The organism is Roseibium sp. MMSF_3412, from assembly GCF_030733265.1.
GTDB lineage: Bacteria > Pseudomonadota > Alphaproteobacteria > Rhizobiales > Stappiaceae > Roseibium.
Map to the genome: position 1 here is coordinate 1 of NZ_JASHJI010000021.1, position 113,779 is coordinate 113,779.

Genomic DNA, 113,779 nt, shown 5'->3' on the forward strand with positions numbered 1-113,779 from the left:
CACAAAACCCTGTCGCCAGCAGCAACGCCGCCGTCGATGAACGCGTTATACGCACACAAATTCATACCGTCAACAGCGATCTGAACTTTTTTTCGGAAAATTTCCCACGGCTCCGAAGCGGTGGATATTAACCATCTGTTAGCTAATTCGGAAGTGCGCCGAATTCAGCCGATCGGCGCGTTGCCAAAGCCCATCAGGCGCTGGCCGGCGTCGACAACAACCGTATGACCGCTGACCTGTTTCGCCTCAACGAGATAAAGAACCGCGTCAACGATGTCGTCCGGTCCGAGACCCGGGCCCAGCGGCGTCAATTTCTGTCGGCTGTCGAAATTTTCCTGGGTCTGATCGCTGGGAAGGATGAGACCCGGCGCGATGGCATTCACCCTGATTTTCTTCGGCCCGAGTTCGTAGGCCGCCAGACGCGTTGCTCCGTCCAGGGCAAATTTTCCGCAGAAATAGCTGAACCGCTCCGGTGAAGCCGACAGCATCTGCGTGTCGAGCATGTTCACGATCGCGCCGCCCTGCGGCAAGGGATCCTGATTGGCAAAGGCCTGCATCAGAAAGACCGGTGCCGCCGCGTTGACACTCATCAGGAACTGCCAGCTCTCCAGCGTGAGGTCGTGGAGGCTGTCGGTATTGAACGCCGATGCCGAATTGACCAGGACCTCAACCGGGCCGCCGAGCGCCGCCGCGGTTTCCGCAACCAGCTCTCCGGCCTTTTCCGGCTGACTGAGGTCCTTCCGGAACAAAACGGCACGGCCACCGTTTGAAAGGATCTCGTCGTGCAGCTCCTGCGCGCCGCCGACGGAAGAATTGTAGTGGAGCCCGATCGCGTATCCCTTGTCCGCCAGGCCTTTGGCAATCGCCTTGCCGAGCCGCTTTCCCGCTCCCGTTACCAATGCAATCCTGTCTGCTGACATTTTGTTCTCCCGGTTTTCTTGTCAGGCAAAATCCTGCAGGTTCAGAACCGGCTGGACACGCGACACTTCGTGACTGCGCACAAGATTTGCCTTCGACATCACCGCGATCGTCGCCGCGCTTGTCTGGGCAACCCTGACCTCGTCGCGGAACAGGTAGACGGCGCCTGTCAGCTGAACCGTGACCGGCCATCCGAGCTCGCGCAGACGGAACGATTGCAGAATGCTGTCGGTCTGATAGCGGATCCTGTCGGGGCCGTCGGGCAAATGCAACGCAAATCCAAACCCGGGATCGACCCAGAGACGCTCCACGCCCGCGTTGGTGGCAAGATCGATCCGCTGCCCGAAGAAGGTCAGCTGATGATCGAAAATGTCTTCGGCCGGCGGGAGATAATCCGCCGAACGGGCGTTTTCTCCCGGCGTGTAACACAGGATTATGCCTGCTTCATGCTTCGCGATCGACTCGTAAAAGGCGCTGTCATCGACGCGCCCGGTCAGATTGATCACGCCGGCACCTGCCTCCAGCAGCGCGACGCCGACTTCCGGGTGATACGTCTCGACCGAGACAAGGATGTTTTCCTCCGCGAGCGCTCTCACGACCGGACGCATGCGGTCGATCTGTCTTTCGATCGATACGATGTCGGCCGTGTCACCGGTGGATTCCGCCCCGATATCGACCATTGCGGCCCCTTCGAGTGTCATTCTCCTGCCGCGATAGAGCGCGGCTTCGAAGGTATGGCAAACGGTTTCGCGGTAGGTGCTGTCCGGAGACAGGTTGAGCACACCCATCTGATAGGTCCTGTCCTCAAACATGCGCCCGAATTTCGGGAATTCGAAGGTCCTGACGGGAGTTTCGAGGGCGTCCCTGTATTTCAGCCACAGCGGAAAGATGCGATCAGCGGATATCATGCGAAAGGCTCCAGGTATTCGGGAAAAACGGGGATATCACGCACGTTTGCGCGTGATCCGGATACCGACGGCACCGGCATCTTCGAAAATATCCGGTTTCGTCACCTTCACCGTGACCCGGGACGCAAGCGGATTGGACAGGACGAATTCTGCAATCGCCTCCGCCCAGTCTTCCACAAGATCGACATGACCACCCGCGTTCGCCTTTTCCTGAATGAAGAAGACGGTGTCCGCATAGGAAACGAACGTGCCTGTCTCCCGGACTGTCTTGCGATATCCGGGCACCGTTTCGATTTCAACGCTGAAACACACGGACTGGCGCCGTCCCTTCTCGCTGTCGAGGATGCCGATTTCCGCAGGCAGCAGAAGATTTTCGATCAGTATGGTGTCAGGGCCGTCTTCAACCAGGGTGCGCGCCGCGTGCGTCGTGTCGCTCATCAAACATTTCGCCATTCAAAATCAGTTTCAGGACATGGATGTAGCCGGAAGCCAGGCGAGGTCAAGGGAGGTAAAGTGCGGAGAATCCCGGACGTGTTCAATGACCTTCAAAATAATTGACGGCCTTGAGCACGCCGCGCAGTTCAGAAAGGCCCCGCAAACGCCCGATGGCGGGATAGCCGGGCGTCGATGTGCCGGTCAGATCGTTCAGGATGCGGTGCCCGTGATCGGGCCGCATCGGGATCTGTTTCCCGGCGCCGGTTTCCAGGTGCCGCATTTCCCGGACGATCGACACAATGTCGATGTCGCCGGCCAGATGAGCGTCTTCATAGAAGCTGCGCGGATCGCCTTCGCGCCGTGTTGCCCTGAGATGGGCAAAGTGGATGCGATCGCCAAGCGCGCGCACGATCGCCGGAAGATCGTTGTCCGGATGCACGCCGAGCGAGCCGGTACAGAGCGTGAAGCCGTTGGCAGGGGACGGGTTCATGGATGCAATGTGCAGAAGATCCGCCAACGTACCCGCGATGCGCGGCAGTCCGAACAAGGACCGGGGCGGATCGTCCGGGTGGATCGCGAGAACCGCGCCGGCTTCCTCGGCCGCCGGAACAACAATATCGAGGAAATTGCGAAGGTTCTGAAAGAGCTCCTGCCTGCCGACATTGCGATAGGCGGCAAGCCGCTCGCGGAAGGTTTCGAGCGTGTAGCTTTCTTCGGACCCCGGCAGGCCCGCGATGATGTTGGCCGTCAGCCGGTCACGATCCTGTGTCGATGCGGAGCCCATGAAAGCCTCGGCAGCAGCGATATCGTCTGCGCTGTATTCGGCCTCGGCGCCGTCTCTTTCAAGAATGAAGAGGTCGAAGGCCGCGTAGGCGGCAAACTCGAACCTGAGCGCGGTCGCCCCGTCCTGAAGCTCAAAGTCCAGATCGGTCCGTGTCCAGTCCAGAACCGGCATGAAATTGTAACAGATGGTCTTGACGCCCTGATGCGCGAGCGCGCGGGCCGTGTCCGCCCAGTTGCGCGCCCACTCCTCCCAGCCGGGCGCACCGGTCTTGATGTCCTCGTGAACGGGAATGCTCTCGGCAACGACCCAGCTCAGGCCTGCCGCTTCGATCATCCGGCGCCGCGCCGCGATTTCCTCTTCCGGCCAGAAGGTCCCGTTCGGAATTTCATGCAGCGCTGTCACGATGCCCGTGGCGCCTGTCTGGCGCACGTCCGTGAGCGAAACCGGATCGTGGGGCCCGAACCAACGCCAGCTTTCGATCATCGCCTTGCCTTTTCTTTTCGTTCTTAAGGAGACGCCACCGCAGGCGTATAGAGATATCCGTCAAATTCCGGATCCCCGACATCGGAGAGTTCCAGCAGCGTGAGACGCACATTTTCGAGATGCTGCCACATGGCGCTTCTGGCCTGTTCCGCATTCCGGTGGCGCAGCGCTTCCAGGATCACGGCATGATCGTCGAGCCACTTTGTCCGGTAGCTGATATCGAAAATCCGGTCGTGGAGCCGCGCCCACATGGAGCTGTTTTCCCGCTTGGTCCACAAGTCGGCCACCTGATCGACCAGAACGCTGTTCTGGGTGGCCTCGGCGATGAGCAGGTGAAACTGCTTGTCGGCAAAGTAATCCTCGACACCGTTGTCGATGGCCTTGCGCTCAAGCTCGAGCGTTTCGCGCAGCTTTATGATGTCGTGCTTGGTGATTGTGGAGGCCGCGAAGCCGGCAATGCTGCTTTCCAGAAGCTGCCGTGCCTGCAACAGTTCAAACGGGCCGAAATCGGGTTTGTGCACGTTGAGGGAAATCTTCTCGCCGGCCGCGACATAGCTGCCTGACCCCTTGCGCACGTCCAGGTACCCTTCGATCTCAAGGACGATAAAGGCCTCGCGTACGAGAGACCTGCTGATTCCCAATTCAAGCGAAATCTGGCGTTCGGTCGGAAACTTGTCCCCGGGCCGGTAACCTTCGCCGGTAATCCTTCGTGCGAGCAGCTCGGCTATTTCCTGGTAGCGACGTTTTCCACCCTCGCCGGTCATGAAGCCTTCCTTGCGTTCTTCTCTGCGGCGGCGACCTCACGATAGTAGTCCGCCAGAATATGGAACGCTTTTTTCTTGGTTTTCTTGTCTGCGGCAATCAGCCCCTTATGGTTATAGCCATTCTGAAAGATGTTTTGCCGGCGTTCAACGCGAAAATCATATAAGATCCACGGCGACATACCCTTGACGTAGTCCAGCTCCCGCAAGACGGCGATCTGCTTGCGGTAGACCTCGGCCATGTAGTCTTCGCTGAAAAGACCGCGTTTCGGCCCGTTCTCGCCGATGACCCCGTCGGCTCCTGTTTCCGAAATGACCACCGGCTTGCCCGGATTGGAGTTCCGGCCGATCGCGGCAAGATCGTCGAAATTCTCTTCGTACCAGCCGTAATACTCATTCAGACCGATGATATCGATGTGATCTGCCAGCCGATCCTCGATCCTGTTGGCGGCATGGTTCACCAGGCAGGCGGCAGAGGTCAGCCGCGTCGGGTCGAGTTTCCTGGCGGTCTCGGCAAGTCCGCGCATGAATTCGAGACGTTCATCGGTATCCGGATTTTCATTGCCGACGGACCAGATGATCACACTGGCCCGGTTCCGGTCCCGCTTGATCAGCTCGGCAAGCTGGTTCTCGGCGTCCAGAAAGGTGGCCGGATTGGCGAAGTCGATCGCCCAATAGACCGGGATCTCCTCCCAAAGCAGAAAGCCCAGTTCATCGGCCAGGCGCGCCGCAAGGCCATCGTGAGGGTAGTGCGCAAGGCGCAGATAGTTGCAGCCGAGATCCCGCGCATGTTCGAACCTGCGCCGCAGATCGGCTTCGTTCGTGACCTTGCCAAGTTCCGCGTCGTCCTCGTGCACCGATATGCCGCGCAGGAACAGGGGCGCGCCGTTCAGCACGATCTCCGTTCCGTTCCGCTCGATCTGGCGGAACCCGACCCGGTCGGAAACGCGGTCTTCACCGAAAACGAGTTCCGCGTCATAAAGCACGGGGTTTTCCGGGCTCCAGAGCTCCGGTCTCACGGGAAGCGTGATCCGGCCCCTGCCGTTAGCGACGGGCACCGTTGCTTCGACCGAGAGACCCGGAATGGACAGCGTTGCCTCGCCCGACGACGCGCCGCAGATTTCCACCTCCACGCAGATTTTCGAGAAAGTGGCATCGGGCACGAGATAAAGAAAGAAATCCTTGATCAGGGCGCGCGGCGTCTCGAAGAGACTGACATCGCGGTAAAGGCCGCCATAGTTGAACCAGTCCGTGTTGCGCATCGGCACCCGGTCACGGGTGCGGGTGTTGTTGACACAGGCCATGAGCCAGTTTCGGCCCGGACGCAAGAGGCCCGTCAGTTCCACGCAAAATGGTGTCGAGGCCCCATAGTGATTGCCGAGAAACCGCCCGTTCAGAAAGATCTTGCAGTCGTAACTTGCAGCGCCGAAATGAAGAAACAGGCGCTTTTCGTCATCAACGCTCTCAATATCGAGCGGCCGGGTGTACCAGGCGCTGCCTTCAAAGAAATACCACTTTTCCTTCAGCACCGCCCAATTGGAAGGGACCGGCACCGTCTCGCCCATATAAGGATCATAATCCCAGGGCTCTGTCCTGTCCTCCGGCACCTCCGGCAGCATGGCGAACCATTTCTGCCGGAGGCCCGTGTCCAGTAGATCGACACAGAAGGTCCAGTCGCCATTGAGACTTTCAGATGCCCGCCCGCCCAGGAAAATCAGGCCTTCATGGTTCAGGGACTGCGTGTTGAACGGAAGATCATACTCCTCGTCATGCAGCGCCTGTAGCGCGTTTTCGGCGAGTTTCGAGCGTTCGAGCATCTGTCCGGTCTCCGGTTGGACCTTGGCTTATTGCGGTGCGATCGCCTTGATGCGCCCGATCAGATCGGCGACGACGGGCGACTTTTCGGCTGCTTCCTCGTGCATCGGCAGAACCGCTTCAATGAACGGTCCCTTCTCGACCTCGATGAACTTGACGCCGAGTTCGCTCTTGGCGGTTTCAACGGCAGCCGCGCTCATGGCATCCCACTGCTCGCGGTGGAAATCCATCGACTCGCGCGCCGCCTTGGTCAGGGCCGCCTTGTGTTCGTCGGACAGTTCGTTCCAGCTCTTGGAGGAGATCATGACCACGGATGGGATCATGGTGTGGCCGTCATCTGAATAGACCTTGGAAACCTCGCCGTGACGTGCCGACGTCAGGGCCATCGGGTTGTTCTCTGCGCCGTCGACGACACCCTGCTGCAACGCGCTGTAGAGTTCGCCCCAGGCAATCGGCGTGGGATTGCCGCCGAGCAGCTCCACCATGCGGATTGCGGACGGGCTGGGCTGCACGCGGATCTTCATGCCCTCAAGATCGGCCGGGGACCGGATTTCCTTGTTGGCATAGAACGAGCGCGCGCCTTCAATATAGAACGCGAGCCCGATAAAGCCCTTGTCTTCGGAAGCGGCCAGAATGTCCGACCCGATGTCGCCGCTCAAAACGTCGTAGTAATGATCGGCATCGACAAAAATGTAGGGCAGGTTGAGCGCACCATAGGATTCCTCGAAGGCTTCGAGTTCGGATGCATTGGAGCGGGCCATGTCCAGCGATCCGTTCTGCATCAGCTCCATGGATTCGCGCTGCGTGCCCAGTTGGGCGTTGGCGTAGATGCGGATCTTGAGATCGCCGCCCGTCGCCTCTTCAAGACGCTCGGCCATGAATTCCATCGACTTGTGCAGCGGGTGGTCTTCCGGGTTGTTGTGATTGAGACGCAAGGTCTTTGCATTGGCAGCGGTTCCCATTGCAACAACGCCTGCAGCCAGCACGGCCGCGAGCTTCGCGAACTTCATCATGATTTCCTCCCAAATGCAGGCCGGGCAAAAACTGGACCCCAAAAAAGGCACCGCACCGGCTGCGGTTTCGCAGCAGGGATCGCTGCGGATGGCGAATTGTTCGTCCAATTTTCAAAATCAGTCAACCTTTTTTATAAAATTGGTTGACCAATTTTGTTTCTTGACGCATGTCTTACACCGGCATGCACCGCTATCTTCATGCGCAACGCATTGCGGGCCGGTCTGGGAGGACGATCGTGACGAGCATTACCAAAGGCGTGGACCTTGTCCTGCGCCTTGTCATTACCCTGGCATTCGCCGTTCTTGTCGCCTGCGTCATCTGGCAGGTTTTCTCGCGCTACGTGCTGGAAAGCCCGAGCACCGTCACCGACGAAATGGCGCGTTTCCTGTTCATCTGGGTCGCGCTTCTGGGCGGCGCCTATACGCTTGGTCAGCGCCGACACCTGGCCATTGACCTGCTGCCGCAAATCACGCACGGCAACCTCCGACTCGCCATCAACGCAGCCATCATCATTGCCATCGCAACCTTCGCGGCGCTGGTCATGATCTACGGCGGCATGGACCTGGTGGACCGGACCCTGGCAACCGGCCAGGTCTCCCCCGCGCTCCGGTTGCCGATGGGCCTTGTCTATATCGCGATCCCGTTTTCGGGGATCTGCATCTTCTACTACTGCCTGACCTTTCTTGCCGATCTCTTCCGGAGCGGCAGGGGGCCCAACGATCAGGAAGGCGCGCCCAAGGCGGGCGGGCCACTCGACTGACCCAATCAGGAAATTGAGGAACGAAAGCCCTTTTAAATGGATATTCAGTCTGTCCTCGTCCTGTTCGGGACGTTTGCACTTCTCATGATACTCGGTGTGCCGATCGCCTTCTCGATCGGTCTGTCGGCCTTCGCCACCTTCCTGTTGTTCATGTCGTTCGACCAGTCGGTCTATATCGTTGCACAACAGGTGGCATCCGGCCTGGACAGCTTCACGCTGCTGGCCATCCCGTTCTTCATCCTGGCCGGAAACATCATGAACCGCGGCGGCATCGCGATGCGCCTGATCGAGTTCGCGAAAGTCCTGGGTGGCCGCCTGCCCGGCGCTCTTGCCCACTGCAACGTGATCGCCAACATGATGTTCGGCTCGATTTCCGGCTCCGCGGTCGCCTCTGCTGCCGCTGTCGGCGGCGTCATGGCGCCCCTGCAGAAGAAGGAAGGTTATGACCCGGCCTACAGCGCGGCGGTCAACATCGCATCCTGCCCGACGGGTCTTCTCATTCCGCCGAGTTCGACCTTCATCGTCTATTCGCTCATAACCAACGGAACCTCGGTCGCGGCCCTTTTCGTTGCCGGATACATTCCCGGCATCCTCATGGGTCTGAGCCTCATGGTCGTCGCGGGGATCATCGCGAAACGGCGCGGCTATCCCGTCGCCGAGCGCCCGAGCGGGTGGGAGGTCGTGAAAAAAGCGGCGGATGCCATGCTGCCGCTCGGTCTTATCGTGATCGTCATGGGCGGCATCATCGGCGGCATCTTCACCGCCACCGAAGCCTCTGCCGTCGCGGTCGTCTACACGCTTTTCCTTGCCGTCATCTGGTACCGCGAGATCACCGTGAAAGAGCTGCCCGGAATCATCCTGGAGAGCGCGGTGACGACCTCGATCGTGCTTCTGATGATCGGGTGTTCCATTGCCATGTCAAAGGCCATGGCTTTCGCGGACATTCCCTATTCGATCTCCGACGCACTGCTGGCCCTGTCGGAAAACCCGATCGTGCTTCTGCTCATCATCAACATCGCGCTGCTTGTGGTCGGGACGTTCATGGACATGACCCCGGCTCTTCTGATCTTCACGCCGATCTTCCTGCCCGTGGTTGAGGATCTGGGCATGGATCCGGTGCATTTCGGCGTCGTGATGACCTTCAACCTGTGTATCGGCATCTGTACACCGCCGGTCGGATCGGCATTGTTCGTCGGCTGTTCGGTCGGCGGTGTCAAGATCGGACAAGTCATCAAACCGATGCTCGGGTTTTACGCGGTCCTGGTATCGCTGCTATTGGTGATTACCTATTTCCCGGCGCTCAGCCTGTTCCTGCCGCGCCTTCTTCTTGGGTACTAGAACCATGAAAGCACTCAATGCCTGGCAGTTCCTGGCGCGCACTGAAAACGGTGTGCGCCTGATCGTCGAAGGCCGGCACCACTTCAACATTTCGGTCCTGGAAGATGACCTCATCCGGATTTCGCTTCTGAAGGACGGCAAGTACCGTCTCGACAGAACCTGGGCCATCGCTCCGAAAGGAGATGTTCCTTTCGAAGGCAGGAAACGGGAGGATACGACCGGATTTTCCTGCCCCGATTTCCACCTGGACGAGACCGAAGACGGTCTTACAATTGAAACCGGGACGCTTCGTCTCAAAATTGGTCGACCACTTGCCTTGACCTGGGAAGCGCGCGATGCGGCAACCGGTCTTTGGCAGGAAGTTGCCCGGGACAGGCCCCTGAACGCCTACATGCTCGGGCGCAAGGACCACAGGAACCAGCACCACCTGCTCAGGCACGCAGACGAAACCTTCTACGGTCTCGGCGAAAAGTCCGGAGCACTGGATCGGTCCGGCCGGCGGTTTGAAATGCGCAATCTCGATGCGCTCGGCTACGACGCCAGAACGACGGATCCGCTTTACAAGCACATCCCGTTCACGATCACCGACAAGGGCGGGCTCGGAGCCTGCGGTCTTTTTTACGATACGCTGTCGTCCTGCTGGTTCGACCTCGGCAATGAAAAGGACAACTACCACCCGCCCTTTCGCGCGTTCCGGGCCGAAGACGGCGATCTGGACTACTATTTCAGCTGGGCGCCCTCGGTACTGGAAATCGTCAAGCGCCACCATTGGCTGACCGGCGGCACGGCCTTCATGCCGCGCTGGGGGTTGGGATATTCCGGCTCCACCATGTCCTACACCGATTCTGAAAACGCCCAGGAACGGCTGCAGACCTTTCTTGCCAAGCTCGACGCGGAGGACATGCCCTGCGACAGTTTCCAACTGTCCTCCGGCTATACCGCTATCGAAGGCAGGCGCTACGTCTTTAACTGGAACACCGACCGATTTCCGGACGTGGAAGCACTGACATCAGCCTATGCCGCTGCCAGAATAAACCTGATCGCCAATATCAAGCCGGTTCTCCTGGATGATCACCCGCTGTACGGGCAGGCTGCCGACGCCGGTCTTTTCATCCGCGACAGCGACAGCGGCGAGCCCGAAAAGTCACCTTTCTGGGACGGCACCGGCTCTCATCTCGATTTCACCAACCCGGCAACCGTCCGCTGGTGGCAGGACAACGTCACTGCCAAACTGCTCAACCGGGGCATCAAGAGCACCTGGAACGACAACAACGAATATGAAGTCTGGGATGATGATGCGGTCTGCGCAGGCTTCGGCGACCCGATCCCGGTCAGCCTGATCCGCCCCCTGCACAGCCAGTTGATGACCCGCGCCTCCTTCGAGGCCCAGCAGCAGGACCAGCCGGACAAACGGCCCTACCTGATCTCCCGGTGCGCTTCTCCCGGAACGCAGCGCTATGCCCAGACCTGGACCGGCGACAATTACACGAGTTGGGACACGTTGCGCTGGAATATCCCGATGGGGCTTGGTCTCTCTCTCTCCGGCTTTTACAATACAGGTCACGATGTCGGCGGATTTGCAGGGCCGAGGCCGGAGCCCGAACTGTTCCTGCGCTGGATTCAGAACGGCATCTTTCATCCCCGTTTCACCATCCATTCCTGGAACGATGACGGGACGGCCAATGAAGCCTGGATGTATCCTGAGATCACCCCGCTTGTCCGCGATGCGCTGAAACTCAGGGCGCAGCTCATACCGTATCTCTATACGCTGCTGCAACAGGCAGTCACAGACGGAGAACCCATGCTGCGGCCGCTGTTTCTGGACCATCCGGATGACCCGAACTGCAGAACTGCGGAATTCGATTTCCTTCTTGGGCGAGACCTTCTGGTTGCGACCGTCGTCGAACCGGGTGCTCACGTCAGGCGCGTGACGCTTCCCGCCAACGCGGATGGATGGTGGTCCTTTGACGGCAGCGCCTGGTACCAAGGTGGAGAAATGCTGGAAGTTCCGGTCAAGGACGACACCATTCCGCTCTTCGTTCGCGGCGGTGCCGTACTGCCGATGGCTGCGCCCAATCTCCGTTCCGACGCCGGTTCCGACACCGAACGCATCTGGCGTGTTTATCCGCAGCCCAAGGATCGACCACCGCGTGTTTCGCGCGCCTATGATGACGACGGGGTATCACGCAACGCGGTGGTCGACCGGCACTGTCTAACGACATTGGAACTGGCGCACAGAGAAGGCAGGCTGCACCTTGACTGGTCCCGGTCAGGCAGCTGGCAACCGGCATATTCCGGCGCCCGGATCTGGCTTGCAGGTCAATCCGGACTTATCGTGAATGATCACGCCCGTTCTTCGGGTGACACACTCAGTTTCAATCCGTCGCACTAAGACAGGTCCGAAAAATTGTCCTCCATTCAAGGCACCAGCTATGATCGCAGCGAGTTGAAACCCAGGATATTGCACCTGGGCTTCGGGGCCTTTGCAAAAGCGCATGTCATGGTATTCCACGACGACATGCTGCGGCAGTCTCCGGGAGACTGGGGCGTCATCGCCGCCCGGCTTCACTCCGGTGCGGATGAACTGACGCAGCTTGACGAAGCCCAGGGCGTTTACACGGTTGGCGAGATGTCGGGCGAAGACCTTCAATTGCGCGAAATCGGCTGTGTGACCGGGACCGTCCACGCCAGACGGGACGGCATGCCCGCCCTTTTGTCCCGGATTGCCGATCCTTTGCTCTGCGTGATCACACTGACGATTACCGAAAAGGGATACTGTCTTTCCGGGAACACGCTGGATCTTGCTCACGAAGGCATTCAGAAGGACCTGGCGACCCCCGGCGACCCCCAAACCGCCATCGGGATCATTGCACGAGGGCTTGCGATGCGCATGGCAGCGGGGGCATCCGGGTTGACGATCCTTTCGTGCGACAATCTTCCGGCGAACGGAGACCTCTGCCGACAGGCGCTGCTCGCCTATGCCGGAGAATTCGACACAAAGCTGAAGGAATGGATCGCGAGCAACTGCCGGTTCCCCTGTTCCATGGTCGATCGTATCACGCCCGCCATGACGGAGGCATCGCAGCAGAAGCTGGACGCGGCCCTTGGGCGGCCCGACCCGAACGGCATTTTGTGCGAACCCTTTCGCCAGTGGGTCATTGAAGACAGTTTCGCCGGAGAGCGACCCGCGTGGGACCTTGCCGGTGCACAATTCGTTGCGGACGTCGCCCCTTTTGAAGAGATGAAGCTGCGCCTGCTAAACGGATCGCACTCCTTCCTCGCCTATCTCGGCGCGCTGGCCGGCATGGAAACGATATCGGATTGCATGAACGAACCCGTCCTGAAAGTGGCTGCGAAAAAGCTCATGCTGGACGAACAGGCGCCGACGCTCCAGGTGCCCGAGGGCGTCGATATCGCGCGATACGCAGATGACCTCATTGTCCGCTTTTCAAACTCGGCGCTTCGGCACAAGACGACACAGATTGCTTCGGACGGAAGTCAGAAGCTGCCGCAAAGACTGCTCGCCCCGGTCGGAGATCACCTGGCACAGGGGCGTCGCTGGCCGCTCTCCGCATTCGCTGTCGCCGGCTGGATGCATTACTGCCGCGGAACGTCGGAATCCGGTGCGTCGCTGCCGCTGAACGATCCGCTTTCCGAGCAGATAAGAACGATCGCGGGACAATCCGTCGGCACCGACTACGTGAACAGCCTGCTTTCGCTCGCGCCGGTGTTCGGCGAGGAGCTTCCGGCAACGCCGGCCTTTGCGGACACGATCCGGTCCGCGTACGATGAAATCGGTTCCCGAGGCGTGATCAACTCGATCGCCGCATCGCTCTGACAACAGGACGCAATTCATGACCGCACCCTTTCTCGGGCCGGACTACTTTCTCGATACGGCAACAAGCCGCCGCCTCTACCACGAGGTCGCCGCAGCCCTGCCGCTGGTCGATTTTCACAATCACCTGGATCCGGCCGCGATCGCCGACGACAAACACTGGTCTTCCATCGGTGAAATCTGGCTGGAGGGCGATCACTACAAGTGGCGCGCGATGCGCTGGAACGGTGTCCCGGAAGACCTGGTAACCGGCACGACCGGCTTCCGGCAGAAATTCGATGCATTTGCGGCGACCGTTCCGCACTGCGTCGGAAATCCGCTCTATCACTGGACGCATCTGGAATTGCGCCGTTATTTCGGCTGGGACGGCGTCTTCGGTCCGGAGACTGCGGCCGAAGTCTGGGAACTCGCCAACGAAACACTTGCAAGATCGAGCCACAGCGCGCGCGGACTGCTTCACCAGATGAATGTCAGCTATGTCGGAACGACCGACGACCCGAGCGACGATCTTGCGCATCACGCGAGGGCGCAAGGTGATCCCGACCTCGGTTTCACGATCGCGCCGAGTTTCCGGCCCGACAAGGCGCTGTCGCCTTCCGCTCCGGGGTTTGCAGACTATTGCCGCCTGCTTGAAGAGGTGTCGGGAGTTGGGATCACACGTTTCGGCGATCTGGTCGAGGCACTGCTCAAGCGGCTGGATCACTTCATCACCTTCGGCTGCAAAGCCAGCGACCACGCCCTGAACACGCTGCTGCCATTCGAAAAGCGCACCGAAGGCGATCTTGACCGGATTCTGAGGCAAGCCGTCGAGGGCACGCCGGTTTCCGTTCGCGATGACGCCGATTTCAAGGCCGCGGTTCTGATCGAACTCGGGCAGGCCTTTCGGGAACGGAACATCGTCATGCAGTTCCATATCGGGGCGCTGCGCAACAACAACAGCAGGCTCTTTGCCAGTCTCGGTCCGGACACGGGCGGCGATTCCATGTCGGATCAGCCGGTTGCCGGCGCGCTGAACCAGTTGCTTGATGAGATCAACAATCGCAAGGGCCTTCCGCGCACGATCCTCTACTGCCTGAACCCGACCCTGAACGAGGTGATGGTGACGATCGCCGGCAATTTCCAGGATGGCTCTGAACCGGGCAAGATCCAGTCCGGGCCGGCGTGGTGGTTCAACGATCAGCTGGAAGGCATGGAACGGCATCTCAATCAGGTCGCACAGATGGGCCTCCTGTCGAGGTTCGTCGGCATGCTGACCGATTCGCGATCGTTTCTCTCCTTTCCCCGCCACGAATATTACAGGCGCCTGGTTTGCAGGATGGTCGGCCGATGGGTCGAAGAGGGCAGCATGCCTGCGGACCCCGAACTGACAGACGGTCTCATTCGCAGGATTTGCCACGAAAATGCCCGTGACTGGTTTGTTGAGTAAAAGCAGCACGCTACGCTGATCTTGCATGCGCATCTACACCGAAGGTCATCGTTGCTGGCATTCTTCCTTTCCCCTATCATGCCGTCCTGAGACCCGGTCTGGAGGCGGACACGGGAAACGAGGGAGGAGAGCCTCGGCATGACAGTGACGCACGAGCCCTGGCTCGTTGCGCTTTCCCTGGTGATGGCCTTTCAGGGAAGCTTTGTTGGCCTGAGCCTGGCCGTTCAGGTCAGAAACGCGGTTGAACCGAGGCGGCGTCTGCTTCTGGTTGGAGCGGCGCTGACGCTGGCTCTCGCCATCTGGTCCATGCACTTTGTCGGCATGCTCGCCGTGAAGTTTCCGCTCGGGGTCGATTTCCTCGTGCTGCCGACGCTGCTGTCGTTCCTTGTCTGCGTGCTGGTCGTCGGCGTTGCCGTCTTCACGGCAAGCAATCGCCGGCTTACATCCGTCAGGCTAGGGCTCGCGGCCTTCGTCATGGGCACCGGCATCTGCACAATGCATTACCTGGGCATGTACTCCCTGCACACCTCGTTGCAGATGGCCCACAATCCGACCTACGTTCTGGCAAGTTTCCTGATTGCCTTCAACGCTGCAGGTCTGGCGCTTTGGCTGCTGTTCGGCCTTGGCAAGAGGCCTCCCCTGGTGATTTCGGCAGCGGTGATGGCGCTTGCCATATCGGCGATGCACTACACCGCAATGACCGGGCTGACTTATGAACTGACACAAAGCGCGAACACATTGTCGGCTCCCTCGCTCGGTCCGGGAACCCTTGCCATTTTCGTGTCCTGCGTCGCCTTTCTGGTCTCGGGTCTGTTCCTTCTGGCGCTCGTGCCAAACGAAACGGCAACAATCGCGCCTGCAAACCCGGACGGGGATCAGCCCGACACGGAACGGGCACAGGTTTCGGAAAACGGAGACGTTGACCTCGCCCAGGCGGTTGAAGACCCCTCGCGCCGGCCTGCCGCGGGTCTGCAGGCGGTTGCGTCCAAGCCACGCGTGTCGGCTCCCGCTTCAAGACGCACGCTGCCGATCGAACGCGACGGGCAAAAAACCCAGATCAGCGTCTCCGAGATATCCGCCATTCATGCCGATGCCCACTACACCAAGCTTTACGACGGTGAACGGGAACATTTCTGTCCGCTGTCGATCAGCGAAGCCGAACAGCAACTGGATTCCAAGGTCTTCAAGCGGGTCCACCGCAGCCACATCGTGAATCTTTCCCGGGTCACCAGTTTCAAAAGGTCCGGCGATGGAGGTGTGCTGGTGCTGGACGGCAGCGACCCGCAAACGGTGCCGGTCAGCCGGTCCAGATGGAGCCGCATCCGCGAGCGGCTGACAGCTCTTTCAGAGACCTCCGACCAGCCGGATCAGACTGCTCCTGCCGAGTGATACGATCAGGACAGAACCTGCTGCGCGCAGTGTGTGCAGTGCAAAAATATCGATTTTTTGTCGTCATTCGTGCGAATTGCACGAAATGCGTCTCGTTTGGAGGCAAAACAGCCTTTGCCACGCGGGCGCAAAATAAACACCGATCTTTCAGAGACTTTCCCGGAATTCTGTCATTTCCCACTGGCAGCACTCCGTGAAATACGTCAGGCTTTCTGACGCATTTCGTGATCCCAACAGCCGCCTTCGATGTATTGCGAGCGGTGTTCGGTGAATGGCGCCTTGAGTGTGCACTGCACCCCTTATCACTCTTAAGACTGTGACATTCCGCCGCCCAGGTGTGGCGGTCTGCGTTTGCCGATTGACTGAGACTGGACGCGACAGACAGCAAACGGCGCCCGGTTCCGGATATGTCCGGAACGGCGAATGGGAGGAGAGAGAACGTGATCCCCGGTGAATTCACCTATCACAGGCCATCATCGGTGGCCGAAGCCGTTGCCATTCTGGTCAGCCACGGCGACGAAGCCCGGCCCCTGTCCGGCGGCCATAGCCTGATCCCCATGATGAAGCTGCGCATGGCGGCTCCCGAGCACCTTGTCGATCTCGGCGGCATTGCCGACCTTAAAGGCATCAGCGAGGACGGCGGCACAATCACCATCGGCTGCATGACAACACAGCACGAGCTGATCGGCTCGGACCTTCTGGCTGACAAGCTGCCGATTGTCAGGGAAACGTCCCTGCTGATCGCCGATCCTCAGATCCGGTACATGGGAACGCTTGGCGGAAATGTCGCCAACGGCGATCCGGGCAATGACATGCCGGGCCTGATGCAGTGCCTCAATGCTACCTATGTCCTGACCGGACCGGATGGCGACAGGGACGTCGCGGCGCGCGACTTTTATGAAGCTGCCTATTTCACGGCGCTTGCGCCGGAAGAAATCCTGACAGCCGTCAAAATTCCGGTTCCCCCGGCTGGGCACGGCTACGCCTATGAAAAGCTCAAGCGCAAGGTGGGCGATTACGCGACGGCCGCGGCCGCCGTTGTCCTGACGATGAATGGCGGCACGGTTTCGAGCTGTTCCGTTGCCCTGACCAACGTCGCGGACACGCCGCTCTACGCAGCAGACGCAAGCACGATCCTGACAGGGTCAACGCTTGACGACGCAACCGTGAAAAATGCCGTCGCAGCCGCGGAAGCGATTACCGATCCGGCATCGGACGGACGCGGTCCCGCCGAATACCGAACCAAGATGGCCGGCATCATGATGCAGCGCGCGCTTGCCCGCGCCGCCGAACGCGCCAGCGCCTGAGACCCCGACCGAGGGAGAGAAACATGAGTGATATCGAACAGATCCCGGTCACCGTGACCGTCAACGGCAAGAAGGTGCAGCGCTTCGTGGAGCCGCGCACCCTGCTGATCCACTTCCTGCGCGAGGAACTGAACCTGACCGGTCCGCATATCGGCTGCGAGACCTCGCATTGCGGTGCCTGCACCATCGAGATGGACGGCATGTCAGTGAAATCCTGCACGATGTTTGCCGCCCAGGCCAATGGCGCGGAGCTGACCACGATCGAGGGAATGGCCAATCCTGACGGAACACTGTCAGCCCTTCAGGAAGGCTTCCGCCAGATGCATGGCCTCCAGTGCGGCTATTGCACCCCCGGCATGATTACCCGCGCGCATACGCTTTTGAAGGAAAACCCGAACCCGACGGAAGAGGAAATCCGCATGGGGATTGCGGGCAACCTGTGCCGCTGCACCGGTTACCAGAACATCGTCAAGGCGATCCAGTATGCCGCCGACCAGCTCAATCAGCCTGAAACCCAGGAGGCTGCAGAATGAACGACATGACCCCGACACGGGAACAGCGCGAAGCCGCCCTTGAAGGCATGGGCTGCAAGCGCAAGCGCGTGGAAGACGTCCGCTTCACGCAGGGCAAGGGCCAGTATGTGGATGACCTGAAACTTCCGGGCATGGTGTTCGGCGATTTCGTCCGCTCCCCTTATCCGCATGCCAAGATCACCAAGATCGACGCCACCGAGGCGCTGAAAATCCCGGGCGTCATCGCGGTGCTGACCGCCGAGGATCTGAAAGGCGTCAATCTCGCCTGGATGCCGACCCTGGCGGGCGATGTCCAGATGGTCCTGGCCGACGGCAAGGTTCTCTACCAGAACCAGGAAGTCGCCTTCGTCGTCGCGGAAGATCGCTACATCGCGGACGACGCCATCCAGCTGGTGGAAGTGGAATACGAAGAGCTGCCGGTTCTGGTCGACCCGTTCAAGTCCATGGAGCCGGATGCCCCGGTTCTGCGCCCGGACCTGGAAGGCAAGACGGAAGGCGCGCACGGTCCGCGCAAGCACCACAATCATATTTTCAACTGGGAAGTTGGCGACAAGGACGAAACCGCGAAGGCCTTCGCCGAGGCGGACGTGACCATCAACGAGATGATCTCCTATCACCGCACGCACCCGTCACCGCTGGAAACCTGCCAGTGCGTTGCTTCGATGGACAAGGTGAAGGGTGAGTTGACCGTCTGGGGCACGTTCCAGGCCCCGCATGTGATCCGCACGGTCGCCTCGCTTCTGTCGACAATCCCGGAGCACAAGATCCACGTGATCGCGCCTGATATCGGCGGCGGCTTCGGCAACAAGGTGGGCGCGTATCCGGGTTACATCTGCTCGATCGTCGCGTCCATTGTCACAGGCGTCCCCGTCAAATGGGTGGAAGACCGGATGGAGAACCTCTCCACCACGTCCTTTGCCCGCGACTACCACATGACCACGGAAATCGCCGCCAAGAGCGATGGCACCGTGACCGGTCTCAAAGTGCACGTCCTCGCCGACCACGGCGGCTTCGATGCCTGTGCCGACCCATCCAAATGGCCGGCAGGCTTCTTCAACATCGTCACCGGGTCCTATGACTTCCCGGCGGCGCACCTGTCGGTCGACGGTGTTTATACCAACAAGGCACCGGGCGGTGTCGCCTACCGCTGCTCCTTCCGTGTGACGGAAGCCGCTTATTGCATTGAGCGGGCGATGGATGTTCTGGCGCAGAAACTGGGGATGGATCCGGCTGACCTGCGCATGAAGAACTTCGTCAAGGCAGACCAGTTCCCGTATCAGTCGGCGCTTGGCTGGGAATATGACAGCGGCGACTATCACACCGCCATGCAGAAGGCGATGGACACCATCGGCTATCGCGAACTGCGTGCCGAACAGAAAGCCAAGCAGGAAGCCTTCAAGCGCGGTGAAACCCGCGAGATCATGGGCATCGGCGTGTCGTTCTTCACCGAAATCGTCGGCGCGGGCCCGTCGAAGAACTGCGACATCCTCGGTGTCGCGATGTTCGACAGCGCGGAGATCCGCGTTCACCCGACCGGGTCGGTGATCTCGCGCATGGGCACGAAGTCCCAGGGGCAGGGTCACGAAACCACATGGGCCCAGATCATCGCGACGGAAATCGGTATCCCGGCTGCGGATATCATGGTCGAGGAAGGAAATACCGATACAGCGCCCTATGGACTTGGCACCTACGGCTCCCGCTCGACACCGGTTGCCGGTGCCGCGATTGCGCTTGCCGCCCGCAAGATCCGCAACAAGGCCCAGATGATCGCAGCCCATATGCTGGAAGTTTCCGAATACGACCTTGAGTGGGACATCGACGGGTTCCAGGTGAAGGGCAATCCGGAAGCGCGCAAGTCGATGAAGGAAATCGCCTGGGCGGCCTATCACGCACCGCCGCCGAACATGGAGCCGGGACTGGAAGCGGTCAGCTACTATGACCCGCCCAACATGACGTACCCGTTCGGCGCCTATTTCTGTGTCATGGATATCGACGTCGATACCGGCGTTGCCACGACACGGCGCTTCTATGCGCTGGACGATTGCGGCACGCGCATCAATCCGATGATCATCGAGGGCCAGGTCCATGGCGGCCTGACGGAAGCCTTCGCCATCGCGATGGGTCAGGAAATCCGCTACGACGAGACCGGAAACGTGCTCGGCGCCTCGTTCATGGACTTCTTCATTCCGACCGCCGTCGAAACCCCGCATTGGGAGACCGACCACACGGTGACACCGAGCCCGCATCATCCGATCGGGGCAAAGGGTGTCGGCGAAAGCCCGAATGTCGGCGGTGTTCCGGCGTTCTCGAACGCGGTCAATGATGCATTCCAGTTCCTGGGCAGCACCCACATCCAGATGCCCCACGATTCGTGGCGTATCTGGAAGGCCGCCAAGGACCTCGGCGCACACGGCTGAGTGAACAGGTCATCGCGGGACGGCAATCCCTCACCACGCCGGTCCCGCGATGCCCTTCTCCCGTTGCTCCATGGCCCGGGCAAGGCAACCGGACCGGCGCCCTCATGCCGCAAAGCCCCCCGGCACGTTGTGCGGCAACGGCCAGGATTGCCGGGTCAGATCCGGCAATGACCAAGACTGACTATTCAGGTGACCAAGACCAAACGGATGACCAAGACCAGGGAACAATTGGCGAAGGCGCTTTCGGAAACCGGCTATGTCGCGGATGACGGGCTGGCGACGGCGCTGTTGCTGACGGAGATGCTGAACCGTCCGCTGCTTCTGGAAGGGGAAGCGGGTGTGGGCAAGACGGAAGTCGCCAAGGCGCTCGCCAAACTGGAAGACACGGAACTCATCCGTCTGCAATGCTATGAAGGCCTTGATCGCTCCGACGCGATCTACGAGTGGAATTACCAACGGCAACTTCTCGCTATCAAGGCGCGTGAAGGAACCGGTGCGGCGGCGGAGCAGGTGGAGGAGGCCGTCTTCTCCGAAAAATACCTGCTGGAGCGCCCGCTGCTTGCAGCCATCCGCCAGGAAAAACCGCCGGTTCTTCTGATCGACGAGGTCGACAGGGCCGACGAAGAATTCGAAGCGTTTCTGCTGGAGATCCTGTCCGATTACCAGGTCTCCATCCCGGAGCTTGGCACCGTCGAGGCAACCAGCATTCCCCGTGTTGTCCTGACGTCGAACGGCACGCGCGAACTCTCCGATGCGCTGCGCCGGCGCTGCCTCTACCATTATGTCGACTACCCGACGCCTGACCGCGAGGCGCGCATCCTGCTTGCACGTATCGACGGGCTCGATGCCGCGCTCGCGCTTCAGATCGCCGAACTGATGGGCAAGCTGCGCAAGGAAGACCTGGCGAAGGTCCCGGGCGTCGCCGAAACCATCGACTGGGCTGCCGCGCTCCTCGGATTGGGAACCAAGAACCTTCACGAAAGCCGGGAACTCGTTTTCGACACGCTCGCCTGCGTCCTGAAGACCCGCGAAGACCGGTCGCGCGTCACGCAAGAAGTCACGGACCGTCTTCTGGGCAAGGTGGCGTGAAGCTATGGCCGCCGCTCCGACACTGACGAACGAAGAAATCGGGGCAGCCCTCCGGCTGCGCCTTGCCGGATTCGTCCGCTCGCTCAGGGACAGCGGCTTCAAGGTCGGTCTCGCGGAAACACAGGACGCGCTGCGGCTGCTGCAGACCCCGGCCGTGCGCAAGTCGCACACGCTCAAGCGCGCATTCCGGTCCCTCTTTTGCGGCCGGGTCTCGGACTGGAAGGTCTTTGACGAGCTGTTCGATGCCTACTGGGCTGGAAAAGGGGTCAAGTCCGGGGTCAAGGTCTCGGGCAGCAGCTCGAAAAAAAGCATGAAAACGATCCGGGAGCTTATGGACGCACAAGGTTCGCGCCAGAACACGATTGCAGGAGATGTCGAGCGGCAGCCGGGCGAAGAGGACGAGGACACCGACGACAGCCCGTCCGGGCGGCGGGAAGGTGCAAGCATCGCGGACAATCTCGGCCAGGTCGACTTCCGCAAGATGCAGGATCCGGAAGCGACAGCCAAGGCGCACGAACTGGCGGAACGTCTCGCCCGATCCATGCGCGTGCGTCTGACGCGCCGCGACAAGCAAAAGCGCAAGGGACCGCGGCTTGATCTTCGCAAGACCATACGGCACTCGATCGCGCATGGCGGCACGCCGATCGAGCTGATCCGCAAGGGGCCCCGCCAAAGGCAATTGCGGCTGGTGATCCTGCTTGATGCCTCCGGCTCGATGAACAACTACACGGCCGTTTTCACCCGCTTCGTGCATGGCATGCTGGACAATTTCCGCGAAGCCGAAGCCTTCCTGTTTCACACCCGACTTGTGCATGTCTCCTCCGCTCTGTCGGAACGCGACGCGGCACGGGCGCTCGACCGCATGGGGCTGATGGCCCAGGGTGTCGGCGGCGGCACCAAGATCGGAGAAGCGCTTGCCGAGTTCAATCGGTGGCACGCGGCACGGGTGATCCATTCGCGCACCTGCGTGCTGATCCTGTCCGACGGCTACGACACCGGCGCTCCGGATGCTCTCGGCGAGGAAATGGCGAAGTTGAGACGTCGGTGCAAACGTATCGTCTGGCTCAATCCGCTGATCGGCTGGCAGGGCTATGAACCGACGGCGGGCGGCATGCAGGCCGCCCTGCCCCATGTCGACCTGTTCGCGCCGGCACACAATCTCGACAGTCTCGCCGCGCTCGAACCCTATCTGGCATCGTTGTGATCCCATGGGAGAGGAAGACATGAAACACACATCCATCCCCGGCGCACAGGAAGGCGCGGCTCCCGAGCTGACCAGCGACCTCCAGCCCCTTATGAGCCGACTGCAGGACGCCAGCGAGCCCTTTGCCCTGGCAACGGTCGTCAGAACGATTTCGGTCACGGCAGCGAAAGCCGGGGCAAAAGCGGTCATCGCCAGGGACGGCAGCATTGCCGGCGGCTGGATTGGCGGCGGATGTGCGCGCGCTGCCGTCATAAAGGCGGCCAGGGCATCATTGGAAGACGGCGAAACGCGGCTGATCTCGATCCAGCCGGAAGACCTTTTGTCGGATCTCGGCGTTGAGGCCGGGGAAGAGCGCGAAGGTGTGCAGTTCGCCAGGAACATGTGCCCGAGCCAGGGAACGATGGATATCTTCGTGGAACCGGTCCTGCCGCGTCCGAGCCTCGTCATCTGCGGCGCAAGCCCGGTTGCCTTCGCGCTGTCCAGGCAGGCGCCGACCATTGGTTTCGACGTGACGATCTGCGCACCCGCTGAAGATCACGCCGCTTTTCCGGAAGCCGGCCGCCGGGTCGAGAGCCTTGGACCCGATGCGATCGGGAATGCGGATACCTATATCATCGTCTCCACCCAGGGACGCGGCGACCTGCCGGCGCTCGAAGGCGCACTCTCCGTGCCCGTCCGCCATATCGGTTTTGTCGGCAGCCGCCGCAAGATCAAAGCCCTGAAGGACAAATTGCGGGAAAAGGGCGCTAGCGAACCTGAGCTGGAGCGCATCGAGGGGCCTGCCGGGCTCGATCTCGGTGCGATCACACCTGAGGAAATTGCCCTGTCGATTCTCGCGGAACTGCTCGTGATCCGGCGCAGGGGCCAGCGCCAGACCGACATCCAATATATCTGACAATTCAATCGGAGTACCCCACATGCAAATGAACGACAGCCAAAGGATCGAAGCCCCGAGACAGAAGGTCTGGGAAGCCCTGAACGATCCGGACGTGCTGAAAGCGTCGATCCCCGGCTGCGAAGAACTGACCAAGCATTCCGACACGGAGATGGAAGCAAAGGTCAAGCTGAAGGTCGGTCCCGTGAAGGCGACATTCGGCGGCAAGGTAACGCTGAACGATCTCGATCCGCCCAACGGTTACACCATCGAGGGCGAGGGATCGGGCGGTGTCGCCGGCTTTGCGCGCGGCGGCGCCAAGGTTCGGCTCGAAGAAGACGGGCCGGACGCAACGATCCTGCACTATGACGTCGATGCCAAGGTCGGCGGCAAGCTTGCTCAGCTCGGTGCTCGCCTGATCGATTCAACCGCAAAACGGCTGGCAGGCGAATTCTTCACGGCCTTCGCCGAACAGGTCGCGCCAAGCGCACCTCAGGAAGACACTGCCGAAAACGCTGATGCGGCAGAAGCTCCTGAACAGAAGAAGGGATGGCTCGGCGGTCTCTTCGGCGGCAAGAAATCGGAAGCACAGACGGAAGAACCCGTTACTTGATCTTCACGGCGCCCGGGCTCGCACTTGCCGGGGCGCTGCGTGTCCGAGGGAGGAACACATGCAAAACCCGCAATCCAGAAGCACTGCCGCCCTGCGCGAAATCCGGCAGGATCCGTCACTCATGCTCGCGCTGGCAACGGGAACGGTGCTGACCGCATTCCTGCTGACTGTTCACGCTTGCTGCATCGGCCCTGCAACGCCGGATCACCTGGCCGCGCTGCTGCAGATCTGCTCGCCGCTGGGTTGAGACACGCAGTTTTCCGGATTTGCCGTCCCGGTTTGACGCGCAAGCGGCAAGACCGGGAACCGGCACTCATTTCGGCCAAAGACTAAAAGAAGAATGAGAGACAAGTGGTTACTGGGTTCCGGTCTTCCGCTTTGCTTCAGCCGGAATGACAAGTCTGTTGACGGGAAGTCGCTTAATAAGACCCGTGTCTGCTAAGTCGAACGTCGGGCAATGGATTGCCAGATCAAGTCTGGCAATGACGGGCGATGGGCACGTTTCCAGCGCGAGCACACTTCGATCTGAACAAACAGAAGCCGTTCAAAACACGGACCGAAACCCACCCATCACCTTTCGTCGTATTTCCTGATCAGGCAGGAGCCTTGATCTTGCGCAGGTAGGGCAGGACTGCGTCGAACTCGCCGAACTTGGCGCGCGCATCATCGTCGTTCACGCTCGGCGGAATGATGACATCTTCGCCGACATTCCAGTTGGCCGGCGTTGCCACGCCCTTTGACGACATCTGCAGGGCATCGAGAGCACGGACGACCTCGGCAAAGTTCCGCCCGACAGTCATCGGGTAGGTCATCGACAGTTTCAGCTGCTTGTCCGGCCCGATGATGAACACCGAACGGACGGTTGCGCTGTGTGCCGGGGTGCGGCCGTCCGGAAGGTAGGCTTCTGCAGGCAGCATGTCGAACAGCTTGGACACTTTCAGGCCTTCATCTGCGATGATCGGGAAGCCCGGGGTCGCACCGGAAACCTTCTCGATGTCGACTTTCCATTTCTTGTGATCTTCCGCGTTGTCGACGGAGACGCCGATAACCTTGGTCCCGCGCTTTTCCCACTCGTCCTTCAGTTGGCCGACGACTCCGAACTCTGTCGTGCAGACCGGTGTGAAGTCCTTGGGGTGGCTGAACAGAATGGCCCAGCTGTCACCGATCCACTCATGGAAGCTGATCGGGCCCTGATCGGTCTCGGCGGTAAAATCCGGCACGGTGTCATTGATGCGAAGCGACATGGAAAAAATCCTTTCGGGTATTTGCGAAAGCGACAGACAGCCTCCCGCTGAATGCGATGCTTTACCTTGGGTCAGGGCCCATTGATTTGGTTGAATTGGCGCAGCAAACGGCGATGAGCTGCAAGGAAAAGCGCGACAAGCGTGCGTTCTGCCCGGTCGAGCGGTTTGACGGTGCGGATCGAAGCCGTTTTTGCGTCCTGCAGGGATAGGGTGATTTTGCCCGGCAACGTCGTTGCAAACCCTTGGAAACCGGACGGTTTCCAGCAGCTTTGCGCCTCGTATCCGAACAAATTCATCCCTACCAATTCATCCAAATCAATGGGTCCTGACCCTATGTCTTCCGCGCCCGATGAGCAATGGCCTCACCGTTGATTATCTCTTCTCTGACGCAACAGACACTGGTCCGAGCTTACCACTCCGGTGGAAAATGGAAATGTTTCCCAATACCCATCGGGCGGCAGCGCTATGCGCCCCATGTGTCGCTCAGCCTGTAGCCTTCCGGCCAGGGGTCTGCCGGGTCGAGCATGTGCTGATGAATACCGGTAATCCAGCCCCGCCCGCTGATCTGCGGCACGATACCGGCCTTTTCTCCAACCGTCGCGGTGCCGAGGATCTTGCCGGTAAATGTCGAGCCGATGATGGAGCGCGCTTCGAATTCCTGTCCGACGCGCATCTGGCCCCTGGCCGCCATCAGTGCCATGCGCGCGGAGACAGCGGTTCCGCAAGGCGACCGGTCCACCTTGCCGGGCTGGATCGCAATGGCGGAGCGTCCGGTGAAGCCCATTTCGGTCGGGCTCAGAGGACCGCAGAACGCACAGAAAGAGATGTGGTTCCAGTCCGGATTTTCGGGATGGGAAAACCCGAGCTGCTCGTTGGCAGCGTTGGTGATGCGCACGCCGAGCCTGGCGATGTCTCCCGCTTCGCTTTCGTTCATGGCAAGGCCGAGTGCTGCCGCGTCGACGACCACAAAACTGTCACCGCCGAAAGCCGTATCAACCGTCAGGGTCCCGATGCCTTCGACCTCAAGGGCGACATCCATCTTGTCCGCAAAGCTTGCGACATTCCGGACGTGGATCCTTTCCGCCTTGCCATCGCGGCAATCGGCGGTCAGGCGCACCAGCCCGCCGGGGGCCTCGAGGACCAGTTCCGTGACGGGCTCGGTCATGGGCAGAACGCCGCTGTCCAGGAGCACGGTTGCAACGCAGATCGAATTCGATCCGGACATGGGCGGGGTGTCTTCCGGCTCCATGATGATGAAGGCCGCATCTGCGTCCGGATGTTTCGGCGGCACAAGCAGATTGACGTGCCGGAACACGCCGCCACGCGGCTCGTTGAGCATGAAGCGCCGCAAGGTCTGGTCGCTTGCAACGAAGCTGCGTTGCTCCCAGATCGTTGCGCCCGGAGGCGGTGCGACCCCGCCGACGATGACATCGCCGACCTCTCCCTCCGCATGGCAGGAGATTACGTGAATTGTCTTGCTGCTGCGCATGTTGATTGCCTCATGAATAGCGGGCGACGGGTTCACCAAGCGCCTCGAAAATCGGTGTGACGCCAAGGCCGGGACGATCGGCCGCCGTCATACGGCCGTTCACGCGCTTCGGAGCGCCCTCGGCGATGTCCACGGTGCCGTAGCTGTTGAAGTCCGTCGCCGAGAAAGTGAATTCCGCCGGTGTCGACCTTGCCAGATGCGCGATGGCCGCCGTTGTGATATCGCCGCCCCAGGTATCCTCGATGGTCATCGGTATGCCGTGCGCAACGCACAGGTCGCGCATCAGCTTGGCCCGGGTCAGCCCACCAACCTTGGATATCTTAAGATTGATGCAGTCCATGGCATCCTCCGCAAGGCTGCGCACGAGGATGTTCGGGCCGTCGATGACCTCATCGAGCACAAAGGGAAGTCCGGTCCGCCTGCGGATCGAGAGACACTCTTCGTAGGTCATGCAGGGCTGTTCGATGTAAACGTCGAGCGAGGCAACCGCACCGACCACCCGGGCCGCCTCGTGTCGGGTCCAGCCGGTATTGGCGTCTGCGACAAGCAGGTCCGAGGGTTTCAGAACATCACGCGTTGCCTGGATGCGCGCGATGTCCTCATTGGCGTCGCCGCCGACCTTCAACTGAAACTTGGTGTAACCCTCCGCAGCGTAACCTTCGATTTTCCGCGCCATGACATCGGGCGCTTCCTGGCTGATGGCACGGTAGAGCACGACATCGTCCTGCGCCGATCCGCCAAGGAGCGCATAGACCGGCTGGTTTGTCGCCTTTCCAAGAAGATCCCAACAGGCGATATCAACCGGTGCCTTGGCATAGGGATGTCCACGCAGGGCGGCATCCATGGTGCGATTGATCTCACCGATGTTGAGCGGGTCCTGGCCGATGAGCCGGGGCGCAAGCTCGTCAAGGCCCGCCCTTACACCGCGCGCGAAACTCGGCAGATAGGCTGACCCGAGCGGACAGCATTCGGCATAGCCTTTCAGGCCCTCGTCGGTCACGATTTCAACGACCGTGCTGTCGAACACCTCGACAAAGTTCCCGTTCGACCAGCTGTATCGCCCTTCCTTCAGCGGCAGATCGACCTGGAAGACATTGATCGCAGAGATTTTCATCGGTCTCTCCTCAAAATCGGCATGTGGAAAACGGTGTCAGATCGATAGGCGGAACCGTGTCCTCGACGAGGTGTGTCACCAGTTCAGCCGTCCCGGCTGATTGTGTCAGACCCAGGTGGCCATGTCCGAATGCATAGATGACACGGCGGTCCCTTGGCGAGCGGTCGATGACGGGAAGACTGTCCGGCAAGGACGGACGAAAACCCATCCATTGCCGCCCGCCGTCGCATTTCAACGCGGGAAGAAACTGCTTGGCTTTGCCCAGCAGCGTCCGCGCGCGCCGGTAATCCGGCGGCAGCGACAAGCCACCAAGCTCGACGGCACCGCCAACCCTGATGTCATCACCGATGCGGGTGACCACGAAGCCATGCCCGGGGAAGGTCAGGTGAGTTTTCAGATCAAAAGCCCCCGCGCCAAGCGTCGTGTTGTAACCCCGTTCTGTTTCCAGCGGAAAACGGTCACCGATTGTCGCGGCAAGCCTGTGGGACCAGGCACCGGCGCAAATGATGATCTGACCGGCGCATATCTCGACCTTCGAGCCTGACAAACCGGCAGAAGTTTCGCTCAAGCTGAGCGAATCGACCTCAGCACTTTCAATTCTGCCCCCGCGCGACAGGAATGTTTCCGTCAGGGTCTTGAGCCAAAGCGCCGGATCACAGGCATTGATCCAGTCCGGGGTGAAACCGGCATGGGTGAAGCGCGCGTCGATACCCGGCTGGAATGCGGCAATCGCCTCCGGCGTTTCCAACAGTTCGAAGTCTATGCCGTGTGCCCGGCGAAGGTCCCAGGAAGACAGGCTGGCCCGGTATTCACGCTCGCCTTCATAGAGTTGAAGCTGGCCTTCCCGGCGGAAAAGGTGCTCCGTTGCCGTTTCCCGGATGAGCTCTTCCAGCGCCTTTCGTGCCATTTGCATCAGATCCGCCTGGGCCTTTACCGAGCTCCGGTACCGGTCCGGCCGGCTTGCGCGCCAGAAACGGAGCAGCCAGGGCACCATGTTCAAGGCGTATCGAGGCGGGACAGACAGGGGTCCGAGCGGGTCCAGCAGCCACTTGGGTGCCTTCTTCATGATGCCGGGCGTGGCCAGTGGCTCGATATCGGCAAAGGCAAAGGCACCGGCGTTCATTTCCGACGTTCTCGGCGTGCCGTCATCGCGGTCGAGCACAAGCACCGAGCGCCCGGTCGTCTGCAGCCGGAGTGCGGCCGTGATCCCGATAATCCCGGCCCCCACGACAACAATGTCCTCTTTCTTCTCTTTCATCCGCGCTTCCACGACACGCTCAATGCAACAGCTCAGAACCTAAAAGCGAATTCCGCTGCGATAGGGATCTGCCGGATCGAACCTGAGCGCGGCATCCGAGGTGACAAACGCCTGTCCGGTGATCGTCGGGACGACGCCTGAGCCGGTACCGTTCCGGTAACTGGCTGTGTAGGTGCTGCCGATGATACTTTCCTGAACCCAGTCCTGCCCCGGCGCGAGCAGCCCGTCTTCGGCAAGGCAGGCCAGCTTTGCCGAACATCCGGTGCCGCAAGGCGACCGGTCATAGGCTCCGCCCGGGCACAGGACAAAGTTGCGGCTGTCTGCATCCGGGTTCACCGGGGGTCCGAAAACCTCAATGTGATCGATCCAGGCACCGTCTTTGCCCGTGACCCCGTTCTTTTCCAGAGTTTCACGGATCTTCAGGGTCAGATCGGTGAGCGGCCGGATATTCTGCGGGACGAGGGCGACCGGGCTTTCCCTGACAAGAAAAAACCAGTTGCCGCCCCAAGCGACATCGCCCGTGACCGGGCCAATGCCGTCAACATCGACGGTGACATCCTTCAGGTGGCGATAGCTTTCGACATTGGTGACGGAAACCGTGTTGGCATCATGGAGCAGGAGTTCAACCACCCCGACGGGGGTTTCAATGCTGTGCCGGCCGGGTCCGACACGGTCCAGATAGGCAAGGGTCGCACCGAGACCGATAGAGGCGTGGCCGCACATGCCCAGATTCTGAAGGTTGTTGAAAAAGATAACCGACGCGGCGCAATCGCTCCGGGTCGGCGGCAGCAGGAACGCGCCGATAATGGCGTCGTGACCGCGCGGTTCAAGAACAACAGAGGCGCAGAAATCCAGGTGATCTGCCTCAAGGCGCGCGGCTCGTTCCGCAAGCGGTCCCGGTCCGAGATCCGGGCCGCCTTCGATCACGACCCGGGTCGGTTCTCCCGCCGTGTGACTGTCGATCACGCGCATTCGGCGGTCACTCCTCCTTGCCGTGACCAGTCGGCATACCAGGCCTTGAAGAGCGCGTATTGCGCCTCCGCATAGTTGCGCTGCGCATCGGACAACGCGTCGGTCTCGTTGAAATGCAGCCGGTAGGCGTCTTCGCCATTCAGAACCATCAGGTGCTTGTAGTAAAGGACAAGGTCAGGGCCCTCGTCGAAGCTGGACAGGACCGCCATGGCGTCTTCCAGTTCCTGGGCGCGTTGGCGCGCCTCGACATGCCCTTCGGCCGCTTTCCGGCACAGCCGCGCCAGATGCAGAACTTCTTTCGGGATTGCATTGCCGATGCCGGTGATTGCACCGGTTGCACCGCAGTTGACATAGCCGTGCAGGACCGCCGTATCGACGCCGACCATCAGGGTGACGTCCTTATCCTGGGAGGTGATGTTCTCGGCGGCATAGCGCAGATCTTCCTTGCCGCCGAATTCCTTGAAACCAACGAGATTCGGAAACGCCTTGCGCAGTTCGAAGAAGAGATCGGCACGCGTTGCAAAGCCGTAATAGGGGCTATTGTAGATCACGGCGGGCAACGAACGGGCGGCAGAGAGGATCGCGCCGAAATGACTGCGCTGCGCGGCCGCCGAACTGCCGCGCGACAGCACCCGCGGGATGACCATCAGGCCATGCGCCCCGACTTCCGCACCGTGCCGCGCATGCGCGACGGCCGACGCCGTGTTGATTGCGCCCGTGCCAACGACAACGGGCACACCCGCACGCACGAGGCGTTCGACGCCTTCCATGCGTTGCGCATCGGTGAGCAGCGGCCAGTCCCCCATCGAACCGCAATAGACAACCGCCGACATGCCTGCCGCGATCAGTTCCTGACCCTTGGCAACGAGCGCATCGTAGTCCGGTGTGCGATCCGGCAGGCAAGGGGTCATGAGGGCCGGCATCAATCCGGAAAAGACGTTCGTGGTCATCGATCACTCCTTGCAACTGATCTTGCGCTTTCAATCCGCATCCGCCGCGACGGCGCGGTTCATCCAACATTCCAGGCCTTCGGGGCACCAGGCCCCCGCGACCGTTGCCGGGAAGCGCTGCTGCCACGCGTGGCACGGCTTGCCTGGTTTCACCTGCACTCGCGCCCTGCCCGGCGGCGTGCCCCCCGGACCTGACAGCCTGAAGCGATTTGCGGCACCGATCGACAGCCGCTTCCGCCGGAAAGGCTGATGTCAGGGATTGATAAATCAGATTGGATCCAATATTCAATATGAAATATCCAAAAAATGACATGGCCTGCTGAACGCGAGTTCCGTGCAACCAATGAGGAAATGGTTCTTGAAACTGACATCGATGGATATTTCCGCGACAGCCTCCGCCTCATCGATCGTCTTCGAGGCCCTGCGCAAGGCGATTATTCAGGGTGAACTTGAAGAAGGCGAACCGTTGCGCCAGGACGAAATCGCCCGGCTCTTCAACACAAGCCGCATACCGGTCCGCGAGGCGATATCCCGGCTGGAAGAACAGGGGCTCGTCAAGACAAGGCGCTACAAGGGTGCCGTGGTGACCGAACTCTCCCCCCGTGAGACCGAGGAAATCTTCAATCTACGGGCGCTCCTGGAACCGGAGATCATCCGGAATGCCGTTCCGCGAATGACACCGGATCTGCTTTCGGACGCGCGCGAGAAATGTGCGGCTTTTTCAGCATCGCAAGACCCGATGGCGTGGGGTGACCTCAACCGGGATTTTCATGAAACACTCTACAGCGCGAGCGATCTGACATTTTTCAAGGAGATTGCGCGCAACGCAATCGACCGGGTCGAACGCCAGATCCGTGCCCAACTGGTCATGTCGAACGGCATGGAACGCGCCGGCATGGAGCATGACCAGATCATCGATGCCTGCGCGGCGGGAGACGCCGGCAAGGCGGCCGATCTGACACGCCGCCACATCGACGGCGCCAAGGCATCGCTTCTGAAACACCTGACCAAGGTCTGACCATCCGGTTTCGGCGAAGGCTTGACGGATACCATTGACTGTTATTATATAGCCATATGGCTATACATTATCAAAACGAGATGGATCGCGCCTTTCATGCGCTCGGGGACGGCACACGGCGCGAGATCATATCCATGCTCGCAAGAAGCGGGGCACAATCCGCGAACCAGTTGCGCGCACCCTTCAACGTGGCCCAACCGACGATCTCCAAACATCTGAAAGTGCTCGAAACCGCCGGTCTTGTTCGCCGCGAAGTCGCCGGACGGGTGCATCTGTTCCATCTGGAAACCGCGCCGTTGCAACAGGCCGAAGACTGGATTGCAAGCCATCGCAGCTTCTGGGAAGGAACGCTTCGCCGCCTCGATCAGTTTGTCGGCGCGATGGACCCGGAGGACGGCACATCATGACCGGGACGCCCGTTCCCCTGATCGTCCGCAGAACCATCAGGGCGCCGCGCGCAAAAGTCTTCAGCGCTTTCCGCGATGCGGACACACTCACGCAATGGTTTACACCCGACCCGGGCATCACGGTGGAAGCGCTGGAGTTCGTTTTTGAACAGAATGGCCGCTTTCACTTGCGTTACCTGATGCCCGACGGCCGGACACCCCGTGTTGCGGGGGTCTTTCAGGATATCGAGCCATCCCGGTTCATCAAAATGACCTGGGAATGGCAGGCGCCCGATCCACTGGAGAATATACCCATGTCGGTCAGTTTCCGGTTGCTGGACGTAGCGGACGGCACCGAGGTCGTCGTCATTCACGAGGGCATTCCGTCCGACCAGGCCTGCACCATCCACGCCGAAGGCTGGGAAGCAACGCTCAGAATCCTGCAAACCTTTCTCGCACGGGAGACCCGGTCATGAGAGATATCGCCGCCCTGACCTTCGTCACGCTGGACGGCGTGATGCAGGCCCCCAGCATGCCGGACGAAGACCGTAGCGGTGGTTTCGATCAGGGTGGATGGGCCGCGCCCTACTGGGAGGGCGTGATGGAGCAGGTACAGGTGGAGGCGATGGCCGAGCCGTATGACATGCTTTTCGGCCGCAAGACCTTCGACCTTTTCGCCGGTCACTGGCCCGACGTGGAAGACAATCCGGTCGCCGGCATGATGAACGCTGCCAGGAAATATGTCGTGACATCTTCCAAACAACCGCTTGCCTGGAGCAACGCCAGGCCGGTTTCCGGCGACCTGGCAAAAAGCATATCGGAATTGAAATCACGTGCAGGACCGCTTCTTCAGATACACGGAAGCTGGCAGTTGCTCCAGTTTCTTGTCGGCCAAAAGCTCATCGACGAGTTCCGGCTCTGGACATTCCCGGTCATTGCCGGGTCGGGCAAGCGGCTTTTTGCAGACGGCACGGTGCACCAGGATCTGAAACTCACCAAAACGGCCCCCTGTTCCAACGGCGCGATCATGAGCATCTACAGACGCGGCTAGCCGCCCGGAGTTTGCATGCCGCCGCCAAAATGCGCGCGCCACCGCTCACAACGCGCCGCATCGCGCGCCTCGTAGACCTTCAATGCCTCCTGTGCGGTCATGTCGAAACCGACCTCGGTGCCCTCGCCAAGTGCGACCAGGCGCATTGTGTACCACGCTGTCACGGCACCCGCGGGCGGCGCATCGAAAACGGGATAGACCGGATCAGCACCAGATCCATTCAGCCACGTGTTTGCAAGGTTCGGTTCAAGCACCATGGCACGCGCCAGGCCGACCGCGTCGGCAACGCCGTTTTCAATCACCTTCACTGCTTCGGCACGGGTTTTGATGCCACCGGTCAGCATGACCGGGATGTCCGTGACCGACCTGGCGCGGCGCGAGAAATCCGCAAAGTAGGGCCCGGTTGCCGACACGCCATCGGAGCTTGCGGGAGCACCTGGGAAATAGGTGCCGCCGCTGATGTCTATGAGATCCAGCGATGTCCGGTCCAGGAGGCGCACCACTTCGAGCGCCTCTTCCTCGAGGAGGCCGCCCTCCAGCTTGTCGGTCGCGTTGATCTTGATGGCGATCGGAAATGCCGGCCCGACCGCCGTCCGAACCGCGTCGATGACCTCACCGATCACGCGGAACCTGTTTTCGACCGATCCGCCATAGGCATCCGTCCGCCGGTTGAACAGCGGCGACAGGAACTGGCTGAAGAGGAAGCCGTGACCTGCGTGGATCTGGACCCCGCCAAAGCCGGCCCGCCGGGCACGGGCGGCAGCCACGGCATATGTTTCGGGCAGGACCCGGATCTCCTGCGCGGTCATGCCCTCGCACCTCAAGCCCGCAACATCAAGGGGTGACGGACCCTTCGGACGGCTGATTGGCGCATGCGCCAGCGCTCCCGCGTGGCCGAGCTGCGGCCAGACCTGTGCGCCGTCAGAAGAACCGCGCTCGGCAAGCCGCCGCAACCCGGTCATGTCACTCAACGGACCAAGAACGAGATTGCCGGGCTTTTCAGGGAAATGCGGATTAGTCTGCACTTCGCCGATCAGCGACAGGGCAGCCCCTCCCTCCGCCCAGCGTTCATAGAGCCGGACCTGCAGGTCCGTCGGATTGCCCTGGCCGTCACCGAGCGAATCGGACATGGCCGCCTTGACCAGGCGGTTTTTCAATGCAGCGCCGCAGGGCAGGCGCAAGGGCGTTCCGATCCCGCAAAGAGCCTCTTTGTCACTCTCAACCATTTCATCCTTCCATCGAAATATTTCGATATATCTTGACGCGAACTGCGGTTCCGGAGCAGCCACGAAGGCATCAGGTTTTCGACAACTCGTCCTGAACCGCCTTTAAAAAGACCTGAATGTTCGCCTCGTTGCGCCTGTAGAATGTCCATTGGCCATGCCGTTCGGCTGTGACCAACCCGGCCTGTTTCAAGAGCCCCATGTAATTGGATACGGTCGACTGGGAGAGCCCTGCCTTTTCCTGGATATAGCCGACACACACGCCCTCCAGGTCCGCGTGCTCGGGCAGCGCAGGCGGGAAGTTCGACCGGTCCTTGAGCCATTCGAGGATCCTGCGCCGGATAGGATTGTTGAGGGCTGCTATCGCATTTTCTATGTCCATATATCGAAATATCTCGATATTCATCTGTTTGTCAATCGTGTTTGGTGTGACTTGGCATGTGATCGAGGCTGCGGCCGTGTCACCGGTCCCGGCCGGCGACAGTGTGTGGCGATTTCCATGGAAGAGGCATCCATCGATATACAAAATCAAAGACGTGAAAAGGGATGTACAGTTTGGACCCAGCGCGGCAATGTGTGATCTGCGAGCGTAACCAAGACACCTGGCTCTCATGGATCGATTTCTGGCGTTCGGTGAAAAACTAACAACGCACCGCCTGACCATACAGCTTGCGTACCGTGTTATTCGGGAACTGAACAAGACAAGACCGCTGCCGGTCAAAGATCGTTTGGGAGTTTGTTCATGAGACTTCTGGTCATCAATCCGAACACATCCGAAAGCGTTACCGAGAAAATTGCGGCCGTTGCGCGCGAAGCGGCTGCCAACGGAACGGAGATCGAATGCGCCACTGCCCATCGCGGCGTGCCGTATATTGCCACGCGCGCCGAAGCGATGATTGGGGGGCAAATGGTCCTCGAAATTCTTGCTGAGCGGGCAGACAATTTTGATGCGGCGATCATCGCCGCGTTCGGAGATCCCGGGCTTGGCGGCGCGCGCGAACTGTTCGATATCCCGATTGTCGGTCTGGCGGAAGCGTCGGTGTTGATGGCGTGTCCGCTCGGACGAAACTTCTCGATCGTTTCCTTTTCGTCTCGTTTGGAGCCCTGGTTCCGGGAATGCATCGCCTGGCATGGGCTAACAGAGCGCCTGGCCAGCATTCGCATGCTTGATGCGCCCGTTTCTGACGTTGCCGGTATCCAGGCTGCGCAGGCCGATCTTCTGGTTGAATTGGCTGAGCGGGCGATCAACGAGGATGGCGCGGAGGTCATCATTCTGGCAGGCGCACCGCTGGCCGGGCTGTCGACCCTTGTTCGCGACCGGATTGCTGTGCCGGTTGTTGAAGGCGTAGCGGCAAGTATCAAGGTGGCTGAGGGTCTTGTGGCCCTGAACCCCCGCAAACCGACCTCCGGTTCGTTCCGCCAGCCAATTCCCAAACCCGCTACCGGGCTAGCGGATGCGCTTTCCCATCTCATCGAAACCGGCCGCTTGAAATAGGCACCTTGTGCCGCGAACACCTGAAGTTGCCCGCCGAAGTCTGACGGCACCCGATTTCGCAAAGCGCCATTGCGCTCGTTCCAGCTGAGGGTCTATCAAGGCCCGACACCAACGAACAGGAGATCCAAGATGGCGCGAACGGCAATTCTTTCCGATTACTGGCGATCCTCGGCCAGTTATCGCGTTCGCATCGCGCTGAACCTGCTGGATATTCCTACCACGCTCAAGCCGGTCAACCTGCTGAGCGGCGATCACCGCTCCGACGGCTATCTGGCGCAGAACCCGCAAGGGCTTTTGCCGACACTTGAGATCGACGGCAAGGTTCTGACACAGTCGCTGGCCATCATCGAATACCTGCATGCGACAACAGATGGGTCCTCGCTGCTGCCTGGCGATATCGACGGCCAGTACCGGGTCCGCCAGCTCTCCTATGCCATTGCCATGGAGATCCACCCGGTGTGCAACCTCAGCGTCGCTCAACACGTCCTGGACCTGACCGGCGGCGGCAACGACACCAGAGCGGAGTGGATGCGTCACTTCATTCAAAAAGGTCTCGCCACCTTCGAGGAACTGCTGCAGACGTCGGAGGGCCCGTTCTGTTTCGGCGCACACCCGAGCATGGCCGACTGCTGCCTGATCCCGCAGCTTTACAATGCCGATCGCTGGGGGGCCGACATTTCCGGTTTCAGGAGAATTGGCGAAGCTGCAGATGCGGCGCAGGAGATGAAGGCCTTTCAGGATGCACACCCGGATGCGGTTGGCGCACCCCCAGGCTGAAACCAGCCAAAAGCAGCTTGCATCGACCGGATGCGACCCGGTAAACGGTTGGTCACTTCGCAAATTCGCAACTTCATCTGAAAAAAATCATGACCGCTCTTCCAAAGATTCTCGTCGCTCCGACCGGTGCGCGCCGGGGCAAGTCAGACCATCCCGCGCTTCCGGTGACGATCGAAGAAATCATCGAGACCTGCCGCGCCTGTGCGTCGGCCGGGGCGGGCGGCGTCCACGCCCATATCCGGGCCGATGATGGATCGCACAGCCTCGATCTTGAACGCTACCGGACTCTCGTTGCGCGGCTTGAGGAAAACTTCCCGGGCTGGTTCGTTCAGGTCACGAGCGAGGCCGCCGGCCGCTACGATGCGGCCGAACAGAGGACACTCATACGATCGCTCAAGCCGAAGGCCGTGACCGCGGCGATCCGGGAACTCGTACCGGATGCGGCGGCCGAGCCGGATGCAAAGGTGCTTTATCACTGGGCGCGGGACAACGACGTCACGATCCAGCATATCTGCTTCGACCTGAAGGACATGGAGCGGCTGATCGGCTTCATCAGGGATGGCACCATACCGGGCAGCTCCCATCAGGTGCAGCTGGTACTCGGATCCTATGACGGCAGCAAGGTAAGCCGGCCGGAAGACATCGAACCTTTCATCGAACCGATGCTTGCGCTCGGGCAAACGCAGAACTTCGACTGGATGCTGTGCGCCTTCGGCAGAGAAGAAACCGATTGCCTGCTGCGCACGCTTGAGCTTGGCGGCAAGGCACGGATCGGTTTTGAGAATTCGCTCTGGAACCGGGACGGGAGCGTTGCCCGCGACAATGCCGAGCGGGTCGAGGAACTTGTCAGCCTGGCCCGCGCATCCGGCCTCAAGGTCTGAGGAAGGGCCGGCCCCGGTTTCGAGACCGGCATGTCCTCGTTCGTGACTACGGCATCGGGATGTCGTTCACATATTTCGGAACGTGATAGCCACGCTGAACGGCCGGCCGCTCCGCGATCCTCAGGTACCAGTCCTTCACATTGGGATAGGCGGCAAGATCGATTTCCTGCCATTCGAAGCGGGAAACCCAGGGCCAGCAGGCCATGTCCGTGATCGAGTATTCGCCCTTGCCGTCACCGGCAATATAGTCCTTGCCTTCCAGCTGGGTGTTGAGCACCCGGTAAAGGCGCTGGCCTTCGGTCGCGTAGCGCTCCTCGGCGTAGTCCGACTTGCCCTTGTTGTATTTCACGAAGTGATGGACCTGACCCAGCATCGGTCCCAGCCCGCCCATCTGCCACATCAACCATTCGATGGCTTGCCAGCGGGCTGCCCCTTCCGGCATGAATTTCTTATGTTTTTCCGCCAGATACAGCATGATGGCGCCGGTTTCCATCATGGTGATGCCGGTTTCCGTATCGACGATCGCGGGGATCCGGTTGTTCGGCGCGATCTTCAGAAAGTCCGGTTCGTGCTGCTCGCCCTTGCCGATATCGACCGCATGGGCCGTGTATTCCACGCCGAGTTCTTCCAGGAGAATGGAGACCTTTCTGCCGTTTGGCGTGGTCCATGTATAGAATTCGATCACGTTTCTCGCCCTTTCACTCTGTCTCCGGTTACAGCGAGGCAGCGCCCCCGCATCACAGCGACGAACGCGGAAAGGCCGCCGAACGGCCTTTCCCCGTCTTCCGGATATCTTCGTTATGCGCCCGGGACCTTCATGCCCATGAAGTCGACCATGACCTGGTCGCGATAGGCCGGACGCTCGCACAGGCGATCATAGTAGGCCCGCAATCCGGGCAGGTCCGCCTTTTCGAAGTCGAGTTCGTAATAGCGATAGAGCAGGCTGCCGATCTGGTAATCGACAAGATTGAGCTTGTCGCCGCCCACATACGGTCCTTCGATCAGATCCTGAAAGACCTTCATCGACTGCTTGAGCGCTGCAACGGCGCCCGTAACACCGGCCGTATTCCGCTCGGTCGCCGGTGTGCGGATAAGCTGCCAGAACAGCGTCGGGATCAACGGCGTGTAGATATGCTGGCGGGACATGTCGGCCCAGCGCTCGATTTGCGCGGCGGCCATCGGATCGGACGGATGACCGCCATAGCGGCGCATGATGTACCTGAGAATCGTGACCGATTCCGACAGGACCTCACCGTCCTGTTCCATCACGGGCACCAGTCCGAGCGGGTTCATGGCCAGGTATTCAGGCGTGTCGTTGCCGCCGAACGGGCCGCCGACATCCAGGCGCTCATACTCAACACCGAGTTCCTCAAGGCACCAGACCACGGGCTGTACGTTTGCCGACGATATGCGGCCATGAATTTTGATCATCGTTTCGATATCCCTGTAATGCTGAAGTCGCCCCGGAGGCGGCGCTGTCGGATCATCACCATTTCAGCGCGCACAACAAACCCTCAATTGACAAAAAGACGTGATCGTCAGGCCTAATCTGTTTGCCGTGCATACCAAGGCTTGGCTGACACAAGCAAAATCAGGCATCTGACGCACACCGGTGTGTCAGATGCAGCGACCGCCATCGACCTCCATGGCGACACCGGTGACCATGCCGGCTTCGTCGGAGCACAGGAAACAGGCGGCGTTGCCCATGTCTTCCGGGGTCGAGAACCGCCCGATGGGGATCGTGGACAGGAACTTTGCCCGCATTTCGGGCGTGTCTTCTCCCATGAAACTTTTCAGGAGCGGTGTTTCGCCGGCGACGGGACAGATGGCATTCACCCGGACGCCTGACGGCGCCAGTTCCACCGCCATGGTCTTGGTCGCCGTGATCATCCAGCCCTTCGATGCGTTGTACCAGTTGAGCTTTGGGCGCGGGCTGAGACCCGCGGTGCTGGCCACATTCAGGATCGCGCCCTTGCCGGCCGCAGTCATGGCCGGAACGAAATGGCGGGCAGTCAGATAGACCGACTTGCAGTTGACCGCGAACACCTTGTCGAATTCCTCTTCGCTGACGTCCTGCATCGGCATCGGCAAGTGCGTGATACCGGCATTGTTGACGAGAATGTCGACCGGCCCAAAGAGACCCGCAGAGTGAGCGGCCAGCGCCGCGACGCTTTCATTCGAGGCGACATCCACATGGGCCGCATCTGCGCCAACCTCCCGCGCCATTTCCTCCGCAGCCGCGAGATTAAGATCGGCAATCAGAACCCTGGCGCCTTCGGCCGCGAACTTTCGCACAATCCCTGCGCCGAAGCCGGAGGCCCCTCCGGTCACAATGGCCGTTTTTCCCTTCAGTCTCATCTTGTCTCCTGACGTTCTGTCTCTTGCCCGGACGCGCGGGCTTCAGCCATGAAAGGCCGCAACGGTTTTCAATGTGGTGAACCCGTAAAGCGCCTCGAAGCCCTTTTCGCGCCCGTGCCCGGACTTGCCGATACCTCCGAAAGGCAATTCGACCCCGCCGCCTGCTCCATAATTGTTGATGAAGACCTGACCGGACCGGATTTTCCGGGCGAGGCGCATCTGCCGCGCACCGTCCCGCGACCAGATACTCGCGACGAGCCCGTAGTCCGTGCCATTGGCAATCGCAACAGCCTCATCCTCGTCCTCAAACGGAATGACGACCTGCACCGGTCCGAATATCTCGTCGCGTGCGAGCGTGTGCGCCGATGACACCCCGGAAAACAGCGTCGGCCGGACATAATTGCCGCCCTCCGGGACGTCCTCCAGGGAGGCCTGGGCCGCCTTCTCAAGATCGTCGCCCCGATCCAGATAACTGGAGACGATGGCCTGCTGGCGTCCCGAAATCAGCGGACCGACATCGAGATCGGAAAGCGCGGGACCGACCCTGAGCGACGCATATCTTTCGCCCATCCGGCCGACAAGCTCATCGTGGATCGACCGGTGCACGAGGATACGGGACGACGCCGAACAGGTCTGGCCCGCATTCTGGATCCCGGCGTTGACCAGAAACGGCAAGGCGGCGTCAAGATCCGCGTCCTCAAAGACCAGCTGCGGCGATTTCCCGCCCAGTTCGAGCGTGACCGGAACCACATTGCGGGCGGCAGCCGTCTGAACATAAACGCCGGTGGCGACGGAACCGGTGAAGCTGATGTGGTGGATGCCCGGATGGCCCGTCAGCGCCGCCCCTGCCTCGGCTCCGAGCCCCGGGACCACGTTCAGGGCTCCGGCCGGAAGTCCCGCCCTGATCGCAAGGTCTGCGAAGGCAAGCGCGGTCAGGCAGGCGTCTTCGGCGGGTTTCAGCACGCAGGCATTGCCGGTCGCGAGCGCTGCTCCAACCGAGCGTCCGATGATCTGCATGGGATAGTTCCACGGCACGATATGCCCGGTGACCCCGTGCGGTTCGCGCAAGGTGTAGACCGTGTACCCGTCCAGGTAGGGGATCGTGTCGCCATGGAGCTTGTCGGCGGCTCCACCATAAAACTCCAGATAACGGGCAAGGGCGACCGCATCGGCGCGGGCCTGCTTCAGCGGCTTGCCGACATCGATTGCCTCGATGCGCGCCAGATGCTCAACGTTCTCCAGGACCAGTTCGCGCAGCTTGAAAAGCGCGCGTCCGCGCTCGACCGCGCTCGTCCGGCCCCACTCACCCTGCCATGCCTTGCGGGCAGATACGACGGCGGCATCGATATCGTCTGCGGTGCCCCTTGCAATCGACCCGATCCGCTCACCCGTCGACGGGTTCTCAAGAGGAAGGTATTCGCCGCCGGCGGGCGCGACCCAGTTTCCGTCTATGAGACACTGGGAGGGATCGAACCAAAGATCCAGCTGGTCTGTCATGGCATCTCCTTCAGGCAACGTCGGCCGGCAGCACCGGCGCAGCGGCCACGAGTTGTTTGGTATAGGCGTGTTGCGGCTTGTCGAAGACCCTGTCCGTCGGACCTTCCTCGACGATCTGTCCGGACTTCATGACAAGCACACGCTCGGTGATGGACCGCACGACACTGAGATCGTGCGAGATGAAGAGGTAAGTCAGACCGAAGCGATCCGCGAGGCCGGCCAGAAGATCCAGAACCTGGGCGCGCACAGAAACATCCAGCGCAGAAACGGCCTCGTCTAGAATGATCAGGTCCGGCTTGATGATGAGCGCGCGGGCAATCGCGATCCGCTGACGCTGACCGCCGCTGAATTCATGGATAAACTTGCGGCTGTCAGCAGCACTCAGTCCAACGCTTTCCAGCGCCTCGGCGACGGCTGCTTCCCGTTCGGCACCGAACGGCGGGCTGTCCATGAGATGAAACGGCTCGGTGATCAGGCGATCGACACGCCAGCGCGGATTGAAGCTTCCATACGGGTCCTGGAAAACAACCTGCATGCGCCGCCGGACATCCCGATTGACCCGGTGATGGCTGACAACAGGCGTTCCGCCCAGCAGGATTTCGCCGCCCTGGATCTCCTCAAGGCCGAGTATGGCACGCGTCAGTGTCGACTTGCCGCAGCCGGATTCCCCGACCAGCCCAAGGCTCTCGCCTTTCCGGATCTCGAAACTGACATTGTCGACGGCCCGGACATGCGTTGTCCGGCCCCACCAGCCGTGGGAATGGGACTGGTACTCGCGGATCACGTTGCGCACTTTCAACAGCGCTTTGTCCTGTGCCGCACCACTGCGTTCGGGAACATGACCGGACGCTTCCAGCAGGGCGCGCGAATAAGGGTGCTGCAAATTCCGGAACAGGCCGTGCGCCGGCCCGCTTTCAACCACCTCACCACTGCGCATGATCACGAGATCATCGGCAAGATCGGCGACGACGGCGAGGTCATGACTGATCAGCATCAGACCCATGCCTTCCCCGGCGACCAGCCGTTTCAGAAGATCGAGAATCTGGGCCTGCGTGGTGACGTCCAGCGCCGTGGTCGGTTCATCGGCGATCAGAAGTTTCGGACGCAGGGCGATCGCCATGGCAATGACGACACGCTGACGCTGGCCGCCGGAGAGTTCGTGCGGATACCGGGACAGCGGAAACCGTTCGGGTGGCAATTCGGCACGGCGCAAGGCATCGGCCGCGCGTTCAAATGCTTCGGATTTCGGCACATTTTCGTGAACGAGGATCGTTTCGGCAACCTGCGCGCCGATTGTCTGCAGCGGATTGAGCGCCGTCATGGGTTCCTGGAACACCATACCGATGTCCCGGCCACGCATTGCGCAGAGGTCTTTCTCGCTTGCAGTCAGAATGTCCTGTCCGGCAAGCGAAATGCAGCCCCGGCATTGCGATCCGTTCGGAAGCAGTTGCAGCACGCCGAAGGCAGTCATCGATTTGCCCGATCCGCTTTCGCCGATCACACCGAGTACGCGGCCCGGCTCGACCTGCATCGAGACATCTTTCAGGATCGGCTCCCCATGTATCTCAAGAGACAGTCCTTCAATCTCCAGAAGGCTCATGTCCGCGCCCTCCGCAACTTGGGATCGAGCAGGTCACGCAGCCCGTCGCCGAGAAGGTTCAGGCCGAGCACGGTCAGCAGGATTGCCATTCCCGGAAAAATCGCCAGATGCGGCGCAAGGGAAATCATCGTCTGGCTGTCGGCCAGCATGCGTCCCCAGCTGGCGGTTGGCGGCTGTGCACCGAGGCCCACATAACTGAGACCCGCCTCGGCGAGAATGCCGAGTGAGAACTGGATCGTTCCCTGGACGATCAGGAGGTTGGTCACGTTCGGCAGAATATGTTCGAGCGAAATGCGGGCTGCTCCCTTTCCCGCGACCCGCGCCGCCATGACATATTCCCGGCTCCACAGCGTCAGGGCTGCACCGCGCGTCAGGCGTGCGAAGACAGGGATGTTGAAGATACCGATGGCAATGATGGCATTGAGCGCCGAGGCACCGAATACGGCGGTGATCATCACGGCGATCAGAAGGCTCGGGAACGCAAAAACAAGATCGTTCGTGCGCATGATGATCTCATCCGGCAGGCTGCCCTTGCGCGCAGCTGCCGCAAGCCCGAGCGGCACGCCCGCCAGCATGCCGATGCCGACGGCGACGAGCGCAACAGCAATCGATGTGCGCGCGCCGACCATCAGCATGCTCAGGATGTCCCGCCCGAACTGATCGGTTCCAAACGGATGCGCGAGACTGGGCAACTTCATCCTGTCGGCGATGTTGAGGACCGTGGTGTCGTAAGGCACCCAGAAAAGACTGATCAGTGCAGCCCCCGCAAAAACGACGGTCAGCAGCGCGCCTGGCAGCGTCGAGCGGTTGTGCAGCAGGCCTTTCATCGCCGTCTCCGCAATCTCGGGTCCACCCAGGCATAGGCCAGGTCGACCGTGAAATTGACGAGGATCACCGCAAAGACAAGCAGCATAACCACACTTTCGACCACGATCAGATCACGCGCGCTGATGGCCTGGAAGACAAGGCGGCCAAGACCAGGGAGATAAAACACGTTCTCGATGATGATCGCGCCTGCAAGCAGGAACGAGAATTGCAGACCCATAATGGTCAGAACGGGGATCAAAGCATTGCGCAGGGCATGCCGCCACATCGCCTGCCCTTTGGTGAGACCCTTTGCGCGGGCAGAGCGGATATAGTCCTCGCCGAGCGTGTCGAGCAGGCTCGACCGCATCACCCGGGTCAAAATGCTGGCCTGCGGCAGGGCAAGCGCAATGGCGGGCAAAGTCAATGCCTTCATGCCCGGCAGGAAACCGTCCTCCCATCCGGGGAACCCGCCGGCGGAGAACCAGCGCAGATTGATGGCAAAGACCAGCACCATCAGCATCGCGAACCAGAAATTCGGGATTGCCACGCCGAGCTGGGTCACGCCCATGACGCCTGAGTCTGCAAGGGTGCCGCGCTTCGACGCAGCCCAGATGCCTGCCGGGAACGCGATCAACGTGCTCAGGATCAACGCGTAGAGCGCCAGCGGCAACGATACCCAGAGCCGTTCTCCGATCAATTCGGCGACCGGGGTCCTGTAGGTGTAGGAAGTCCCGAAATCGCCGACGAGCAACCCGCCTGCCCAGGACAGGTACCGCTCGAGGATCGTACCATTCAGACCCAGTTGCTCGCGCAGGGCGTTCAGCGTGTCTTCCTGGGCGTTGATGCCGAGCATGTAGGCTGCCGGGTCCCCGGGCACGACTTCGAGCGTCAGGAAAATCAGCACGGATGCCGCGACCAGACTGAGGCACAGGGAGACCAGGCGTTTCAGGAAATATTGCAACATGAGCCCGTCATGCACCTGCCGGCACTTCGCCGCGGGGTAAACTCAACCGGTTGATCCCTTGGGGCGCCCGCCCGGCGCGGGCGCCCATTTCAGATGTCATCAGTCTTCCCAGGAGACACCGGTCAGATCGGTTGCCTGGGTCGGCTGGTTTTTCCACAGGCCCTTGATCCTGGCATCGGCAACGGTCGGAAACGCCAGCTGGAACAGGTAGGCATTCACGTGGTCCCCGGCGATTTTTTCCTGGGCCTGCTTCAAAAGGGCGGACCGCTTTTGCGGATCGTTTTCGCTGGTGATATCCGCAAACAAGGCCTGGAAATCCGGGTTGTCGTACTGGAAGTAATAGTCCGGACGGGCATAGATGCCGATGTCCATCGGTTCGGTGTGACTGACGATGGTCAGGCCGTAGTCCTTGCCCTTGAAGACCTGCTCAAGCCACTGCGCCCATTCCAGGTTGGTGATCTCGGTTTCGATACCGATTGCCCTCAGCTGCGAGGCGATGATCTCACCACCGCGGCGGGCATAGGATGGCGGCGGCAGCTTGAGCGTTGTCTCGAAGCCATCGGCGAACCCGGCTTCGGCCAGCAGCTTCTTGGCAAGTTCGGGATCATACTGGCTCATGCCCGTCAGATCGACATAGTCCGGATTGTGCGGAGCGAAATGTGTGCCGATCGGCGTGCCGTAGCCGAACATGGCTCCGTCGATGATTGCCTGACGATTGATCGCGTGGGCAATGGCGGAACGCACCAACGGGTTGTCGAGCGGCGGCAGCTTGTTGTTCATCGCCAGGATCGTCTCGCCCTCCGTCGAACCGACCAGAACCTGGAACCTCGGGTCCGCCTCGAATTGCGGCAGGTTTTCCGGGGCGGGAAAGCCGACAAAGGCGTTGACGTCCTCGGCCATCACGGACGCAAATGCAGCCGTCGGATCGGAAATGAACTTGAAGGTGACGTTGTCCAGTTTCGCCGGCGTGCCCCAGTAGTCGGGATTCCTTTCCAGTTCGATCTTGTCACCCTGGACCCAGTCGGAAAACTTGAAGGCACCGGTGCCGACAGGATTGGTCTTTATGTCGGCAATTGTTTCCGGCGCAACGATGACGGCATCGCCCCAGGCCATGTTGAACAGGAAGTTGCTGTTGGCCTCCTTCAACGTCACCTTGACGGTCAGCGGATCGACGGCCTCAACCGTATCGATACCGGCGAAGAGCGCTTTCTGGGCGTTTGCGCTGTCGTCGGCGCGCGCCCGGTCAAGGCTGAACTTCACGTCTTCGGCGGTCATGTCCGTGCCGTCGTGGAACTTCACGCCCTCGTTCAGCTTGAACGTATAGCTCTTGCCGTCTTCGGAAATCGTCCAGCTTTCGGCCAGGCCGGGATTGACGGTGCCATCCGGGCCAAACCGGGTGAGGCCTTCGAACACATTGGAATAAAGCACGGAATCGATGGCGCCGGCGGCGGCGCTGGTCGGGTCCAGATGCGGTGGTTCGAGCTGCATTGCGACCACGACATCGCTCTTGGCCTCTGCGATGCCAATGCTTGCAGCCAATGCCAGGACACTGACCAGCCCACTCCGTACGAATTTAAAGCGCATAGCTCTCCCCATCTGTCGATGTTGTGTTTCACGGCTTTGCCAACAGGCCAACCAGCGAACGTTCCATGATATCCGCGGCAGCGAGCCTGTCTTCCACGCCATCATATTCATCCGGTTTGTGCGCCAAATCCAGAATTCCCGGTCAAAGCGATGCAATTTTCATTTTTCGACGCTTGCAGCGCCGGAAAACGAGCGATCCTCCATCGGCGCTGCAGGTTCATCGCACCGTCCGTCCATCTTGCGAATCAGCTTGTCGGCAAGCGCCGTTCGGCGGTCCCCTGGATGGCAAAATTACGGAGAAGTATGTTACCATCGCTCTACGGTGCCAATACCGTAGGAACACGGTGACGCATGGACGAATATGAATCGCTGGCATTCGATCACGCACCGATGGGAATTGCGTTGACCGAAAACAGGATCATCAGGACCTGCAACCTGAGTTTCGCGGAGATGTTCGGTTACAAGAAGCAGGATCTGATCGGCCAGAGTTTCCGCCTGCTCTATGGCTCGGACGAGGAATTCCACCAGATTCGTGATATCGGACTGAAACCCCTGAGCCTGTCGCTTCCCTATACCGACGAGCGCCTCATGCTCAGATCCGACGGGTCAAGGATCTGGTGCAGATTTCGCGCAAGAACGCTGACACCGGACCGGCCCCTGGCTCGGACCGTTCTGTCCTTTGCCCTCATCGATGACAGCATGTCAGGCCCAAAACTGACGCCTCGGGAAAGGGACATTCTCCTGCTTTTGTCCAGAGGACTGACAAGCAAGGAAATGGCGCGTTCCCTCGGTCTTTCCCCCCGCACAATCGAAGATGTGAGGGCGCGACTGCTGAAGAAATTCAAGGTGAAGAACGTGGCTCTCCTGTTGTCTCGGCTGAGTGGTTTTCACAAGCCCGGCACCTGACTCCCAGGTCCGGAAACACAATACCCGGTCAAGTTCAGCGCAAGTTTAATCACCAGATGGGTCAGCAATTATTGCAATAAATGAAAAGATGTCGCCTAATTTTCAGACATTCTGGAGAAAAATCGGGCGAACACTGCCATTTTTCAAGTCTTCCCAGGATGCGAACCAGATCTTTACGCCGGAATGAAGGCAATTTCGCAAAAATGTGCCGCAATTTTTTTTGAGGGCGAAATTTTTGCGAAAGTCTAAAGTTTAAGTTGCCAGCAAAGGTGAAAGCCCCATCTAATTTATGTGGGGGCAGGTACTCTGGGAGCACCTAGCTGGAAGTGGAACATGGAGATCTACACACGGTTCGCCGAGGACTACAGAAATAGACACCTGGAAGAAATCACGATCCAGGACTATCTGCTTGGATGCAGAGACGACCCCTTGATGCGCGCGACATCAGCCGAGCGCATGATGGCCGCCATCGGAGAGCCCGAGGTGATCGACACGAGCCAGGACCAGCGGCTCGGCCGGATTTTCATGAACCGGACAATCAAGCGGTATGCCCCGTTCAAGACGCTTTACGGGATGGAAGCGACGATCGAGCGCATCGTGGGCTTCTTCCGCCATGCCAGCCAGGGACTGGAGGAGCGCAAACAGATCCTCTACCTGCTGGGGCCCGTCGGCGGCGGCAAATCGAGCATCGCCGAAATCCTGAAAAGGCTGATGGAGCAGGAGCCGATCTATGTGCTCAAGGCCGGTGAGCAGATCAGCCCGGTCTACGAATCTCCCCTTGGCCTGTTCAGCGCCAATCGTGTCGGCGATCTCCTGGAAGACAAGTACAACATTCCGCGCCGCCTGCTCACCGGACTGATCTCACCGTGGGCGACGAAACGGCTCGACGAGTACGACGGCGACATTTCAAAATTCAGCATCGTCAAGCTCTACCCGTCGCGCCTGCGCCAGATCGGCGTCACCAAGACGGAACCGGGTGATGAGAACAACCAGGATGTCTCCGCGCTTGTCGGCAAGCTCGACATCAGGAAGCTGGAGGAATTCAGCCAGGACGATCCCGACGCCTACAGCTACTCGGGTGCACTCAACCGCACCACGCAGGGCATGATGGAATTCGTCGAGATGTTCAAGGCGCCGATCAAGGTTCTGCATCCGCTGCTGACGGCAACCCAGGAAGGGTCCTATGTCGGGACGGAAAATATCGGCGCGCTGCCGTTCCAGGGCCTGATCCTGGCGCATTCGAACGAATCCGAATGGAGCCAGTTCAAGAACAACAAGAACAACGAGGCATTTCTCGACCGCATCAGCGTGGTGAAGGTCCCCTATTGCCTGCGGGCAAGTGCCGAGGCCGACATCTACGGCAAGCTGCTGAGCCAGAGCGCCCTGGCCGAGGCGTCCTGCGCCCCGGAAACCCTGCCGCTGCTGGCCCGCTTCAGCGTCCTGACACGGCTGCATGAACATGAGAACTCGACGCTCTACTCCAAGCTTCGCGTCTATGACGGGGAGATGCTGAAGGATTCCGACCCCAAGGCGAAGTCGCTTCAGGAATACCGGGATGCCGCCGGCGTCGACGAAGGCATGAACGGCATTTCAACGCGCTTCGCCTTCAAGGTTCTGTCGGAAACATTCAACCACGACACGGAAGAGATTTCCGCCGATCCGGTCCATCTCATGTACGTTCTCGAACAGGCGATCCGGCGGGAACAGTTCGATCCTGAAACCGAGAGCCGGTATCTCGACTTTCTCAAGACGGAACTGGCACCGCATTATGCGGAGTTCATCGGCAACGAGATCCAGAAGGCCTATCTGGAGTCCTATACCGACTACGGCCAGAACCTGTTCGACCGCTACATTGCGTATGCCGACGCCTGGATCGAGGAGCAGGACTACAAGGACCCCGACACGGGCCAGATTTTCGACCGTGACGTTCTGGAAAAGGAACTTGAGAAGATCGAACAGCCAGCGGGTGTCGCCAACTCCCGGGATTTCCGCAATGAGGTGGTGAAGTTCGTCCTGCGTGCCCGCGCGGAAAACCAGGGGCAGAACCCGGACTGGCGGCGCTACGAGAAACTGCGCCAGGTGATCGAAAAGCGCATGTTCGGAAAGGTGGAAGAGCTGCTACCGGTCATCAGTTTCGGTGCCAAGCGGGACAAGAAGACCGACGAAAAGCACCACGAATTTGTCGAGCGCATGACCGGGCACGGCTACACCAGGCGGCAGGTCAGGCGGCTGGTCGAGTGGTATATGCGCGTCAACAAGGCCGGGTAGCGCCGGAGGCGGATTGAAAGATGGCGCATTTCATCGACCGCAGACTGAACCCGAAAGACAAGAGCCTGAGCAACAGGCGCCGCTTCCTGAAACGGGTCCGCACCCAGATCAAGAAAGCGGTCGAGGATGCCGTGCGTGAGCGCGGCGTGGCGGATGTCGGACGGGCCAAGGACGTGAGCGTTCCCACCGGTGGTGTCAACGAGCCCTCGTTCCGCAAGGCGTCCGAAGGCGGGCGCCGGGAACGGGTGCTTACCGGCAACAAGAGTTTCCAGACCGGCGACCGGATCGAAAAGCCGCCGCGCGGCGGTGGCTCGGGCGCCGGCCGCCAGGGCGCGCCCGGCGGTGACGGCGAAGATGATTTCCTGTTTGCGCTGTCCAGAGAGGAATTTCTCGACTTCTTCTTCGAGGATCTGGAATTGCCCGACCTCGTCAAGCAGAGCCTCAAGGAGATCACCAGAACACATCCGCACAGGGCCGGGTATTCCACGTCCGGCGCACCGGCCAACATCAACATTGCCCGCACGATGCGCAATGCCCTTGGCCGCAGGATCGGGCTGAAACGGCCGACGGACAAGGAGGCACAGGCGCTCCTGAAGGAAATCCTCAAACTGGAAAAAATCACCTCACCGACGCCCGAGCAACGCGCGGAGCTGGCCGGCCTGCGCGCGGCCTACGAGACCCTGGTCAAGCGGCGCAAGATCGTCGCCTATATCGACCCGCTGGACGTGCGCTACAACCATTTCGTCCAGCAGCCGGAACCGAATGCCAATGCCGTCATGTTCTGTCTCATGGACGTGTCGGCTTCCATGGGCGAGCGTGAAAAGGATCTGGCGAAGCGGTTCTTCATGCTGCTGCACCTGTTCCTCGACCGCCGCTATGAAAAGACGGACATCGTGTTCATTCGGCACACGCATGACGCATCCGAGGTCGACGAGGACACCTTCTTCTATTCTCCGCAGACCGGCGGAACCGTCGTGAGTACGGCCCTGGTCGTGATGCAGGACATCATCCGGGACAGGTACCCGCCCTCGGAGTGGAACATCTACGCGGCACAGGCCTCGGACGGGGAAAATTTCAGCGGCGATTCCCAGCGCTGCGCCACCCTGCTCGGTGACGACCTCATGCAGGTCTGCCAGTACTTTGCCTATGTCGAGATCGTCGGAGAGGACGAAGCGCAGCTGATCAACAGCGAAGCGACCGGCATGGAGCTTTGGGAGTCCTACGGCCGCGTGGCCGAAGCCTGGCCGAATTTCGCGCGAAAACGCGTTGCCACCGCCGCTGACATCTACCCCGTCTTCCGCGAACTCTTCGCCCGCGATCCGGCAGGACAAGGCCATGGCTAAACGCACGGCAAAAGCAAAGTCCGGCCTGCTGTTCGACCACGCCGACTGGGACTTCGACACATTGCGGCGAACGCTGGATGCGATCGAAGACGTGGCGCGCGACGACCTGGGGCTCGACTTTTATCCGAACCAGATCGAAATCATTTCGTCCGAGCAGATGCTGGACGCCTATTCCTCGATCGGCATGCCGCTGATGTACCATCACTGGTCGTTCGGAAAGCACTTTCTCGGCCACGAGCGCCTTTACCGGAAGGGCGCGCGCGGGCTTGCCTATGAGATCGTGATCAACTCAAATCCGTGCATCAGCTACTGCCTGGAAGAGAACACGATGCCCCTGCAGGCGCTGGTAATGGCGCATGCCGCGTTCGGCCACAATCACTTCTTCAAGTCCAACCACCTGTTCCGGCAGTGGACCGATGCCGACGGCATTCTCGACTACCTTGAATATGCACGAAAATTCATTGCCTCTTGTGAGGAGAAGCATGGCCTGGGCGAGGTTGAGGCAACGCTCGACGCGGCGCATTCGCTCATGCCGCACGGTGTGTTCCGGCATCGCCGTCCGCGGCAACCGTCGCTGCGCGAGGCGGAGGAACAGCGGCGCGAGCGGATCGCCGCCGCAGAACAGAACGTTCACTATCTCTGGAACACCATACTGAACGCTCCGCCCGGTCAGGCGTCCACGGACAAGGATCTTCTCGACCGCAAACGCGACATGCATCTTCCGGAAGAAAACCTGCTTTACTTCCTGGAACATTACAGCCCCGTTCTGACCACCTGGCAGCGTGAGATCCTGCGGATCGTCCGCAATATCGGCCAGTATTTTTACCCGCAGAAGCAGACGAAGGTCATGAATGAAGGCTGCGCCTCCTTCGTGCACTACTACATATTGAACACGCTGCATGAACAGGGACGCATCAGCGACGGGGCCATGCTGGAAATCCTGCACAGCCACACCAATGTGCTGACCCAGCCGGACTTCGACGATCCCCGTTTTTCCGGGATCAATCCCTATGCGCTCGGGTTCGCCATGATGGACGACATCCGGCGTGTGTGCGTGGACCCGACCGAAGAGGACCGGGAATGGTTCCCCGATCTTGCCGGAAGCGGCGACTGGCGCAGTGTCTTGAGACACGCATGGGCCAATTATCGCGACGAAAGCTTCATCCAGCAGTTTCTCTCCCCAGCGGTCATCCGGCGGTTCCGGATGTTCGCGCTCTCCGACGAATCGTCCTCGCGCTACTGCACGGTGACAGGCATTCACAATGAGCAGGGTTACCGGCACGTGCGCGATGCGCTTGCGCGCGACCATGACCTTGCCGCGCTGGAGCCGGAAATCCAGGTCGCCGATGCCGATCTGCTCGGTGACCGCTGCCTGCACCTCAAGGCCATCCGGCGCAATTCCGTTCCGCTTGATCCGGACAGCAGGACCGCCACGCTGAAACATGTCGAACGGCTGTGGGGCTACAAGATTGAAATCGTTGAATGCGATGCAATCAACTGATCGGCTTTTCAGACTGCAGCCAGCTCTTCGGAAAGATCCCGGAATGCCTGTTTGAAGGCAGCCGTGAGCGGGTTTCCGGCGACCCCGGACCGCGTCAGCAGTCCAACCGGGCGTGAAACGTCCGGGCTGCCCAGTTTTCTGAAGGCCAGCGTTTTTCCCTGCGCCGAGTACATTGCCGATCGCGGCAGCAGTGCAACGCCGATGCCCTCGCTGACAAGATCCATTGCCGTGGTTGAGCGGCCGACCTCGTAGGTCCATTGGGCCGACAATTTGCCTCTGGCCATCGCCTCGTCAATCAGGAGACGGTTTCCGGTGCCCCTTGCCGGCAGGATCAGCGGCTCTTCCCGAAGATCCGGCCATGCGACCGTGGCCGCTGCAGCCAAATGATGATCGCGGCGCAAGGTCAGGACGATGCTGTCTTCGAAGAGCGGTTCGAACTCGGTATTCGGTTCAAGAGATCCGATCGAACAGATGCCGAAATCGGCGTCTCCCTGCGAGACCGCCTCGGCAACTTCGTTGGCGGCACGGTCCAGCAACCGTATTCTCGGAACGGCTCCGTTTTGCCGAAGTTTGCGGATGGCGGGTGCCAAGAGGGGCGTGACCATGGTCGGGATCATCGCGATCGTTACCAGTGAACCGCGCTGGTGGGCAAAGGCGACGCTCTCGTCGCGCATGGCCAGCGTTGTCTCCCGCGCACCTTCCAGCATCGCCTCTGCCCGCGCCTGCAACCGCTTGGCGGCAAGCGTCGGCCTGACGGCGCGCGTGGTGCGTTCGAACAGAACCGAGCCGAGCGTCTCTTCCAGTTTCTGGATCCTTCGGGTGATTGCCGATTGCGACAGGCTCAGCCGCTCGGCGGCGTGGTGAAAGGAGGCCGTTTCCATGACCGCCAGGAAGGCTTCAAGATCATTGAAATCAAAATTGATGCGCATAGCGCATTAATCGTTCAAAAAGCAACATTTGTCAAAATAATCGGCGCGCTGGTATGAGGCCACCGAGAGGAAACGCATCATGACCAGCCCATACGATATCGCCATCATCGGCGGCGGCAACGCCGCCCTTTGCGCGGCCATGACGGCTGCGGAAAAAGGCGCGAAGGTCGTTATCCTCGAGACCGCGCCGAAAGCCTATCGCGGCGGCAATTCCCGCCATACCAGAAACTTCAGATGCATGCATTCCGCCCCGCTTGGCCCGCTGGTCGATGACTACAGCGAGGACGAGTATTTCGACGATCTCTTGAAAGTCACCGACGGCAAGACCGACGAGACGCTTGCAAGACTGGCGATCCGCACGTCCGAGGAATGCCTGCCCTGGATGGAGGAGCATGGCGTTCGCTTTCAGCCATCCCTGTCCGGTACGCTTTCGCTGGCCCGCACCAATGCGTTTTTCATGGGTGGTGGCAAGTCGCTGGTCAACGCCTACTACCGCACCGCCGAAAAGCTTGGCGTTTCGGTTCTCTACGAAGCCAATGTCACGCATCTGGAGCTAGACGGCGATACGATCGTGCGGATCGACTACACGCATGAAGGCGAAACAAAACAGCTTGAGCCCAGCGCCGTGATTGTCGCTTCCGGCGGCTTCCAGGCGGATACCGAGTGGCTCACCCGCGCCTGGGGTCCGGCGGCGAAGAACTTCCTCATCCGCGGAACGCCCTACAACCGTGGCGTCGTTCTGGCGGACCTTCTCGATCAGGGCGTCCAGTCGGTCGGCGATCCGACCCAGTGCCACGCGGTTGCGATCGATGGCCGCGCCCCGAAATTCGACGGCGGTATCGTCACGCGGCTGGACTGCGTTCCGTTTTCCATCGTCGTCAACAAGGAGGCGGATCGCTTCTACGACGAGGGCGAAGACGTCTGGCCGAAGCGCTATGCCATCTGGGGACGTCTGGTTGCCAACCAACCGGACCAGGTCGGTTATGTGATCATCGATTCCAAGTCGCTGGAACTGTTCATGCCGTCGGTCTTCCCCCCGATCAAGGCGGATACGCTGGAGGAGTTGGCCGACAAGATGGGGCTGCCGCCCGTTAAGCTGGTCGAGACCGTAAAGACGTTCAACGCAGCGTGCGGCGATACATCTAACTTTCATCCGACCGAGCTGGACGGTGTCAAAACCAGCGGGATCAACATTCCAAAGACCAACTGGGCGCGCCCGATCAATGAACCGCCTTTTTACGGCTACAGCCTGAGGACGGGCGTCACCTTCACCTATCTTGGCCTGAAGGTCGATGAAAACGCCCAGTGCAGCACGGCAAGCGGCCCGATCCGGAACCTGTGGGCGGCCGGGGAAACCATGGCCGGGTCGATTCTCGGGCAGGGCTATCTTGCCGGTTTCGGCATGACCATCGGAACCGTGTTCGGACGCATCGCAGGCCGGGAGGCTGCCAATCATGCAAACTGATCTGCTCCAGGAAGCCCGCCGTCAGGCGGAAATCTGCAATGCCTGCCGCTATTGCGAAGGCTACTGCTCGGTGTTCCCGGCGCTGCACCAGGAACGCTTCTTTTCCGATGCCAACCTGACCCAGCTGGCCAATCTCTGCCACAATTGCCGGGGCTGCTACTATGCGTGCCAGTACACGGCCCCGCACGAATTCGATCTCAACCTGCCGAAAGCCCTTGCGGAAGTGCGCCAGGACAGTTGGGAGAACTTCGCCTGGCCGGCCCCCGTGGCACGGCGGTTTCAGAAAAGCGGTGTGATGATCGCACTTGCGACGATCCTTGGATTTGCGCTGCTGTTCCTGGCGTTCCGTGCGCTCGGTTCTGCCGGCGGCGAGGGCTTTTACGCGGTTCTGTCCCACTCCGCCATGGTCGCGATCTTCCTGCCGGCCTTCCTGTTCCCGTTGGCCAGCATCGCCGTCAGCCTCAGGCGCTACTGGCAGGAAACCGGCGGAAAGACGATCACGCTCAGCCAGATCGCGGGCGCGTTCGGGTCCGCCGCGAAGATGAAGAACCTGGCGGGCGGGCATGGCGACGGCTGCAATTTCGAGGACGAGGACCGGTTCAGCCAGGCGCGCCGGCACGCACACCAGGCGGTGATGTACGGTTTCCTGCTCTGTTTCGCCTCAACATCCGCCGGAACGATCCTTCACTATGTCTTCGACATGCCCGCCCCTTACCCGTTGTGGTCGCTGCCGAAGCTTCTGGGCATTCCGGGCGGCATCCTGATGGTGATCGGAACAGTCATGCTCGCGTCGCTCAAGCTCAAGGCCGAACGGTCCCTCGGAGCTCCGTCCGCCTGGGGCGGCGAGATGGGCTTTATCGTGCTCCTGTTCCTGGTCGCGCTCTCCGGGCTTGCGCTTTACGCGCTCGGCAGCACGGCGGCCATGCCCGCGCTTCTGGCCATCCACCTCGGTTCGGTGCTCAGCTTCTTCCTGCTGACGCCCTACACCAAGATGGCCCACGGCTTTTACCGCCTCGCGGCGCTTGTGCGCGATGAACAGCGCAAGTCGGCCGGATAAACCCAGCCAGACGTTATCCGGTTGTGTCGGTGACCGTGAACTGACCCATCATGCCCTGATCTTCATGCTCCAGAATGTGGCAGTGATACATGTAAGGGAAATCTTCACTCGCAAGGTGATCGAACCGGACGACGATCTCGGACCAGCCATCGTCGTCCAGCACCACCGTGTCCTTCCAGCCGGCTTGATCCGGCGTCACGGCAGCCCCCTCCATCTGTTCGACCAGGAACGAACAGCCGTGCACATGGAACGGGTGCGCCCCTTGATCGGAGCGAATGCGCCAGCGTTCCCAGACACCGCGTTCGACGCGCTCGTTGATGACGCCCATGTCCATCACCGCACCGTTGATCGTCATGCTCATTGCGCCATGGCCGGCATGGGCGCCGTGGCCACCCGTGTGCCCGGCATGGGTGCTCTCCCCGTCGCCATGATCCATCTCCAGAACGAACTCGCGTGTCTTTCTGATCTCGCTGGCGTCCGGACGCTCGATCGTTGCCAACCGCTCCGGAACGGGCGCGCGATGGGCGACCAGCGTCCTGTCGACTTTCAGGAGCAACGATGCGGGAGCGGATGATTGACCGGGTCCGGTGACGAGGCCCACCAGGCCCGAAATGATCCCCTCACCTTCCTCGTCGATATCGTCCTCGAAGAATGTCAGCAGTTCGGCGGACGTGTCTTCAGACAGGTCCACGATGATCTCGCACCGTTCACCGGGAGACATTTCCATTGTCGTCATCGGCACGGGTGATTCCAGGAGGCCGCCATCGCTGGCAATCTTGTGGAACATCCGGTTGTCGGCGAATGCCAGGATGTAAAACCGCGCATTCGCCCCGTTGAGTATCCGGAGACGGACCTTGCCCGCCGGAACTTCGGCAACCGGCGACAGCGCACCGTTGATGACCGCCGTGTCGCCGAACCAGCCGTCTTCCCCGGCCTCTTCAAGCGAATAGACCAGCCCGCCCGCCGCATCGAAGGTTCTGTCCTGAATGATGACCGGAAGATCGTCGAGACCGTAGCGGTTCGGGAGTTCCTTCGAGACAGCGTCATCATCATCGATGATGATCATGCCGGCGAGGCCCCTGTAGGTCTGGGGTCCGGTTTTTCCGTGGGTATGGGAATGGTACCAGCATGTCGCTGCCGGCTGCACGATCGAAAGGGTTGGCTGCCAGCTTTCGCCGGGAGGCATTTCCAGCTGCGGTCCTCCATCCACATTCCCGGGAACATGCAGCCCATGGCCGTGGATGGAAACACCTTCGTTCAATGTGTTGTGATAGTTGAGGTTGAGTTCCGTGTTCCGCCGCGTGCGAATGGTCGGACCCAGATAGTCCTGGCTGATGCCGAGTGTCGGTGTCATGACGCCCGGCTTGAAAGACCACAGACCGGTGCGAATGGTCAGATCCACCGGCTCGCCGTTGGTGCCGTCCGCAAGAGGCGGTATCGGCAGGGAGGGCCGGGCCGTGTTCGACCATGACGGTCCTGCGAGGCAGACACCCGTAAGCGACAGGCCGCCTGCGAGGAATTGACGCCGGGACAATTTGAGCGACATTTCTGATCTCCAAATCAACAGATACGGTGCGGGTGCGCTCCCCACTCATATCGGCGAGACAGCGCGCAAAAACTCGATGTAGATGTGAATGGGAAACACATGCGTCTGCGTCCATCGGACAAATGCCGGATCGACCGTCCCGGCTATGGGACATAAGGTCAATTCGGGTGCCTCAACCGGGCGCCAGGGTGCCGGCCGCACACAAGACAGGGAAAGACTTCATGCTGGATACGAACGGACCGTTTTGGAATTGGCGCACCTTTTTTGCCATGTTCGTTCTGATCGTGTTTGCCACAAGCGTCGTTGAGGTCTTCAACGAATTCCGCGCTGGCGAAACGCTCGGGTCCATGGGGGACGATCTTGCCAGACTTGTCATCAGCGCGCTGGTCCTGGGTGCCTTTCTGTATGATCGCCATAACCAGCAGAAAACACTCCGGGAGCTGAGCGGACAGCTTGAAAAGGCGCGCGGTCAACTGGCGCGGTTCGATTCCCGATCGGTTGAGCTTGCCGGACAGTATCGCGCGGTCATGCAAAAGCAGTTCGATGCCTGGAACCTGACGGCCAGCGAGCAGGATGTGGTGATCGGAATGCTGAAGGGCCTTACGTTCCGGGAAATCGCGGGGCTCAGGGACACCCGTGAAAAGACGGTCCGCCAGCAGGCCTCCACAGTCTACAGGAAAGCCGGTGTTTCCAGCCGCAACGAGCTGACCGCCTGGTTCTTCGAAGACATGCTGGATCCGTTACCGGCTCAGGTCGAGTGAACAAGAGACGCTTCGCGACCTGAAAACGTCGGGTCTTGGCCTTGTCAGGCCCTGGAAGCGAGATATAACCCCCGAACGCTTGGAAACGAGACCGGCGACGCGGCGCGCTATTCTGCCGTCTTGCAGTGCCGGGATCGTCAACAGAACAAACAGAACTCCGGGTGCTTTGGTGGAAACGCAAACAATAACAATTCTCGACGGCGGCATGGGCCAGGAGCTTGTCCGCCTGAGCGGGCTGGAACCGACAGGGCTCTGGTCAACGCGGATCATGATGGAGCGGCCCGACCTTGTCGGCGAGATCCACGATTCCTACTTCGCCGCCGGCGCTCATGTGGCAACGGCGAACACCTATGCGATCCATCGCGACCGCCTGCGCCCGAACGGGATTGAGGACCAGTTCGAAAAGCTGCAGCAGCAGGCCTGTGAAATCGCTTGCCGCTCGCGCGATGCAAACGGGTCCGGCTCGGTGGTCGGGTCCGTCGGTCCGCTCGGCTGGTCCTACAGCCATGACGGCGCGCCTCCGGAAGATGAGTCCATCGAGCTTTACGCGGAAATCTGCCGTATCCAGGCGGACTTCGTGGATTCCTACCTGATCGAGACGATCGCGTCGATCGAACAGGCAAGGGCGTCCGTCAAAGGTGCGCTCGGTCACGGAAAGCCGGTCTGGATCGGTTTAACGGTCGACGATGCCGACGGCACCAGGCTGCGCTCGGGGGAAAGCCTTGCGGACGCCGTGGCCGAAGTTGCCGCGCTTGGCCCGCAGGCCATTCTCATGAACTGCTCGATACCCGAGGCGGTGGCCGCCGGATTGAACGCCATGCCGGAGACAGACCTGCCGACGGGGGGCTACGCCAACGGCTTCACCGGGATCAGCAAGGAATTCCTGTCCGCCGGCAGCGCGGTGACAAAATTGACATCGCGTGTCGACCTCACGCCGGATGCCTATGCCGATCATGTCGGCGGATGGGTCGCGTCCGGCGCGACGATCATCGGCGGATGCTGCGAAGTCGGGCCGGCTCATATCCGCGAACTTGCCCGGCGTTTCGGCTGATCGCGAAAGCGCGACCCCCGCGCGTTCAGGAGACCGGCCCGCCTTCCCCTAAGTCGCGGCGCAAGGCACCTGCAAAGAACTCAAGCAGCACCTCGATGTCCCGCTGCTGCCGGAAATCCTTGTGCGTTGCCACCCAGAGACCCGTCTCGGGTCGTCCGGCAAGGTCGCCGAACGCGACAAGCTGACCGGATTTTTGCGCGACGAAGACCGGCAACATGGCAAGACCGAGCCCCTTCTCCGCCAGCGCCGCCAGCATGAGGAAACTGTCCGCCGAGAACTCGAAGCGGTTTTCCATGGTGGAGAGTTGCCATTCACCGACCGTTGATCCGGCGAAGCCAGGCGCGGTGCCAAGCCACTTGTGCTCCGTGATGGCGCGGTCCCTGTTGCGGGCAAGGTAGTCCCGTGAACCAAAGACGCCGAAATCGACGGTTCCGACTTTGAGCCCGCTCAGTTCCGGAGGCAGATCCGGGCCGGGCCTGACAAGGATTTCCGCACCGGAAAGCGACAGGTCGATCGGATCGTTCGAAACGGCAACCTCGATATTGACGTTCGGGTGCACCTTTCGAAGGTTTTCCAGATGTTCAGGCAGAAGCAGGCAGGCAATCGTGTCCGTCGTGGCAAGACGAAATGTGCCCTCGATGCCCTTTGCGGTCGAATCCAGGCTTCTCCTGATTCTCGCCGAGGCATGGTCCATGAGCTTGAGCGATGCCAGAAGCGCCCGGCCTTCGGGCCGAAGCCGATACCCGTCCTTTTGTCTGTCGAACAGCTTGACCTCGCAGGAGGCTTCCAGCAAGGCGATCCGCCTGAGGACGGTCGCGTGATTCACGCCGAGCGCGCGCGAGGCTGCCGAAAGCGACCCCTGTTCGGCAACCGCGTGGACAAATTGAAGATCGTCCCATCTGAGTTTGTGCATGTGCGCACAGCCTTTTGTCGCAATTTAGAGAATTTATCAGCGCATTAGATCATGAGACTTATCAGGTGTTCAATTCTGCACATGAGAGGAGAGGCTTATGAGAAACGGGTTGAAGATTTTCTGCTCACTCGTGTTTGTCTTCGTTGCCGGTATGGGAACGTCCGTCGCGGACGGACATTTCGACAACGCCATCAAGGCACGCAAGGCCGTCATGGCGCTCTATGCCTGGAACCTGGGTCAGTTGGGCGCCATGGCAAAAGGGGACATCGAGTATAACGCGGAAGCTGCACAGATTGCGGCGGAAAACATCAAGATCCTGGCAACGATGAACAACGGGTCGGCCTGGCCGCAGGGGTCTGACAGCACGGCCCTGCCCGGCAAGACCCGTGCAAAGGTCGAGGCCTGGACGACCTATCCGGAAAGCGCCGAGATCAACAAGAAACTCGCAGCAGCGGCTGTCGCCATGAGCAATGTCGCCGGTGATGGCGTCGATGCCGTCCGCGCGAATATCGGAGCAATCGGCGGCGCTTGCAAGGACTGCCACACGAAGTTCCGGGAAGCGGAATAAAAGAAACGGAGTCGCGTATCCATGAAAACATGGCACACGCCGCGTCGTATCGCGGTCGCGGTTCTCATGATCGCCGGGCTGGCCCTCGTGTCAGCCCGCGCCGGAGAGGCGCGGCTGCCGACGCGGGACGGGGAAACGCCGGCCACCACCAACCGCGTCCCGCATATCCAGATCGGTGCGAAAGCGGTTCCCCGCCTTTCAGACCGCCTGCTGCAGCGCGTTGGGACCCTGCCCGGCGTCAAGATCCGCGACACGGTTATCTCGCTGCCGGGGGCAAAGGGTTTCTGGCTGAGCGAGAATGTCGACCTGGCACGGCCGCAGGCGATCGTCGGCGGACGGGAGTTCGCCCATATTCATCCCGATGGCAGCCTGCACGCGTCCCTCCCGCCTGACCGGGCCCGCGAAGCGGTGAAGGCAGGATGGGCGGCCATGCACCCCTGGGCGAACAGCCGCCCGGGCTGGGAAGGCTTTGTTCTGCTCTATACGCCGCGCACGGTGGAGGAAACCGACATCGTTTTTCAGCTTCTCGTTGATGGCTACAATTTTGTCACCGGCCGCGCTCACACAGCAGCCGACCTTTGAAGGCAGGCGAGGAGACTTTCCATCACGTGCATATCTATTGACGCGCAACGGTAAATCGCGCCTCGAGACCGGGTCCTTTCCCGCTGAGTTTCAAACCGCCGCCATGCCGATCGGCGACCCGTTCCACGATCGGTAACCCGAGACCGCTGCCGTCGCTGCGTTCTGAAACCTGTCCGAAGCGTTGCAGCGCGGTCTGTATCTGCGCGTCGGTCAAACCCTTACCGTTGTCCTTGACGACTATCGTGGCCTCTCCCGGCCCAGTCTCAAGCGAAACGGTGATTTCCGACAGGTTTGCGCCGCCATGTTTCATGGCATTGTCGACAAGATTGGATACCGCTTCGCGGATCATCGTCCGGTCCCCGGTGACAGAGATATCGCTGTCCGGCATCGACGCGGTGAGCGCCAGCCCGCCATTGCTTCTGCCGCGAAAATCCGCTGTCACGCCATCGATCAGTTCATTGACCGAAAACGTTTCCCGTGCCGAAGCCGGGCTGATCGATTTGGTGCGCTCGTAAGTCAGAAGCTTCTGAGCCAGGTGACTGGTTTCCTTCGCGGCGTCGACGAGATCACCGGCGCGTTCACGCATGGCCACTTCATTCGGGGCGGATCGGACGGATTCGGCGAGCGAAAGAACACCGGCGACCGGGTTGCGCAGCTGGTGCGCGGCATTGGAGATGAATTCGCTCTGCGTCGCCATGGCTTCAGACACCTGGCCAAGCAACCGGTTGAGCGTCCGGACAATGCCTTCCACCTCCACCGGGACCGGTCTTTGAATCGGTTTCAGAACTTCTCCGGAACGCAGGTCGATCGCCTGTTGCAGGTCGTTCAGGGGATGCAATCCGATCCGGATGCCGAACCAGACGATCAGCGAAAGAGACGTGATGATGGAGGAGATCGTCACCAGCGAGCGCAGCATCAGGTCCTGGACGAAGGTGGCGCGAATGGCGACGTCCTGCCAGACCGTCGTCGTGAAGACGCCGCTGAAATCGTCGACCTGCATGCGTGTCCGCATGCGGAAACCGCGCACGTCCCTGCCAAGATATTCCGCATTGAAATAGACCGGACTGAGTTCGTCGTCATCGGCAAGCGGGATGCCCACCGGCGGCGTTGCATAACCGGTGACGATGACACCGTCAGGTGCATAGACATGGTAAAACACCCGTCCTCCCGACGTATCGGAGAGGATCTTGCGCGTGCTGGGTGCCAGGGCATCGCCGCCGGACAGCGCAACATCGTTGGCCACCGCAAGCGCTGCCGACTGCAGGCTCCTGTCGAAGACTTCGCCGGCGGTGACCCGTGCATTGTTGAGCTGCCAAAGGCCGGTCGCACTGGCCACGAACAGCAGCGGGACGAGAATGATCAGCGTCAGGCGCAGGCGGAGAGAATAGGTTCGCTTCATGCGGACGCCTTGCCAAGGGAATAGCCGATGCCGCGATGAACCTGGATGTTGACGCCATAAGGGGCGAGGCGTTTGCGCAGCCTGGAGGCATAGACCTCGATGACTTTTTCATCCGTTTCGCTGCCCGCGCCATAAAGCTGATCCAGCAGGCTCGCCTTGGAAACCGTTCGCCCGTTGGCCTGCGCCAGCGCGGCAAGCAGTGCAAGCTCGCGCCTGGGCACCTCCAGCGCCTCGGCGCCATCCAGCAATTGCAGCGCACCTGCGTCCAGCTTCAGCGGACCGATCTCGATGAGCTGGCGCGGCGCGACACCCTTGCGCCTGCCAAGCGCGCGGATCCTGGCAGCAAGCTCTTCCATTTCAAAGGGCTTGACCAGGTAGTCGTCCGCGCCCGCATCCAGGCCCATCACCCGGTCTTCCGTTTCGGAGCGGGCGGTCAGAAGGATGACCGGCCTCGGGTCGTCGCGCTCCCTGAGACCGGCCAGAAGGTCCAGCCCGCTCCTGCCGGGCAAGTTGATGTCCAGAATGACGAGATCGCCGGCTTCCTGTTTCAGGAACACATCCGCCTCATCGCCATCATGCAGGATATCCACCGAATGGCCGGCATCGCGCAACTGATAGGCGATCCCCTTTGCCAGGCTGACATTGTCTTCTACGAGTGCGATCCGCATTTTTATTCTTTTTCGATGAAAGCTTGTTGCAAGCTTCGCAGGGAACACTGCGAGCATCAAGTCGCTTTTGCGAGCGCTGAGAGTGAGGCTGCGGGAACACACAGCCCGCGCCATTGGGAGGAAAAAATGGTTTTGAAAAAGCTTGCGCGCCAGCTGGCGCTGAGTGTGACTCTTGCTGCCGGTGCCTTCGTGCCGGCCCAGGCCCTCGCGGCCGATCTCGACCTTTCCGGCAAAACTGTCGAATGGGTCATTCCCTTCTCCGAAACCGGCGGGTCCGCCAAATGGGCGAACTTCTATGCGCCGCTCCTGAGCGAAGCGCTTCCGGGGCAGCCGACCGTCGTCGTTAAATTCATGCCGGGCGCCGGTTCCACCAAGGGTGCCAACTGGTTCCAGAACCAGAAATTCGCCGACAGCGAAGGCACGGTGATCTTCGGCTCGTCCGGGTCAACGCAGTTCCCGTACCTGCTCGGCGACCCGCGTGTGCGCTATGACTACAAGGACTGGAACGTTGTTCTGGCCTCCGGAACGGGCGGTGTCGCCTACCTGCCGCCGGACCTGGCCTCAAAAATGAGCGGCAACGATGCCAGCGCGCTCAAGGAGACCGATTTCATCTACGGCTCGCAGGGCGCGACCCGCCTTGACCTCGTACCGCTTCTGGCCTGGGAAATGCTCGGCCTCAATGTCGAGCCCGTCTTCGGCATCAAGGGCCGTGGCGACGGCCGCCTGATGTTCGAGCGCGGTGAAGCCAACATCGACTACCAGACATCTTCTTCCTACCTGAAAGGCGTGACGCCGCTGGTCGAGGCCGGGACTGCCGTGCCGATGATGAGCTGGGGCGCCCTGGACGCAGACGGCAACATTGTCCGCGACCCGACATTCCCCGACATGCCGACCTTCAAGGAGGTCTGCGAGGCGACCGAGGGCTGCGAAACGTCCGGCGAGAAATGGGACGCGTGGAAGGCCTTCTTCATCGCCGGTTTCCCGGCCCAGAAGATGGTGTTCCTGCCGAACGGCGCGTCCCAGGACGCGATCGACACCTATTCCAAGGCGTTTGACGCGGTCAAGGCACGTGGCGACTTCGCTGAGATCTCCGCAGGACGGCTCGGCAAGTATCCGCAGATGACGGGCGCCGAGGCTGACGGCGCGCTCAAGAGCGCAACCGAAGTGCCCGACAGCGCGAAGGAATTCGTGGTCGGCTGGCTGCAGGAACGCTACGGCGTTTCCCTCAAGTAACAGCGCTTCCGCCCGTCCGGTCCAACCGGACGGGCACTCTTTCCTGAAAACAAAATCCGGGGCGATCCAGTGGACATTCTTGGCACCGCTTTACCTGCGCTCGCCGATGCGTCGGCGATGATCTTCCAGCCCGCCGTCATCGGCTACCTGATCCTCGGCGTGGTGATGGGCCTTTGTATCGGGGTCTTCCCGGGCCTTGGCGGCATTGCCGGCCTGTCCCTGCTGCTGCCGTTCATGTTCGGCATGGATCCGGTGCTCGGCCTCGCCCTGATGATCGGCATGGTCGCCGTGGTTCCCACCTCGGACACATTCGCGTCCGTCCTGATGGGTATTCCTGGATCTTCCGCCTCGCAGGCGACCGTTCTCGACGGCTTTCCGCTGGCCAAGAAGGGCGAGGCGGCGCGGGCGCTCTCCGCCGCTTTTGCCTCATCGCTTTTCGGCGGCCTGGTCGGCGCGGCCTTCCTGACCGTTTTCATTCTTGTCGCGCGTCCGATCGTTCTGGAGTTCCGCACGCCGGAACTTCTCATGATCACGCTGTTCGGCCTGTCGATGGTCGGCATTCTGGCCGGACAGGTCGCCATCAAGGGCATCGTCGCGGCCGGCCTCGGCCTGATGGTCGGAACCATTGGCGAGGGCGACAGCGCGGGCGCCCTGCGCATGGCGACCTATGACATGCCGTATCTGACCGACGGTTTGAAACTGGTCATCGTCGGCCTCGGCATTTTCGCGATCCCCGAGATCGTTGCCCTGCTGCGCCAGGACCGGGCGATTTCGGAACGCTCCATGCTCGGTGGCGGCTGGCTGCACGGTGTGCGCGACTGGTTCGCCAACATCTGGCTCAGCGTCCGCTGTTCTCTGATTGGCGTCACCGTTGGTGTCATTCCCGGCCTCGGCGGTTCCGTTGTCGACTGGATCGCCTACGGTCACACCGTTCAGACGTCCAAGGACAAGTCGAAATTCGGCAGCGGCGATGTCCGCGGCGTGATCGGTCCGGAGAGTTCCAACAACGCCAAGGAAGGCGGCGGCCTGGTCCCGACCCTTCTGTTCGGCATTCCCGGTTCCGGTTCCATGGCCGTCTTCATCGGTGCGGTCGCCCTGCTCGGGTCCGGCCAGATCGAAGTCGGGCCATCGATGCTGAAGAACAATCTCGACGTTACTTACGCGATTGTCTGGCTGCTCGCGCTTGCCAACGTTGTCGGCACGATCATCTGCATTCTCGGATCCGGCGGAATCGCGCGTCTCACCACCATTCCGTTCGCGCTGCTGGCACCGTTCCTGTTCATGATCATTTCCTTCGCCGCATTCCAGTCGGGTCAGAACCTGATGGATCTGGTGGCGCTGTTCGCAATCGGCCTGCTCGGTATTCTGATGCGGCGGTTCGACTGGTCACGGCCTGCCTTCCTGATCGGGTTCGTGCTCTCCAATCCGGCGGAAACCTATACCAACCAGGCGGTCCAGATCGCGGCATCGCGTTTCCGCAAGGGCTTCGCGGAAGGCATGGAATACATCTTCTCGCCGATCGTGATTGTTCTGATCATCATCACGATTGTGTCTGTCGTCATCGGCCTGCGCCAGTCCAAGAATATCCGTGCAGAAGGCGACGTTCCGACGGGGAGCAAACGCGCACCGCTGATCTTCCTCCTGGCGATCCTGGCTTACCTCGCCTTTGCCTTCACCAACGCCTCGCTGATCCCCGACTACGCTTCCGCTGACCGGGTCTTCCCGCAATTCGTCGGCCTGGTTTCGATCATCGGCTGCGTGATCCTGCTCTTCCGGATGCGCACCAGCTCGGAGACAAGTCCGCTCTTCAGCGACAGCGAGGCCGGAAACTCGGAAGGAAATCAGCATGGTCTGTGGTCGACGCTGGCCTGGTTTGCCGGGCTCCTGATCCTGACGTCCCTGATCGGGTTCATCCTGGCGCTGGCCGGTTTCCTGGTGGCATTCATCCACTACCGCGCGAAACGCAGCCTTCCCTACGCGCTTGGTTACGGCGCCTGCGGCATTGCCTTCATGTGCGGCATGGCCTGGCTGCTCAATCGCGACTTTCCGCCGGGGCTGCTGCAGTCCTATGTCACCCTGCCGTGGCCGCTGACCTGAGGCAACGGCATGACGATTTCGCTGCTCTGTCTTGCCGGCGACGGCATCGGCCCGGAGATCATGGCTGCCACGAAACATGTTGTTGCGGCAGCCACCGGAGAGACAGGCGAACAGATTGACTTCACAGACCGGGACATCGGTTTTGCTTCGCTCGAGAGAGGCAAAAGCACGATCGAACGAGACGTCATCGATGCAGCTCTGGCGGCCGACGGTGTCATTCTCGGCCCGGTCTCGCACAACGACTATCCGCCGCGTGAAGACGGCGGCCTCAATCCGTCCGGTGTCCTGCGCAAGGAACTCGACCTTTACGCAAACATCCGGCCCGCGCAGAGTTTCGACGGCCTGCCGACACCAACCGGACGCGACGTCGACCTGGTGATCTTCCGGGAAAATCTGGAAGGCTTTTACGCCGACCGGAACCTTTACGCCGGAAGCGGCGAGTTCATGCCTGTTCCCGGCGTGGCGATGGCCATGCGGCTGATCACCGAGCGCGGCAGCGAACGGATCGGCCGAGCGGCTTTTGAATTCGCCAGCAGAAACGCCCGGAAGAAGGTCACTGCGGCTCACAAGGCCAATGTCATGCGGACAAGCGATGGCCTGTTCCTGAATGTGATCCGGCGAATTGCCGCGGACCATCCGGATATCCAGTACGAGGAAGTTCTGGTCGACGCGGCTGCCGCCCTTCTGGTGCGCGATCCGGACCGCTTCGACGTCATCGTGACGACCAACATGTTCGGCGACATCCTCTCGGATCTCGCGACCGAGCTTGCAGGCGGGCTCGGGCTCGCAGCCTCCTTGAACCTTGGCGCGCAGAACGCCGCCGCCCAGGCCCAGCACGGATCGGCACCAGACATTGCCGGACAGGACCGGGCCAACCCGACATCGCTGATCGGGTCGGCCGCCATGCTGCTTCGCCACCTTGGAGCACCCAAGGCCGCTTCGGCAATCGACAACGCCCTCAAAACCGCACTGGCCCAGCCGGAGACCCGAACGGCAGATCTCGGAGGCCCGCTCGGCACGCAAGCCTTTGCTTCCGTGCTGGTCAAACTCATAGAGGAAAGCGACGCATGACGCAGACAGCCATCCCCTTTCTCTTCATGCGCGGAGGGTCTTCGCGCGGGCCTTACATGAAGCGCAGCGATCTGCCGGAAGACCGTGATCGGCTGTCGGACGTTCTGATTTCCCTTGTCGGCGCGGGTCATCCGTTCAACATCGACGGCATCGGTGGCGGTACCGCCGTGACGACCAAGGTCGCCATGCTGTCGAAATCCGACGACGACTGGGCGGATGTGGACTATTTCTTCGCGCAGGTCAGCGTCGAGGAGAAGCTTGTCGACTACAAGCCGTCCTGCGGCAACATCCTTGTCGGCGTCGGGCCTGCCGCGATCGAAATGGGACTTGTCGAACCAGTCGGCGATGTCACCGAAGTCCGGATCAGGGCGGTGAACACGGGGACGCGCGTTGCCGCACTCGTCCAGACACCGGGCAAACGGGTGCGCTATGACGGCAAGGCGTCCATTGACGGCGTGCCTGGGACTGCTGCACCCATCCAGCTGCAGTTCATGGATGTCGAAGGCAGCGCCACGAGCGGCCTGTTCCCGACCGGACACCGGACGGAAGAAATCAACGGTGTCGAGGTATCCTGCATGGATGTCGCCATGGCGATGGTGATCGGACGCGCAGAGGATTTCGGCATCACCGGGTATGAGAGTGCCGCCGAACTTGATGCGAACAAGGCCCTGTTTGAAAAAATGGAAGCCGTGCGTCTCATTGCCGGCGAACGGATGGGCTTGGGCGACGTTACCAAGTCAGTGATCCCGAAACTCGGCCTGCTTGCACCGCCGCGCAACGGCGGCGCCGCGACCGTCCGGTATTTCATGCCCTGGAAGTGCCACCCGACCCTCGCGGTTACCGGGTCCCAGTGCCTGGCATCCTGTCTTCTGGCACCCGGTACCGTGGCCGGGGGCCTTCTGCCATCGCCGCCGTCTTCGCCTGCCAGAATGCAGCTGGAACATCCGATGGGAAACATGGAAGTCGTGATAGACTTCGCGGAAGAAGACAGTACGTTCCAGGTCATATCGGCCGGGTTGATGCGAACAGCCAGGAAACTGGCGGCAGGCGATGTTTTCATCCCGGGGCATGTCTGGTCCGGGTCCTGAACGATCGCGCCGGACAAGACGTGGAACCACAGCACGGTGGGAGGTCAGCATGCACTTTGAAGACAGTCTCGATGAAGCACGCGCTGCGCTTGAATGCGCAAGGCAACTGATCGCGGACGAGATCAGGGACTATCCGACACCGGTTTCGGGCTGCGATGCGCAGTATAACCACCTCCTGTCCAAGCGTGCGCAAATCACCAAGGCGCTCAATGCCTTGCAGACGGACGTGTTCGTGCCGACACCCCGGACACTTGTTGAAGGAAGCGGTGTTGAGAGCCGATGAAAGTACATATTCTGGACGACTGGTTCGATACGCTGCGCACGCTGCCGTGTTACGCCAAACTTGAAAATCACGATGTGACGGTCTGGACCGACCATGTCGAGGACCCGGCCGTTCTGGCGTCCCGTCTCGAAGCGGCGGACGCGGTGGTTCTGTTTCGGGAGCGCACCAAAATCACGGCAGATCTCCTTGACAGGCTCCCGGGCCTGAAACTGATTTCCCAGAGAAGCGTCTACCCGCATATCGATGTCGATGCCTGTACCCGGAACGGCGTGCTTTTGTGTTCCAACATGCATGCGGGCACACCCAGTTATGCCGCTGCAGAACTCACGCTGACGCTGATCCTTGCAAGCTTCCGGCAGATCCCCGAACAGGTGGCCTCGATCCGGCGCGGCAACTGGCAAATGGGTGTTGGCCGGAGCCTGCGCGGCAGAACGCTCGGACTTTACGGCTATGGCCGCATCGCCAAGGCAGTCGCCGGTTATGCCGATGCCATCGGCATGAAGGTGCAATGGTGGTCCTCGGAAGCCGGTCGCGCACGGGCTGAGGCCGACGGCGTCCGGGTGGCCGACAGCCGGGACGCTTTTTTCAGAACGTCTGATATCGTCAGCCTGCATGTGCGCCTGAAGCCGGACACCAGAGGCATCATCACGGCGGAGGACCTTACCGCCATGCAAGCGAGATCCCTTCTGGTCAACACGTCCCGGTCCGGCCTGATCGTGCCCGGCGCGCTTGAAGCCGAAATCGCACGAAACAGGATCTTTGCTGCAGTCGACGTATTCGACACGGAACCGCTGACCGATACCGCCAACCCGCTGCTCACGCATCCGAATGTGCTGCCGACGCCGCATATCGGCTATGTGACCGAAGATGAATTCGACCTTCAGTTTTCCGATATCTTCGACCAGGTGAATGCCTATTCCGCCGACGCGCCGATCAACATGATCAATCCGGAAGTCTGGACCGGGGACAACAGCTGAGATGCGTCAGGCGGCGTCTTGCTGCAGAATGCGCCGCAGCCCGTCGATCTTGCGTGAGCGGACGTTCCTGGGCCAGATCAGCAGGGTCCGGATCCGGTTCTGTCCGTCCGGCAACGCGTTGACCCGCAGGCGGCTGCTTTCGGGAAAGGTTGCGATCACGCTTCTGGGCACGAGCGCGGCTCCCATGCCAGTGAGCACACAGCCAAGCATCGCGTGATAGGAACCGAGCTCGATCGTGCGTTCGGGCATCTCGTTTTGCAGCGCGTACCATTCTTCCAGTCTGCGCCGGTGCGGGCAGCCGTGTTCGAACACGATCATGGTTCCGGGCACCTTTCCTGCATCGCCGATTGGCGGATGGTCCTGCGATGTGACAATGACCGGCTCTTCCTCGAAGGCAACCATTGAGTTAAACTTGGCTTCAGCGACCGGTTCCGCCACGAGGGCGGCATCGATTTCTCCTGCCAGTAGGGCGCTGGCGAGTTGTGTCGGATTTCCGGTCCTGAGTTCCAGCACGACATCCGGGAACCGTTGTGAATAGTCGGAGAGCGGGCCGGGCAGACGCACGGCGGCCGTGCTTTCCATGGATCCGAGGCGGAAAATACCGCGCGGCTGGCCACCTTGAACGGCGGCCTCAGCCTCGCTGGCAAGCGACAGCAAACGGTCCGCATAGTCCAGCAGGGTCCGCCCTGCAGGGGTCAGCACGAGACGTTTTCCGCGCCGGTCGAACAATTTGGTGTTCAGCTTGTCTTCCAGCTGCCGAACCCTGGTCGTGACGTTGGATTGCACGCGGTGAAGTTTTTCGGCGGCTCTGGTGATGCCGCCTTCGCGCACGACTGCGACGAATATCTTGAGATCACCCAGATCCATAAATCTCTCTCTGAGAATATTTTCTTCTCAATTATTCATTTTTTCTCATGCAAGGGAAGCGTTATGAGCTGACCCTTCGTCAACATGCAATGCCATCCAGGCACCGAATGAAGGAGAAACACATGTCAAAAGGATATTGGGTCGTGCGGGTCTCGGTCAAAAACGCGGAGAATTATCCCGACTACCTTGCCGCGGCCAAACAGGCATTTGAGAAATACGGCGCACGCTTTCTCGTCAGGGGCGGTCAATACAGAGACCCGGAAGGCAGGTCCCGTGATCGGAACGTCGTCGTGGAGTTCAGGGATTTCCAAACCGCGGTCGCGTGCTACGACTCGCCTGAGTATCAGGCGGCGCGCGCGATCAGAATGGCGAATGCGGACGCCGATTTCCTGATCATCGAGGGGACCTGATGTTCTCACCCGCGCGGTTGCCGGCCGCTGATTTCGGTACAGACAGAAAAAAGCCCGCCAGGTTTTTTGGCGGGCTTTTGTTTCCGGCCACAAGGGATCGAACGGGCCGGAATCTGAGTATTTTGATGAGACCGTCAGCCCATCATGCAGGGCATCGGCGCCAAATCTTGCGCTAGCCGCGTCAGATCCCGCCGTTCGCGGCAAACCGGCATAATGCATGTGAATCCCCGCTCTTTCAAACGGACACCAGCGGGTTGCGGACCAATTGAGTCAAGTCAAAAATCTCAATAACTTCATATTTTTAGATGGTCACCGGGTCTCAAGATCACCGGTCTCCAAACCCTGGACTCACGTTGCGGGAGAAACGGCCTCCCGTCTTGCCGGACAGTCAAGTACATAATCTTAGATTATATATGTATAGGTTATATAATAGCCGCGATTATTGAATGTGGCGTAATATTTTGCATGCTTAATTTCTGATCGCGCATCCGCTCGACACCGCCGATAGCGCCCTCCCGCGCCGTCATTGTTCTGATTCCCGCATGCCGCTTTTCACTCCCGATAGCAGCAGCATGATCGCAAGGAGAATTACATGAATTTCAAAGGCTTTCGAACGGCTCTTGCCATCACCGCCTGCCTGGTCCTGACCCCGGCTGCAGCGGAAGAGGTCTACAACGTGGCGCTGGACGGTACGTTTGCCCCGCACGCAATGCCAAAGCTTGACGGCGGCGTTGAAGGCTTCAACGTCGATCTCGCCGAAGCGCTCGGCAAGGAACTCGGAGCGAAAATGAACGTCACCGCTGCGCAGTGGTCGGGCCTCCTGCCCGGCATGCAGGCCGGCACCTACGATTTCCTCGTTGCGCCGACAACCGTTACCGAGGAACGCACGAAAAGCATTCTGTTCAGCGAAGGCTACCTGAACACGGACTTTCAGTTCGTCGTCAAAGCCGACGCTGAGGACGTCGACAGCCTGGATGGCTTCAAAGGCAAGACGATCGCCGTCAACAAGGGGTCGGCCTATGACAAGTGGGCGCGTGACCTGACCGATGAAGTCGGCTGGGTGGTCGAATCCTACGGAACCAACAGCGATGCCGTTCAGGCAGTAATATCAGGCCGCGCATTCGCGAATGTCGCCGGCAACACGGTGAGTGCCTGGGCCGTGAAGAAAACCCCCGCGCTGAAGCTCTCCTACCTTCATTCCACCGGCAAGGTCTTTGCCATCCCGTTCCCCAAGGACAAACCGGAGCTGAGAGCGAAGGTCGAAGGCGCGCTGGAATGCCTCAAGTCGAAGGGCGTGCTGGCCGAATTGTCCGAAAAGTGGTTCGGCGTCACTCCGGCCGAAGGATCGGCCGCTGTAACGATCTATCCCGGGTACGGTGTCCCCGACCTGGAGGGGTATGTTTCCGAAACGCATGAGCTGAGCTGCTCCTGATCTTTTCAAAAAGCAAGCCGGGCGGGCCGTCAAAGCCTGCCCGGCCCTGGTCTTCTCTCAGGAATTTTCCGCGTGTCGCAACGACTGCCCATTCTCACGATTGACAATCTTCACCTGCGCTATGGCGACGTCGACGCTCTCCGAGGGATCACCTTGGAGGCGGGCACCGGGGAAATGACGTTCCTGATCGGGCCGTCAGGGTCGGGCAAGAGCAGCCTTTTGCGATGCTGCAACCGCCTGGAAACACCGACTTCGGGCAAAATCTACGTGGACGGGGAAGACATCACCCAGCGATACATCAACCTGAACCGCGTCCGGCGCGGGATCGGGATGGTGTTCCAGTCGTTCAATCTCTACCCGCATATGAGCGCGAAGGGCAATGTCATGCTGGCGCTACGCAAGGTCCTTGGCAAAAGCCGCGCGGAAGCGGAAGCCATTGCCCTGAAGCAGCTTGAGCGCGTGGGCCTGTCCGACCGGGCGGGGCACTATCCGAACCAGCTTTCCGGCGGCCAGCAGCAAAGGGTTGCCATTGCCCGCTCGCTCGCGCTTGAACCGAAGATCATGCTGTTCGACGAACCGACAAGCGCCCTTGATCCGGAGCTGGTCGGCGAGGTTCTGAAGGTGATGCGGCAGCTGAAAGACGACGGCATGACCATGGTTGTCGTCAGCCACGAAATGCGTTTCGCAAAAGCCGCCTCCGATCACGTGGTCTTCATGGCCGAGGGACAGATCGTGGAAGCCGGACCTCCCGCGCAGATATTCGACGAACCGGTTGCAGAGCGCACACGGACTTTCCTGCAAGAAGCCTATCACTAGGGGAAGGCCGCAGGAGCAACGATGCGACCTTCAAATTCACCGCACCAGAGCCCTTTTGAATGACCCGTTTCGACCGCTTCATTGATACCTTCTTCAAACCGGAGGTCATGCAGCAATACTGGCCCGATATCGTGAGCGGCCTCTTTGTCACCTGCCAGATTGCGATCCTGGTCATTGTCAGCGGCATTTCCCTCGGCCTGGCACTCGCAATCCTGCGCAGCTACGGCTTCAAGGTCATCAATCTGCCGATCGTCATCTTCGTGGATCTGCTGCGGGCATTGCCGCCTCTCGTTCTCATTCTCATTCTCTATTTCGGCCTGCCCAATCTCGGGATCAACCTTTCCGGGTTTCTGGTCCTGTGGATGGTGCTGACGCTGGTCCTGGCCGCCTTTGCCGAGGAAATATTCTGGGCAGGCATTCTCTCCGTGCCGGAGGGGCAGTGGCAGGCGGCCAGGTCGACGGGGCTGGGCCGCTTCCAGACGCTGATCTACGTCGTGATCCCGCAGGCTGTCCGGATGACGGTGGCACCGCTGACCAACCGGACGATCGCGATCACCAAGAACACCGCACTCGGCATGGTGATCGGAGTTCCCGAACTTCTCAACCAGGCCACCACGGCCCAGTCCTTTGCAGCCAATGCGACGCCCCTGATGATGGCGACCATCGCCTACCTCATTCTCTTCATTCCGGTGGTCTATGCAGGCCGGCGGCTGGAAAAAGCGTATGCCTGGAGGCGGCACTAATGGAGCAGATCCTTTTTCAGTTCTTCAATCTCGACATCATGATCCAGGCCTGGCCGATCATGCTGCGCGGTTTTGGCATGACCCTGCTGCTTTGCATTGTGGTGATACCGAGCGGGCTTCTGGGCGGCCTTGTCGTTGCCCTGGCGAGCACATCCGAAAAGCGCTGGATCAGATGGCCTGTCGCCGTCCTGGTGGACATCTTCAGAGCCATCCCGCCGCTGGCGCTGCTGATCATGATTTCGGCCGGGCTGCCCTTTGCCGGCATCCGCCTCAGCCCGTTCACGGCCGTGTGCCTGTCCTTCCTTTTGAACAACTCCGCCTATTACGGCGAGATCTACCGGGCCGGCATCGAATCCATCGGCACAGGCCAGGACGAGGCCGCCAGATCGACAGGTCTCACCGGCTTTCAGTCGATGGTCTACGTGATCCTGCCGCAGGCGGTCAGAAACGTCCTGCCCGACCTTGTCAGCAATACGATCGAGGTCGTGAAACTGACATCGCTTGCGAGCGTCGTCGCCTTTGCCGAACTGCTCTATTCTGCCGACATGGCCCGTTCCGTTACCTACAACGCTTCGCCAATCGTCATGGCAGCGTGTTTCTACCTCGTGCTCCTCTGGCCGGCCGTTCGTCTGGCCAGCCGCCTGGAGCGCAAGCTGTCGACATGATCAGGAGATCAATTCATGCGTGAGATCGTAACTGCCGCTCTGCAGATGGGTCCGATCCAGAAAGCCGAGACACGCAAGGACGTAGTCGAGCGGATGATTGCCCTTCTGGACAGGGCAAAGGATGCAGGGGCGACACTGGCCGTCTTCCCCGAACTTGCCCTGACAACATTTTTTCCGCGCTGGTACATGGAAGACCAGGCGGAGGTCGACAGCTGGTTCGAGACGGAAATGCCCTCGGCGGAGACGCGCCCGCTGTTTGACCGCGCCAGGGCCTACGGCATCGGCATGTATCTGGGATATGCGGAAAAAACACCAGACGGGCACCATTTCAACACGTCCGTACTGGTATCGCCTCAAGGGGATATCGTTGGAAAATACCGGAAAGTCCATCTTCCCGGCCATTCGGAATTCGATACCGACCGCGCCTTTCAGCATCTGGAAAAGCGCTATTTCGAACCGGGCGACCTCGGATTTCCCGTCTGGCGGAGCCAGGACGGTATCCTTGGAATGTGCATCTGCAACGACCGCCGCTGGCCGGAAACCTACCGGGTCATGGGTCTCCAGGGCGTCGAAATGGTGATGCTCGGATTCAATACACCTGCGGTCAATTCGCAGATGTCGGCAGAAGGTCCGGAAGACCGACTGTTCCATCACCGCCTGAGCGTTCAGGCAGGCGCCTACCAGAACGCCACCTGGGTGATTGCAGTTGCCAAGGCCGGTGTCGAAGACGGGCATCCCCTGATCGGCGGCAGTCTGATCGTCGACCCCAACGGCAAAATCGTTGCGGAAAGCACAACCGAGGACGACGAGATGCTTGTGCACGCCTGCGATCTCGACCTTTGCAACTTCGGCAAGGAGACGATCTTCGATTTCGCCCGGCACCGGCGCATCGAGCACTACGGCTTGATCACGCAAAGGACCGGTGCCGAACTGCCGCCGGTATAATCTGATGTTTCTCGATTTTTCGGCCCTGCTGCCGCAGCAGCGCTACAAACTCTTGACGGCCACGGTTGTGCCGCGCCCGATCGCGCTCGTCAGTACGATTTCAACCGAGGGCATCGTCAACGCTGCCCCGTTCAGCTTCTTCAATGTCTTTTCGGAAGACCCTGCGCTCGCTGTCCTGGGCCTGGAGTCGCGCCGCGACACCGGCGCCATCAAGGACACGACCCGGAACATCATCGAGAGCGGCGAATTGGTGATCAACCTTGTCGACCGGCAAATGGTATCCGAAATGGCGGCCTGCGCTGCGGATCTCGGCCCCGACCAGAGCGAACTCGATTTCGCGGGGCTGTCATCAGCGCGCTCCCGGATGATCGCGCCGCCGGGTATCGAAGAAGCACCCATCAGGTTTGAATGCCGCCTGTTCGAGATGCGCCAGATCACGCCGGTCCGGCATCTGTGCATTGCCGAGATACTCGCGCTGCATGCCCGGTCCGGCCTGATCGACACGGCGGACATGCGTGTCGATACGTCCGCCTACGTGCCGGTCGGACGGTTGCACGGCACTGAATATTGCGAAACGCAAGACCGTTTTCATATCACCGTTCCGCAAACCGGCAGCACGCCGCCTGCGGACCGTAAAGATCGGAGGAGACAAACATGAAGCTGACCGTGGACGCCAGTGGCGTCTTCATCATTTCGGCCACCCCCTTCACGGACACCGGGGCCATCGACTATGACAGTGCCGACCGGCTCGTTGAGTTTTATCTCGACAAGGGCGTGACCGGCATGACCATCCTCGGCATGATGGGAGAAGCGCCAAAGCTTTCAGGGGAAGACTCGACCGCCTTTCTGTCCCATATGCTTGAGCGGGTTGCCGGACGCGTGCCCGTCATTGTCGGGGTCTCCAGTCCCGGCATAGACAATCTGGCGCAACTGTCGCATGCGGCGATGGACCGGGGCGCTGCAGGGGTGATGGTCGCGCCGATGCGGGGCCTGGCAACCGAAGACAAGCACTACGGCTATTTCTCGCAGGTTTTTGACGCGCTCGGTCCGGATGTTCCGGTCTGCTACCAGGACTTTCCGCTGAGCACGGGCGTCTCCATATCGGCGGCCCTGTTCAACCGGCTTGTCCAGGACTTCGAACAGCTGGTCATGCTGAAACACGAAGACTGGCCTGGCCTGAACAAGCTGACCGCCGTCCGGGCTGCCGCCTCTGAAACCGGGGCCCGCCGGGTTTCGATCCTGTGCGGCAACGGTGGACTGTTTCTCCCCGAAGAAATGCTGCGCGGTGCGGATGGAGCCATGACAGGCTTCGCGTTTCCTGAGATGCTGGTCGGGGTGGTCAATCTCTGCAAGGCTGGCAAGGTGGATGAGGCAAGTGATCTCTTCGATGCCTATTTGCCGCTGATACGCCTTGAACAGCAGCCCGGTGCTGGACTGGCAATCCGCAAGGAAATCCTGAAGCGCCGCGGCGCCATTTCCTCGGCCGCAACGCGGCGGCCCGGCCCCAAACTGACGGCGGAAGACCTGCAGGATCTGGACAGACTTCTCGCCCGGCTCGACACTCGCTTGAAGGACATGCCTCATGGATCTTGAACTGAACAACAAGGGCGCGCTCGTGCTGGCATCCAGCCAGGGACTTGGCCTTGGCATCGCAACGACGCTGGCCCGGGAAGGCGCGCATGTCTGCCTGTCCGGACGCTCTGAAGACAAGCTGAAAGAGGTCGCGGCGCAACTCTTCCAGGATGGATGCAAGGCCGACTATGTTGTTTGCGATCTGTCTACTGAGACGGCGGCAGACGCTCTTTATCAAGCCGCGTGCGCCAAACTCGGGCGCGTGGACATTCTGGTGAACAATACCGGCGGGCCGCCTCCTGGCCCCACCACCGCGCATTCAGCCGATTTGTGGCGCGCGCAATTCGACACGATGGTCACGCGCCTGATCGAAGTGACCAACCTGTGCCTGCCCGGCATGGCCGCAAACAGGTGGGGACGTGTCCTGACGGTCGCGTCGTCCGGCGTGGTCCAGCCGATTCCGAACCTTGCCATGTCGAACACGCTTCGCTCCGCTCTTATCGGCTGGTCGAAGTCGCTTGCCAGCGAGGCCGCCAAGGACGGTATCACCTCCAACGTCCTCGTCCCGGGTCGAATTCACACCGCCCGGGTTGACGAGCTGGACAGCAAGGCTGCCGAGCGCCAGGGCAAATCCCTGGACGAAATCCGGACCGCATCGAGAGCGACAATTCCAGCCGGCCGCTACGGTGCCGTGGAGGAATTCGCCGACGTGGCCGCCTTCCTGTGTTCGGCCCGGGCAAGCTACGTGACCGGCAGCGTCGTGCGCTGCGATGGCGGTCTTATCAAATCCGTCTGACGAGGAGATCAGAACCCATGGCTGACTACGACCTCATCATCAAGGGCGGAACAGTGGCGACCGCGACCGACACGTTCAGGGCCGATATCGGCATCAGGGACGGCAGGATCGCAGCGCTCGGTCTTGGACTGGAAGGGGCCGCGAGGACAATCGATGCGACCGGCAAGCTGGTTCTGCCGGGCGGTATCGAGACTCATTGCCATATCGAGCAGGAATCGGCCACCGGGGCCATGACATCGGACGACTACTATTCCGGCAGTGTTTCGGCAGCTTTCGGCGGCAATTCAACCATCGTTCCGTTTGCCGCCCAGCATCGCGGCCAGACAATCGCCGATGTCATCCGGACCTATGACGACCGGGCAGCGCCGAAATCCGTTCTCGATTATTCCTACCACCTGATCGTTTCCGACCCGACAGAAACCGTCCTCAACGAAGAACTGCCGATGGCGTTCGATCGCGGCATCACGTCGTTCAAGGTCTTCATGACCTACGACAAGCTGATCGTTTCCGACGAGGCGATGCTCGACATTCTGGTCACCGCCAGGGAAAACGGCGCGCTGACGATGGTCCACGCTGAAAACAATGCGCTCATCAAGTGGATGGTGCAGCGTTTGATTGCACGTGGTTACGACGCACCGAAATTTCATGCGGTCAGCCACCCGGCAGCATCGGAAGCCGAGGCCATTCAAAGAGGTATCGCACTGGCTTCCTTCGTCGAAGCGCCGCTTCTTTTCGTGCATGTTTCCACCGATGCAGGAGCCCGCGCCATTGCGGATGCGCGCATGAGCGGCCACATGATTTTCGGAGAAACCTGCCCTCAATACATGTTCCTCACCGCCGACGACCTCGACAGACCCGGGGCGGAAGGGGCGAAATTCTGCTGCTCGCCGCCGCTCAGGGACAAGGCCACGCAGGATATCCTGTGGCGTCACCTCAATGCCGGCACGCTGCAGCTCTATTCCTCGGACCACGCCCCCTACCGCTTCGATGAAACCGGCAAGCTGTCGAGCGGCAGCAATCCGCCCTTCAACAAGATTGCCAACGGACTGCCCGGGATCGAGATGCGGGCGCCGCTGCTCTTCTCCGAAGGCGTTGCAAAGGGCCGCCTGTCGCTGAATGCCTTCGTTGCCCTGACATCCAGCAACGCCGCGCGGCTTTTCGGAATGCAGGACCGCAAGGGCTCCATCGCCATCGGCCTGGATGCGGATATCGCGATCTGGGATCCGGAAAAGACAACCCGCGTCACCGCCGCCGGCATGCACGACAATATGGACTACACGCCGTTCGAGGGCATGGAACTGACCGGCTGGCCTGTCACCGTCCTCAACCGTGGCAATGTGATCGTCGACGGCGGGGAGCTGAAAGCGGAGCGCGGCGCCGGTCAATTCATCAAGCGCCGGCCATTTGACGGCACCGGCTTTGTTCCGTCCCGCGCATCCGAAATGGTGCCGGAAACGAATTTTGGCGCTCACCTTTTCTAGGTCCGTTTCGACATGCAGAAAAAAATCCTGGTCGTGAATCCGAATTCCAATCCCGCGGTCACCGAAGGCTTCTCGGAGGCTGTTGAGCCGCTGCGCGTCGCGGGAGGTCCGCTGATCGAGTGTGTCACCCTGGAAAGCGGCCCATTCGGGGTCGAAACGCAGCAGGATGTCGACAGCGTGATCCTGCCCTTGCGCGATCTCATGCTCAGCCGGCAGGACGCGGATGCCTTCGTTATCGCCTGCTACTCCGACCCGGGCCTGGCAACCTGCCGAGAAGCCGTTTCAAAGCCGGTGTTCGGCATTCAGGAAAGCGGTCTTTTCACGGCGCTCCAGAAAGGAGAGCGGGCCGGCGTGATCGCGCTCAGCCCCAGATCGATCGCCCGCCATCTCCCCTATGTGCGCAGGATGGGTGTGGAAAGCCGCCTTGCCGCGGAAAGGCCCCTGCATCTTTCCGTTGAAGCAGCGGAGCAGGACGAGGCGTTCGGACGTGTCCTTGAGGTGGCGACCGAGCTCAAGGACATGGACTTCGCGGATACGCTCGTTCTTGGCTGCGCCGGAATGGCCCGGCATCGCCAAAAGCTTGAAAAGGCCGTAGGATTGCCGGTGACCGACCCCACTCAGGCAGCAGTCGGACAGGCGCTGGGAACAGTGCTTCTGACACCCTAGGTGATGGACTCATAAATGAGACTGAAATGGCATGCGAAATGGCGAAATCCCGTCAGGAAGGGTGTGCGAAGCGGGCTTTCTGCCCGGTCAAGCACGCTGACGCCGCGGGGTGAAGCCATTTCCATCTCCTTCGGATTTGACCGGCTTGCTTCTCCTCCGCGTTGCGAAAGGCTTGAAAATGAAGCACATTTCCTGCGCTTCCGCGCCTTGATGAGACGCAAGCCGTCTCAAACCATTCCTGCCTCTTTTATGAGGCCATCACCTAGACCCGAGAACATGCCCGGAGCAGCGCTTGAAGATTACCCGGAAGAATGACCTGAGCCTCCGGTTGCTGGAGATCTTCGAAGCGCTGATGCGCTGCCAGACGACGGTCGGTGCGGCCGAAGATCTCGGTATCTCCCAGCCGGCGGTGTCCAACGGCATCAGTACCCTGGAAAAACAGCTCGGTTTTCCCCTGTTCGAGCGAACCGGACGCAAGTTGCAGCCGACGGAGGATGCACGGTTGTTTCTTGCCGAAGTCGAACCGCTGTTTTCGATCCTGCGCAATATCGAGACGGAAGCGCGCGAACTGCGTGCCGCCAAATCCGGACGGCTCAGGCTGTCGACGACACCCCCGCTCGGCCACGGGGCCTTGCCGAGCATTCTGTCTGCCTTTCTGGAAGATCGTCCCAACGCAACGGTTCGCTACTCCGTGCGCCGGCTCGAAACCGTTCTGCAGAACGTCAAGATGGGCATTGTCGACATGGGCTTTGTCCTTGGTCTGAGAACCCACCTGGATCTTGATGTCATCGAACTGGCCGAGCAGAACATGGTCTGCGTGCTGCCGAACGGGCACCCGCTCGAATCGCTTCCGGTTGTCAGTCCTCAGGACCTTGCAGGCAGCCGCCTGATCGGCCTGGAGAGCCATATCGGCACCACGATCCGCCATGCCTTTGAGGAAACCGGCGCTCCCTTCGACGCCAAGGTGGAAGCCCGATACTGCCACACGGCGTGTATCCTGGCCGCGCAGGGTATCGGTGCGGCGGTCGTCGATCCCTATTCGGCTCTCTTTGCCAGCAATCTCAATATCGTGACGCGGCCGTTCGTGCCCGAGACGAAAATCGTCGCCAGTGTCGCCGTCCGGCGCGGCGCAAACATGCCGCGGATCGCGATCGATTTCATCGAGAACGTCAAGCGGGAACTCGCCCGCAAGACCCCGTCCGACCTGATGTAAAACGCATGTCCTGCATGCCCGATCTGACGCGGTGAAAGCGGACACAAAGCCCTTCATATTCGGTCAACGCGATGCGGTGGAAATCGTGATCAGCGCACACATCTGCCCGGGTCGAACGCGGCAGACACGGTTTACCAGGCGCTTGACTCGTACCGCAGCGGGGATCATTCCCTTGTTGGATTCAACAAAGGGGCGGACAGCGGCATGACGCAGACACTTGAAAACATGACCCTTGTCGTAACCGGGGCAGCAAGCGGTATCGGACGCGCGATTGCCGTGGAAGCGGCAAGGCGGGGTGCGCGGAAACTTGTTGCCACAGATATCGACAACGACGGTCTGGCCGCCCTTTCCGCCATCCTGCCGGACCGGACCGAATTGATCTGCGTTACGGCGAACCTCGCCAACCCTGAAGCCGCCGCAATGATCGCCGAGCGGGCACGGACAGGCTTCGGCGGCATCGACGGGCTGGTCAATGCTGCAGGCATCACGACCCGCGCCGGCTTCCTGGACGGAACGCCACAGACCTTCGATGACGTCTTCGCCATCAACACCCGCGCGCCGTTCCTGTTGATGCAACAGGCGATCCGGGACATGCGGTCGCGCGCGCAAAGCGGCACAATCGTCAATATCCAGTCGATGAACGCGCATTGCGGCGCGCCTGACCTTGCGATCTATTCCGCCTCAAAGGGTGCATTGCAGACCCTGACCAAGAACGCGGCCAACGCCCACATCGCCGACGGTATCCGCGTGAACGGCATCAATCTGGGCTGGGTCCTGACCGAGGCCGAACACAACATGCAGGCGAATGTTCTGGGCGGCGGCGAGGACTGGGCCGAAAGGGTAGCGCCGACGCGTCCCCTGGGCCGGCTTCTCAACGCGGAAGAGACCGCCAACCTGGCGCTCTATCTTCTCTCGCCGGCCTCCGCGCCGATGACAGGCGTCAATCTCGATTTCGAGCAATCCGTGGTCGGTGCACCTGCGTGACGCCGATCATGCGCCTGGGGGCGGCGCGGTGCTTGCGCGCACGATCAACTCCACCGGAACCGGCGTTTCAGCCGTCTCGTCCCTGTCTTTCTGACCAAGCCTGTCAAGCAGGACCTTTGCGGCACGCAGCCCCATCTGCTGACGGTCCTGCCGGATCGTGGTCAAGGCGGGCACGGAGTATCCGGACATCTCGATGTCATCGAAACCGACAACGGAGATGTCTTCCGGAATCCGCAAGCCTTCCTCCGTCAAGCCAGCGATCAGACCGAAGGCGACCATGTCCGCCGAACAGAAGACGGCTGTGGGGCGATTGTCCATCGCGACAATGCGGGCCGCGGCGGCATAGCCGGATTCCACCGAGAAATCGCCTCTGATGATCCAGTCCGCGGGTGCGGGAAGGTCGAGCCGGTCGCGTTCCGCCAGCATCGCCTCGCGGCGCGCCGTTGTCAGAACATTGCCGTCGGGGCCGGTCACATGCGCGATCTTGCGATGGCCGAGCGCGTGCAGATGCCGGATCGCCAGCCGCGCACCTTCGGCATTGTCGCTCGTGATCACGGGAAAATCCTGACCGGCAATCCACTCGCACAAAAATACGATTCTCTCTCCCGCGCCCACATCGGTGCACGCATCCAATGCCGAGGCAGAGAGCCGTCCATCAAGCACCACCGCGCCGTCGATCCTGCCATCAAGAAAGTTCTCAGCAAGCGTCGAATCGTGAAACGGGTTGGTTTCCGTGTCGGTGATCAAAACGGAAAAGTCTGTTTCTGCGAACCCTTCGCTGATACCGGCCAGAATCCCGGAATAAAACGGTTTACCGAGGTTCGGCACGAGAACAAGAACGGCATTTGCCCGCTGCAGCCGCAGATTTCGCGCTGCCTGGTTGACCCGGTAACCCGTGCTTTGAATGGCATGGCGAACGGCTTCCCTGGTGCGCTCGCTGACCAGGGCGGGGTTGGTCAGAACCCGGCTGACTGTCGTTGGGGAAACCCCGGCAACCCGGGCAATGTCCTGTATCGTTGCAGGCTTCTGAATCATGCTCTCTTTTCGCCATCCATCATTTTTTTGGTTGACACTAATCTTCTGTTTTGTCGATTATGAAATCGATTTCATGATTAGAAAAGGGCTCTATGGGGTATTTTTCGTCCGTATGAAATCGATTTCAAGGCGCTTTTTTGCACTTGAGGAGGATGTGATGGTTCCTTCGCGGTCGAAGACGAACGATGCGAGGATCTCATGAACGCGGCGGCGCATTTCGACTTCTCCGGAACCCGCGTCATCGTGATCGGAGCGAGCCGAGGCGGAATTGGCGCGTCAATTGCCCGCGCGTTTCAGGACGCAGGCGCCGATGTTGAGATCACCGGTGCGGAGCCCGCATGCCTGCCGGAGGATGCTGTCCGTTTCCCCTATACCCAGCTCGACGTCACGGACACGTCCGCCGTCGAGCGTTTTGCCGGTGAGCGGAGCGAGATAGATGTGCTGGTCAATTGCGCCGCGATCACCCGGCGGGGCGAGGAGATGGCAATCGACTTCTTCCAGCATGTGCTCGACGTGAACCTCGTCGGCTCACTGCGCTGCGCCAAGGCCCTGCATGACGCCCTGTCGAGGCGCCGCGGCAGCGTCATCAACATTGCGTCCATGTATGCCCGGTTCGGCTCGCCCCGCAATCCGGCCTACGGGTCTTCAAAGGCCGGCATCGAACAGTTGACCAAGTCGCTGGCGATTGCATGGGCTCCCGACGGCATTCGCGTGAACGCGATCGCCCCCGGCTTCATCGTGACAGAACAATCCGCACGCGCCCGGCAGGATCCGGCTTTCACCGAAGCCGTCGAAACGCGCACACCGCTGAGGCGATGGGGGCAGCCGGACGACATTGCCGGCCTGACGCTGTTCCTGGCGTCGGACGCCGCGGCATTCATGACCGGGACATGTGTTCCCGTGGATGGAGGCTATTCCGTTGTTTGAGGAGACACGCCTTGACTGAGATTTCCAAAATCACCGCGGCGGTCATCGGCACCGGATTTATCGGCACCGTCCACGTGCAGGCGTTGCGCCGCCTCGGTGTCAGTGTTGCCGGCGTGCTCGGGTCCTCGCCCGCACGCAGCACCGCCCGCGCAGCCGATATCGGCGTTGAAAAAGGCTACGCCTCCCTGGAAGAGCTGTTGTCGGACCGGAGCGTTGACGTTGTCCACGTGACGTCCCCGAACCAGCTGCATCACCCGCAGGTCAAGGCCATCATCTCCGCGGGAAAACACGTCATTTGTGAAAAACCGCTGGCCATGACAAGCGAACAATCGGCGGAAATGGCCGAACTCGCCAGGGCATCGGGAAAGATCTGCGCCGTCTGCTACAATATCAGGTTCTATCCGCTGAACCAGCAGGCACACGCTATGGTCGGCGCCGGCGATCTCGGCGACATTCGTTTCGTGACCGGGCACTATCACCAGGACTGGCTCGCCAAGGCGACCGACTGGAACTGGCGCCTGCAATCCGAAGTCGGTGGTGCGCTGAGGTCCGTCGGCGACATCGGCACGCATTGGGTGGATCTGACGAGCTTCATCACCGGAATGAAGGCAAGCGCGGTGTTTGCCGACCTGATGACGTTCCTGCCCGAGCGGCAGCGCCCCGCAGGTCCGGTCGAAACGTTTTCAAGCGCAGAGGGCGCGACCCGCGCCGTTTCGATCGATACCGACGACGCTTCTGCCATCATCATGCGCTACGGCAATGGTGCCCGGGGTGTGCTGACCACCTCGCAGATCAATATCGGCCGCAAGAATTCGCTGCACTGGGACATTGCCGGGAGCACGGCCAGTGCCGCCTGGGACAGCGAGACGCCGGATCACCTCTTCGTCGGGCACAGGGATGCCCCCAATCAGACCCTCATGCGCGACTTCACCCTGATGAACGAGACCGGAACCCGCGCAGCCTCGCTGCCACCGGGCCATGTCGAGGGGTTCGCCGACAGCTTCTTTGCGTTTTTTCGCGCGGTCTATTCCGACATTGCGGCCGGCAGCCGGACAGCTCAGAGCACCTGGGCAACGTTCGACGACGGTCACTACGAGATGCGCTTCTGCGACGCTGTATTGAAATCGGCGCGGCAGGGACGCTGGGTGGATCTGGACGAGATTTGAGGAAACGGCGATGAAACTCGGACTGCTGACTGCACCATTCGAATCCGTTGACCTGATGGAGGTCGCGGCCTGGTCCGGCGCGAACGGCTTCTGTGCACTTGAAGTCGCCTGCTGGCCCTCATCAGGCGGCGACAAGCGGCGCTACGCCGGGACCAGCCACATCAATGTGGACGGACTGAGCGCCGATCAGGCGAAGGAGATCCGGGACAGGCTGGACGGACACGGCCTGGAGATTTCGGGACTTGGCTATTATCCAAATCCGCTCCACGCCGATGCCGGTCACCGCGACGAGGTGATCGGGCATCTGAAGAAAGTCATCACGGCTGCGGGCCTCATGGGCGTGCCGGTCGTCAACACCTTTGTCGGCGGCGACCGGACGCTGACCGTCGACGACAACTGGGAGCGCGCAACCCGGATCTTTTCACCGATCGTGGACCACGCCCGGGACGAAGGCGTGCGGCTCTGCTTTGAAAACTGTCCGATGATCTTCAGCTATGACGAATGGCCGGGTGGCCACAATATCGCCTATTCGCCAAAAATCTGGCGGCGGATTTTCGAAGAATGGGGTGATGCGGTGGGCATGAATTTCGACCCGTCGCACCTGATATGGCAGTTCATCGACCAGACACGCTTCATCAAGGAGTTCGGCCCGCAGATCGCCCATGTCCACGCCAAGGACCTGATGGTGGATCACGACGGGCTGTACGAGAACGGCATCATGTCGGCCGGGATGGGCTGGCAGGTGCCGCGCCTGTGCGGGCTCGGCGATGTGGACTGGTCCAACTTCTTTTCCGGCCTTTACCGCGCCGGATATGACGGCCCGGTAATCATAGAGCACGAGGACCGTCTCTTCGAAGGCACGGATGAAAAGGTCAAGCGCGGTTTTCTGCTGGCGCGCGACGTTCTGCAGCCATTCATCAAATAGAAGGGCGAAACGCCCCGGGAACTTCACACGAACGTTCACATGGGAGGAACTGAAAATGAAGAAACAAATCGCAGGTGCGGCGGCCCTCGCCATCGCAGCGACGCTCACGCCGGCCGCATTTGCCGCCGACTACACCATCGGTGTGTCCAATACCGTTCAGGGCAACGGCTGGCGCGAGGAAATGATCTGCGCGATGCGCGCGCAAGCGCTGGTGGAAGCGGATGTCTCGAACCTGATCGTGGCGCATCGCAACACCGATTCCGCCGGTCAGCTTGAGGATATCAACAACCTGATCGAAGCAGGCGTCGACGCCATCGTTCTGAACCCCTCCAATCCGGACGCCCTGAATTCGGCGCTGAATGCGGCGATGGAAAAAGGCATTGTCGTTGTCGCTGTTGATGCAGGCGTTACCGCTGACGGCGCGTATATCCTGTCCAACAACCAGGAGGAATACGCCTATCTTGGTGCCAAATGGCTTTTCGAACAGCTGGGCGGAAAAGGCGACGTTGTCTACATGCGCGGTATCGCCGGTGTCTCCGCGGACACGGACCGCGACAACGGCTTCAAGCGTGCGCTGGCGGAACATCCCGACATCAAGGTCGTGCACGAAGTCTTCACGGGCTGGCAGCAGGACCAGGGCAAACAGCAGATGTTCGATTTCCTGGCCACCGGCATCCCCTTTGACGGTGTCTGGACTTCGGGCATCGACAACGTGATCGTGGACGCCTTTGTCGAATCGGGAGCACCGCTGGTGCCGATAGTCGGTGCGGACAATGCCGGCTTCGTTCAGTATCTGACCGAGGTCGACGGCTTGACCGGTGCGGCGGTGACGAATCCCGGTTCTGTCGGCGGTGCGGGCGTTGCGCTTGCGGTCGACATACTGAACGGCAGTCCCCCGGCTGAAAAAACGGTGCTTGTGAACCCGGTTCTGTGGGAAAACGCGTCCGATGAAGGCCGTGCCACGATCAAGGCTGCGCAGAATCCGAATCTCGACCCCGAGTGGCCGGTTTCAGTCTCCGTGCCGGGCTGGACCGATTACACGATGGATCAGATCATCGCCTGCAAGGGCCCGGGCGACAGCTGAGATCCGCGTTCAAATGCCCCGCCCACCTGTTGGGCGGGGCCCCTGAAAGACCAATTCGAAGAGCGCGCATGAGCGGAACCCAGCTACTTGATGCGACCGGCATCGCCAAGGCCTTCGGTGCGGTCCGGGCGCTGACCGATGCCGGACTGTCTCTTTCAGAAGGCGAAATCGTCGCCCTGATGGGAGCAAACGGCGCAGGCAAGTCGACCTTCGTGAAAATCATCACCGGGGCGCTCCGGCCCGACAGCGGCAAGGTGCTCATTCGCGGACGGGAAGCGCGGGTGGGCAGTCCTGCCGAGGCGCGGCGCTCCGGTCTTGTTCCTGTCTATCAGGAACCTTCCCTGATCCCCGACCTCGATGTCGCCGACAATCTTCGTTTGACCGATACGCGCGTCGATCCTTTCATGCGCTGGGTTGGCGAACTCGGCATTGCCGATCTCGAACTGTCAGACATGATCGGCGATTTGCCGCTTGCGACCCTTCGTATCCTCGACCTTGCGCGCGCACTGGCCAGCAAGCCCGACGTGCTCCTGCTGGACGAAATGACCGCGGCCCTGCCGACCGATCTGGTCGACCGGGTGCTGAAGGTAACCCGCGAGCAAGCCGACAGCGGCATGGGCGTGATCTATGTTTCCCATCGCTTCAGCGAGATTTCCGAACTGTGCGACCGGGCATCGGTGCTGCGCGACGGCAAGACGGTCGGCGATCTGAAGATCGAAAGCGGTGTTGAACAACGCGCCGTGGAGCTGATGCTGGGGCAGAAACTGGAGCTTGGCAATCGAGGCGTTGCCGAAACACGCAGCCGCACGGAGGCGGCACCCCGCGTACGCGTGCGCGACCTTGCAATCGCGCCCAGGGTGACCGGCATCACGTTCGACCTTTATCCGGCAGAAGTGCTCGGCGTGGTCGCGCTGGAAGGACAGGGACAGGACGAACTCTTCGACTGCATGGCCGGTTTCCTGCCGCCAAGCTCGGGTGAAATCGAAATCAACGGGAAGCCGGCCGATTTTCACCATCCGGCGGATGCCATCGCTGCCGGCCTCAAATTCGTTCCCGGGGACAGGGCGGACGCGCTCCTTGCGCAGAGATCAGTGCGCGAGAACATCGCCCTGCCCTTTTCCGCGCGATTGAGGAACTGGGGAAACCTCAAGCTTCAGCGCGAACGGGAGCGCGTCGCACATGCGATTGAAAAACTGCAGATCGACACACGCGCGCAGGGAGAAGTCCAACGGCTCTCCGGGGGCAATCAGCAGAAGGTGACCATCGGGCGATGGCTGGCCACGGGAGTGGATACGCTGTTGCTGTTCGACCCGACGCGCGGCATTGATGTGCGCACAAAGCGTCAGATCTACCCCCTTGTCAGGGAACTTGCCCAGCAGGGAGCGTCGGTCCTCTTCTACACCTCCGAGCTTGAGGAAATCGCGCTCGCTTGCGACCGCGCCATCGTCATCTTCAACGGCCGGGTCGTCGATGTGATCGATGCGGCAGATGCCGACGATCAGACCCTGCTCCATGCGGCTTACGGGCTCACGGCGCAAGAGGGGGCAGCGTGAGCGATCTGATCAGGAAAAATGCCTGGGTGGCCGGGCTGGTTGTTCTTCTGGCGGCATTGCTTGCCATCACAAAGATCATCCAGCCGTCCTTCGGCGCGTCCGGGCTGGAGAGCGTCGCGCGCGCGGCACTGCCCTTCGCATTTGCGACTGCGGGCATGGCGGTGGTGGTCATCGTCGGCGGCATCGATCTGTCGGTCGCTTCAATGATGGCCGTTTGCGCGGTAACGGCAGCCGTCCTGATGGAAAAGATATCCGGTGTGCCGGCCGTCATGATCGTGCTGGCGCTGGGGCTGGCAATGGGACTGATCAACGGTGCACTGATCGTGGTAACACGGGTGCCGGATATTGTCGTGACGCTGGCGATGCTCTTTGTCTGGGAGGGCGCTGCGCTTCTGATTCTCGAGACGCCGGGCGGATCGACGTCTGAATGGCTGCAGACCGGTATCCGCGGCAGCCTGGTTCCCGGATTGCCGAATGCACTCGTGATCATTGCCGCAGCCGTCGCCCTGGTCTGGGTCCCGCTCCGGCGGTCCCGGCTGGGGATCTCGATCTATGCAACCGGATCGAACGAACGGGCGGCATTCCGATCCGGGGTCGATGTCGGGCGCACGCGAATCCTGGCTTACGGCGTGTGCGGCATGTTCTGCGCATTCGGAGGCCTCAGCCTGGCTTCGCTCACGGGTATCGGCGAACCCGTTCCCGGTCCCTATCTGATGGCATCCGTCGCCGCCGTGGTTCTTGGCGGTGTGGTTCTGGGGGGCGGGCGTGGCGGGCTGCTCGGTCCGATCATTGCCGTCTTCATCCTGCGGATCGTGCGCACGATCCTGACGCTTCTCGCCGTGGACCCGAATGTCACAACCATCATTGAAGGAACCATCATGGTTTGCGTGGTGATGCTGGGTACGGCTTTGACCTTGCGGGGGGCCAGGAAATGAACACGGCGGCAACAGACCCGGCCCTGGTACGCTTCGGGCGTTATCTGCGCGACAATCCGGTTGTCCCGCTGCTGGCGTTCCTGCTCCTGCTGATCGTCATGCTTGAAATCATGCGGCCCGGGATCGTGACTCCCTTCCGTGCCGGGCGGGACGGCCTGATTTCGGCCTTCTGGGTGGGGAACCTGATCAAGTTCGCGATACCGCTCGCAATGCTCGCCGCCTGCCAGGTGCTGACGATGCTGACCGCGGGCATCGACCTGTCTGCCGGCATCACAGCGACGGTGGCCGCCTTTGTGTGCGCCACGCTGAGCTCGATCTGGGGTGTTGCCCCTGCCGTTTTCGTCGCTCTTTCCACCGGCCTGATCGTCGGGCTTGTCAACGGCATCGGTGTTGGCCTTGTCCGCGTGCACCCCCTGATCATGACACTTGGCACGGGACTTATCGCGACCGGCTGCCTGCAGGTTTACCAGCGCCTCGTCATCAATGCCGGGTCAGAAATTCCGGCCTTCCTTTCGTGGCTCGGAACCGGCCGCACGCTGTCGATGCCGAACGGACTATTCCTGTTCGTGCCGTTTGCACTGTTCATCTTCTGGCTGTTGCGCTTCACCGGTTTCGGCAGGCTGCTGTTTGCACTTGGCTCGAACGAGAACGCCGCCAGACTGTCGGGGGTTCGCGCGTGGCAGGTTTATGTCGCGCTCTATGTGCTATCGGGTCTGATCGCGGCCATGGCCGGCCTGCTTTACCTGGGCATGATCCGCCAGACGTCGCTCAGTCTCGCAAACCCGCTGCTGCTGCCCTCCGTTGCTGCCGCCGTGATCGGAGGCACTTCCATATTCGGCGGACGCGGCAGTTTTGCCGGTGCGATTGTCGGCGCGCTGATCATTCGCGTTCTCGACACGATGCTGACGCTGATGCAGATGCCCGAAGGCGCGCGGACCGTATTGTTTGGCGCCGTCATTCTCGCCGTGACCGCGATCTATGTCAGGATCACTGCAAGCCGCTAGCAATGCCGGCGCAAGCCGGACAGCCGCCGAACCGGGACTCTCAGTTTTTTTGCTTCCGAAACCTCGACGGAACAGTTTGTCCGTTCAAAACTGTCGATGTGAGAGCATTTTCCGGCACCGCATTTCGATGAGGCGGATACGGGAAACGGAACGGCCATTTTCCGCGCGATGCAATGTCAATCGATCTGTTCCAGATCTTCTTCAAGCTCGCTCATATCCTCGCCGCCGGCCATGAGATTGAGAACTTCCTCGCGAGACTTTTCTCCCCGGTTGAAAGACGCCGCGACTTCTCCCTGGATCAGAACAACGAAGGTGTCGCCGACGCTCATGGCGTGGCGCGCGTTGTGCGTGATGAAGACGATGCCCGCCCCGTTCTGACGCGCAATCCTCATCATTTTCAGTACCATCGCGGCTTCCTTGACACCCAGGGCCGATGTCGGCTCATCAAGGATCAGCATCTTGGCACCAAAATACATCGCCCGCCCGATCGCCAGAACCTGGCGTTCACCGCCGGACATGGTTCCGACAAGCTGCTCTCCGCTGGTCACCCGAGTGAGGCCGAATTTCTGCATCTGATCCACCGCAACTTCGTTGGCAAGCCGGGTGTCGATGCTTTGAAACGGCCAACGGCCCTTGACGGGTTCAGCGCCCAGAAAGAAGTTGCGGCCAACACTCATCAGCGGGATGGATCCGACATCCTGATGGACTGTCGCGATGCCGCGCTGGCGCGCTTCGCGCGGCGTCGCAAATCTGGTTGTTTTTCCCTCGAACAACAGTGTTCCGGACGTTGGCTGGTGATAGCCGGAGAGGACCTTGATCAGGGTCGACTTGCCGGCACCATTATCGCCCAGAAGGCAAAGGATCTTGCCCGGTTCGACCTGCATCGACACTTGTTTCAGAGCCTTGGTGGACCCGAAAAACTTGTCGACGTCGCGCAATTCCATGAGAGGCTGAGACATGGCGGATCCTATTTGCTTGAGAGCGCCAGCCGGCGGACATAATTGTTGGCCAGAACGGCCGCCGCAAGCAGAAGACCAAGGAACAATTGGATCCAATCCGTGTTCCAGCCTGTGTAGAAGATGCCGCTGGAAATGACACCGAACAACGCCGTGCCTAGGACGATGCCGGTGACACTGCCATAGCCGCCGGTCAGGAGAACGCCGCCGATAACAACCACAATCGGTGCCTGGAACACGAAGCCCATGCCGTAGGTCGCGTTGCCTGAATTCCATTGGACACCTTGAAGGATGCCGACAAGCGCGGCGGCAAGTCCGGTCGCGATGAACAGACTGATCTTGACCCGCTGCACCGGAACACCTGCCCCCCGGGCCGCGTCCAGATTTCCGCCCGTCGCATAGATCCAGTTGCCGAAAACACTGCGGCTCAATACCCGGTAGCCGATATAGGCAACGAGAAGCCACCAGAGGATGGAGATATTGGCCTGCCCCCAACGCGCCGCGAAAACGAATTTTGCACTGTCGGAAGCCACAATCGAGCTTGAGGTGACATTGGCGATCAGGCGTGAGACACCCATTGTTGCACCGATCACGATGAAGTTGGTCGCCAGGGTGACAATGAAAGACGGCAGTTTGGTCTTGACGACCGCGAGGCCGTTCGCCAACCCGATCAGGCCTCCGGCAGCCAGTGCCAGGAACACCATCGGCCAGATAGGCAAATCGTATTGGTTGGTTCCAAGCGCCAGAATCATCGACGCCGCCCCGACGGTCGACCCGATCGAAAGGTCGAATTCTCCAGAAATCATCAAGAGCCCAACCGGGATCGCGACAATTCCCAGTTCGGCGGCCAGATTGAGCCATCCGGCCGTGCCATTCACGGACACGAACCCCGTTCCGGGCGTTGCGAGTGCAAAGAAAAGGTAGGTTATGAGAAACGCTGCGAAAGCCCCTGCCTCGGGCCGCTTCATGAAATTCCTGAGCACATCTTTCTCCAGGTGAACTATGTCGGATCGCCCCGGCCGGGCCGCGCAGCGCCTAAGAGGCGCCGCGAACACCTGCGTGTTCCTTGTTGACCTGCAGCGTTTCGTCCACGTTGGAACTGTCGATGACCAACGGTCCCGTCTTTACGTGGCCGATCGGATGCAGGCCGTAATTCAAATACTGGTGGGCAATCTGAATGGACATGAAGCCTTGCAGATATGGCTGCTGATCCATGGCAAAGGCCAGGTCGCCGTTCTTGATGGCAAGAAGGGCTTCGTTGGACAGATCTGCCGTTCCGACCATGATCTCGCCTTTGCGTCCGACTTCGTCCACCGCGCGCAAGGCCGACATCGCAGGAACCGCATTCAGCGTATAGATGCCGTCAATCTGCGGATTTGCCTGGAGGCTTCCCTTGATCGCCTGGGTCATGGCCTGCGGGTTGGTTGCATCTCCCGTCCCAATGGTCTGGTAGATCGTTTCCTTCCCGGCTTTCTTCATGGCGGCAACATAGCCATTGCACCGTTCTTCAACAGTCGGATTTCCCGGAACCTGGTTGAAACACAGGCCCGTCGTAACGCCGGCATCCGCCTGGATCTGACCTGCCTTGTAGCCCATCTGATAGGGGTCTTCGCCAACAAAGCCGATCGATCCGTTGCCTTCCCAAAGGGTCTGGCCGGAATTGTGAATGAGGACGGGAATGCCGGCGGCGGTCGCCTCCTTGATCAACGGATCCATGCCATCGGGAAAGAACTCGCCGACAAGCAGCATTCTGGGCTCGCGGCTGATCGCCTGCTGCAGCAGCCTTGGGTAATCGCTCGTCATGTTCGAGGTGTCCGTGACTGCAATGTACTGGTAATCGACATCGAAAATTTCCGCAGCGTCGTCAAAACCCTTCTTCACAGCGGCGAAAAACGGCCAGGACAGCGGTCCGCTCACGACCAGTATTGGCCCTTCGTCATTGGACATTGCAGGTGACGCGGCGCCGAGGCCGATCGTGACGGCGGCAGCTGCCAAGACTGATTTGAAAAGTTTCATCTGATCCTCCCGTGATCCGACGACACAGACAAGGCGAATTTCGACCGCATCCATGCGTCTGTTCATCATGATGAGCACGGAAACCACACCCGTGTCAATAATTATTCACTTTGAATTACTATTGACCAGTGAGGCGTCCGCTTTTAGGCTGAGCAACATGGGCACTCACGAACTGACTGCCTATCTGATTGAAAGTAAACAAGTCTTGTGAGGTGGTATGCGATCAGTGCTGTGCTATGGAGATTCCAACACCTATGGACAAACCACCGCCAACAAGCCGGACGACCGGTACCCGCATGACGTCCGGTGGCCTGGTGTGCTGCGCGGTCTGATCGGCTCCGAATGGCTTGTGATCGAAGAAGGCCTGAGCGGAAGAACCACCGTCAGCAACGACGAAATCGAAGGCCCGGAAAAGAATGGCCGGACCTATCTTCGGCCCTGCATCATGAGCCACAAGCCACTTGATCTGATCATCATCATGCTCGGAACCAACGATCTGAAAGTGCGTTTCAACAAGACCCCATGTGAAATTGCCATGGGCATCGGAGCCCTTGTGACCGACATAAAGGCCATGCCTGCGGGCGTCGACGGTAAGATCCCCGAAATTCTGATCGTTGCGCCGCCGCCAACCGCTTCTGACTTGAAAGAATGGTCGGATGTGTTTCTCGGGGCTCAGGAAAAATCGCGCGCACTGGCCCGTGAATACGAACGGATTGCCGAAGCCCATGAAGTCCATTTTTTCAATGCGGGTCTTGTCGTCAATTCCAGCGATGAGGACGGCTTTCATCTCGACGTCCAGGCTCACAGGGACCTGGGTCACGCGATTGCCGAAGAGATCGCGGCCATTGGCTGGCCGGATCAAAGTGACTAAACCCTTGGAAGAAAGGGCCGGACGCGAAAGATGCATTCCGTTCCAGACACCCAAACGTGATACGCCATAGTGCGAAGCCACACCTTGAAACCCAGGTGCGTTTCGCGAGTTCTGATTTCAAAGCCGGAGGCTGTACTTTTGCCGGATATGCGTTTTGCCCCGCCACCAACCGTACGTGTCGCAGAACACCCGGGTGGCATGAACCAGGTTCTGGCACGCAGCTTCAATGAACGACTGATCATGTCCCTTCTCCTGCAGCACGACGGCATGACGCGGCTCCAGCTCGGACAGGAAAGCGGGCTCTCAGCGCAAACGATCTCTGTCATTGTCAGGGCACTTGAACGCGACAACCTGGTCAGCAAGGGCGCAGCGGTCCGCGGGCGGATCGGTCCTCCGACGACCCCCATCAGCTTGAACCCCAATGGCGCGTACTCGATCGGGCTGCATGTCGACCGTCACGCGATCGAGGCGACAATCGTCGACTTCGTAGGCGCATCCGTCGCGCAGACGCAGTGCAACCTCACCACCTTTGACGTCCAGACCGTTCGTGACGCACTCACCGGAACGGTGGACACCTTGCTCGGTGAATTGACGGGTGAACAGAAATCCCTCGTCGCCGGCATCGGGCTCGCCTTCCCGCAGCGGTTTGATGCCGAAGAGGAACAGGAACAAGCCGTACTGGCCTACGACTTTGAAAAGGACCTGCGCGCGCATTCCGGCCTGGAGGTCGTGATCCAGGACGATGTAACCGCAGCCGCCAGCGCCGAAACACTCTATGGTCAAGCCAAGCGTATGGATGATCTGCTGTTTTGCTATGCCTCCAAAGACCTTGTTCCGCGGCTGATCCTCGGAGGCCGGATCTATACCGGTTCAAATCCTCAAATTTCAATTTGCGACAGTCAGACCTGGCATCAGACGGCCCGAAGCTTGGAGAGTGACGCGGCGCAGGACGATCTGGGTGTCCAGCGCTGGATCCAGCAGGTTGTCGCAAAGGCCGCTGATCTTGTGCAGGATCTCGGGACGTTCGCGACTGTTCCGGAAATGATCCTGTCGGCACCGGTTCCAACGGATGTCATGGATGAACTGGTAACGCGTATCCGCACGGAGATCCCGACCGGCCTGTCGGTAACAGGGAGCCGGTTCGGTCCGAACGCTTTGGCAATCGGCGCCGCGATCATGCCCATTCAAACGCGCTTTACCGCCAATACGCTTTAGGGCCTAGGGTGAGACGGCGCGAGGCTGTTGCCGCCGGCCCGGGTGCCGATTAGCCTCCGTCTGCCGTAAACCCGGCGGCCTCGATTGCCGCGATTGCGCAGGTTTCGTCATTGTCGGACGAGTCACCCGTAATTCCAACTGCCCCGAGCACCTGGCCGTCCGCTTTGATCAAAACGCCCCCGGGGACCGGCACCAACGATCCTTCGGCAATGCTGTTCATTGCCTGGATGAAGTAGGGCTGCGACTGTGCCCGTTCAAAAAGGGCACGCGAGCCGAGCCCCATTCCGATCGCCCCCCGCGCCTTGCCCTGCGCAATGTCCGGACGCAGATTGCTGGTGCCGTCTTCGCGGGCCAGTGCGATCAGAAATCCACCGCTGTCAAGAACCGCGACTGTTATGGGTTTCATCCCATGGGCGCGCCGCCAGTCCAAAGCCACCGAGACAATTTTCTGCGCTGTATCTAAAGCAAGTTCCACTCCGCCCCCCCGATCTAAGTCCAGGCCTTGGCCTCTTGAGAGATTACGCCGCGATGACCGCCCCGCTTTCTATCAGGCTCGCGACCGCTTCTTGATCATACCCAAGCTGTGACAACACCTCGCGGCTATGTTGTCCCAACACCGGCGCGGCCCTGGCAACTTTGGCAGGTGTTTCACTGAACTTGACCGGATGCCCAATGGTTTTGACATCGCCCGCGACGGCGTGCCTTGTCTCCACGATCATGTCACGCGCGACCGCCTGAGGGTCCTCGTGCATCTCCAGAATGCCCAGGACCGGACCGGCTGGAAGCGCTGCCGCTTCCATCTTGGCCAACCAGTTGGCCGTCGTGTCCCGCCGTAGTTTTTCATTCAGGATGTCGACAAGCGCAGGCAGGTTTTGCATCCGCGCCAGGTTCGACGCAAATCTCGGGTCGGCATCAAGCTCAGGCGTCTCAATGACATCCAGCAAACGGAGCCAGTTGCGCTGGTTCGCTGCACCAACGTTGATCCAGCCGTCACTGGTCGCAAACGCCTGGTAAGGCGCATTCAGCGGATGCGCGGAGCCGAGCGGTTGCGGGTTTTCACTCGTGGAAAAGGCAATCGCCGATTGCCAGTAAGTTTGCACGATCGCGGCCTCAAACAGCGACGTGTCAACTTTTTGACCCCGGCCGGTCTTCAGCGCATTTGCGTAAGCCGCGCTCACACCCATGGCCGCCAGAATACCGGCATTGATGTCTGAAATCGGGGCGGCCACTTTGACCGGCGGACGCCCCGGCCCCTCGCCTGTGATCGACATCAGGCCCGCCATGCCCTGCGCAATCAGGTCGAAACCACCGCGCTCCGCGTAGGGGCCGGTGCGCCCGAACCCGGAGATTTCGCAATAGATCAGGCGCGGGTTGATCGCCGCCAGATCGTCGTAGCCGAGACCCAGCCGTTCCATTGTGCCCATGCGATAGTTTTCGATCACGACATCCGCATCTGACAGGAGCTTGTGTAGCACCTCTCGAGCCGACGGATCCTTGAGGTTCAGCGCTATGCCCCGCTTGTTGCGGTTCATCATCATGTAGGCAGCGGATTCGCCTTCAATCTGGGGAGGAACGAACCGGCGGGAATCGTCGCCTTGCGGCTTTTCCACCTTGATGACATCCGCGCCCATGTCCGCGAGCATCAGGCCGCACACCGGACCTGCCATGATATGCGCAAGTTCGATGACCTTCATACCGGTCAGGGGGCCGGTGGCGGCGGTCATTTCCCGGTCCACTCCGGTCTGGATTTACTCAGGAACGCATCGATGCCGATGTGAAAATCGTCGCTGGTGTAACACATCGCGATCAGGTCGTCGTCTTCCACCGCAATCGCGGCACGGCGGCGGCGCATGGCCTCTTTTGTTGCGCGCAAGGTCAGGGGCGCCATGGTGCCCATCAACTGTGCCAGTTCCCTGGCGCGCACCATCAGGGACGCCTCATCCGGCAGAACCTCGCTCACCAGGCCAATCGCCTTGGCTTCCTCAGCCAGGATCAGCCGCGCAGTGAAGATGATTTCGCGGACGCGGCCTGCGCCCATCAGATCGGACAGGCGGGCGAGGTTGTCGCTGGCAAGGCAATTGCCCAGGGTGCGTGCGATCGGAAACCCGAACTTGAGGCTGGCAGAGCTGATGCGCAGATCACACGCCGCTGCGATCGCCGCCCCGCCGCCTGTACACGCCCCATTGATCGCTGCGATCGTCGGTACCGGACACCGCTCCAGGTCGTCCAGCGCCTGTGCGATGCGGGCTTCGTAGTCCAGCGCGTCCTGCGCAGTCCTGAAATCGCGGAACTGGCTCATGTCGGTGCCGGCCGCGAATGCCTTTCCGCCGTTGCCGGAGATAACGATGGCCCGGACCGATCCGTTGGCCGGCAGCGTTTTGCAGAGATTTGCGAGCCCCTCGTACATCGCAAATGTCAGTGCGTTGCGCGAGCCCGGGCGGTTGAAGGACACCCACAGGACACCGTCTTCCAGATGTTGCGTAAGCTCTTCGGTCATCGGTAAAAGTACTCAACAAGGAACATCGGCACCGCCGGCACGTACGTGCAGAGCATCAGCACCGCCAACAGGACCGCGACAAAGAAGATATTCACTTTCGACACGGCCCAGATATTCGCCCGCGCCACTGAGCAGGACGTGATCAGCACGGATGCGACCGGCGGTGTCTGCTGGCCAATCGCCAGGTTCAGGGTGACAACGAGACCAAAATGCACGGGATCGATGCCGGCGGCAGAGATCAGCGGGATTACGATCGGGACAACCAGAATGATCGCGGCCGCCGAATGCAGAAAGAACCCGATGATCAGGAAAAAGAAGTTCAGGATCAGCAAGATCGCCCATTGCTGAGCGGTGACGGACAAGATCGCTTCCGCCAGTTGCTGAGGGATCTGCGCACGGGTCAGAAAGCCGCCCATCAGAACCGATGCGGCAACCAGAAGCATGACCACGGCGGTTTGTATGCCGCCATCGAGCATCGCCCGGCGCAAATGTGCCAGGTTCAGATTGCGGTACCAGGCAGAGACAACAAGTGCGGCAAGCACGGCCAGCCCTGCGGCTTCTGTTGCGGTGACAAACCCGCCGAAGATCCCGCCCAGGATGATCACCGGCAGCGCAAAAGCGGGCAATGCGTCCTTGAACGTCTCGCGGACGCGCGGCAGGTTGAAGGCCTCTTCTACCGGATAGTCATAGCGTTTTGCGAAAGCATAGGCGACGCCCATCAACCCGGCGGCACCCAGGAGCCCCGGTACAACGCCGGCCACAAACAACTGCTCGACCGAAGTGTTGGCCGAGGCTGCGTAGAGGATCATGGGGATCGATGGCGGGATGATAATCGCCAGCGAGGCAGAGGACGACGTGACAGCGGCCGAAAACTCCTTCGAGTAACCGCGCTTTTTCATTTGCGGGATCAGAATCGAGCCCATTGCAGCGACGTCCGCTACAGCCGAGCCCGAAATCTCCGCGAAGAACAGCGACACGCCGATGTTGACCATCGCCAGACCGCCGCGGATGAAGCCGATGATGGCGGACACGAAATTGATCAGCCGATCCGTGATCCCACCCGCATTCATGATGGCACCGGCCAACACAAACATCGGAATAGCGATCAACGAAAACTTGGTCGATCCGTCATACATGTCCAGGGCAATCGTGACCAGACTGCCGGTGCCCTCGACCGCCAGGAGGCCGATCACCCCACACATGGCCAGCGCAACCGCAATTGGCACATTGATGCAGATCATCGCCAGCAGGGCGCAGAAGATCGCAGCCATCAACATCAGGTACGATCCTTGTTCTTGATCATCTCAGCCTCGACCTCTTCCTCGATCTCCGCGTGTTCCAGCGAAATGCCGTCGGCGGTGACTTTCCAGTAGTTCGGCAGGCTGAGAAGCTGGCACAGGATGAACAGGATCGCGCCAATCGGTATAATCGACTGGGTGAATTGAACCGGAACCCAGGTGAGGGAAATCAACGTGTCGCCTTCAAGAACTTCAAGAACCTGAAGACCGGCCCGCGCCATCAATACAAAGAAGATCAACACGATTGCCTCGGCCACCAGCAAGGCCATAAGACGCGTCTTGACAGGCATCGCCAGAAGCACCGTGTCAAACCCGATGTGACGACGGTGAAGCGCGGCGAGCGCCGAGCCGTAGTAGGTTATCCAGGCCAGCATGATCGCGGCGACTTCGTCGTACCACGAAAAACTCTGGCCCGAGAGGCGTGCAATCACCGCCGAAATCACGACGATGGTCAGAAGCACCATCAGCGAGATCGTGATCCATTCAAGCACTTTGCCGAGGATCGTGACAATCCGGGGTAGGAGTGAGTTCGAGAGCTGGTTCACGTCGCGCCTTGTCCTCTTGCAGGAGCCGAAGGCAGGCTCATGCGGATCTGTATGGCCACAAGACTGAAAGGGCAGCGGATTGCCCGCTGCCCGTTACAAGCGTCAGTTGGTATTTGCCAGGCCCAGAACCTGGTCAATCATGTCCTGCCCGCCTTCGACCTCGTCGGCGAACGCCTTGTAGATCGGCGCGGATGCCTCGACGAATGCGTCCTTGTTCGCCTCATTCACCTCAACTCCGGCGGCCTTGATGACGTCCAGCAATTCGGTTTCCAGCTGCGCCGCCTTTTCGTAGGTGAAGTCCTGCGTGGACGCCGCACAGGCGGTCAGCCCGGCCTGCACGTCCTCCGGCAGTTTCGCGAACCCCTTCTGCGACGCGAGGATATAGGCGGGTGTGTAGACATGCCCGGTTATTGACAGGTACTTCTGGACTTCCTGGAACTTTGCGGATGCGATCTGCGCATAGGGGTTTTCCTGGCCGTCCATCACGCCGGTCTGCAGCGCGGTGAACACGTCCGAAAACGCCATTGGCGTCGGGTTTGCGCCGTATTCGGTGAACATCTTGACACGCCAAACGCCATTGGGAGTGCGAAGTTTGATGCCTTCGAGGTCACCCGGCACATTGATTGGCCGCGTGTTGTTGGTGATGTGGCGGAAGCCGTTCTCGGCAAGACCTACGATGTGATACCCGCCACCGTTTGCAGCTGCCTGAAACTTGTCCATCATCGCATCCTGGACACGGCGCATGTGATCGCGGTCACGGATGATGTAGGGCATCTCGAAAATACCGAATGTATCATCGACCGAAGACATGACGGACGAGGGAAGCGCGAAGTCGACCTGACCCAACTTCAACTTCTGCAAAAGCTCCTTGTCCTTGCCCAACTGTGAAGAGCCGAAGGTCTGCACCTCGACCTTGCCGCCCATCGACGAATTCACACATTCCGCGAAATTGTCGACGCTTGCTTCGAACAGCGAGCCAGGATTGCCGACATGGCCAAATTTCAGCGTGATGTCGGCGGCAAAGGCACTGCTTGTTCCGCCAATCGCAGCGGCTGTTGCGATAAGAATTGCCTTGATGGTCATGTGTGTTTCCTCCCTTGGAAATGTGACTGTTTTCGTCACTCTGCCGCGATTTGCGTGTTCTCCAGCATCGCCATCGCAGCTCCGACTCCCCCCGCGCTGTGGGGAATTCCGGCCTTTGTCAGACCCATCTCGACGCCTGCCAGTGTTGCGACCAGCATGAGGTCGTTGAAGTCACCCAGATGGCCAATGCGGAACACCTTGTCGGCGACTTTCGACAGGCCGTTGCCCAAAGAAATGTCGTAGTGGTCCAGGGCCGTTGCCCGGAACCCGTCTGCGCTGTGGCCTTCCGGGACCATGACAGCCGTCAGCACGCCGCTTTCCTGCCCCTGCTTGTTGCAAAGAACGTCCAGTCCCCAGGTGCGGACGGCAGCACGCGTGGCCGCCCCGTGACGCGCATGGCGGGCGAAGACATTTTCCAGGCCCTCTTCGTGCAACATCTCAATGGCGACGTTGAGCCCGTAGAGCAGGTTCGTGGCGGGCGTGTAGGGGAAGTATCCGGTCTTGTTCGGACCAACCATGTCCGCCCAGTCCCAGTACGACCGCTTTGAGGTGGCCGAACCGTTCGCCGCCATGGCCTTGGCACTTATCGCGTTGAACGAAAGACCCGGCGGCAACATCAGACCCTTTTGTGATCCGGAAACCGTGACATCAACGCCCCATTCGTCATGCTGATAGTCGAGCGACGCAAGACCCGAGATCGTATCGACCATGAACAATGCCGGATGTCCCGTGTTGTCGATGGCCTTGCGGATGGCGGCAATCGGCGAGACGGACCCGGTCGATGTCTCGTTGTGAACAACACAGACGGCCTTGATCTCGTGATTTCTGTCTTCAGCCAGATAGGCCTCGATCTGGTCCGGGTCGGCTCCGCCGCGCCAGTCGCCTTCAATGAACTCGGGCTTCAAATCCAGTTTTTCGGCGATCTTTTTCCACAATGTCGCGAAATGCCCGGTTTCAAACATCAGCACCCGGTCGCCGGGAGACAGAACATTGACCAGTGCCGCCTCCCAACCGCCCGTGCCCGACGATGGATAGATGACAACGTTCTGCTCGGTCTTGAAGATGGTCTTGATCCCTTCCAGGGCCTGCGCACCGACCTTGCCGAACGCCGGGCCCCTGTGGTCAATCACCTGACCGGAGATCGCGCGCAAAATGCGGTCCGGAACCGAACTGGGGCCTGGAATTTGCAGAAAGTGACGACCAGCTTGTCTCATGAATCGAACCTTGTGGGACCTGCGTTTGAACGTGCGTCACAGCATGACATTGAAGTTGTGAATATGCAATTTTTAATTCATAATTCATTTTTTGATGCCGCAAGCCAAGGAATCCGCCGTTGAACGACATTGCGCGTGAACTTTCAAAAAGGGTGTCGGGCGATCTGATGTTCGATCCGTTCTCGCGCGGCCGCTACGCGACGGACGCATCAATTTATCAGATGATGCCGGTGGGCGTGCTCGCGCCGAGATCCGAAGACGACATCCTGGCGGCGATTGACTGCGCGCGCGATCAGGGCGTGCCGATCCTGCCCCGCGGCGGCGGCACATCACAGTGTGGCCAGACCGTCAATGAAGCCCTGGTTTTGGACAACACCGAGTACTTCAACGACATTCTCGAACTTGACGTCGCAAACAAGCGCTGTGTCGTGCGCCCGGGCATCGTGCTCGATGACCTGAACCGGGTGCTCAAACCGCACGGGCTCTGGTTCCCGGTCGATGTCTCGACCGCGTCGCGCGCGACCATCGGCGGCATGACGGGGAACAACTCCTGCGGTGGGAAATCCATCCGGTACGGCATGATGCGGGACAATGTCCTGTCGATCGACGCAATCCTGGCTGATGGCAGCAAACACAGGTTCGGGGCGGGGCTTACTGAGCAGGATGCGGTCTACAACGCGCTTTCCCATGATCTTACGGCGATTGGCCAGCGGGAAGCGGCGGAAATCGCTGCCCGGTTCCCCAATGTCATGCGCCGCGTGGGTGGCTACAACATCGATGCACTGATTTCCGGAGTGAATGCCCAGAACCTCGCGCATCTTCTTGTCGGCTCGGAAGGCACGCTCGCCTACACGACCGCGATCGAGCTGAAGCTCTCCCCGCTGCAGGACGGCAAGGCCCTGGGCGTGTGTCACTTCCCGACCTTTCATCAGGCAATGGATGCCGCACAACATCTGGTGACGCTTGATCCCGAAGGCGTTGAACTGGTCGATCACACGATGATTGCGCTGGCCCGCGACATTCCGCTTTTTGCCAGGACAATCGAGAATTTCGTGACCGGCGCGCCTGAGGCCTTGCTGCTGGTGGAATTCACGCGCACCAACGGGGAACAGAAGTTAAAAGACCTCGACCAGATGATGGGTGACCTCGGCTATTCCTGGACCGGGACCGGCAAGAGCTGGGGCGGTGTCACCGCGGTGACGGATGCAGGCCTGCAGGGACAGATCGCTGAACTGCGCAAATCCGGCCTCAACATAATGATGTCCATGAAGACCGCCGGGAAGCCGGTGTCGTTCGTCGAGGATTGCGCGGTCGAACTGCCTGACCTTGCCGCCTATACGGCAGGGCTGACGGAGATCTTTGAGCGCCACGGCACCACGGGTACATGGTACGCACACGCGTCGGTCGGATGTCTGCACGTGCGCCCGGTGCTGAACCTGAAGCTGGACAATGACGTCGCCACGATGCGCGCGATTGCCGAAGAGTGTTTTGATCTTGTCGCCCGTTACAAGGGGTCGCATTCAGGTGAACATGGCGACGGCATCGTCCGCTCGGAGTTTCATGAAAAGATGTTTGGCTCCCGGATGGTCGCGACCTTTGAGGAGGTGAAACACCGTTTCGATCCGACCGGCGTGTTCAACCCCGGCAAAATCGTCCATGCGCCAAAGATGGATGACCGCAGGCTACTTCGTTATGGACCGGGATATCAGACCTCACACCTGAAAACCGAACTGGATTGGTCCGAGTGGTCGGGAAAAGATGGCGGATTCCAGGGTGCGGTTGAAATGTGCAACAACAACGGAGCCTGCCGCAAACTGAAAGGCGGCGTCATGTGCCCCTCATTTCGGGTGACGCGCAAGGAAAAGGACCTGACCCGCGGCCGTGCCAATACCCTCCGTCTCGCGATTTCCGGACAGCTTGGGCCCGACGCACTGGTATCGGACGAGATGGCAGATGCAATGAAGCTTTGTGTGTCCTGCAAGGGCTGCAAGCGCGAATGCCCGACAGGCGTGGATATGGCGCGGATGAAGATTGAAGTGCTGGCTGCGCGCGCCAGGAAGCATGGCTCCAGCTTTCATGATCGCCTCATCGGCTATCTGCCGCGATACGCTCCCTTTGCGGCGAGAATGCCTTTTCTTATGAACCTGCGGGACAAGGTGCCCGGTTTGGCCAAGGCAACCGAACGCCTGACCGGTTTCACAGCAGAACGCCCGTTGCCCAGATGGGCTGCCAGACCGTTCAAAGACACCGAGGTCATTGCAACCTCTCTTCCGGACGCCGTCTTGTTCGCTGACAGTTTCAACCGCTATTTCGAGCCGGAAAACCTGCGCGCGGCAGTCAGAGTTCTGAACGCCACGGGCAGTCTGGTTGACGTGGTCAAACCGACCGGTGGTGACCGCCCATTGTGTTGTGGCCGTACGTTTCTGTCGGTCGGATTGGTTGATCAGGCACGGCAGGAGGCCAAACGGCTTGTCGATGCACTCATGCCTTATGCAGAACGTGGCGTTCCCATCATCGGCCTGGAACCAAGCTGCCTCTTGACCCTTCGCGACGAGATACCGGCGCTGTTACCCGGAGAAGACAGCGCAAAAATCGCCAAGCTGGCCCTGATGTTCGAGGAGTTCATTGCCTGTCAAACGGACAATCCGCAGTTCACATCCCGCCTTCAGTCTCCGGCGCCCGAGGTAATATTGCACGGGCACTGCCACCAGAAGGCCATGGGGGTCATGCCGGCAATCGAACGAACACTGGCGCTCTTGCCGGACACCAGCGTTACCAGGATCGAAAGCAGCTGCTGCGGCATGGCAGGCGCATTCGGTTACGGTTCAGACACCTATGACACGTCGATAAAGATGGCCGAACTGGACGTTCTTCCCGCTGCGCGCGCCGCATCCAGCGATGCCATTGTCGTGGCAGATGGCACGTCCTGTCGCCACCAGATCGCAGAGAACACCGATCGCAATCCGATGCACATGGCCCAACTTCTCGACTTGGCACTGAAACGAGTGTAAACGCTGCAAAATGACTGATGTATCCGCGAACATGATAATCGAACGAAGGTCACTTCACCTTGAATTGGTGGAACGTCTGCGTCCTTTGATCATCGAAGGCCAAATGGCCCCGGACAAAAAGGTCCCTGAAAAGGCCCTTTGCGAACAGTTCAGTGTTTCACGAACCCCTTTGCGCGAAGCGTTGAAGGTTTTGGCCGCAGAGGGATTGGTCCGGTTGGAACCAAATCGCGGCGCATGGGTCACTGCGATCACGATTGAAGAGGTCGAAGAGGTCTTTCCGGTGCTCGCCGTTCTTGAGGGCCTGTCGGGGGAACTGGCCTGCGAAAAAATCTCCGACGAGGAAATTGCCAAGATCCGCGCGCTTCACGACGCGATGATACAAAGCTATCACGACAGGGACCTGGTCACGTATTTCAAGCTTAACCAGGACATCCATCTCGGCATTCTATCCGCGGCAAGAAACGAGACCCTGGCCAACTCCAGCATGGCGTTGTCAGCGCGTATGCTGCGCGCACGGTATGCGGCCAACATGTCTGACGAGCGCTGGGGCGAAGCCGTGGACGAACACAATGAAATTATTCGGGCGCTGGAAGCGCGCGATGGCAAGAAACTGGCGTCCATCCTGATTGTTCACATGAAAAACAAGCAAAGCTCGGTGATGCGCTGGTTGCAGAGCGCACCCGGCGACCAAGCCGACTAAGGCGCACCGGTCTCACTGAGCCCTTGATTTGAGGCTGTCGAAGTGACGCCGCCCGCATCGCTTCTCAAGCGGACGGCGACCAGGCAAACGCACTCTCAGCCAATTGCATCGTCATCCGGAAACGGAGCTTGCAGTCCGCAATCAGCCGCAAGCACATTCAGGTCGCGCCGAAGAGCGGGGTTCAAGGCAAGGCCATTGGATCGGCGCGCATCAGCCGACGCTGTCTTGCCCTCACCCGGCAACCGCACAGGATCATGACCTGGAAGCGGCTCCGAGGCACGCATCTCGTCAAAGACCCGACTTGCGGCGTCGGCAAAATCGTCCCCGATTCCGAAGGCAGCGGGATCAAGTGCCATGACAAACATGCCGGTATTGGTGGAAGAGGTCGTGTCGTTCGTGAAGTCAACGACGTCTGACCCGAAGGCGGCCCCATTAAGGACACCTGCCAAAAGCCCGATTGCAACCGACAAGCCGAAGCCCTTCGCACCGCCAATCGGCAGGAGGAAGCCCTCTGCTTTCCTGGCTGGATCCGTGAGCGGCCTACCGTCCCGTCCAACCATCCAGCCTTCGGGCATCTCCCTGCCCTGTTGCAGAAGCGTCTTGATCTTTCCCATCGCCGCAACGGTGGTCGCCATGTCGAATACGAACGGATCGGCACCGGCGGCAGGCGCTGAAAACGCGATCGGGTTGGTCCCAAGCAGAAGGTCGGTTCCTCCATACGGCGGAACGTGGTTTGCGCTTCCAACCGCAGCCGCCATGCCAAGCAGACCAGCCTCGGCTTGTGGCCTCACATAGAGCGCCAGGGGCCCGGCATGATTGCCGCGGCGAACGCCGACCCAGCCGATCCCGGCGGCGCGCGCCTTTTCGATGGCAAGATCACGCGCCGCGGACATTGCAAGATGGCCGAGCCCGTCGTCCCCGTCGATCACGGCCGTGGCAACGGTTTCATGCGCCACGGTCACTGACGGGGTCGGGTTGCAGCCACCGCCGTTCAAACGCGCCAGGTACTGCCGCAGGCGAAAAACGCCGTGTGTGCCGTACCCGAAGATGTCCGCCTCCACCATGAGCCCGGCGACCTTGGCGGCATCATCTTGCGGGACCCCTTTCGACTGAAGCGCCGCCGAAACGAAATCGCACAGGCTGTGCACCGGTATCGTGGAGGCTTCAGTGATCGTGTGCACCGACGGATTCCTTTTGCCAGAAGACGACCCTGCGCTGCGTCCACTGTACGATCAGGTACAGCACCAGTCCGACAAGGCTCAGATACAAGATCAACGAGAACACCCGAGGCGTGTTGAGCTGGGATGCCGCGACCCTGATCAGTTCGCCAAAGCCTTTGCCGCCGCCCAGGAATTCGCCTGTAATTGCGCCCGCCATGACGCCAACCGCGCCGATCTTGAGCCCTGTGAAGATCTGAGGCAGCCCGGTAGGCAGCTTCATCTTGATCAATGTCTGCATTCGGCTTGCGCCCATGGTCTTGAAGAGCATGCGGGCATTCTCATCGGCCGAATGCAGGCCGGCTGCCGTTCCAACCACGATCGGGAAGGTGGCGATAAACGCTGCCAGGGCCACCTTGGATTCGATGCCGAAACCGAGCCAGGCAACAAAGAGGGGCGCAAAGGCAACCTTCGGCATGGTGTCGATGGCAACCAGGTAGGGCATGACGGCCTTTTCCCCGAACGCCGTTTCACCGACAAGGACGCCGAGCGAGAAGCCGATAGCGATGGCAAGCGCGAACCCGTAGATCACCTCCTTGACCGTGATCCAGAGAGCGACAAGCATGTAACCGCCGCTCAGAAGGTTGTTTCCGACGAAAATCATGTCGCTGAAGGTCTCCCACGGCGTGGGCAGAATGATCGGCGAAACGAGTCCCAGACGCGTGACCAGGTCCCACGTACCGATGAAAACCACGAACACAAACGTCATGGCGATCGAACGGGGCACGGAATCGATGAATGCAACTTCCTGAACCCAGACGGTATCGTCCTCCGCCCCGGTCTCCAGCCGCTGATTGGTGGGCGCATCAGTCACATGTTTTCTCCCTTGTCCAACATGCCGCGAATGTGATCCACGATTTCGCCAAACCTCGGCGTCGTCATCATATCGAGCGTGCGCGGCCGGGGCAGATCAACGTGGACGATCTCCGCAATTCGGCCCGGACGGGGCTTCATGACGACGATCTCATCCGACAGGATCACCGCTTCCTGGATGGAATGCGTGACCAGAAAAGCCGTCGCGTCCTGCTCACGGCAAATTCTCTGCAATTCCATGTTCATCATGTCGCGAGAGAGCTCATCCAGCGCGCTGAACGGCTCGTCCAGGAGCAGAACGGCCGGTTCGGTTATCAGCATCCGGCAGATCGACGCGCGCTGCGCCATGCCACCGGACAGTTCGTTGGGATAAACGTTCTCGAACCCTTTCAACCCGACAATGTCGAGAAGATCATGCGCCTTTTCCCTCGCCAGCTTGGCGGCCGCTTTCCCATCGCGGATCTCGATCGGAAGCACGATGTTCTCGACCGCTGTTTTCCAGGGAAACAGCGTGGCCTGCTGGAACATCATCCCGATGTCCCGGCGCGGGCCGGTGACAGGCTTGTCCTGAAGGATCACGCGGCCTTTCGTGGGAGGAATGAGCCCTGCCATGATCTTCAGCAGGGTCGATTTCCCGCAGCCGCTTGATCCGATGACCGACGTGAAGCTCCCGTGGCGCAAGGTGAGGTTCACGTCCTCCAGCGCGACCACCGCGTTGCGCGCATAGGTCTTGCTGACGTTCGTCAGTTCGTAAACCGGCGCGTCAGGTGAAGCGCCGGAATTTTCATGTGCCAACGAGGCGTTCATCTGTCGACGGCCGCACTTCCGAGTTCAGCGAACTCATTGGTCCAGATCGCGTTCAGATCGTCGAGAGGCCCGGAGATCTCTCCGCCGGCGACAAGAGCGTCCTGCCACTCGCCCCAGACTTGCTCCGGATACCAGCCGAGATGTGGCGTGTCGCCGGCCGCGATCGTCTTGGAACGAACCGCGTCGAACAGGGCCGACTGGAACTCCTTGTCTTCGCCTTCCTGCGGATTGCCTGCGGCAAGGTGGGCAAGGACGGCCTCGCGATTGGCATCGTCCAGCGCAAAGGCATGGCCCTTGGCGAAGGCACGGCTCCACGCTTCGACAAGATCCCGGTCGTTTGCGATCGTATCGGCCATGGTGGCAATGCCGTTGCCGAAGAACCGGCCGAACTCGGCGGGCGTTATGTCACGCACCTTCATGCCGCGCTGATTGAGAATGGCCGTATCCGCGGTCGACGCAGAGTAGGCGTCGATCTCGCCGTTCAGAAACGCCGCGGTTGCCGGACCGCCGTCACCGACGGTGAGGAACTCAAAGTCCGTGCCTTCAACCATTCCGGCACCTGTCAGCACGTTGCGGGCAAAGCCGACCTCCGCACCGTCCGCCGTCCCTGTTCCGATAACCTTGCCACGCAGATCTTCGACCGATTGGTAGTCGGAGCCTTCCTGGACCGCGATGCCAAAATTGCTCCGTGCCGCCACATTGTAGATGTGCACCGCATCCACGCCGCGCGAGCGCGCCGCGATGAGCGGCCCGGGACCCGGGCGGCCGAAATGCGCCTGTCCTGCCGACAACGCTTGCAGAACCGCGCCTGAACCGTTGATGGCTTCGACAGTCACGTTCAGGCCCTCGTCCTCGAAGAAACCTTCGCCGATGGCGACAAAGACCGGAAACGAGTTGATTGCAGACGGGCTCGGCTGCACAAAAGTGATGTCACGCAGGCCTTGTGCAAAGGCACCCTTTGCAGCCAATCCGGCGACGGGTACCGCCGCCAGTAACGATGTGAATGTTCTACGGTTCATCATACGCTTATTCCTCCCTTCGCGTTCTTTCCAATCCCCCTCGTCCAACCGGCGTCTTCGGAAGATCGCTTATACGGCGCGCACCGGATTCGTGAGCGTGCCGATCCCTGAGATATTGCAAACGACGGTGTCGCCATCCTTCAGGAAACTTGGCGGGTCCATGGCGTATCCAACGCCCGCCGGCGTCCCGGTGGCGATTATGTCGCCGGGCTCCAACGTCATGCCCTCCGACAACGAGGCGATGAGTGTCTCGATATCGAAAATCATGTCCGCGGTGTTGCCGTTCTGCCGGATCTCACCATTTACGGTCAGCGAGATCGGCAACGCATGCGGATCATCGATGGCGTCCGCGGTCACGATCCACGGACCCATGGGACAGGAGCCGTCAAAGGCCTTTCCCTTGAAATTCTGCCCGCCATGGCGGCGCTGCACGTCCCGGGCGGAGATGTCATTCAAAATGGTGTAGCCGAAGACGTGTTTCATCGCGTCCGCCTTGGCGATATTGCGCCCGGGCGCGCCAATGATCACGGCCAGTTCGACTTCGTAGTCGGTTTGCGTCGAGACGCTCGGAAAGGTCAGCACATCGCCGCCAGGGCCGACGATGGACGTCGGCGGCTTGGTGAAGAAAACCGGATACTCGGTTACGCCGACCTGTTGCTTTTGCGCCCGGTCTCCCTCGGTGATGTGTTCAGCGTAGTTGCGCCCGACACACAGAACATTCTTGCGAATGTTGGGGATTGGCGCCAATAGCTCCGCGCCTTCCGGCAGAATTGCCGCGTCAAGGACACCGGCTTCTGCGTCGGCCACCAGGCTGCGCGCGATATCGAGCGTCTCCGGCGGTCCGGCAATCAGAAGGAGCATTGAATTTGCTTTCAATGCCTCTGCAGCAGGGTCCGTCAGGCGGTGCGCAGCTTTGGACAGGTTCAAAAGACGGTCGTCATTCAATACGGCCGCACAGATTTTCTCCCCACCGGCTGACACTGTGGCTAGACGCACGATCTTCTCCTCCCGACACTGTCTTTTTTGCGGCAGACTGTCGCAATGTTCTGCGTTCTCTTGCTAACCTCGATGACAAGAGTTGAATGACTCTCGCTCTAATTCAATCAACCAATCAGCAAATTGGGTGGCGATATGAACGAGACAGCCGAACTGTCACAAAGACTGCGTGACCTGATCGACAGTGCCGGATATCGGTTGAACGACCGCATCCTGCCCGAGCGCGAACTGTGCAAACGCCTGGACACGACACGCAACCAACTGCGCAAGGCCCTTGCCGACCTGGAAGCGCAGGGGTTGATCTGGCGGCACGTCGGACGGGGCACGTTTGTCGGCTCAAGGCCCGTCCTGAACCTTCAGGACGTGACCTACCTTCGCGACCAGATCAAGCCGGAACAGGTGGTCACGGTCCGCTACAACATCGAGCCCGAACTGGCGCGGCTCGCGGCCCTGAATGCGAGCAAATCTGATTGTAAACAAATGAAAATTTGCGCTGAGAAGTGTCGTGAAGCAAAAGATTGGCGCGCTTACGAAGCGTGGGACAACAAGTTGCACCACGTCATCGCACGCGGCACGCGCAATCAGCTCTACCTGTATTTTTTCGAAACGCTGAACTCGGTGCGCCGGTCAATTGTCTGGGGCCAGCCGCGCGATACGCGCAAGCCCGTGCCCGGCTATACCAGCTTCATAGAACACGATGCGATCGTGCGCGCGATCACGGCCAGAAACGGAGAGCTGGCCATGCAAATGATGCAGCAACACCTGCGCTCGGTTTACTCACGGATGATGCCGGAAGTCGTTTTGGGCGGGAATGGAGCTCAACCAATCTGAGAAATGGTTGGCCCAAACTCGTTGCCAACGCGTTTATTTTTTGCGCATTCGGTCCAAGTCATTAAACGAGCGGTCCCAAATCGGTATCGCGAGCCCGCAGGCCAGCGACAACAGACCGCAAGCGAGGAAAACGATGTCTGAGCATGTTATCGAGACACCAAAGGTTCACACCATTCCCACGAGCGACGGGGGAGCATTTCCGGTTCGCCGTGTGTACTGCATCGGCCGGAACTTTGCAGCGCATGCTGTTGAAATGGGGCACGACCCGAATCGCGAACCGCCTTTCTTTTTTCAGAAGAACCCAAATAATCTCGATGCTTCGGGCGAATTTCCCTACCCCCCTCACACATCTGACGTCCATCACGAGGTCGAACTCCTGGTCGGACTGAAGAGCGGTGGTACAAACATCGCCCTGTCTGATGCGCTCAACCACGTCTGGGGTTACGGCGTGTCGCTGGACATGACACGGAGAGACCTGCAGGGCGAGATGAAAAAGATGGGACGCCCATGGGAAATAGGCAAAGCCTTCGAACGGTCCGGGCCAGTGGGCCCGTTGCATCCGGTGTCCGATGTCGGTCACCCCGACCAGGGCCGGATTGCGCTGACGGTCAATGGCGACCTGCGGCAGGAAGGTGATTTGAACCAGATGATCTGGAAGGTACCTGAAATGATCTCCTATCTTTCGGAGTATTTCGAACTCGCGGCGGGGGATGTGATCATGGCCGGGACCCCGTCAGGTGTAAATGCGGTGGAGCCGGGCGATACCATGGAAGCAAGCATCGATTCCATCGGCACACTGACCGTCAAGGTCGTCTGAAACCTGAAGCGAGGCCGGCGCGTGCTGTTTGAACTTGCTCAGAACAGCCACCCCCCGGTGGATGACACGCTCAATCGTCGTGAAAAGGGCCCAACAGATCCGACCTGGGCAGATCGGAAAATCCAGGCGGACGTACTCCGTTGCCTTTTGGCCTCCAACGTTGCTATTGGGCGCAAGGGTAGTGCCTCAGGATTGCGCGCACCAGGACTGGCGCAAAGATTGGTGCTTTGCGGGTCGTCCGATCCGCCGCCGCTTGAACGGATCAGCCCGAGTTGCGCCTTCTTTTGGGGCCAACCATAGAAAAAGTCCGCAGGCATTTGGCGTGCGGGCTGATTTTGGTTTCGTGCGCAGGATTTGGTGTTTTTCTGCCCCGTTGC

109 protein-coding genes are annotated in these 113,779 nt (G+C 60.3%); 63 read left to right on the forward strand and 46 right to left on the reverse strand.

Annotation, left to right across the window (positions count from 1 at the left end; translation table 11 throughout):
- Positions 1-164 precede the first annotated feature (164 nt).
- The 7 genes from RBB49_RS25305 to RBB49_RS25335 form a co-directional block, all read right to left on the reverse strand.
- A complete protein-coding gene (locus RBB49_RS25305) occupies positions 165-920 on the reverse strand; it encodes an SDR family oxidoreductase (RefSeq protein ID WP_306145711.1) in 756 nt (251 codons plus the stop codon).
- Between the two features lie 21 nt (positions 921-941).
- Positions 942-1,826, reverse strand: coding sequence for a dihydropteroate synthase (locus RBB49_RS25310; RefSeq protein ID WP_306145713.1), 885 nt, complete (start codon positions 1,824-1,826; stop codon positions 942-944).
- A gap of 36 nt (positions 1,827-1,862) precedes the next feature.
- Positions 1,863-2,264, reverse strand: coding sequence for a dihydroneopterin aldolase (locus tag RBB49_RS25315; protein ID WP_306145715.1), 402 nt, complete (start codon positions 2,262-2,264; stop codon positions 1,863-1,865).
- 97 nt (positions 2,265-2,361) lie between these two features.
- A complete protein-coding gene (uxuA, locus tag RBB49_RS25320) occupies positions 2,362-3,528 on the reverse strand; it encodes a mannonate dehydratase (protein ID WP_306145716.1) in 1,167 nt (388 codons plus the stop codon).
- Between the two features lie 23 nt (positions 3,529-3,551).
- Positions 3,552-4,292 carry an FCD domain-containing protein gene (locus RBB49_RS25325; protein WP_306145717.1) on the reverse strand — a complete coding sequence of 247 codons (741 nt, stop codon included), beginning with the start codon at positions 4,290-4,292 and terminating at the stop codon, positions 3,552-3,554.
- Positions 4,289-6,106 carry a glycoside hydrolase family 2 protein gene (locus RBB49_RS25330; RefSeq protein WP_306145718.1) on the reverse strand — a complete coding sequence of 606 codons (1,818 nt, stop codon included), beginning with the start codon at positions 6,104-6,106 and terminating at the stop codon, positions 4,289-4,291. Before RBB49_RS25330 ends, RBB49_RS25325 begins: the two co-directional genes overlap by 4 nt.
- A gap of 27 nt (positions 6,107-6,133) precedes the next feature.
- The gene (locus RBB49_RS25335) at positions 6,134-7,117 is read right to left on the reverse strand and encodes a TRAP transporter substrate-binding protein (RefSeq protein WP_306145720.1); all 984 of its coding nucleotides are present in this window, start codon (positions 7,115-7,117) and stop codon (positions 6,134-6,136) included.
- A 236-nt stretch (positions 7,118-7,353) separates the two neighbouring features.
- On the opposite strand from RBB49_RS25335, the gene RBB49_RS25340 reads away from it, so the two are divergent.
- The 14 genes from RBB49_RS25340 to RBB49_RS25405 all read left to right on the forward strand — a co-directional run bounded on the left by RBB49_RS25340 (position 7,354) and on the right by RBB49_RS25405 (position 24,150).
- Entirely contained in the window at positions 7,354-7,878 is a 525-nt protein-coding gene (locus RBB49_RS25340; protein ID WP_306145722.1) for a TRAP transporter small permease, read from the forward strand.
- Between the two features lie 36 nt (positions 7,879-7,914).
- Positions 7,915-9,216: a TRAP transporter large permease gene (locus tag RBB49_RS25345; protein ID WP_306145724.1), complete on the forward strand. Its 1,302-nt coding sequence runs from the start codon at positions 7,915-7,917 to the stop codon at positions 9,214-9,216.
- A gap of 4 nt (positions 9,217-9,220) precedes the next feature.
- Entirely contained in the window at positions 9,221-11,608 is a 2,388-nt protein-coding gene (locus tag RBB49_RS25350; protein ID WP_306145725.1) for a TIM-barrel domain-containing protein, read from the forward strand.
- A gap of 15 nt (positions 11,609-11,623) precedes the next feature.
- A complete protein-coding gene (locus tag RBB49_RS25355; protein ID WP_306145726.1) occupies positions 11,624-13,054 on the forward strand; it encodes a mannitol dehydrogenase family protein in 1,431 nt (476 codons plus the stop codon).
- 16 nt (positions 13,055-13,070) lie between these two features.
- Positions 13,071-14,477, forward strand: coding sequence for a glucuronate isomerase (uxaC, locus tag RBB49_RS25360; protein WP_306145727.1), 1,407 nt, complete (start codon positions 13,071-13,073; stop codon positions 14,475-14,477).
- 138 nt (positions 14,478-14,615) lie between these two features.
- A complete protein-coding gene (locus RBB49_RS25365; RefSeq protein ID WP_306145728.1) occupies positions 14,616-15,866 on the forward strand; it encodes an MHYT domain-containing protein in 1,251 nt (416 codons plus the stop codon).
- Positions 15,867-16,306: 440 nt separating this feature from the next.
- Positions 16,307-17,173 carry a xanthine dehydrogenase family protein subunit M gene (locus tag RBB49_RS25370; protein ID WP_306145729.1) on the forward strand — a complete coding sequence of 289 codons (867 nt, stop codon included), beginning with the start codon at positions 16,307-16,309 and terminating at the stop codon, positions 17,171-17,173.
- A 32-nt stretch (positions 17,174-17,205) separates the two neighbouring features.
- Complete coding sequence (locus tag RBB49_RS25375; protein WP_306145828.1) at positions 17,206-17,706, forward strand: (2Fe-2S)-binding protein; 501 nt, start codon at positions 17,206-17,208, stop codon at positions 17,704-17,706.
- On the forward strand, positions 17,703-20,123 hold the full coding sequence (locus tag RBB49_RS25380; RefSeq protein ID WP_306145730.1) for an aerobic carbon-monoxide dehydrogenase large subunit: 2,421 nt from the start codon (positions 17,703-17,705) through the stop codon (positions 20,121-20,123). The genes RBB49_RS25375 and RBB49_RS25380 overlap by 4 nt, the downstream gene beginning before the upstream one ends.
- 207 nt (positions 20,124-20,330) lie before the next feature.
- On the forward strand, positions 20,331-21,212 hold the full coding sequence (locus tag RBB49_RS25385; RefSeq protein WP_306145731.1) for a MoxR family ATPase: 882 nt from the start codon (positions 20,331-20,333) through the stop codon (positions 21,210-21,212).
- A gap of 4 nt (positions 21,213-21,216) precedes the next feature.
- Positions 21,217-22,416, forward strand: coding sequence for a VWA domain-containing protein (locus RBB49_RS25390; RefSeq protein WP_306145732.1), 1,200 nt, complete (start codon positions 21,217-21,219; stop codon positions 22,414-22,416).
- Between the two features lie 19 nt (positions 22,417-22,435).
- Entirely contained in the window at positions 22,436-23,311 is an 876-nt protein-coding gene (locus RBB49_RS25395) for an XdhC family protein (RefSeq protein WP_306145733.1), read from the forward strand.
- Between the two features lie 22 nt (positions 23,312-23,333).
- On the forward strand, positions 23,334-23,903 hold the full coding sequence (locus tag RBB49_RS25400; RefSeq protein WP_306145734.1) for a carbon monoxide dehydrogenase subunit G: 570 nt from the start codon (positions 23,334-23,336) through the stop codon (positions 23,901-23,903).
- 58 nt (positions 23,904-23,961) lie between these two features.
- The gene (locus RBB49_RS25405) at positions 23,962-24,150 is read left to right on the forward strand and encodes a hypothetical protein (RefSeq protein WP_306145735.1); all 189 of its coding nucleotides are present in this window, start codon (positions 23,962-23,964) and stop codon (positions 24,148-24,150) included.
- A gap of 346 nt (positions 24,151-24,496) precedes the next feature.
- Here RBB49_RS25405 and RBB49_RS25410 read toward each other — a convergent pair whose 3' ends face one another.
- The 6 genes from RBB49_RS25410 to RBB49_RS25435 all read right to left on the reverse strand — a co-directional run bounded on the left by RBB49_RS25410 (position 24,497) and on the right by RBB49_RS25435 (position 30,930).
- Positions 24,497-25,147 (reverse strand): peroxiredoxin, encoded by a 651-nt coding sequence (locus RBB49_RS25410; protein WP_306145736.1) that lies wholly within the window; start codon positions 25,145-25,147, stop codon positions 24,497-24,499.
- 463 nt (positions 25,148-25,610) lie between these two features.
- Positions 25,611-26,636: a proline racemase family protein gene (locus RBB49_RS25415; RefSeq protein WP_306145737.1), complete on the reverse strand. Its 1,026-nt coding sequence runs from the start codon at positions 26,634-26,636 to the stop codon at positions 25,611-25,613.
- A 10-nt stretch (positions 26,637-26,646) separates the two neighbouring features.
- Positions 26,647-27,750, reverse strand: a complete 1,104-nt coding sequence (locus RBB49_RS25420) for a cis-3-hydroxy-L-proline dehydratase (protein ID WP_306145738.1) — start codon at positions 27,748-27,750, stop codon at positions 26,647-26,649.
- Positions 27,751-27,760: 10 nt separating this feature from the next.
- The gene (locus tag RBB49_RS25425) at positions 27,761-29,008 is read right to left on the reverse strand and encodes an FAD-binding oxidoreductase (protein WP_306145739.1); all 1,248 of its coding nucleotides are present in this window, start codon (positions 29,006-29,008) and stop codon (positions 27,761-27,763) included.
- A 39-nt stretch (positions 29,009-29,047) separates the two neighbouring features.
- Positions 29,048-29,980 carry a proline racemase family protein gene (locus RBB49_RS25430; protein WP_306145740.1) on the reverse strand — a complete coding sequence of 311 codons (933 nt, stop codon included), beginning with the start codon at positions 29,978-29,980 and terminating at the stop codon, positions 29,048-29,050.
- Positions 29,971-30,930 carry a dihydrodipicolinate synthase family protein gene (locus RBB49_RS25435; RefSeq protein WP_306145741.1) on the reverse strand — a complete coding sequence of 320 codons (960 nt, stop codon included), beginning with the start codon at positions 30,928-30,930 and terminating at the stop codon, positions 29,971-29,973. Before RBB49_RS25435 ends, RBB49_RS25430 begins: the two co-directional genes overlap by 10 nt.
- 358 nt (positions 30,931-31,288) lie before the next feature.
- On the opposite strand from RBB49_RS25435, the gene RBB49_RS25440 reads away from it, so the two are divergent.
- The 4 genes from RBB49_RS25440 (at position 31,289) to RBB49_RS25455 (ending at position 33,385) form a co-directional block, all read left to right on the forward strand.
- Positions 31,289-31,948, forward strand: a complete 660-nt coding sequence (locus RBB49_RS25440; protein WP_306145742.1) for a GntR family transcriptional regulator — start codon at positions 31,289-31,291, stop codon at positions 31,946-31,948.
- 80 nt (positions 31,949-32,028) lie between these two features.
- Complete coding sequence (locus RBB49_RS25445; protein WP_306145743.1) at positions 32,029-32,355, forward strand: helix-turn-helix transcriptional regulator; 327 nt, start codon at positions 32,029-32,031, stop codon at positions 32,353-32,355.
- Positions 32,352-32,810: an SRPBCC domain-containing protein gene (locus tag RBB49_RS25450; protein ID WP_306145744.1), complete on the forward strand. Its 459-nt coding sequence runs from the start codon at positions 32,352-32,354 to the stop codon at positions 32,808-32,810. Before RBB49_RS25445 ends, RBB49_RS25450 begins: the two co-directional genes overlap by 4 nt.
- Complete coding sequence (locus tag RBB49_RS25455; protein ID WP_306145745.1) at positions 32,807-33,385, forward strand: dihydrofolate reductase family protein; 579 nt, start codon at positions 32,807-32,809, stop codon at positions 33,383-33,385. Before RBB49_RS25450 ends, RBB49_RS25455 begins: the two co-directional genes overlap by 4 nt.
- On the opposite strand, the gene RBB49_RS25460 is transcribed toward RBB49_RS25455, so the two are convergent.
- Both RBB49_RS25460 and RBB49_RS25465 read right to left on the reverse strand, forming a co-directional pair.
- Positions 33,382-34,611, reverse strand: a complete 1,230-nt coding sequence (locus RBB49_RS25460; protein ID WP_306145747.1) for an oxidoreductase — start codon at positions 34,609-34,611, stop codon at positions 33,382-33,384. The genes RBB49_RS25455 and RBB49_RS25460 overlap by 4 nt on opposite strands.
- A gap of 70 nt (positions 34,612-34,681) precedes the next feature.
- On the reverse strand, positions 34,682-35,014 hold the full coding sequence (locus tag RBB49_RS25465) for a helix-turn-helix transcriptional regulator (protein ID WP_306145749.1): 333 nt from the start codon (positions 35,012-35,014) through the stop codon (positions 34,682-34,684).
- A gap of 336 nt (positions 35,015-35,350) precedes the next feature.
- On the opposite strand from RBB49_RS25465, the gene RBB49_RS25470 reads away from it, so the two are divergent.
- The 3 genes from RBB49_RS25470 (at position 35,351) to RBB49_RS25480 (ending at position 37,761) form a co-directional block, all read left to right on the forward strand.
- Positions 35,351-36,103, forward strand: coding sequence for an aspartate/glutamate racemase family protein (locus RBB49_RS25470; RefSeq protein WP_306145750.1), 753 nt, complete (start codon positions 35,351-35,353; stop codon positions 36,101-36,103).
- A 129-nt stretch (positions 36,104-36,232) separates the two neighbouring features.
- Complete coding sequence (maiA, locus tag RBB49_RS25475) at positions 36,233-36,880, forward strand: maleylacetoacetate isomerase (protein WP_306145751.1); 648 nt, start codon at positions 36,233-36,235, stop codon at positions 36,878-36,880.
- 89 nt (positions 36,881-36,969) lie between these two features.
- Positions 36,970-37,761, forward strand: a complete 792-nt coding sequence (locus tag RBB49_RS25480) for a 3-keto-5-aminohexanoate cleavage protein (RefSeq protein WP_306145752.1) — start codon at positions 36,970-36,972, stop codon at positions 37,759-37,761.
- Positions 37,762-37,807: 46 nt separating this feature from the next.
- Here the strand turns inward: RBB49_RS25480 and RBB49_RS25485 are convergent, their stop codons facing one another.
- The 8 genes from RBB49_RS25485 to RBB49_RS25520 all read right to left on the reverse strand — a co-directional run bounded on the left by RBB49_RS25485 (position 37,808) and on the right by RBB49_RS25520 (position 46,571).
- A complete protein-coding gene (locus RBB49_RS25485) occupies positions 37,808-38,446 on the reverse strand; it encodes a glutathione S-transferase family protein (RefSeq protein ID WP_306145753.1) in 639 nt (212 codons plus the stop codon).
- Positions 38,447-38,559: 113 nt separating this feature from the next.
- Complete coding sequence (locus RBB49_RS25490; protein ID WP_306145754.1) at positions 38,560-39,192, reverse strand: glutathione S-transferase family protein; 633 nt, start codon at positions 39,190-39,192, stop codon at positions 38,560-38,562.
- Positions 39,193-39,378: 186 nt separating this feature from the next.
- Complete coding sequence (locus RBB49_RS25495) at positions 39,379-40,119, reverse strand: SDR family oxidoreductase (protein ID WP_306145755.1); 741 nt, start codon at positions 40,117-40,119, stop codon at positions 39,379-39,381.
- A 42-nt stretch (positions 40,120-40,161) separates the two neighbouring features.
- Entirely contained in the window at positions 40,162-41,616 is a 1,455-nt protein-coding gene (locus RBB49_RS25500; protein WP_306145756.1) for an aldehyde dehydrogenase family protein, read from the reverse strand.
- A gap of 10 nt (positions 41,617-41,626) precedes the next feature.
- Entirely contained in the window at positions 41,627-43,216 is a 1,590-nt protein-coding gene (locus tag RBB49_RS25505) for an ABC transporter ATP-binding protein (RefSeq protein WP_306145757.1), read from the reverse strand.
- Entirely contained in the window at positions 43,213-44,043 is an 831-nt protein-coding gene (locus RBB49_RS25510) for an ABC transporter permease (RefSeq protein ID WP_306145758.1), read from the reverse strand. Before RBB49_RS25510 ends, RBB49_RS25505 begins: the two co-directional genes overlap by 4 nt.
- Positions 44,040-44,987: an ABC transporter permease gene (locus tag RBB49_RS25515; protein WP_306145759.1), complete on the reverse strand. Its 948-nt coding sequence runs from the start codon at positions 44,985-44,987 to the stop codon at positions 44,040-44,042. The genes RBB49_RS25510 and RBB49_RS25515 overlap by 4 nt, the downstream gene beginning before the upstream one ends.
- Positions 44,988-45,086: 99 nt before the next feature.
- The gene (locus RBB49_RS25520; RefSeq protein ID WP_306145760.1) at positions 45,087-46,571 is read right to left on the reverse strand and encodes an ABC transporter substrate-binding protein; all 1,485 of its coding nucleotides are present in this window, start codon (positions 46,569-46,571) and stop codon (positions 45,087-45,089) included.
- Between the two features lie 351 nt (positions 46,572-46,922).
- Here RBB49_RS25520 and RBB49_RS25525 point away from each other — a divergent pair, with 351 nt between their 5' ends.
- The 4 genes from RBB49_RS25525 (at position 46,923) to RBB49_RS25540 (ending at position 52,589) form a co-directional block, all read left to right on the forward strand.
- Complete coding sequence (locus RBB49_RS25525; protein WP_306145761.1) at positions 46,923-47,477, forward strand: PAS and helix-turn-helix domain-containing protein; 555 nt, start codon at positions 46,923-46,925, stop codon at positions 47,475-47,477.
- A gap of 333 nt (positions 47,478-47,810) precedes the next feature.
- The gene (locus RBB49_RS25530; RefSeq protein ID WP_306145762.1) at positions 47,811-49,745 is read left to right on the forward strand and encodes a PrkA family serine protein kinase; all 1,935 of its coding nucleotides are present in this window, start codon (positions 47,811-47,813) and stop codon (positions 49,743-49,745) included.
- 20 nt (positions 49,746-49,765) lie between these two features.
- A complete protein-coding gene (locus RBB49_RS25535; RefSeq protein ID WP_306145763.1) occupies positions 49,766-51,088 on the forward strand; it encodes a YeaH/YhbH family protein in 1,323 nt (440 codons plus the stop codon).
- The gene (locus tag RBB49_RS25540) at positions 51,081-52,589 is read left to right on the forward strand and encodes a SpoVR family protein (protein WP_306145765.1); all 1,509 of its coding nucleotides are present in this window, start codon (positions 51,081-51,083) and stop codon (positions 52,587-52,589) included. The genes RBB49_RS25535 and RBB49_RS25540 overlap by 8 nt, the downstream gene beginning before the upstream one ends.
- A gap of 8 nt (positions 52,590-52,597) precedes the next feature.
- On the opposite strand, the gene RBB49_RS25545 is transcribed toward RBB49_RS25540, so the two are convergent.
- Positions 52,598-53,518, reverse strand: a complete 921-nt coding sequence (locus RBB49_RS25545; protein WP_306145766.1) for a LysR family transcriptional regulator — start codon at positions 53,516-53,518, stop codon at positions 52,598-52,600.
- A 79-nt stretch (positions 53,519-53,597) separates the two neighbouring features.
- Here RBB49_RS25545 and tcuA point away from each other — a divergent pair, with 79 nt between their 5' ends.
- Together tcuA and tcuB are read left to right on the forward strand one after the other, a co-directional pair.
- Complete coding sequence (gene tcuA / locus RBB49_RS25550; RefSeq protein ID WP_306145767.1) at positions 53,598-54,983, forward strand: FAD-dependent tricarballylate dehydrogenase TcuA; 1,386 nt, start codon at positions 53,598-53,600, stop codon at positions 54,981-54,983.
- Positions 54,973-56,040, forward strand: a complete 1,068-nt coding sequence (gene tcuB / locus RBB49_RS25555) for a tricarballylate utilization 4Fe-4S protein TcuB (protein ID WP_306145768.1) — start codon at positions 54,973-54,975, stop codon at positions 56,038-56,040. Before tcuA ends, tcuB begins: the two co-directional genes overlap by 11 nt.
- A gap of 13 nt (positions 56,041-56,053) precedes the next feature.
- On the opposite strand, the gene RBB49_RS25560 is transcribed toward tcuB, so the two are convergent.
- Positions 56,054-57,586 (reverse strand): multicopper oxidase family protein, encoded by a 1,533-nt coding sequence (locus RBB49_RS25560; protein WP_306145769.1) that lies wholly within the window; start codon positions 57,584-57,586, stop codon positions 56,054-56,056.
- A 221-nt stretch (positions 57,587-57,807) separates the two neighbouring features.
- Here RBB49_RS25560 and RBB49_RS25565 point away from each other — a divergent pair, with 221 nt between their 5' ends.
- Both RBB49_RS25565 and RBB49_RS25570 read left to right on the forward strand, forming a co-directional pair.
- A complete protein-coding gene (locus tag RBB49_RS25565; protein WP_306145770.1) occupies positions 57,808-58,347 on the forward strand; it encodes a LuxR C-terminal-related transcriptional regulator in 540 nt (179 codons plus the stop codon).
- 169 nt (positions 58,348-58,516) lie between these two features.
- Complete coding sequence (locus RBB49_RS25570) at positions 58,517-59,398, forward strand: homocysteine S-methyltransferase family protein (protein WP_306145771.1); 882 nt, start codon at positions 58,517-58,519, stop codon at positions 59,396-59,398.
- A gap of 25 nt (positions 59,399-59,423) precedes the next feature.
- Here RBB49_RS25570 and RBB49_RS25575 read toward each other — a convergent pair whose 3' ends face one another.
- On the reverse strand, positions 59,424-60,311 hold the full coding sequence (locus RBB49_RS25575) for a LysR family transcriptional regulator (protein ID WP_306145772.1): 888 nt from the start codon (positions 60,309-60,311) through the stop codon (positions 59,424-59,426).
- A gap of 97 nt (positions 60,312-60,408) precedes the next feature.
- On the opposite strand from RBB49_RS25575, the gene RBB49_RS25580 reads away from it, so the two are divergent.
- Together RBB49_RS25580 and RBB49_RS25585 are read left to right on the forward strand one after the other, a co-directional pair.
- Positions 60,409-60,879 carry a cytochrome c gene (locus RBB49_RS25580; RefSeq protein WP_306145773.1) on the forward strand — a complete coding sequence of 157 codons (471 nt, stop codon included), beginning with the start codon at positions 60,409-60,411 and terminating at the stop codon, positions 60,877-60,879.
- A 21-nt stretch (positions 60,880-60,900) separates the two neighbouring features.
- Positions 60,901-61,461, forward strand: a complete 561-nt coding sequence (locus RBB49_RS25585; protein ID WP_306145774.1) for a luciferase family protein — start codon at positions 60,901-60,903, stop codon at positions 61,459-61,461.
- Positions 61,462-61,495: 34 nt separating this feature from the next.
- Here the strand turns inward: RBB49_RS25585 and RBB49_RS25590 are convergent, their stop codons facing one another.
- Positions 61,496-62,860, reverse strand: coding sequence for a sensor histidine kinase (locus tag RBB49_RS25590; RefSeq protein ID WP_306145776.1), 1,365 nt, complete (start codon positions 62,858-62,860; stop codon positions 61,496-61,498).
- Positions 62,857-63,528 (reverse strand): response regulator transcription factor, encoded by a 672-nt coding sequence (locus RBB49_RS25595; RefSeq protein WP_306145777.1) that lies wholly within the window; start codon positions 63,526-63,528, stop codon positions 62,857-62,859. The genes RBB49_RS25590 and RBB49_RS25595 overlap by 4 nt, the downstream gene beginning before the upstream one ends.
- Positions 63,529-63,654: 126 nt before the next feature.
- Between RBB49_RS25595 and RBB49_RS25600 the strand changes: the two genes are divergently transcribed.
- The 6 genes from RBB49_RS25600 (at position 63,655) to RBB49_RS25625 (ending at position 70,277) form a co-directional block, all read left to right on the forward strand.
- The gene (locus tag RBB49_RS25600; protein ID WP_306145778.1) at positions 63,655-64,761 is read left to right on the forward strand and encodes a tricarboxylate transporter; all 1,107 of its coding nucleotides are present in this window, start codon (positions 63,655-63,657) and stop codon (positions 64,759-64,761) included.
- Between the two features lie 69 nt (positions 64,762-64,830).
- On the forward strand, positions 64,831-66,858 hold the full coding sequence (locus RBB49_RS25605; RefSeq protein ID WP_306145779.1) for a tripartite tricarboxylate transporter permease: 2,028 nt from the start codon (positions 64,831-64,833) through the stop codon (positions 66,856-66,858).
- 9 nt (positions 66,859-66,867) lie between these two features.
- A complete protein-coding gene (locus RBB49_RS25610; protein ID WP_306145780.1) occupies positions 66,868-67,929 on the forward strand; it encodes an isocitrate/isopropylmalate dehydrogenase family protein in 1,062 nt (353 codons plus the stop codon).
- Complete coding sequence (locus RBB49_RS25615) at positions 67,926-69,017, forward strand: 4-oxalomesaconate tautomerase (protein WP_306145781.1); 1,092 nt, start codon at positions 67,926-67,928, stop codon at positions 69,015-69,017. Before RBB49_RS25610 ends, RBB49_RS25615 begins: the two co-directional genes overlap by 4 nt.
- 49 nt (positions 69,018-69,066) lie before the next feature.
- On the forward strand, positions 69,067-69,300 hold the full coding sequence (locus RBB49_RS25620; RefSeq protein WP_306145783.1) for a hypothetical protein: 234 nt from the start codon (positions 69,067-69,069) through the stop codon (positions 69,298-69,300).
- Positions 69,297-70,277, forward strand: a complete 981-nt coding sequence (locus RBB49_RS25625) for a D-2-hydroxyacid dehydrogenase family protein (protein WP_306145784.1) — start codon at positions 69,297-69,299, stop codon at positions 70,275-70,277. The genes RBB49_RS25620 and RBB49_RS25625 overlap by 4 nt, the downstream gene beginning before the upstream one ends.
- Positions 70,278-70,283: 6 nt before the next feature.
- Here the strand turns inward: RBB49_RS25625 and RBB49_RS25630 are convergent, their stop codons facing one another.
- The gene (locus tag RBB49_RS25630) at positions 70,284-71,144 is read right to left on the reverse strand and encodes a LysR substrate-binding domain-containing protein (protein WP_306145785.1); all 861 of its coding nucleotides are present in this window, start codon (positions 71,142-71,144) and stop codon (positions 70,284-70,286) included.
- 122 nt (positions 71,145-71,266) lie between these two features.
- Between RBB49_RS25630 and RBB49_RS25635 the strand changes: the two genes are divergently transcribed.
- The 11 genes from RBB49_RS25635 to RBB49_RS25685 all read left to right on the forward strand — a co-directional run bounded on the left by RBB49_RS25635 (position 71,267) and on the right by RBB49_RS25685 (position 80,670).
- Positions 71,267-71,554 (forward strand): DUF1330 domain-containing protein, encoded by a 288-nt coding sequence (locus RBB49_RS25635; protein WP_306145786.1) that lies wholly within the window; start codon positions 71,267-71,269, stop codon positions 71,552-71,554.
- A 592-nt stretch (positions 71,555-72,146) separates the two neighbouring features.
- The gene (locus RBB49_RS25640; protein WP_306145787.1) at positions 72,147-72,986 is read left to right on the forward strand and encodes a transporter substrate-binding domain-containing protein; all 840 of its coding nucleotides are present in this window, start codon (positions 72,147-72,149) and stop codon (positions 72,984-72,986) included.
- Between the two features lie 72 nt (positions 72,987-73,058).
- Entirely contained in the window at positions 73,059-73,802 is a 744-nt protein-coding gene (locus tag RBB49_RS25645; protein WP_306145788.1) for an amino acid ABC transporter ATP-binding protein, read from the forward strand.
- A gap of 59 nt (positions 73,803-73,861) precedes the next feature.
- Positions 73,862-74,545 (forward strand): amino acid ABC transporter permease, encoded by a 684-nt coding sequence (locus RBB49_RS25650; RefSeq protein ID WP_306145789.1) that lies wholly within the window; start codon positions 73,862-73,864, stop codon positions 74,543-74,545.
- Complete coding sequence (locus tag RBB49_RS25655) at positions 74,545-75,210, forward strand: amino acid ABC transporter permease (protein WP_306145791.1); 666 nt, start codon at positions 74,545-74,547, stop codon at positions 75,208-75,210. The genes RBB49_RS25650 and RBB49_RS25655 overlap by 1 nt, the downstream gene beginning before the upstream one ends.
- A gap of 15 nt (positions 75,211-75,225) precedes the next feature.
- Positions 75,226-76,155, forward strand: coding sequence for an N-carbamoyl-D-amino-acid hydrolase (locus RBB49_RS25660; protein WP_306145792.1), 930 nt, complete (start codon positions 75,226-75,228; stop codon positions 76,153-76,155).
- A gap of 4 nt (positions 76,156-76,159) precedes the next feature.
- The gene (locus tag RBB49_RS25665; protein WP_306145793.1) at positions 76,160-76,813 is read left to right on the forward strand and encodes a flavin reductase family protein; all 654 of its coding nucleotides are present in this window, start codon (positions 76,160-76,162) and stop codon (positions 76,811-76,813) included.
- Positions 76,810-77,748: a dihydrodipicolinate synthase family protein gene (locus RBB49_RS25670; RefSeq protein WP_306145794.1), complete on the forward strand. Its 939-nt coding sequence runs from the start codon at positions 76,810-76,812 to the stop codon at positions 77,746-77,748. The genes RBB49_RS25665 and RBB49_RS25670 overlap by 4 nt, the downstream gene beginning before the upstream one ends.
- Positions 77,738-78,523 carry an SDR family oxidoreductase gene (locus tag RBB49_RS25675; RefSeq protein ID WP_306145795.1) on the forward strand — a complete coding sequence of 262 codons (786 nt, stop codon included), beginning with the start codon at positions 77,738-77,740 and terminating at the stop codon, positions 78,521-78,523. Before RBB49_RS25670 ends, RBB49_RS25675 begins: the two co-directional genes overlap by 11 nt.
- Positions 78,524-78,540: 17 nt before the next feature.
- The gene (gene hydA / locus RBB49_RS25680) at positions 78,541-80,004 is read left to right on the forward strand and encodes a dihydropyrimidinase (RefSeq protein ID WP_306145797.1); all 1,464 of its coding nucleotides are present in this window, start codon (positions 78,541-78,543) and stop codon (positions 80,002-80,004) included.
- Between the two features lie 12 nt (positions 80,005-80,016).
- Positions 80,017-80,670 (forward strand): aspartate/glutamate racemase family protein, encoded by a 654-nt coding sequence (locus tag RBB49_RS25685; protein ID WP_306145798.1) that lies wholly within the window; start codon positions 80,017-80,019, stop codon positions 80,668-80,670.
- On the opposite strand, the gene RBB49_RS25690 is transcribed toward RBB49_RS25685, so the two are convergent.
- Complete coding sequence (locus RBB49_RS25690; RefSeq protein WP_306145800.1) at positions 80,667-80,789, reverse strand: hypothetical protein; 123 nt, start codon at positions 80,787-80,789, stop codon at positions 80,667-80,669. The two genes, RBB49_RS25685 and RBB49_RS25690, sit on opposite strands and share 4 nt — an antisense overlap.
- Before the next feature lie 173 nt (positions 80,790-80,962).
- Here RBB49_RS25690 and RBB49_RS25695 point away from each other — a divergent pair, with 173 nt between their 5' ends.
- The gene (locus tag RBB49_RS25695; protein ID WP_306145801.1) at positions 80,963-81,883 is read left to right on the forward strand and encodes a LysR family transcriptional regulator; all 921 of its coding nucleotides are present in this window, start codon (positions 80,963-80,965) and stop codon (positions 81,881-81,883) included.
- Between the two features lie 204 nt (positions 81,884-82,087).
- Positions 82,088-82,867 carry an oxidoreductase gene (locus RBB49_RS25700; protein WP_306145802.1) on the forward strand — a complete coding sequence of 260 codons (780 nt, stop codon included), beginning with the start codon at positions 82,088-82,090 and terminating at the stop codon, positions 82,865-82,867.
- Positions 82,868-82,873: 6 nt separating this feature from the next.
- Here the strand turns inward: RBB49_RS25700 and RBB49_RS25705 are convergent, their stop codons facing one another.
- A complete protein-coding gene (locus RBB49_RS25705) occupies positions 82,874-83,902 on the reverse strand; it encodes a LacI family DNA-binding transcriptional regulator (protein ID WP_306145803.1) in 1,029 nt (342 codons plus the stop codon).
- 198 nt (positions 83,903-84,100) lie between these two features.
- Between RBB49_RS25705 and RBB49_RS25710 the strand changes: the two genes are divergently transcribed.
- The 7 genes from RBB49_RS25710 to RBB49_RS25740 all read left to right on the forward strand — a co-directional run bounded on the left by RBB49_RS25710 (position 84,101) and on the right by RBB49_RS25740 (position 91,496).
- Positions 84,101-84,829, forward strand: coding sequence for an SDR family NAD(P)-dependent oxidoreductase (locus tag RBB49_RS25710; RefSeq protein WP_306145804.1), 729 nt, complete (start codon positions 84,101-84,103; stop codon positions 84,827-84,829).
- 11 nt (positions 84,830-84,840) lie between these two features.
- Positions 84,841-85,995 carry a Gfo/Idh/MocA family protein gene (locus RBB49_RS25715; RefSeq protein WP_306145805.1) on the forward strand — a complete coding sequence of 385 codons (1,155 nt, stop codon included), beginning with the start codon at positions 84,841-84,843 and terminating at the stop codon, positions 85,993-85,995.
- A gap of 10 nt (positions 85,996-86,005) precedes the next feature.
- Positions 86,006-86,920, forward strand: a complete 915-nt coding sequence (locus tag RBB49_RS25720; protein WP_306145806.1) for a sugar phosphate isomerase/epimerase — start codon at positions 86,006-86,008, stop codon at positions 86,918-86,920.
- A 55-nt stretch (positions 86,921-86,975) separates the two neighbouring features.
- Positions 86,976-88,004: an ABC transporter substrate-binding protein gene (locus RBB49_RS25725; protein ID WP_306145807.1), complete on the forward strand. Its 1,029-nt coding sequence runs from the start codon at positions 86,976-86,978 to the stop codon at positions 88,002-88,004.
- 68 nt (positions 88,005-88,072) lie between these two features.
- Positions 88,073-89,557 carry a sugar ABC transporter ATP-binding protein gene (locus RBB49_RS25730; RefSeq protein WP_306145808.1) on the forward strand — a complete coding sequence of 495 codons (1,485 nt, stop codon included), beginning with the start codon at positions 88,073-88,075 and terminating at the stop codon, positions 89,555-89,557.
- Entirely contained in the window at positions 89,554-90,492 is a 939-nt protein-coding gene (locus RBB49_RS25735) for an ABC transporter permease (protein ID WP_306145809.1), read from the forward strand. Before RBB49_RS25730 ends, RBB49_RS25735 begins: the two co-directional genes overlap by 4 nt.
- Complete coding sequence (locus tag RBB49_RS25740; RefSeq protein WP_306145810.1) at positions 90,489-91,496, forward strand: ABC transporter permease; 1,008 nt, start codon at positions 90,489-90,491, stop codon at positions 91,494-91,496. The genes RBB49_RS25735 and RBB49_RS25740 overlap by 4 nt, the downstream gene beginning before the upstream one ends.
- 176 nt (positions 91,497-91,672) lie before the next feature.
- Here RBB49_RS25740 and RBB49_RS25745 read toward each other — a convergent pair whose 3' ends face one another.
- Genes RBB49_RS25745 through RBB49_RS25755 form a run of 3 tightly spaced genes read right to left on the reverse strand, consistent with a single transcriptional unit; the run spans position 91,673 to position 94,468 of the window.
- Positions 91,673-92,455 (reverse strand): ATP-binding cassette domain-containing protein, encoded by a 783-nt coding sequence (locus tag RBB49_RS25745; protein WP_306145811.1) that lies wholly within the window; start codon positions 92,453-92,455, stop codon positions 91,673-91,675.
- Between the two features lie 8 nt (positions 92,456-92,463).
- The gene (locus RBB49_RS25750) at positions 92,464-93,435 is read right to left on the reverse strand and encodes an ABC transporter permease (RefSeq protein ID WP_306145812.1); all 972 of its coding nucleotides are present in this window, start codon (positions 93,433-93,435) and stop codon (positions 92,464-92,466) included.
- 52 nt (positions 93,436-93,487) lie between these two features.
- On the reverse strand, positions 93,488-94,468 hold the full coding sequence (locus RBB49_RS25755; RefSeq protein ID WP_306145813.1) for a sugar ABC transporter substrate-binding protein: 981 nt from the start codon (positions 94,466-94,468) through the stop codon (positions 93,488-93,490).
- Positions 94,469-94,685: 217 nt separating this feature from the next.
- On the opposite strand from RBB49_RS25755, the gene RBB49_RS25760 reads away from it, so the two are divergent.
- Together RBB49_RS25760 and RBB49_RS25765 are read left to right on the forward strand one after the other, a co-directional pair.
- On the forward strand, positions 94,686-95,339 hold the full coding sequence (locus RBB49_RS25760; RefSeq protein ID WP_306145814.1) for an SGNH/GDSL hydrolase family protein: 654 nt from the start codon (positions 94,686-94,688) through the stop codon (positions 95,337-95,339).
- 147 nt (positions 95,340-95,486) lie between these two features.
- A complete protein-coding gene (locus RBB49_RS25765) occupies positions 95,487-96,554 on the forward strand; it encodes an ROK family transcriptional regulator (protein ID WP_306145829.1) in 1,068 nt (355 codons plus the stop codon).
- 49 nt (positions 96,555-96,603) lie between these two features.
- On the opposite strand, the gene RBB49_RS25770 is transcribed toward RBB49_RS25765, so the two are convergent.
- The 7 genes from RBB49_RS25770 to RBB49_RS25800 form a co-directional block, all read right to left on the reverse strand.
- Positions 96,604-97,029: a heme-binding protein gene (locus RBB49_RS25770; protein WP_306145815.1), complete on the reverse strand. Its 426-nt coding sequence runs from the start codon at positions 97,027-97,029 to the stop codon at positions 96,604-96,606.
- Positions 97,030-97,072: 43 nt separating this feature from the next.
- On the reverse strand, positions 97,073-98,278 hold the full coding sequence (locus RBB49_RS25775) for a CaiB/BaiF CoA-transferase family protein (RefSeq protein WP_306145816.1): 1,206 nt from the start codon (positions 98,276-98,278) through the stop codon (positions 97,073-97,075).
- The gene (locus tag RBB49_RS25780) at positions 98,275-99,051 is read right to left on the reverse strand and encodes an enoyl-CoA hydratase (protein ID WP_306145817.1); all 777 of its coding nucleotides are present in this window, start codon (positions 99,049-99,051) and stop codon (positions 98,275-98,277) included. The genes RBB49_RS25775 and RBB49_RS25780 overlap by 4 nt, the downstream gene beginning before the upstream one ends.
- Positions 99,048-100,328 (reverse strand): TRAP transporter large permease, encoded by a 1,281-nt coding sequence (locus tag RBB49_RS25785; RefSeq protein WP_197000742.1) that lies wholly within the window; start codon positions 100,326-100,328, stop codon positions 99,048-99,050. Before RBB49_RS25785 ends, RBB49_RS25780 begins: the two co-directional genes overlap by 4 nt.
- Positions 100,328-100,894: a TRAP transporter small permease gene (locus RBB49_RS25790; RefSeq protein ID WP_306145818.1), complete on the reverse strand. Its 567-nt coding sequence runs from the start codon at positions 100,892-100,894 to the stop codon at positions 100,328-100,330. Before RBB49_RS25790 ends, RBB49_RS25785 begins: the two co-directional genes overlap by 1 nt.
- Before the next feature lie 102 nt (positions 100,895-100,996).
- The gene (locus tag RBB49_RS25795; protein ID WP_306145819.1) at positions 100,997-101,977 is read right to left on the reverse strand and encodes a TRAP transporter substrate-binding protein; all 981 of its coding nucleotides are present in this window, start codon (positions 101,975-101,977) and stop codon (positions 100,997-100,999) included.
- A gap of 35 nt (positions 101,978-102,012) precedes the next feature.
- Positions 102,013-103,191 carry an alanine--glyoxylate aminotransferase family protein gene (locus RBB49_RS25800; RefSeq protein WP_306145820.1) on the reverse strand — a complete coding sequence of 393 codons (1,179 nt, stop codon included), beginning with the start codon at positions 103,189-103,191 and terminating at the stop codon, positions 102,013-102,015.
- Between the two features lie 167 nt (positions 103,192-103,358).
- On the opposite strand from RBB49_RS25800, the gene RBB49_RS25805 reads away from it, so the two are divergent.
- Both RBB49_RS25805 and RBB49_RS25810 read left to right on the forward strand, forming a co-directional pair.
- Positions 103,359-106,202: an FAD-binding and (Fe-S)-binding domain-containing protein gene (locus RBB49_RS25805; RefSeq protein WP_306145830.1), complete on the forward strand. Its 2,844-nt coding sequence runs from the start codon at positions 103,359-103,361 to the stop codon at positions 106,200-106,202.
- Between the two features lie 31 nt (positions 106,203-106,233).
- The gene (locus RBB49_RS25810) at positions 106,234-106,902 is read left to right on the forward strand and encodes a GntR family transcriptional regulator (protein WP_306145831.1); all 669 of its coding nucleotides are present in this window, start codon (positions 106,234-106,236) and stop codon (positions 106,900-106,902) included.
- A gap of 95 nt (positions 106,903-106,997) precedes the next feature.
- On the opposite strand, the gene RBB49_RS25815 is transcribed toward RBB49_RS25810, so the two are convergent.
- The 5 genes from RBB49_RS25815 to RBB49_RS25835 form a co-directional block, all read right to left on the reverse strand.
- Positions 106,998-108,083 carry an Ldh family oxidoreductase gene (locus RBB49_RS25815; protein WP_306145821.1) on the reverse strand — a complete coding sequence of 362 codons (1,086 nt, stop codon included), beginning with the start codon at positions 108,081-108,083 and terminating at the stop codon, positions 106,998-107,000.
- Positions 108,067-108,933 (reverse strand): ABC transporter permease, encoded by an 867-nt coding sequence (locus tag RBB49_RS25820; protein WP_306145822.1) that lies wholly within the window; start codon positions 108,931-108,933, stop codon positions 108,067-108,069. The genes RBB49_RS25815 and RBB49_RS25820 overlap by 17 nt, the downstream gene beginning before the upstream one ends.
- Entirely contained in the window at positions 108,930-109,727 is a 798-nt protein-coding gene (locus RBB49_RS25825; RefSeq protein WP_306145823.1) for an ABC transporter ATP-binding protein, read from the reverse strand. Before RBB49_RS25825 ends, RBB49_RS25820 begins: the two co-directional genes overlap by 4 nt.
- An 8-nt stretch (positions 109,728-109,735) precedes the next feature.
- The gene (locus tag RBB49_RS25830) at positions 109,736-110,758 is read right to left on the reverse strand and encodes an ABC transporter substrate-binding protein (RefSeq protein WP_306145824.1); all 1,023 of its coding nucleotides are present in this window, start codon (positions 110,756-110,758) and stop codon (positions 109,736-109,738) included.
- 69 nt (positions 110,759-110,827) lie between these two features.
- On the reverse strand, positions 110,828-111,754 hold the full coding sequence (locus RBB49_RS25835) for a fumarylacetoacetate hydrolase family protein (protein ID WP_306145825.1): 927 nt from the start codon (positions 111,752-111,754) through the stop codon (positions 110,828-110,830).
- 135 nt (positions 111,755-111,889) lie between these two features.
- On the opposite strand from RBB49_RS25835, the gene RBB49_RS25840 reads away from it, so the two are divergent.
- Positions 111,890-112,585 carry a FadR/GntR family transcriptional regulator gene (locus RBB49_RS25840; RefSeq protein ID WP_306145826.1) on the forward strand — a complete coding sequence of 232 codons (696 nt, stop codon included), beginning with the start codon at positions 111,890-111,892 and terminating at the stop codon, positions 112,583-112,585.
- A gap of 133 nt (positions 112,586-112,718) precedes the next feature.
- Complete coding sequence (locus RBB49_RS25845; RefSeq protein WP_306145827.1) at positions 112,719-113,402, forward strand: fumarylacetoacetate hydrolase family protein; 684 nt, start codon at positions 112,719-112,721, stop codon at positions 113,400-113,402.
- The last annotated feature ends 377 nt before the right edge of the window (positions 113,403-113,779 follow it).

Excerpts from the sequence above, each read along its gene's own strand:
- RBB49_RS25670 (WP_306145794.1), top strand. The coding sequence starts at position 76,810 with ATGAAGCTGACCGTGGACGCCAGTGGCGTCTTCATCATTTCGGCCACC.
- RBB49_RS25730 (WP_306145808.1), top strand. The coding sequence starts at position 88,073 with ATGAGCGGAACCCAGCTACTTGATGCGACCGGCATCGCCAAGGCCTTC.
- RBB49_RS25460 (WP_306145747.1), bottom strand. The coding sequence starts at position 34,611 with ATGGTTGAGAGTGACAAAGAGGCTCTTTGCGGGATCGGAACGCCCTTG.
- RBB49_RS25675 (WP_306145795.1), top strand. The coding sequence starts at position 77,738 with ATGGATCTTGAACTGAACAACAAGGGCGCGCTCGTGCTGGCATCCAGC.
- tcuA (WP_306145767.1), top strand. The coding sequence starts at position 53,598 with ATGACCAGCCCATACGATATCGCCATCATCGGCGGCGGCAACGCCGCC.
- RBB49_RS25500 (WP_306145756.1), bottom strand. The coding sequence starts at position 41,616 with ATGACAGACCAGCTGGATCTTTGGTTCGATCCCTCCCAGTGTCTCATA.
- uxaC (WP_306145727.1), top strand. The coding sequence starts at position 13,071 with ATGACCGCACCCTTTCTCGGGCCGGACTACTTTCTCGATACGGCAACA.
- RBB49_RS25415 (WP_306145737.1), bottom strand. The coding sequence starts at position 26,636 with ATGCGCAGCAGCAAGACAATTCACGTAATCTCCTGCCATGCGGAGGGA.
- RBB49_RS25535 (WP_306145763.1), top strand. The coding sequence starts at position 49,766 with ATGGCGCATTTCATCGACCGCAGACTGAACCCGAAAGACAAGAGCCTG.
- RBB49_RS25525 (WP_306145761.1), top strand. The coding sequence starts at position 46,923 with ATGGACGAATATGAATCGCTGGCATTCGATCACGCACCGATGGGAATT.
- RBB49_RS25740 (WP_306145810.1), top strand. The coding sequence starts at position 90,489 with ATGAACACGGCGGCAACAGACCCGGCCCTGGTACGCTTCGGGCGTTAT.
- RBB49_RS25410 (WP_306145736.1), bottom strand. The coding sequence starts at position 25,147 with ATGTCGCTTCGCATCAATGACACCGTGCCGGATTTTACCGCCGAGACC.
- RBB49_RS25655 (WP_306145791.1), top strand. The coding sequence starts at position 74,545 with ATGGAGCAGATCCTTTTTCAGTTCTTCAATCTCGACATCATGATCCAG.
- RBB49_RS25395 (WP_306145733.1), top strand. The coding sequence starts at position 22,436 with ATGAAACACACATCCATCCCCGGCGCACAGGAAGGCGCGGCTCCCGAG.
- RBB49_RS25650 (WP_306145789.1), top strand. The coding sequence starts at position 73,862 with ATGACCCGTTTCGACCGCTTCATTGATACCTTCTTCAAACCGGAGGTC.
- RBB49_RS25315 (WP_306145715.1), bottom strand. The coding sequence starts at position 2,264 with ATGAGCGACACGACGCACGCGGCGCGCACCCTGGTTGAAGACGGCCCT.
- RBB49_RS25830 (WP_306145824.1), bottom strand. The coding sequence starts at position 110,758 with ATGAACCGTAGAACATTCACATCGTTACTGGCGGCGGTACCCGTCGCC.
- RBB49_RS25380 (WP_306145730.1), top strand. The coding sequence starts at position 17,703 with ATGAACGACATGACCCCGACACGGGAACAGCGCGAAGCCGCCCTTGAA.
- RBB49_RS25580 (WP_306145773.1), top strand. The coding sequence starts at position 60,409 with ATGAGAAACGGGTTGAAGATTTTCTGCTCACTCGTGTTTGTCTTCGTT.
- RBB49_RS25365 (WP_306145728.1), top strand. The coding sequence starts at position 14,616 with ATGACAGTGACGCACGAGCCCTGGCTCGTTGCGCTTTCCCTGGTGATG.
- RBB49_RS25625 (WP_306145784.1), top strand. The coding sequence starts at position 69,297 with ATGAAAGTACATATTCTGGACGACTGGTTCGATACGCTGCGCACGCTG.
- RBB49_RS25845 (WP_306145827.1), top strand. The coding sequence starts at position 112,719 with ATGTCTGAGCATGTTATCGAGACACCAAAGGTTCACACCATTCCCACG.
- RBB49_RS25435 (WP_306145741.1), bottom strand. The coding sequence starts at position 30,930 with ATGACCACGAACGTCTTTTCCGGATTGATGCCGGCCCTCATGACCCCT.
- RBB49_RS25780 (WP_306145817.1), bottom strand. The coding sequence starts at position 99,051 with ATGACCGAAGAGCTTACGCAACATCTGGAAGACGGTGTCCTGTGGGTG.
- RBB49_RS25575 (WP_306145772.1), bottom strand. The coding sequence starts at position 60,311 with ATGCACAAACTCAGATGGGACGATCTTCAATTTGTCCACGCGGTTGCC.
- RBB49_RS25505 (WP_306145757.1), bottom strand. The coding sequence starts at position 43,216 with ATGAGCCTTCTGGAGATTGAAGGACTGTCTCTTGAGATACATGGGGAG.
- RBB49_RS25515 (WP_306145759.1), bottom strand. The coding sequence starts at position 44,987 with ATGTTGCAATATTTCCTGAAACGCCTGGTCTCCCTGTGCCTCAGTCTG.
- maiA (WP_306145751.1), top strand. The coding sequence starts at position 36,233 with ATGGCGCGAACGGCAATTCTTTCCGATTACTGGCGATCCTCGGCCAGT.
- RBB49_RS25775 (WP_306145816.1), bottom strand. The coding sequence starts at position 98,278 with ATGACCGCCGCCACCGGCCCCCTGACCGGTATGAAGGTCATCGAACTT.
- RBB49_RS25385 (WP_306145731.1), top strand. The coding sequence starts at position 20,331 with ATGACCAAGACCAGGGAACAATTGGCGAAGGCGCTTTCGGAAACCGGC.
- RBB49_RS25310 (WP_306145713.1), bottom strand. The coding sequence starts at position 1,826 with ATGATATCCGCTGATCGCATCTTTCCGCTGTGGCTGAAATACAGGGAC.
- RBB49_RS25445 (WP_306145743.1), top strand. The coding sequence starts at position 32,029 with ATGGATCGCGCCTTTCATGCGCTCGGGGACGGCACACGGCGCGAGATC.
- RBB49_RS25490 (WP_306145754.1), bottom strand. The coding sequence starts at position 39,192 with ATGATCAAAATTCATGGCCGCATATCGTCGGCAAACGTACAGCCCGTG.
- RBB49_RS25840 (WP_306145826.1), top strand. The coding sequence starts at position 111,890 with ATGAACGAGACAGCCGAACTGTCACAAAGACTGCGTGACCTGATCGAC.
- RBB49_RS25590 (WP_306145776.1), bottom strand. The coding sequence starts at position 62,860 with ATGAAGCGAACCTATTCTCTCCGCCTGCGCCTGACGCTGATCATTCTC.
- RBB49_RS25640 (WP_306145787.1), top strand. The coding sequence starts at position 72,147 with ATGAATTTCAAAGGCTTTCGAACGGCTCTTGCCATCACCGCCTGCCTG.
- RBB49_RS25455 (WP_306145745.1), top strand. The coding sequence starts at position 32,807 with ATGAGAGATATCGCCGCCCTGACCTTCGTCACGCTGGACGGCGTGATG.
- RBB49_RS25720 (WP_306145806.1), top strand. The coding sequence starts at position 86,006 with ATGAAACTCGGACTGCTGACTGCACCATTCGAATCCGTTGACCTGATG.
- RBB49_RS25665 (WP_306145793.1), top strand. The coding sequence starts at position 76,160 with ATGTTTCTCGATTTTTCGGCCCTGCTGCCGCAGCAGCGCTACAAACTC.
- RBB49_RS25560 (WP_306145769.1), bottom strand. The coding sequence starts at position 57,586 with ATGTCGCTCAAATTGTCCCGGCGTCAATTCCTCGCAGGCGGCCTGTCG.
- RBB49_RS25585 (WP_306145774.1), top strand. The coding sequence starts at position 60,901 with ATGAAAACATGGCACACGCCGCGTCGTATCGCGGTCGCGGTTCTCATG.
- RBB49_RS25330 (WP_306145718.1), bottom strand. The coding sequence starts at position 6,106 with ATGCTCGAACGCTCGAAACTCGCCGAAAACGCGCTACAGGCGCTGCAT.
- RBB49_RS25660 (WP_306145792.1), top strand. The coding sequence starts at position 75,226 with ATGCGTGAGATCGTAACTGCCGCTCTGCAGATGGGTCCGATCCAGAAA.
- RBB49_RS25610 (WP_306145780.1), top strand. The coding sequence starts at position 66,868 with ATGACGATTTCGCTGCTCTGTCTTGCCGGCGACGGCATCGGCCCGGAG.
- RBB49_RS25810 (WP_306145831.1), top strand. The coding sequence starts at position 106,234 with ATGATAATCGAACGAAGGTCACTTCACCTTGAATTGGTGGAACGTCTG.
- RBB49_RS25510 (WP_306145758.1), bottom strand. The coding sequence starts at position 44,043 with ATGAAAGGCCTGCTGCACAACCGCTCGACGCTGCCAGGCGCGCTGCTG.
- RBB49_RS25725 (WP_306145807.1), top strand. The coding sequence starts at position 86,976 with ATGAAGAAACAAATCGCAGGTGCGGCGGCCCTCGCCATCGCAGCGACG.
- RBB49_RS25390 (WP_306145732.1), top strand. The coding sequence starts at position 21,217 with ATGGCCGCCGCTCCGACACTGACGAACGAAGAAATCGGGGCAGCCCTC.
- RBB49_RS25420 (WP_306145738.1), bottom strand. The coding sequence starts at position 27,750 with ATGAAAATCTCTGCGATCAATGTCTTCCAGGTCGATCTGCCGCTGAAG.
- RBB49_RS25615 (WP_306145781.1), top strand. The coding sequence starts at position 67,926 with ATGACGCAGACAGCCATCCCCTTTCTCTTCATGCGCGGAGGGTCTTCG.
- RBB49_RS25630 (WP_306145785.1), bottom strand. The coding sequence starts at position 71,144 with ATGGATCTGGGTGATCTCAAGATATTCGTCGCAGTCGTGCGCGAAGGC.
- RBB49_RS25465 (WP_306145749.1), bottom strand. The coding sequence starts at position 35,014 with ATGAATATCGAGATATTTCGATATATGGACATAGAAAATGCGATAGCA.
- RBB49_RS25495 (WP_306145755.1), bottom strand. The coding sequence starts at position 40,119 with ATGAGACTGAAGGGAAAAACGGCCATTGTGACCGGAGGGGCCTCCGGC.
- RBB49_RS25470 (WP_306145750.1), top strand. The coding sequence starts at position 35,351 with ATGAGACTTCTGGTCATCAATCCGAACACATCCGAAAGCGTTACCGAG.
- RBB49_RS25800 (WP_306145820.1), bottom strand. The coding sequence starts at position 103,191 with ATGAGACAAGCTGGTCGTCACTTTCTGCAAATTCCAGGCCCCAGTTCG.
- RBB49_RS25635 (WP_306145786.1), top strand. The coding sequence starts at position 71,267 with ATGTCAAAAGGATATTGGGTCGTGCGGGTCTCGGTCAAAAACGCGGAG.
- RBB49_RS25690 (WP_306145800.1), bottom strand. The coding sequence starts at position 80,789 with ATGGCTTCACCCCGCGGCGTCAGCGTGCTTGACCGGGCAGAAAGCCCG.
- RBB49_RS25795 (WP_306145819.1), bottom strand. The coding sequence starts at position 101,977 with ATGACCATCAAGGCAATTCTTATCGCAACAGCCGCTGCGATTGGCGGA.
- RBB49_RS25620 (WP_306145783.1), top strand. The coding sequence starts at position 69,067 with ATGCACTTTGAAGACAGTCTCGATGAAGCACGCGCTGCGCTTGAATGC.
- RBB49_RS25405 (WP_306145735.1), top strand. The coding sequence starts at position 23,962 with ATGCAAAACCCGCAATCCAGAAGCACTGCCGCCCTGCGCGAAATCCGG.
- RBB49_RS25565 (WP_306145770.1), top strand. The coding sequence starts at position 57,808 with ATGCTGGATACGAACGGACCGTTTTGGAATTGGCGCACCTTTTTTGCC.
- RBB49_RS25765 (WP_306145829.1), top strand. The coding sequence starts at position 95,487 with ATGCGTTTTGCCCCGCCACCAACCGTACGTGTCGCAGAACACCCGGGT.
- RBB49_RS25430 (WP_306145740.1), bottom strand. The coding sequence starts at position 29,980 with ATGCGCGTGATCGACAGTCACACGGCGGGAGAACCGACCCGGGTCGTG.
- RBB49_RS25520 (WP_306145760.1), bottom strand. The coding sequence starts at position 46,571 with ATGCGCTTTAAATTCGTACGGAGTGGGCTGGTCAGTGTCCTGGCATTG.
- RBB49_RS25745 (WP_306145811.1), bottom strand. The coding sequence starts at position 92,455 with ATGTCTCAGCCTCTCATGGAATTGCGCGACGTCGACAAGTTTTTCGGG.
- RBB49_RS25755 (WP_306145813.1), bottom strand. The coding sequence starts at position 94,468 with ATGAAACTTTTCAAATCAGTCTTGGCAGCTGCCGCCGTCACGATCGGC.
- RBB49_RS25530 (WP_306145762.1), top strand. The coding sequence starts at position 47,811 with ATGGAGATCTACACACGGTTCGCCGAGGACTACAGAAATAGACACCTG.
- tcuB (WP_306145768.1), top strand. The coding sequence starts at position 54,973 with ATGCAAACTGATCTGCTCCAGGAAGCCCGCCGTCAGGCGGAAATCTGC.
- RBB49_RS25785 (WP_197000742.1), bottom strand. The coding sequence starts at position 100,328 with ATGTTGATGGCTGCGATCTTCTGCGCCCTGCTGGCGATGATCTGCATC.
- RBB49_RS25710 (WP_306145804.1), top strand. The coding sequence starts at position 84,101 with ATGAACGCGGCGGCGCATTTCGACTTCTCCGGAACCCGCGTCATCGTG.
- RBB49_RS25450 (WP_306145744.1), top strand. The coding sequence starts at position 32,352 with ATGACCGGGACGCCCGTTCCCCTGATCGTCCGCAGAACCATCAGGGCG.
- RBB49_RS25400 (WP_306145734.1), top strand. The coding sequence starts at position 23,334 with ATGCAAATGAACGACAGCCAAAGGATCGAAGCCCCGAGACAGAAGGTC.
- RBB49_RS25805 (WP_306145830.1), top strand. The coding sequence starts at position 103,359 with ATGTTCGATCCGTTCTCGCGCGGCCGCTACGCGACGGACGCATCAATT.
- RBB49_RS25545 (WP_306145766.1), bottom strand. The coding sequence starts at position 53,518 with ATGCGCATCAATTTTGATTTCAATGATCTTGAAGCCTTCCTGGCGGTC.
- RBB49_RS25600 (WP_306145778.1), top strand. The coding sequence starts at position 63,655 with ATGGTTTTGAAAAAGCTTGCGCGCCAGCTGGCGCTGAGTGTGACTCTT.
- RBB49_RS25425 (WP_306145739.1), bottom strand. The coding sequence starts at position 29,008 with ATGAAAGAGAAGAAAGAGGACATTGTTGTCGTGGGGGCCGGGATTATC.
- hydA (WP_306145797.1), top strand. The coding sequence starts at position 78,541 with ATGGCTGACTACGACCTCATCATCAAGGGCGGAACAGTGGCGACCGCG.
- RBB49_RS25335 (WP_306145720.1), bottom strand. The coding sequence starts at position 7,117 with ATGATGAAGTTCGCGAAGCTCGCGGCCGTGCTGGCTGCAGGCGTTGTT.
- RBB49_RS25760 (WP_306145814.1), top strand. The coding sequence starts at position 94,686 with ATGCGATCAGTGCTGTGCTATGGAGATTCCAACACCTATGGACAAACC.
- RBB49_RS25305 (WP_306145711.1), bottom strand. The coding sequence starts at position 920 with ATGTCAGCAGACAGGATTGCATTGGTAACGGGAGCGGGAAAGCGGCTC.
- RBB49_RS25595 (WP_306145777.1), bottom strand. The coding sequence starts at position 63,528 with ATGCGGATCGCACTCGTAGAAGACAATGTCAGCCTGGCAAAGGGGATC.
- RBB49_RS25540 (WP_306145765.1), top strand. The coding sequence starts at position 51,081 with ATGGCTAAACGCACGGCAAAAGCAAAGTCCGGCCTGCTGTTCGACCAC.
- RBB49_RS25350 (WP_306145725.1), top strand. The coding sequence starts at position 9,221 with ATGAAAGCACTCAATGCCTGGCAGTTCCTGGCGCGCACTGAAAACGGT.
- uxuA (WP_306145716.1), bottom strand. The coding sequence starts at position 3,528 with ATGATCGAAAGCTGGCGTTGGTTCGGGCCCCACGATCCGGTTTCGCTC.
- RBB49_RS25685 (WP_306145798.1), top strand. The coding sequence starts at position 80,017 with ATGCAGAAAAAAATCCTGGTCGTGAATCCGAATTCCAATCCCGCGGTC.
- RBB49_RS25480 (WP_306145752.1), top strand. The coding sequence starts at position 36,970 with ATGACCGCTCTTCCAAAGATTCTCGTCGCTCCGACCGGTGCGCGCCGG.
- RBB49_RS25325 (WP_306145717.1), bottom strand. The coding sequence starts at position 4,292 with ATGACCGGCGAGGGTGGAAAACGTCGCTACCAGGAAATAGCCGAGCTG.
- RBB49_RS25705 (WP_306145803.1), bottom strand. The coding sequence starts at position 83,902 with ATGATTCAGAAGCCTGCAACGATACAGGACATTGCCCGGGTTGCCGGG.
- RBB49_RS25345 (WP_306145724.1), top strand. The coding sequence starts at position 7,915 with ATGGATATTCAGTCTGTCCTCGTCCTGTTCGGGACGTTTGCACTTCTC.
- RBB49_RS25700 (WP_306145802.1), top strand. The coding sequence starts at position 82,088 with ATGACGCAGACACTTGAAAACATGACCCTTGTCGTAACCGGGGCAGCA.